Annotated in this window: 93 protein-coding genes and 1 pseudogene; 68 read left to right on the plus strand and 26 right to left on the minus strand. The window is 38.5% G+C overall.

What is annotated here, in order from left to right; translation table 11 throughout:
- Window positions 1–266 precede the first annotated feature (266 nt).
- Window positions 267–671, plus strand: coding sequence for a hypothetical protein (locus H5119_RS04905; RefSeq protein ID WP_182701420.1), 405 nt, complete (start codon window positions 267–269; stop codon window positions 669–671).
- A gap of 107 nt (window positions 672–778) precedes the next feature.
- On the opposite strand, the gene H5119_RS04910 is transcribed toward H5119_RS04905, so the two are convergent.
- The 3 genes from H5119_RS04910 to H5119_RS04920 all read right to left on the minus strand — a co-directional run bounded on the left by H5119_RS04910 (window position 779) and on the right by H5119_RS04920 (window position 3,093).
- On the minus strand, window positions 779–1,369 hold the full coding sequence (locus H5119_RS04910; RefSeq protein WP_182701421.1) for an alpha-ketoglutarate-dependent dioxygenase AlkB: 591 nt from the start codon (window positions 1,367–1,369) through the stop codon (window positions 779–781).
- A 136-nt stretch (window positions 1,370–1,505) separates the two neighbouring features.
- On the minus strand, window positions 1,506–2,366 hold the full coding sequence (locus H5119_RS04915; RefSeq protein WP_182701422.1) for a delta-class carbonic anhydrase: 861 nt from the start codon (window positions 2,364–2,366) through the stop codon (window positions 1,506–1,508).
- A 73-nt stretch (window positions 2,367–2,439) separates the two neighbouring features.
- Window positions 2,440–3,093 (minus strand): DUF6058 family natural product biosynthesis protein, encoded by a 654-nt coding sequence (locus H5119_RS04920; protein WP_182701423.1) that lies wholly within the window; start codon window positions 3,091–3,093, stop codon window positions 2,440–2,442.
- 173 nt (window positions 3,094–3,266) lie between these two features.
- Between H5119_RS04920 and dapA the strand changes: the two genes are divergently transcribed.
- The 21 genes from dapA (at window position 3,267) to H5119_RS05025 (ending at window position 21,816) form a co-directional block, all read left to right on the plus strand.
- Window positions 3,267–4,184 (plus strand): 4-hydroxy-tetrahydrodipicolinate synthase, encoded by a 918-nt coding sequence (gene dapA, locus H5119_RS04925; RefSeq protein ID WP_182701424.1) that lies wholly within the window; start codon window positions 3,267–3,269, stop codon window positions 4,182–4,184.
- Between the two features lie 117 nt (window positions 4,185–4,301).
- A complete protein-coding gene (locus H5119_RS04930) occupies window positions 4,302–5,015 on the plus strand; it encodes a beta-ketoacyl synthase chain length factor (RefSeq protein ID WP_077535170.1) in 714 nt (237 codons plus the stop codon).
- Entirely contained in the window at window positions 5,008–5,790 is a 783-nt protein-coding gene (locus tag H5119_RS04935) for a 1-acyl-sn-glycerol-3-phosphate acyltransferase (protein WP_077535171.1), read from the plus strand. Before H5119_RS04930 ends, H5119_RS04935 begins: the two co-directional genes overlap by 8 nt.
- Window positions 5,787–6,044: a phosphopantetheine-binding protein gene (locus tag H5119_RS04940; RefSeq protein ID WP_138584449.1), complete on the plus strand. Its 258-nt coding sequence runs from the start codon at window positions 5,787–5,789 to the stop codon at window positions 6,042–6,044. Before H5119_RS04935 ends, H5119_RS04940 begins: the two co-directional genes overlap by 4 nt.
- Before the next feature lie 22 nt (window positions 6,045–6,066).
- The gene (locus H5119_RS04945; protein WP_077535173.1) at window positions 6,067–6,312 is read left to right on the plus strand and encodes an acyl carrier protein; all 246 of its coding nucleotides are present in this window, start codon (window positions 6,067–6,069) and stop codon (window positions 6,310–6,312) included.
- Between the two features lie 154 nt (window positions 6,313–6,466).
- Window positions 6,467–6,883, plus strand: coding sequence for a hypothetical protein (locus H5119_RS04950; protein WP_259400088.1), 417 nt, complete (start codon window positions 6,467–6,469; stop codon window positions 6,881–6,883).
- A complete protein-coding gene (locus tag H5119_RS04955; protein ID WP_182701426.1) occupies window positions 6,876–8,240 on the plus strand; it encodes an AMP-binding protein in 1,365 nt (454 codons plus the stop codon). The genes H5119_RS04950 and H5119_RS04955 overlap by 8 nt, the downstream gene beginning before the upstream one ends.
- Window positions 8,224–8,589, plus strand: a complete 366-nt coding sequence (locus H5119_RS04960; protein ID WP_182701427.1) for a thioester dehydrase — start codon at window positions 8,224–8,226, stop codon at window positions 8,587–8,589. Before H5119_RS04955 ends, H5119_RS04960 begins: the two co-directional genes overlap by 17 nt.
- Window positions 8,582–9,331 carry a glycosyltransferase family 2 protein gene (locus H5119_RS04965; protein ID WP_182701428.1) on the plus strand — a complete coding sequence of 250 codons (750 nt, stop codon included), beginning with the start codon at window positions 8,582–8,584 and terminating at the stop codon, window positions 9,329–9,331. The genes H5119_RS04960 and H5119_RS04965 overlap by 8 nt, the downstream gene beginning before the upstream one ends.
- Entirely contained in the window at window positions 9,321–10,289 is a 969-nt protein-coding gene (locus H5119_RS04970) for an acyltransferase (protein WP_182701429.1), read from the plus strand. The genes H5119_RS04965 and H5119_RS04970 overlap by 11 nt, the downstream gene beginning before the upstream one ends.
- Window positions 10,282–11,826 carry a histidine ammonia-lyase gene (gene hutH / locus H5119_RS04975; RefSeq protein WP_182701430.1) on the plus strand — a complete coding sequence of 515 codons (1,545 nt, stop codon included), beginning with the start codon at window positions 10,282–10,284 and terminating at the stop codon, window positions 11,824–11,826. Before H5119_RS04970 ends, hutH begins: the two co-directional genes overlap by 8 nt.
- Window positions 11,819–12,247, plus strand: a complete 429-nt coding sequence (locus tag H5119_RS04980; RefSeq protein WP_077535180.1) for a thioesterase family protein — start codon at window positions 11,819–11,821, stop codon at window positions 12,245–12,247. Before hutH ends, H5119_RS04980 begins: the two co-directional genes overlap by 8 nt.
- Before the next feature lie 24 nt (window positions 12,248–12,271).
- Window positions 12,272–12,781, plus strand: a complete 510-nt coding sequence (locus tag H5119_RS04985; protein WP_182701431.1) for an outer membrane lipoprotein carrier protein LolA — start codon at window positions 12,272–12,274, stop codon at window positions 12,779–12,781.
- Between the two features lie 46 nt (window positions 12,782–12,827).
- Complete coding sequence (locus tag H5119_RS04990) at window positions 12,828–15,068, plus strand: transporter (RefSeq protein ID WP_182701432.1); 2,241 nt, start codon at window positions 12,828–12,830, stop codon at window positions 15,066–15,068.
- Window position 15,069: 1 nt separating this feature from the next.
- Window positions 15,070–16,308, plus strand: coding sequence for an NAD(P)/FAD-dependent oxidoreductase (locus tag H5119_RS04995; RefSeq protein WP_182701433.1), 1,239 nt, complete (start codon window positions 15,070–15,072; stop codon window positions 16,306–16,308).
- The gene (locus tag H5119_RS05000) at window positions 16,296–16,856 is read left to right on the plus strand and encodes a DUF3261 domain-containing protein (protein WP_182701434.1); all 561 of its coding nucleotides are present in this window, start codon (window positions 16,296–16,298) and stop codon (window positions 16,854–16,856) included. Before H5119_RS04995 ends, H5119_RS05000 begins: the two co-directional genes overlap by 13 nt.
- Complete coding sequence (locus tag H5119_RS05005) at window positions 16,853–18,022, plus strand: beta-ketoacyl-ACP synthase (RefSeq protein ID WP_182701435.1); 1,170 nt, start codon at window positions 16,853–16,855, stop codon at window positions 18,020–18,022. Before H5119_RS05000 ends, H5119_RS05005 begins: the two co-directional genes overlap by 4 nt.
- Window positions 18,015–18,470 (plus strand): hotdog family protein, encoded by a 456-nt coding sequence (locus H5119_RS05010; protein WP_182701436.1) that lies wholly within the window; start codon window positions 18,015–18,017, stop codon window positions 18,468–18,470. Before H5119_RS05005 ends, H5119_RS05010 begins: the two co-directional genes overlap by 8 nt.
- Complete coding sequence (gene fabG / locus H5119_RS05015; RefSeq protein WP_182701437.1) at window positions 18,467–19,192, plus strand: 3-oxoacyl-ACP reductase FabG; 726 nt, start codon at window positions 18,467–18,469, stop codon at window positions 19,190–19,192. The genes H5119_RS05010 and fabG overlap by 4 nt, the downstream gene beginning before the upstream one ends.
- Window positions 19,192–20,421 carry a beta-ketoacyl-ACP synthase gene (locus H5119_RS05020; RefSeq protein WP_182701438.1) on the plus strand — a complete coding sequence of 410 codons (1,230 nt, stop codon included), beginning with the start codon at window positions 19,192–19,194 and terminating at the stop codon, window positions 20,419–20,421. The genes fabG and H5119_RS05020 overlap by 1 nt, the downstream gene beginning before the upstream one ends.
- Window positions 20,422–20,511: 90 nt before the next feature.
- Window positions 20,512–21,816, plus strand: coding sequence for a DEAD/DEAH box helicase (locus tag H5119_RS05025; RefSeq protein ID WP_182701439.1), 1,305 nt, complete (start codon window positions 20,512–20,514; stop codon window positions 21,814–21,816).
- A 31-nt stretch (window positions 21,817–21,847) separates the two neighbouring features.
- Here the strand turns inward: H5119_RS05025 and H5119_RS05030 are convergent, their stop codons facing one another.
- Entirely contained in the window at window positions 21,848–23,347 is a 1,500-nt protein-coding gene (locus tag H5119_RS05030; protein WP_182701440.1) for an amidase family protein, read from the minus strand.
- A 92-nt stretch (window positions 23,348–23,439) separates the two neighbouring features.
- Window positions 23,440–25,047 carry an NAD(P)/FAD-dependent oxidoreductase gene (locus tag H5119_RS05035; protein WP_182701441.1) on the minus strand — a complete coding sequence of 536 codons (1,608 nt, stop codon included), beginning with the start codon at window positions 25,045–25,047 and terminating at the stop codon, window positions 23,440–23,442.
- A gap of 196 nt (window positions 25,048–25,243) precedes the next feature.
- On the opposite strand from H5119_RS05035, the gene fdxA reads away from it, so the two are divergent.
- Both fdxA and H5119_RS05045 read left to right on the plus strand, forming a co-directional pair.
- Window positions 25,244–25,567, plus strand: a complete 324-nt coding sequence (gene fdxA, locus H5119_RS05040; RefSeq protein WP_182701442.1) for a ferredoxin FdxA — start codon at window positions 25,244–25,246, stop codon at window positions 25,565–25,567.
- Window positions 25,568–25,711: 144 nt separating this feature from the next.
- Window positions 25,712–27,952 carry a carbohydrate binding family 9 domain-containing protein gene (locus tag H5119_RS05045; RefSeq protein WP_182701489.1) on the plus strand — a complete coding sequence of 747 codons (2,241 nt, stop codon included), beginning with the start codon at window positions 25,712–25,714 and terminating at the stop codon, window positions 27,950–27,952.
- Window positions 27,953–28,171: 219 nt separating this feature from the next.
- On the opposite strand, the gene H5119_RS05050 is transcribed toward H5119_RS05045, so the two are convergent.
- From H5119_RS05050 to H5119_RS20680, 9 genes are all read right to left on the minus strand, one after another.
- A complete protein-coding gene (locus tag H5119_RS05050) occupies window positions 28,172–28,372 on the minus strand; it encodes a hypothetical protein (protein ID WP_259398947.1) in 201 nt (66 codons plus the stop codon).
- 112 nt (window positions 28,373–28,484) lie between these two features.
- Entirely contained in the window at window positions 28,485–29,189 is a 705-nt protein-coding gene (locus H5119_RS05055; RefSeq protein ID WP_182701443.1) for a TorF family putative porin, read from the minus strand.
- A 9-nt stretch (window positions 29,190–29,198) separates the two neighbouring features.
- A complete protein-coding gene (locus tag H5119_RS05060; protein ID WP_182701444.1) occupies window positions 29,199–30,416 on the minus strand; it encodes a BCCT family transporter in 1,218 nt (405 codons plus the stop codon).
- A gap of 157 nt (window positions 30,417–30,573) precedes the next feature.
- Entirely contained in the window at window positions 30,574–32,241 is a 1,668-nt protein-coding gene (gene betA, locus H5119_RS05065) for a choline dehydrogenase (protein WP_182701445.1), read from the minus strand.
- 11 nt (window positions 32,242–32,252) lie between these two features.
- Complete coding sequence (gene betB / locus H5119_RS05070) at window positions 32,253–33,716, minus strand: betaine-aldehyde dehydrogenase (protein WP_182701446.1); 1,464 nt, start codon at window positions 33,714–33,716, stop codon at window positions 32,253–32,255.
- Between the two features lies 1 nt (window position 33,717).
- Complete coding sequence (gene betI, locus H5119_RS05075; protein ID WP_077538762.1) at window positions 33,718–34,293, minus strand: transcriptional regulator BetI; 576 nt, start codon at window positions 34,291–34,293, stop codon at window positions 33,718–33,720.
- A 409-nt stretch (window positions 34,294–34,702) separates the two neighbouring features.
- Window positions 34,703–35,008, minus strand: a complete 306-nt coding sequence (locus tag H5119_RS05080; RefSeq protein WP_182701447.1) for a hypothetical protein — start codon at window positions 35,006–35,008, stop codon at window positions 34,703–34,705.
- Window positions 35,008–35,265, minus strand: a complete 258-nt coding sequence (locus H5119_RS05085; RefSeq protein WP_008169639.1) for a DUF3081 domain-containing protein — start codon at window positions 35,263–35,265, stop codon at window positions 35,008–35,010. The genes H5119_RS05080 and H5119_RS05085 overlap by 1 nt, the downstream gene beginning before the upstream one ends.
- 84 nt (window positions 35,266–35,349) lie before the next feature.
- Window positions 35,350–36,165 (minus strand): helix-turn-helix domain-containing protein, encoded by an 816-nt coding sequence (locus H5119_RS20680; protein WP_182701448.1) that lies wholly within the window; start codon window positions 36,163–36,165, stop codon window positions 35,350–35,352.
- Window positions 36,166–36,250: 85 nt separating this feature from the next.
- Here H5119_RS20680 and H5119_RS05095 point away from each other — a divergent pair, with 85 nt between their 5' ends.
- Both H5119_RS05095 and H5119_RS05100 read left to right on the plus strand, forming a co-directional pair.
- Complete coding sequence (locus H5119_RS05095) at window positions 36,251–37,150, plus strand: redoxin domain-containing protein (protein ID WP_182701449.1); 900 nt, start codon at window positions 36,251–36,253, stop codon at window positions 37,148–37,150.
- A gap of 63 nt (window positions 37,151–37,213) precedes the next feature.
- A complete protein-coding gene (locus tag H5119_RS05100) occupies window positions 37,214–38,494 on the plus strand; it encodes a flavohemoglobin expression-modulating QEGLA motif protein (protein WP_182701450.1) in 1,281 nt (426 codons plus the stop codon).
- 256 nt (window positions 38,495–38,750) lie between these two features.
- Here H5119_RS05100 and H5119_RS05105 read toward each other — a convergent pair whose 3' ends face one another.
- The 5 genes from H5119_RS05105 to H5119_RS05125 all read right to left on the minus strand — a co-directional run bounded on the left by H5119_RS05105 (window position 38,751) and on the right by H5119_RS05125 (window position 44,291).
- Window positions 38,751–39,596 carry a hypothetical protein gene (locus tag H5119_RS05105; RefSeq protein ID WP_182701451.1) on the minus strand — a complete coding sequence of 282 codons (846 nt, stop codon included), beginning with the start codon at window positions 39,594–39,596 and terminating at the stop codon, window positions 38,751–38,753.
- Between the two features lie 100 nt (window positions 39,597–39,696).
- On the minus strand, window positions 39,697–40,500 hold the full coding sequence (locus tag H5119_RS05110) for a DUF1338 domain-containing protein (protein WP_182701452.1): 804 nt from the start codon (window positions 40,498–40,500) through the stop codon (window positions 39,697–39,699).
- 27 nt (window positions 40,501–40,527) lie between these two features.
- A complete protein-coding gene (gene astD, locus H5119_RS05115) occupies window positions 40,528–41,994 on the minus strand; it encodes a succinylglutamate-semialdehyde dehydrogenase (RefSeq protein ID WP_182701453.1) in 1,467 nt (488 codons plus the stop codon).
- Window positions 41,995–42,001: 7 nt separating this feature from the next.
- Window positions 42,002–43,036 carry an arginine N-succinyltransferase gene (astA, locus tag H5119_RS05120; RefSeq protein WP_182701454.1) on the minus strand — a complete coding sequence of 345 codons (1,035 nt, stop codon included), beginning with the start codon at window positions 43,034–43,036 and terminating at the stop codon, window positions 42,002–42,004.
- 49 nt (window positions 43,037–43,085) lie between these two features.
- The gene (locus tag H5119_RS05125) at window positions 43,086–44,291 is read right to left on the minus strand and encodes an aspartate aminotransferase family protein (protein WP_182701455.1); all 1,206 of its coding nucleotides are present in this window, start codon (window positions 44,289–44,291) and stop codon (window positions 43,086–43,088) included.
- A gap of 194 nt (window positions 44,292–44,485) precedes the next feature.
- Between H5119_RS05125 and H5119_RS05130 the strand changes: the two genes are divergently transcribed.
- Both H5119_RS05130 and H5119_RS05135 read left to right on the plus strand, forming a co-directional pair.
- Window positions 44,486–44,914, plus strand: a complete 429-nt coding sequence (locus tag H5119_RS05130; RefSeq protein WP_077538768.1) for an Lrp/AsnC family transcriptional regulator — start codon at window positions 44,486–44,488, stop codon at window positions 44,912–44,914.
- A gap of 123 nt (window positions 44,915–45,037) precedes the next feature.
- A complete protein-coding gene (locus tag H5119_RS05135) occupies window positions 45,038–45,409 on the plus strand; it encodes a hypothetical protein (protein ID WP_182701456.1) in 372 nt (123 codons plus the stop codon).
- 32 nt (window positions 45,410–45,441) lie between these two features.
- Here the strand turns inward: H5119_RS05135 and H5119_RS05140 are convergent, their stop codons facing one another.
- Window positions 45,442–46,359, minus strand: a complete 918-nt coding sequence (locus H5119_RS05140) for a hypothetical protein (protein ID WP_182701457.1) — start codon at window positions 46,357–46,359, stop codon at window positions 45,442–45,444.
- Between the two features lie 548 nt (window positions 46,360–46,907).
- Between H5119_RS05140 and H5119_RS05145 the strand changes: the two genes are divergently transcribed.
- From H5119_RS05145 to H5119_RS20770, 24 genes are all read left to right on the plus strand, one after another.
- Window positions 46,908–47,210: an isoamylase early set domain-containing protein gene (locus H5119_RS05145; RefSeq protein ID WP_077535206.1), complete on the plus strand. Its 303-nt coding sequence runs from the start codon at window positions 46,908–46,910 to the stop codon at window positions 47,208–47,210.
- Window positions 47,211–47,219: 9 nt separating this feature from the next.
- On the plus strand, window positions 47,220–49,211 hold the full coding sequence (gene malQ / locus H5119_RS05150) for a 4-alpha-glucanotransferase (protein WP_182701458.1): 1,992 nt from the start codon (window positions 47,220–47,222) through the stop codon (window positions 49,209–49,211).
- A complete protein-coding gene (gene glgB, locus H5119_RS05155; protein WP_182701459.1) occupies window positions 49,211–51,439 on the plus strand; it encodes a 1,4-alpha-glucan branching protein GlgB in 2,229 nt (742 codons plus the stop codon). Before malQ ends, glgB begins: the two co-directional genes overlap by 1 nt.
- Window positions 51,432–53,504 (plus strand): glycogen debranching protein GlgX, encoded by a 2,073-nt coding sequence (glgX, locus tag H5119_RS05160; RefSeq protein WP_182701460.1) that lies wholly within the window; start codon window positions 51,432–51,434, stop codon window positions 53,502–53,504. Before glgB ends, glgX begins: the two co-directional genes overlap by 8 nt.
- On the plus strand, window positions 53,488–56,025 hold the full coding sequence (locus H5119_RS05165; RefSeq protein ID WP_182701461.1) for a glycogen/starch/alpha-glucan phosphorylase: 2,538 nt from the start codon (window positions 53,488–53,490) through the stop codon (window positions 56,023–56,025). The genes glgX and H5119_RS05165 overlap by 17 nt, the downstream gene beginning before the upstream one ends.
- A gap of 14 nt (window positions 56,026–56,039) precedes the next feature.
- Complete coding sequence (gene glgC / locus H5119_RS05170) at window positions 56,040–57,341, plus strand: glucose-1-phosphate adenylyltransferase (RefSeq protein WP_182701462.1); 1,302 nt, start codon at window positions 56,040–56,042, stop codon at window positions 57,339–57,341.
- 79 nt (window positions 57,342–57,420) lie between these two features.
- Window positions 57,421–58,956: a glycogen synthase gene (locus tag H5119_RS05175; protein ID WP_182701490.1), complete on the plus strand. Its 1,536-nt coding sequence runs from the start codon at window positions 57,421–57,423 to the stop codon at window positions 58,954–58,956.
- 88 nt (window positions 58,957–59,044) lie between these two features.
- Window positions 59,045–60,259, plus strand: coding sequence for an EAL and HDOD domain-containing protein (locus H5119_RS05180; protein ID WP_077535213.1), 1,215 nt, complete (start codon window positions 59,045–59,047; stop codon window positions 60,257–60,259).
- Window positions 60,260–60,289: 30 nt separating this feature from the next.
- Window positions 60,290–61,360 (plus strand): DUF418 domain-containing protein, encoded by a 1,071-nt coding sequence (locus H5119_RS05185; protein WP_182701491.1) that lies wholly within the window; start codon window positions 60,290–60,292, stop codon window positions 61,358–61,360.
- Between the two features lie 86 nt (window positions 61,361–61,446).
- The gene (gene rluF, locus H5119_RS05190) at window positions 61,447–62,448 is read left to right on the plus strand and encodes a 23S rRNA pseudouridine(2604) synthase RluF (protein ID WP_182701463.1); all 1,002 of its coding nucleotides are present in this window, start codon (window positions 61,447–61,449) and stop codon (window positions 62,446–62,448) included.
- Between the two features lie 888 nt (window positions 62,449–63,336).
- Complete coding sequence (locus H5119_RS05195; protein ID WP_182701464.1) at window positions 63,337–65,157, plus strand: hypothetical protein; 1,821 nt, start codon at window positions 63,337–63,339, stop codon at window positions 65,155–65,157.
- Window positions 65,158–65,177: 20 nt separating this feature from the next.
- Window positions 65,178–66,095, plus strand: a complete 918-nt coding sequence (locus H5119_RS05200) for a hypothetical protein (RefSeq protein WP_182701465.1) — start codon at window positions 65,178–65,180, stop codon at window positions 66,093–66,095.
- 62 nt (window positions 66,096–66,157) lie between these two features.
- Window positions 66,158–68,107, plus strand: a complete 1,950-nt coding sequence (locus tag H5119_RS05205; RefSeq protein WP_182701466.1) for a hypothetical protein — start codon at window positions 66,158–66,160, stop codon at window positions 68,105–68,107.
- 72 nt (window positions 68,108–68,179) lie between these two features.
- Window positions 68,180–68,731, plus strand: a complete 552-nt coding sequence (locus tag H5119_RS05210; RefSeq protein WP_182701467.1) for a hypothetical protein — start codon at window positions 68,180–68,182, stop codon at window positions 68,729–68,731.
- 30 nt (window positions 68,732–68,761) lie between these two features.
- Window positions 68,762–71,140, plus strand: a complete 2,379-nt coding sequence (locus tag H5119_RS05215; RefSeq protein WP_182701468.1) for a PKD domain-containing protein — start codon at window positions 68,762–68,764, stop codon at window positions 71,138–71,140.
- Window positions 71,141–71,155: 15 nt separating this feature from the next.
- Window positions 71,156–71,656, plus strand: a complete 501-nt coding sequence (locus H5119_RS05220; RefSeq protein ID WP_182701469.1) for a hypothetical protein — start codon at window positions 71,156–71,158, stop codon at window positions 71,654–71,656.
- 12 nt (window positions 71,657–71,668) lie between these two features.
- Window positions 71,669–72,244: a hypothetical protein gene (locus H5119_RS05225; protein WP_182701470.1), complete on the plus strand. Its 576-nt coding sequence runs from the start codon at window positions 71,669–71,671 to the stop codon at window positions 72,242–72,244.
- Between the two features lie 27 nt (window positions 72,245–72,271).
- Window positions 72,272–72,853, plus strand: coding sequence for a hypothetical protein (locus tag H5119_RS05230; protein ID WP_182701471.1), 582 nt, complete (start codon window positions 72,272–72,274; stop codon window positions 72,851–72,853).
- A 67-nt stretch (window positions 72,854–72,920) separates the two neighbouring features.
- A complete protein-coding gene (locus H5119_RS05235; protein WP_182701472.1) occupies window positions 72,921–73,433 on the plus strand; it encodes a hypothetical protein in 513 nt (170 codons plus the stop codon).
- A 2-nt stretch (window positions 73,434–73,435) separates the two neighbouring features.
- Window positions 73,436–73,990 (plus strand): hypothetical protein, encoded by a 555-nt coding sequence (locus tag H5119_RS05240; protein WP_182701473.1) that lies wholly within the window; start codon window positions 73,436–73,438, stop codon window positions 73,988–73,990.
- Complete coding sequence (locus H5119_RS05245) at window positions 73,987–74,490, plus strand: hypothetical protein (RefSeq protein ID WP_182701474.1); 504 nt, start codon at window positions 73,987–73,989, stop codon at window positions 74,488–74,490. The genes H5119_RS05240 and H5119_RS05245 overlap by 4 nt, the downstream gene beginning before the upstream one ends.
- Window positions 74,491–74,829: 339 nt before the next feature.
- Window positions 74,830–75,252, plus strand: coding sequence for a hypothetical protein (locus H5119_RS05250; protein WP_182701475.1), 423 nt, complete (start codon window positions 74,830–74,832; stop codon window positions 75,250–75,252).
- 177 nt (window positions 75,253–75,429) lie between these two features.
- Entirely contained in the window at window positions 75,430–75,702 is a 273-nt protein-coding gene (locus H5119_RS05255; RefSeq protein WP_404936246.1) for a PBPRA1643 family SWIM/SEC-C metal-binding motif protein, read from the plus strand.
- Entirely contained in the window at window positions 75,689–75,769 is an 81-nt protein-coding gene (locus tag H5119_RS20770) for an SEC-C metal-binding domain-containing protein (protein WP_404936393.1), read from the plus strand. Before H5119_RS05255 ends, H5119_RS20770 begins: the two co-directional genes overlap by 14 nt.
- 105 nt (window positions 75,770–75,874) lie before the next feature.
- Here the strand turns inward: H5119_RS20770 and H5119_RS05260 are convergent, their stop codons facing one another.
- Entirely contained in the window at window positions 75,875–78,943 is a 3,069-nt protein-coding gene (locus H5119_RS05260; RefSeq protein ID WP_138586740.1) for an efflux RND transporter permease subunit, read from the minus strand.
- A gap of 2 nt (window positions 78,944–78,945) precedes the next feature.
- A complete protein-coding gene (locus H5119_RS05265) occupies window positions 78,946–80,028 on the minus strand; it encodes an efflux RND transporter periplasmic adaptor subunit (protein WP_138586742.1) in 1,083 nt (360 codons plus the stop codon).
- Between the two features lie 122 nt (window positions 80,029–80,150).
- On the opposite strand from H5119_RS05265, the gene H5119_RS05270 reads away from it, so the two are divergent.
- Window positions 80,151–81,053 (plus strand): LysR family transcriptional regulator, encoded by a 903-nt coding sequence (locus H5119_RS05270; RefSeq protein WP_182701476.1) that lies wholly within the window; start codon window positions 80,151–80,153, stop codon window positions 81,051–81,053.
- A complete protein-coding gene (locus tag H5119_RS05275) occupies window positions 81,043–81,348 on the plus strand; it encodes an MGMT family protein (protein WP_077535230.1) in 306 nt (101 codons plus the stop codon). The genes H5119_RS05270 and H5119_RS05275 overlap by 11 nt, the downstream gene beginning before the upstream one ends.
- A 64-nt stretch (window positions 81,349–81,412) precedes the next feature.
- Here H5119_RS05275 and H5119_RS05280 read toward each other — a convergent pair whose 3' ends face one another.
- Both H5119_RS05280 and H5119_RS05285 read right to left on the minus strand, forming a co-directional pair.
- The gene (locus tag H5119_RS05280) at window positions 81,413–81,646 is read right to left on the minus strand and encodes a hypothetical protein (protein ID WP_138586746.1); all 234 of its coding nucleotides are present in this window, start codon (window positions 81,644–81,646) and stop codon (window positions 81,413–81,415) included.
- 181 nt (window positions 81,647–81,827) lie between these two features.
- Window positions 81,828–81,980 (minus strand): annotated as a pseudogene (locus H5119_RS05285) (IS3 family transposase); the annotation flags it as partial.
- Window positions 81,981–82,219: 239 nt separating this feature from the next.
- On the opposite strand from H5119_RS05285, the gene H5119_RS05290 reads away from it, so the two are divergent.
- A complete protein-coding gene (locus H5119_RS05290) occupies window positions 82,220–83,146 on the plus strand; it encodes a hypothetical protein (protein WP_182701477.1) in 927 nt (308 codons plus the stop codon).
- Between the two features lie 600 nt (window positions 83,147–83,746).
- Here the strand turns inward: H5119_RS05290 and H5119_RS05295 are convergent.
- Together H5119_RS05295 and H5119_RS05300 are read right to left on the minus strand one after the other, a co-directional pair.
- Window positions 83,747–84,043: a GNAT family N-acetyltransferase gene (locus H5119_RS05295; RefSeq protein ID WP_182701478.1), complete on the minus strand. Its 297-nt coding sequence runs from the start codon at window positions 84,041–84,043 to the stop codon at window positions 83,747–83,749.
- Between the two features lie 69 nt (window positions 84,044–84,112).
- Window positions 84,113–84,742, minus strand: coding sequence for a hemolysin III family protein (locus H5119_RS05300; protein WP_182701479.1), 630 nt, complete (start codon window positions 84,740–84,742; stop codon window positions 84,113–84,115).
- Between the two features lie 184 nt (window positions 84,743–84,926).
- Between H5119_RS05300 and H5119_RS05305 the strand changes: the two genes are divergently transcribed.
- The 13 genes from H5119_RS05305 (at window position 84,927) to H5119_RS05365 (ending at window position 95,217) form a co-directional block, all read left to right on the plus strand.
- The gene (locus H5119_RS05305) at window positions 84,927–85,277 is read left to right on the plus strand and encodes a hypothetical protein (protein ID WP_182701480.1); all 351 of its coding nucleotides are present in this window, start codon (window positions 84,927–84,929) and stop codon (window positions 85,275–85,277) included.
- 217 nt (window positions 85,278–85,494) lie between these two features.
- Window positions 85,495–85,767 carry a hypothetical protein gene (locus H5119_RS05310; RefSeq protein WP_077535237.1) on the plus strand — a complete coding sequence of 91 codons (273 nt, stop codon included), beginning with the start codon at window positions 85,495–85,497 and terminating at the stop codon, window positions 85,765–85,767.
- A 236-nt stretch (window positions 85,768–86,003) separates the two neighbouring features.
- On the plus strand, window positions 86,004–86,582 hold the full coding sequence (locus H5119_RS05315; protein ID WP_182701481.1) for an LON peptidase substrate-binding domain-containing protein: 579 nt from the start codon (window positions 86,004–86,006) through the stop codon (window positions 86,580–86,582).
- A gap of 68 nt (window positions 86,583–86,650) precedes the next feature.
- The gene (locus tag H5119_RS05320; RefSeq protein WP_077535239.1) at window positions 86,651–87,274 is read left to right on the plus strand and encodes a sigma-70 family RNA polymerase sigma factor; all 624 of its coding nucleotides are present in this window, start codon (window positions 86,651–86,653) and stop codon (window positions 87,272–87,274) included.
- Window positions 87,267–87,947, plus strand: a complete 681-nt coding sequence (locus H5119_RS05325) for a ChrR family anti-sigma-E factor (RefSeq protein ID WP_182701482.1) — start codon at window positions 87,267–87,269, stop codon at window positions 87,945–87,947. The genes H5119_RS05320 and H5119_RS05325 overlap by 8 nt, the downstream gene beginning before the upstream one ends.
- An 8-nt stretch (window positions 87,948–87,955) precedes the next feature.
- Window positions 87,956–88,909 (plus strand): DUF523 and DUF1722 domain-containing protein, encoded by a 954-nt coding sequence (locus H5119_RS05330; protein ID WP_077535241.1) that lies wholly within the window; start codon window positions 87,956–87,958, stop codon window positions 88,907–88,909.
- Window positions 88,909–90,303 (plus strand): deoxyribodipyrimidine photo-lyase, encoded by a 1,395-nt coding sequence (phrB, locus tag H5119_RS05335; protein ID WP_182701483.1) that lies wholly within the window; start codon window positions 88,909–88,911, stop codon window positions 90,301–90,303. Before H5119_RS05330 ends, phrB begins: the two co-directional genes overlap by 1 nt.
- 1 nt (window position 90,304) lies before the next feature.
- Window positions 90,305–90,733, plus strand: coding sequence for a nuclear transport factor 2 family protein (locus H5119_RS05340; RefSeq protein ID WP_182701484.1), 429 nt, complete (start codon window positions 90,305–90,307; stop codon window positions 90,731–90,733).
- Window positions 90,734–90,735: 2 nt separating this feature from the next.
- Entirely contained in the window at window positions 90,736–91,446 is a 711-nt protein-coding gene (locus H5119_RS05345; RefSeq protein ID WP_182701485.1) for an SDR family NAD(P)-dependent oxidoreductase, read from the plus strand.
- On the plus strand, window positions 91,443–92,699 hold the full coding sequence (locus tag H5119_RS05350) for an NAD(P)/FAD-dependent oxidoreductase (protein ID WP_182701486.1): 1,257 nt from the start codon (window positions 91,443–91,445) through the stop codon (window positions 92,697–92,699). Before H5119_RS05345 ends, H5119_RS05350 begins: the two co-directional genes overlap by 4 nt.
- Window positions 92,692–93,429, plus strand: coding sequence for a DUF1365 domain-containing protein (locus H5119_RS05355; RefSeq protein WP_182701487.1), 738 nt, complete (start codon window positions 92,692–92,694; stop codon window positions 93,427–93,429). The genes H5119_RS05350 and H5119_RS05355 overlap by 8 nt, the downstream gene beginning before the upstream one ends.
- A gap of 38 nt (window positions 93,430–93,467) precedes the next feature.
- Complete coding sequence (locus H5119_RS05360) at window positions 93,468–94,730, plus strand: cyclopropane-fatty-acyl-phospholipid synthase family protein (RefSeq protein WP_077535246.1); 1,263 nt, start codon at window positions 93,468–93,470, stop codon at window positions 94,728–94,730.
- Window positions 94,705–95,217 carry a DUF2878 domain-containing protein gene (locus H5119_RS05365; RefSeq protein ID WP_182701488.1) on the plus strand — a complete coding sequence of 171 codons (513 nt, stop codon included), beginning with the start codon at window positions 94,705–94,707 and terminating at the stop codon, window positions 95,215–95,217. Before H5119_RS05360 ends, H5119_RS05365 begins: the two co-directional genes overlap by 26 nt.
- Window positions 95,218–95,467 lie beyond the last annotated feature (250 nt).

Below are 95,467 nucleotides of genomic sequence, written 5' to 3' on the forward strand. Positions count from 1 at the left end.
TAATGCCAAACAGGCGCTGCCCAAAGGGTTCTTCCTAGGGGCTATTTACTCTTTGTTGCTCGGTTTTTACTTAGCCCACTAGGTTACAAATCTCGCGCCGCGATTAAATAGCCCCTAGTTTGAACGAATTTTAATCCGCAAAGATCAACAGACCCTAGTACAAAAAGTGTTAAATATACAATACAGCAGGTGTTAAAGCTGCATCAAAATATGCTCTATTTGATAATCAGTTGTATAAATAAACTATTAATATAAAGGTCGTAATAATGAAAGGTGCAGGTGGAAGCTCTGGTGGTATTGGGCATTTTTTTATTGGTCTAATTATGATGTGCGGTGGCTTTTATATGCTGCTAAACGCAATTTCGGTGACCTCTAATTTTGGGCTTAGTTCGCGTATTTACAGTGTTAGTGCTTTAGGTGGCTTTGGCGTTACTGGCGGTATGGTAATGATCCCGTTTATTTTTGGAGTAGGGTTAATTTTTTATAATTCTAAAAATATTTTAGGGTGGTTACTATCCTTTGGCTCGTTAAGCGCATTAATATTTGGCGTAATATCGAGTGTTCGATTTAGTATGTGTACTATGACCTCGTTCGATTTGATTGTTATTATAGTTTTAGCGTTTGGTGGCTTAGGGCTCTTTTTACGCTCGCTCAAATCTATTGATACTTAGGGCGTGTTGATCTTTGTAGATTGAAATTTTTCAATCTAGAGGGATTTAATCGCGGCCCGAGATAGATTTATTATCCAGAGTTCAGGTTAAATAGTAAGTGCTTATGGCTAAACAGGCCAAGCAAATTGCCTAAATGAGATGTTAAATCTTGGACGGGTTGCTTTATGCGCACTCGCTAGAGCGTGTTGGTAGTTATCTTGAAATCCTTGGCCCATGATAAGGAGTGAGCCATCTTCTAGCGTGAGACTATGCTGCTCTTGAGTGTTACTTTGGCTGCGGATTAAAAATTCGCGCTCTGCACCTAAACTTATTGACGCAATAATATCTGTAGGGCCAAACGCGGGTAGATCACTATGAAAGCTTAAGCTTTCTTCTCCGTCTGGGTAATAAAGGCACACCGCCACACTAAATTCGACACCCGTAAGATCAGTTATTTGCTGTTGTAATTGGCCTAAAAGAGGGAACCAAGCACTGTGACGACCATGATATGAAGGAAAAAGCTGGGATTGTTCTAATTTCGGGTCTAAAAAAATCATTCGCCAAGGGAAAATACGTATTTTACTGCCATCAGGCATTTGCATAAATTCAGGCTCATTCAGATTACAATGTGATATTAACCACTCATATATGGCAGTACTTTGTGAGCGAGGCATAAACTGTGAATGGTAAGACGCATCGCAACTTAGTGGCAGCTTCATTTATTAATTCCTTTCATGGTAATACTTATTCTAATCTGAGCCTAGTCGCTTTTAGCTCATTAAACGCAATATTTGCTCTAAAATTAATAATACAGCCCACCAACTGGCGGGCTGTTTGTCTATCACTTAATTTAAGTTATTGAATGATAGAGAGTAATGCTGGGTTTGTAACTAGATTACGCACGCCATGAGCATGATCTTCGTTAAAGGTGTTACTTTCACACCATTTGCTAATGCTGTTTATATCTACTTTAGCCACTTTTGGTTTAACTGACCATGTTACTTGAAAAGGAGAGCCAGTTTCGTTGTAACTAGGGCCAGTAGTTGAGCCGCTATAAACAACAGGTTCACCCGTATTTGTAGGTGTAGCAATCGCTTGATAGTAACCATTAACAGATGACACAGTACTTATTTCAGTAAAATCAAGTGCGTTAGCATCGTTTACTAATACGTATACTTGCGCTTCAACACGTAGTTGCGGATTTTTAATCGAATCACTCAAACAACTACCCAGTGTAGGGCCAGGTTTAACTATTGCTGATGTATGAACGTTATGCACTTCAATAGTATCGCCAACTGAAAGTGCACCGTGGATACTTGGACAAATCTGTGCTTTTATAGATTTACTCTCGTTTTTAGTTAAAACACCTGAATACAAATAACCACTTTGAAACCCTTTTCCGTCGCCATTACCAGCATATTTACTAAATTCCCCACCGGCATGCTCTGCGTTTTTATGAAAATGGATATTACATAAGTTCATCTGTGATGAGGCAGGGGATGGCGAAAAAACGACGATGTTTTCGCCAGTAAGGTTATCAATATTACGTGGTGACTGCGGTCCAAAACCTTTGTTTTCTGTATTTTTAGCAAGTGCTGCGCGCTGCATTTTTAGGACATTGTCACTCACGCTTTCATGGTTAGCCTTAGCAACGGTATTAAAAGAAAGGAGGGTTAGTGCAGCAGAAATTAAGCTTATTTTTACTTTTAGTGTCATTTAGTTAGTGCCTGTAAAGTTATTTACTACGTGATCATTTAATTAGCAGATCTAATTTCTTGTAAAATAAGAACTATTTAATAGATAAATCGTATTTTAAAACGAGGGCGTCGATATAGCGAGTGCGCAATGTACTTTGCTTTTCATGATCGGCGCCATGACTTAATACGCGGTTTAAAAGCTTCATAGCAGGGTGTAACTGAGTACGTTCGTCCTGATCTAAACTTGCTTTACTACGCAGTTCAGTAATATCGTCAACAACGAGCCTACCAATATCAACCGATACTATTTCGTCAATTAGTCCGTTTTGGGTAAGTACGCCGTACTTGCTGCACAAAAACTGTTGCCACACTTGTTGTAAATGCTCGTCTATTTCGCAGCCAAATAATTCTTCGCTAAACTTGAACCCTTGTTGAGCTAGTTTTGTTAAGCTGGCGGTGTATTGTTGTGCAAAGTAATTAAAAGCATGACTCGATGACTCTATTTTTTGTTTTAGTAAGCCTTGCCCCCAATTTACACAACCTCGGGGGTAGTAATCGTCATACTCTTCGCATTCATACAAACCTGAATATGAGCTACAACTCAGCTGACTTTTAATGCAATAGCTTGGTTTGGGGAAAACGCTGCACTCTTGCCACGCTAAAAGCATGTCTGCATCTATATTTAATGCTTGGCATAGTTCATCGGTATTATAAAAATGAGTTGCTAAGTAGTCAGATAAACGCATAAAGCCTCTGGTATTGTTAAAAATAAAAAGCACTGTTTATATATACAGTTATTCATTTTGTATTACCAAACTCAATAACACAAGAGATTTTATAATTAAATGTAGGCTTACACCTCCAAAAATATCGGCAAGTATGTTACAAATAGCGCAAGTTTTATAAATAATGAATTTTTATGCGCACCCTAGAGCAAATTAAACAAGCAAGCCTTATTACAGCGATTAAAACGCCATACTTAGCAGATGGTGAAATAGACCTAGTAAAATACGATGAACTCGTTGAAATACAAATTGCAGCGGGCGTTGATGGGATTGTAGTAGGTGGTACAACAGGCGAAGGCCAGTTAATGAACTGGGAAGAGCATTTAATGCTTATAGCGCACAGTGCAAACAAGTACGGTGACAAACTGGTTATTGTTGGTAATACCGGTAGTAACAACACGCGTGAAGCGATTAAAGCAACAAAATATGGCTTTGCCAGCGGTATGGATGCGGCACTGCAAATTAACCCATATTACGGTCGCACGTCTATTGCGGGTGTTAAAGAGCACTTTAAGCGTGTGCTTGATATTGGTCCAGCCTTTATTTACAACGTGGCAGGGCGCACAGGGCAAGATTTAACGCCAGACATAATAGAACCACTTGCTAAGCACGAGTATTTTATTGGTGTTAAAGAATGTGGTGGTAATGAGCGTATTGCCCATTATGAGCAACAAGGTATAGCATGTTGGTCGGGTAACGATGACGAAAGCCACGATGCACGCCACATTCACAAAGCGCACGGTGTTATATCGGTTACATCTAACCTTATTCCTGGCTTGTTCCGTGAGTTAATGGATACAAAAAATGATACGTTAAATGCTTCGCTACAACCATTAATGAACTGGTTGTTCTGCGAGCCAAACCCAATAGCAATCAATACCGCGTTGATGATGACAGGGGCTGTAAAACCCGTATTTAGATTACCGTATTTACCGCTTAGCGATGAGCAACAAAAAATCGGTTTACCATTAATAAATCAACTTAACGAAAGTGATGTAGTAGGCGGCAAAGCTGACTTTATAGATATAAAAAATATTGCTCTACTTTCTTAGTAATATGAGCCAGCACTGAATAATTATTAGTTGCTGGCTTTTATTTGATGATTATTTACTTTTATTGCTAATGTCGGTAAAATTCCCGCCCTTGTAATTAATAAAATACCCCTATCTGTGAAATTTGTTGTTGAAAAACTCGCTATATGGATAAAGCCGGAACAGCGACAAATAAAAAAAAGTACTTGGTTTGACTCCTCAGTATTCGATTTAAGTTGGGTGCCTGCGATGCAGCGACGCCGAATGACTCCTTTTATCAAAATGACGCTCAATACCGCTTACCAAGTTAGCGCTAAGGGGAATTACGTTAATTTACCGAGTGTTTTTTCGTCTCGTCATGGGGACTTTCATAAAACAGCGAATTTACTGGTTGATATAGTTAATAATCAGCCTTTGTCACCAACCGGTTTTGGATTAAGTGTGCACAATGCGGCGTCAGGGCTTTTTAGCATAATACAAGGCAATACAAGTGCCTCAACATCCGTTGCTGCGGGGACAGAAAGCTTTATTTATGCATTAATTGATGGCTATGCTCGACTTATTGATTGTGAACAGCAAAAAATATTAATCGTGCATACGGACGAGATGCTGCCTGAAATTTATAGCCAATACGCAGATGAAGAACAAATAGCACATTCAATTGCATTAGTAATTCGTGCAGCAAATGAGGGTGAAGCACATTTTAGTTTGCAAAAAATACTTAATACACACAAAAATAACAATAAGTTACCATTAAGTATTCAATGTGCAAGAGCTTTGCATGAGCACAATAGTGCGTTACTTGTTCATAGCGCCCTTAAACACGATTGGCAGCTTACTTACCATGCTTAACAGTGCATTGAGAGCCTGTGGACTCGCATGGCGGGTAATTGCTACTGCGTTTTGCTTTTCAATATTTGGGCTCGGGGGGTTAGCACTTGCCTGTGTGGTTTTTCCTGCTCAACGTTTATTTGAAAGTGACCGCAGCAAACAAAAGTATAACGCACGCAAAACGGTACACTTTTGTTTTAAATTTTTTGTAAGTTTAATGCATGCAACAGGTGTTATTCGCTTTCATGTTAAAGATAAAGTTTTAATAGAGCGCTTAAAAGGCCAACTGATTTTGGCAAATCATCCTTCTTTAATAGATGTCGTTGTTTTAATTTCGGTAATAAAAAACGCAGATTGCGTCGTTAAAGCACATTTATTTAAAAACCCTTTCATGCGAGGTGTGATCAAAAGTGCGGGCTACATAAGCAATGACGATCCTCAAGAGCTGTTAAGAGAATGCGAGCAAAGCTTAAAAAAAGGCAATAACTTAATTGTATTTCCTGAAGGAACACGTACAGAGTCCCAAAAAGCATTAAAGTTTAAACGTGGTGCAGCAAATATTGCGATTAGGTGTAATGCACCTATCACTGCTTTTTTGATACATATGAAACCAAGTACCTTAACGAAAGGGACACCTTGGTACAAGGTTGCATCACTTCAGGCACATTTTTCTATGGCGCTTGCGAGCAAACCGTTTAATCGTACTGCTTACGACAACGATTCGCCAGCAATGCAATCGCGTCAATTGACTAAAGATTTACAACATTACTTTACACAAGAGTTAAATTACATATGAGCGAATTAAAAGAACAAATAAAACAACTGATCATTTCAAGCCTTGATCTTGAAGATATGACCACCGCTGATATTAAGGATGATGACGCTTTATTTGTAGATGGTTTAGGTTTAGACAGTATTGACGCGTTAGAGCTTGGCCTTGCAATAAAAAAGCAGTTTGATGTGAAAATAGATGCAAACTCAGAGCAAACTAAAGCACACTTTGCGTCAGTTAATTCTTTAGCTGAATTTATCGAACAAACTCGTTCTTAATTTATACAATGTAGGAAAGAAAATGAAAACCGCTGCTGAAATTTATGATGTATTACACGGCATTTTAGAAAACGAATTTGAAATAGACCCACAAGATATTAGCTTAGAGGCTAACCTATATCAAGATCTTGATTTAGACAGCATTGATGCGGTCGATTTAGTTGTTAAATTAAGAGAAATCACAGGCAAAAAAATTGAGCCGGATGCATTTAAACAAGTGCGTACAGTGCAAGACATAGTGACTGAAATAGAAAAGTTGGTTAACTAATACTATGCAAAAGGCAGTGCTAACAACGTTAATCATGATTTGCCTCGCGTGCTACCCTTTGATTGTGTATGTAGGTCTTACGCGCTTTAATAGTCATATTATTACGATAGTACTGCTGTTTTTACTTGGTTTAAGACTTTGGTTTAGCAGAGCCTTGTTTGATAAAATGCCGTGGTTAAAGCCTGCTACATTATTAGCAGTCATTACAATTTTGATTTCTAAAACAGTGGGCAGTGACCTAGGGCTGCGCTTATATCCTGTAATCATTAATGTAGTTATGTTAATTGTGTTTGCCTACTCCTTGTATAAAGGGCCCTCAATTATCGAAACTTTTGCGCGAATTACTGAGCCAGCACTTGATGAAAATGGTGTTATTTACACAAAAAAAGTAACGCTACTTTGGTGCCTTTTTTTTGTAGTAAACGGCGGCATTGCTTTATACACCAGTATTTTTAGTAGTCTAGAAACATGGGCGTTTTATAATGGTTTTGCTGCGTATTTAGCGATGGGAACGTTATTTGCCATAGAGTGGCTAGTAAGGCAAAGAGTAAAAAGGAATCCCGGTGTTTAATGTTTTTCAAAGTAGTGGTTTAAGAGCATGTTTTAACCACACCGATAATGAAATTTCAGAACGTCAATTTGTTAATGATGTAAATGAGGTTTTTGCCAAACTCTCCACTCTAAAGCGCGCTTCATCCGTTGTTTTGTATAGTACGGATACTTACACGTTTGCGGTGTCTTTATTTGCATTATCACTAAGTGAGTGTACCGTCATTTTACCGCCTAATGGGCAACCCGCAACGTTAAACGCCTTACTAAAACAAACCCCTTATTTTATTGGTGATTCTGAGATAGTAACTAACCTTGAAGCTGACTTTTTAGATATTAGCACTTTGAGCAAACAATCTGATTTTGTATCTGTTGAGAAACTAAAATGGCCAGAAGAAGGCACGATCGTTTTTTATACTTCCGGATCATCGGGTAAAGCTAAGCCAATTGTAAAAACGTGGCAGGTAATTAATAAAGAATTAAACACACTCATCAATAGCTATACGCTTATCGATGAGCCGGTATTTATAGCGAGCGTATCACATCAACATATATACGGTTTACTGTTTAGATTGTTGTGGCCCCTGAGTACGGGGCATGTTGTTAATACCGAATTACTGCATTACCCAGAGCACATAGCAACAAAGTTAAAGTCGTTTAAAAAAGTGGTACTTGTTTCAAGCCCTGCACAATTAAAACGTTTGTGTATTGACAATGTGCTGGTGGATGAAAAAGCGCATTTACAATGGATTTTTTCATCAGGTGGGCCATTACTCGATGAAGATGCAGTATCACTATATAAGCAATTAAATAAGCCTGTTACACAAGTTTTTGGTAGTACAGAAACCGGCGGAATAGCATATCGACAAGTTACTTCACTCGATAAAGTTAGCTTTTGGCAGCCATTTCCGGGTATTCAAGTAAGGGCGCAAAACGATCAGCGCCTGGTATTGAGCTCGCCATTGGTGCACGATAAAAATTATCCTTTGGACGATAGAGGAGAAGTATTTCAAAATGGCCAATTTAGATTACTAGGCCGGTTTGACCGGATTATAAAATTAGAAGAAAAGCGATTAAGCCTAGATGAGCTAGAGCAACACTTATGTACAAGTGAATGGGTCAGTGAAGCTAAAGTGATTGCTTTACCTGGTGAACGGTTAATTGTAGGCGCTATTATTGTACTCACTCAAAAGGGGCAGATGTTTTTTAATAGTGATGGGAAATTAGCAACTAATAATCTACTCAAAGCGCATGCTTTGGTGCGTTTTGAACGTATTTGTACTCCCAAAAAATGGCGCTTTGTAGAGCAGTTACCTTATAACTCACAAGCTAAATTAAACTTAAAAGTGCTGGAGTGTCTTTTTGAAAAAGTTGATTAAAACGCAGCCTGATTTACTTACTTATGAAAAAACAGATAATAGTTACACGCTCAGTTTATTAGTCCCCCATGATTTAGATTATTTCAAAGGACACTTTACGGATGGCCCAATACTCGCAGGTGTTGTGCAATTAGACTGGGCGGTAGCCGCAATTTGTAAATATTATAATGTTCAGCAGGCAGTTAAAAATGTTGAAGTATTAAAGTTTCAGGTGGTGATTACCCCAGGTATAAAAATCGAGTTATTACTTCAGCAAAAAGCTGAGAATAAATACACCTTTTCGTATCATTCAGCTAAAGGTCAACACGCCTCTGGGCGTATTATTTTTGATAGCCTGATAAATGAATAGTTTTTGTATAGTTATTCCAAATTATAATCACATTACGGTTATTGATGATGTACTGAGCCAATTGTCGCAACTTAACGTGCCAATTATTATGGTTGATGACGCAAGCAACGCCGAAGCTAAAAATGTGTTCAGTCACCTTAATACAAAATACGCGCAGTTGAGTGTGGTTACCCACGACGATAACCAAGGCAAAGGCGGCGCGGTACAAACAGGCTTAAAGCATGCGCATAAACAAGGTCTTTCGCATGCGATACAGGTTGATGCAGATGGGCAACATGATTTAGCTGATATTAAAAAACTAATGGCACTTTCAAACGCTCAGCCTGAAGCACTTATAAGCTGTTGCCCAATATATGATGATTCAGTGCCTAAACACCGCTATTTAGCACGTTACTTAACGCATGTATGGATATGGATTGAAACGTTAAGTTTTACAATCGTCGATTCGATGTGTGGCTTTAGAGTGTATCCGCTTGAGCAAAGTACAAAATTAATTGAAGAGGTAGCACTTGGCAAACGCATGGATTTTGATCCCGAGATTTTAGTGCGTTTATATTGGCGCAATGTGCCTTTTGTATTTTTACCTAGCCAAGTAATTTACCCCGAAAACGGGCTTTCTCATTTTCAGCCATTACACGATAACGTGCGTATTTCGTGGTTACACACTCGCTTGTTTTTTGGCATGTTGATTCGCTCTCCTGTGTTAATTTGGCATAAATTAAAGAGACATTATGGCCGCTAAACATTGGTCTAAAATGCAAGAGCGTGGTAACTTTTTGGGTATTCAAATACTGTTATTTGCTCATAAGTTACTGGGTCGTAAAGGGCTGTGGGTTATTTTGTTTCCTGTGGTGTTTTATCTTTTTTTAACAGGAAAAGTAGCACGTACAGCATCTAAAGCGTTTTTAGCGCAAGTTAATGTTTACCACGGCTGCAAACAACCTGTTACGTTTAAAATGCAATTAATGCACTTTTGTAGCTTTGCCGATAGCGCATTAGATAAAATTGATGCTTGGCTTGGGCTAATAACCCAACGTGATATTAAATACACTAATGAGCATTTATTTGCTGAATTAGATGAGCAAGACCAAGGGGCTATTTTTATAGGCTCACATCTGGGCAACTTAGAAGTGTGCAGGGCACTGAGTCAGCATCGCAGCGGTAAAAAAATAAATGTATTGGTGTTTACTCATCACGCTGTTGAATTTAATAAAATGCTTAAAAAGATTAACCCAGATGTGTCGGTTAACTTAATACAAGTGACTGATATGGGGCCTGACTTAGCTATTTTACTAAAAGAAAAAGTAGGGCAGGGTGAAATAATCGTTATTGTTGGCGACAGAACAAGCACAACAACGGCTTCTCGGTCGGTACAGGTGCCATTTTTAGGTAAGAATGCTCCATTTTCACAGGGGCCTTTTATATTAGCCGCGCTGCTTGATTGCCCCGTTTACTTTTTGTTTTGCTTAAAAGATAAAAAAAGCAAAAAGTATCAAGTGATATTTGAACATTACAGCCAATCATTAAAAATGCCTCGGCGAGAGCGACAGCAGGCGCTCACACTTGTTATTACTGACTATGCACAGCGTTTGAGTTATTACGCAGCTTTATACCCTTATCAGTGGTTTAATTTTTACGATTTTTGGAAAAATGATCAGCAGGTAGTGCGCGATCAATCAATGGAGAATAAGTGTGACTGAGCAAAATATACAGCTTTTTGGCAATCAGCGATTATCAATTGAAGATATTGTTCGAGTTGCCTTTAATGAAACACAAGTGCAATTAAATAGCTGTGAAACTTTTAGCGTTAAAATTAATAGCGCTTTGCATTTTTTAGACACACTGTTAAAAGAAGATGGCGTAATTTATGGCGTTACAACTGGTTATGGTGACTCTGTAACGGTGGCTGTACCGCTTGATTTAGTTGATGAATTGCCTCTGCATTTAACGCGCTTTCACGGCTGTGGACTTGGGGATGTATTTAATAAAGTACAAGGGCGCGCAATTTTAGCGACCCGTTTAACGTCACTTTCACAAGGCTACTCTGGTATTAGCTGGGAAATGCTACACCTACTTAAAGATTATTTGAATAACGATATCGTTCCCGTGATCCCACAAGAAGGGTCAGTAGGTGCCAGCGGTGACTTAACGCCGTTATCGTATGTGGCAGGTGCGATGGTAGGCGAGCGTGATGTGTTTTATAAAGACCAAGTACGTAAAAGTGCCGAGGTTATGAAAGAAGTTGGCTTAGAACCACTTACTCTAAGGCCAAAAGAAGGTCTTGCCGTTATGAATGGCACAGCGGTAATGACTGCATTAGCGTGTTTAGCATTTGATAGGGCCAATTACTTAGCTAAATTGGCGAGCCGTATTACGGCATTATCAAGCTTAGCGCTTAAAGGAAATAGCCACCATTTTGATGAGATATTATTTTCAGTTAAGCCACATCTAGGACAGCAACAAATTGCGCGTTGGATCAGAGGTGATTTAAACCATCATGATCACCCTCGTAATGCAGATAGGCTTCAAGATAGGTATTCAATCCGCTGTGCACCGCATGTTATTGGTGTGCTGCAAGACAGCCTGCCGTTTTTTAGACATATGATAGAAAACGAGCTTAACTCTGCAAACGATAATCCAATTATTGATGGCCAAGGTGAGCATGTATTACACGGCGGGCATTTTTACGGTGGCCACATTGCAATGGCAATGGATAGCATGAAAACAGCCGTTGCAAACCTTGCTGATTTAGCAGACAGACAAATCGCTTCTTTGGTTGATACTAAGTACAACAATGGGCTACCTTCAAATCTATCGGATAGTGCACCAGAGCGCCGTTATATTAATCATGGTTTTAAAGCGGTTCAAATTGGCTGTAGTGCTTACACAGCAGAGGCATTAAAACTAACCATGCCGGCCAGCGTTTTCTCTCGCTCTACTGAGTGCCATAATCAAGATAAAGTGAGTATGGGCACTATTGCGTCTCGCGATTGTTTACGTATTTTACAACTCACGGAGCAAGTATTAGCAAGTACGTTATTAGCGAGTATTCAAGGTGTTAGATTACGTATAAAACAAGGCGATCTTGAGTTTTCGACTTTAACGCAAGATATGCAAAACATGTATACCGATATAACGGATTACTTTGAAAACCTCACTGAGGATAGACCAATGGAAGCCGTGCTAAGGCAAACAATAGGGTATATTCAAGCCAAGCGTTGGGCGTTGTATGAATAGTAAAGGTGCATTATTAACGCATGTGGTAGAAATTGAAATTCCGTTTCATGATTGCGATCCTATGAACGTGGTATGGCATGGTAATTACCCACGTTATTTAGAAGTGGCGCGTTGTGAGTTGCTGCGTTTATTTGACTATGACTATTTACAAATGCATGAGTCGGGTTATGCGTGGCCTATTGTTGATATGCAGATTAAGTATGTTGCTTCGGCTGTATTTACGCAAAAAATTAAAGTCGCCGCTTATTTAAAAGAATACGAAAATAGACTGAGAATTGACTACGTTATTACTGATGCGTTAACCAATAAACGTATAACTAAAGCGTCAACGACGCAAGTTGCAGTTGAATTAAGCTCTAAAGAAATGCAATTTGAATCACCCGCAATTTTATTTGATAAGTTAAAAGCGGTTTTGAATTAAGCTTTGATTTTATAGGCGATGCAAATGAATTTTTTAACATGTTTTACATTGAGTTTAGCCATTAGCTTTTTACTATTTTGTTCTGTAGTAAATGCAGCACCAATTAAAGGTGAGTTTAAGCAATATAAGCAATTTAACGGATTTGCTAAGCCTTTTATTTCGTCTGGTGTTTTTTCGTTAATTGACGAAAAGCTCATTTGGGATGTAAAAACGCCTGTTGAGAGTAAGCTCGTGATAGAAAACGGCCAAATACTTGCACAAGGTGCAAATGGTGAACTAGTACCACAACCAGGTAGCGAGCAATTTGTAGGGTTACTGAGTGACTTACTCAGCGTAAATATGAGTGCGTTGGAAACACGTTTTAATATCATTAAAACACAAGATAGTTGCACAAAATTAGCGCCAAAAGAAGCGTTATTAAAGCAGTTGTTTAGTGATTTTGTTTTATGTGAGAGTGACAAGCAAGTGAGCAGTATTACATTAAATGAGCACTCAGGAAATAACACAAAAATTGAGTTTACTTATTCCAAATAAAATTATGTTTTTAAATAATGCAGTGGTTAATTAAGGGAATAGTGCAGTGACAAAACGAATTACCGTTATTGTTGGGTGGTTTAGCAGTTTAGTTTTACTTTTTGCTGCGGCTTTTTGGCTGTCTAAACCAACGTTTAGTGCCGATATGTTTAGCTTGTTACCAAAATCACACTCTCGAATTGCCTATGCGGAAGATGTTTTTTTTCAACAAAATGCTAACCGTATTATGTTCTCGTTTGCAGGAAATAATAAAAATAAAGCATTTGATGATTTCCAAAAATGGCTTGACGATAATGCAATTAAAAGCACATTTAACTTCCCATCCGTTAACGATCTAGCGCAAACATTCTCACCTTTCAAACATGCGTTATTAAGTGATACTTACAAGCAAACATTAAGCAACAAAACAACGTTTGAACATTATTACCTTGAGCAATTAAACCAGCTAGGAAACCCTTTTGTAAGTGCTACCTTAAGCAAAGATATAAGTTTGAGCTTAGCAGCATTCATAGAAGATAACTTAAAACAAAGCCAACTGTTTACCCTTAAACGAGGCCGTTTGACTCGACGTTTAAGAGGCGTTGAACATCGTATTATTTTGGCAAATTTAGCGCCTGAAAATTTAGGCGTGAATAAGTCAATTGAGCTAGCCGAAGCTATATTAAAAAAAATAAGCGCGCTTAACGAAGCCTATCCAAATTTAACCATGACTTATTCTGGTGTGCTATTTCATACGGCTGAAAATGCTAAACAAGCAAAATACGAGATGAGCCTGTTTGGTTGCATTAGCTTATTAGCCCTTATTGCTATGGTATTTTGGGTATTTAGGCGTTTAAACAGTATTTTATTAGCAAGCTTTACCGTACTGAGTGCACTTATTGGTGGCGCTATTGCTATGGTGTTGCTGTTTAATACTATTCATTTATTAACGCTTGTTTTTGCAGTTACCTTGATTGGTATTGCCATTGATTATGCTTTTCATGGTATGACTGATTTAGCAAAAAAAGAGCATGAAAAAGGTTACAGTAAAGGGACACAATCTGCGCTTTTACTGTCTCTTATTACTACTACGCTAGGTTATTGCTGCTTGCTCGGTGCGCCACTGACGTTATTGTCTCAAGTTGGGGTGTTTGTTATTGCAGGTTTGGTCAGTGCATGGCTATTTACCGTGTTAGTTTTGCCATTATGGCAATCTACGCTCACGTTATCGCCTTCTAGCCTATTGATGAGTAAAAAACTCATCAATGTTTTTGAATATTGTAACCACCTAAAAACACCAATACTTATTACATTACTGGCCTTTATCAGTGCGTTATTTTTAATTAAACCAATTAGCTTTAATGATGATGTAAAGCTATTAAATGCAAGCTCCGATCACTTAATGCTAAACGAAAAAAAGCATTTGTTATTACTTGGACAATGGAACAGCCAAATTGTTTTTATGTTTGCAAATAGCGACGAAGCGCTTTTACAAAAACAAGAACAATTTTTAAAACGCTTAACCCAACTAAACCCAAATTTTAAACATAATAGCATTAGCCATTGGTTGCCTAGTTTACAAAGACAGGGCGATAATCAGGCTGTGTTTGAACAGGCTAAAAACAAAGGGACTTTGGATATTGCAGAGCGCATTACAGGGCAAGCACTAGAAAGCACAAAATCACCGTTAATCACTTATGAAACACTCGTCGCGAGTACATTTAAACCGTTACTACTTTCTCAAATGGTTGTTGAGCCAAGTCAATCGATAACATGGATGTCTATTTCGGGTATTTCATCTGATCAATTAATTAATGAAGTTGAAAAAAGCAAAGGTGTTTATATTTATAACAAACCTCAACAAATTAGTGCTTTATTAAGTGACTACCGCGAATATTTGCTATTAAGCTTGGTGCTCGCGGGTCTGATCAGCTGGCTGCTATTTAGCTGGCGGTTTACGATTAAGATAGCGCTTCTGCAAGTAACCATTTTATCTGTTGTGGTGTTGAGCATGCTCTGGATATGTAACGTAATTCAAGGTAGCTTGTCGTTATTTAATTTGCTCGGTGCATTACTTGTTATTGCTTTAGCAATTGATTATCTCGTTTTTTATCAAATAAATAAGTTAGAGCCCAAAAATGTACTGGCGATTAGTTTATCTGCAGCATCATCAATGTGGGTATTTGGCATGCTGAGTGCCTCTGAAACCCCTGCTATTTTTAGCTTTGGGCTGAGTGTAATGGTTGGGATCTTAGCTATTTACTTTTTATCACCGCTAAGTGTTTTAAAGCCTCAAAAGGAACTATAAATTGAATAACCTTGAGCAGTACGATGTTGTTGTTATTGGCGCGGGTCCATCAGGCGCTCTGGCTAGTAGCCTGTTAGTTCAAAAAGGTTGGCGGGTACTTGTACTTGAGCAACAGGTGTTTCCGCGTTTTTCAATTGGTGAAAGCTTATTACCGCAATGCATGGCTTACTTAGAAGAGGCAGGTTTAATCGATACATTACATGACAATGCAGCGTCTTTAGGTTTTCAATTTAAAGATGGCGCTGCTTTTCATCGGGCGGGGCAAAATACAACTATAAACTTCACCGAAAAATTCACTGATGGCCCAGGCACTACGTATCAAGTAAAAAGAGCCGACTTTGACAAGTTGTTAGCAGACAAAGCACAAGACCAAGGCGTAGAAATTCGATATCAACACACGGTGGTCGATTATAACGACGAGTTAAATGGTGCGTCGCTAGTGGTACACAATGAACAGCAGCAAGCTTATCGCGTTAATGCCCGATTTGTATTGGACGCAAGTGGCTTTGGGCGTGTATTACCAAAATTGTTAGATTTAGAGCTTCCCTCTAACTTTCCTGTTCGGAGCGCTTATTTTAGTCACTTTAAAGACAATATTAGTGATATAAACTTCGATCGTAATAAAATTTTGATTACCGTACACCCTCAACATTCTGACGTGTGGTATTGGCTTATCCCCTTTAGTGATGGTACTGCGAGTATTGGTGTTGTGGCGCAGTCGGGGCGTTTTAATGATGACGAATCTAGCCATTTGCTAAATCAATTTATAGATCAAGACCCTTATTTGAACACACTGTTAGCACAACGTGAGTTACTAACTCCTGCAAGGAATATTAAAGGCTACTCGGCAAATGTGAGTAAGTTATATGGTAAACACTTTGCTTTATTGGGTAATGCAGGAGAGTTTTTAGACCCGGTATTTTCATCAGGTGTAACAATTGCACTCAAATCTGCAAATTTAATTGCGCCACTTGTTGATTGCTATTTAAAAAACGAAGTCGTCGATTTTGACACTCACTACGCACAGCCATTACAAGCTGGAGTCGATTGTTTTAGAACATTTGTAACAGGGTGGTACGATACGCGTTTTCAGGATGTGATCTTTTATTCTGAACAAAATAACCAAGTACGAGAAATGATCAGTGCAATTTTAGCAGGCTACGCATGGGATACGAATAATCCTTTTGTTGCGCAAAGTGAACGCCGTTTAAATGTGTTGGCTCAGCTATGTCAAAATTAATTAAGTGTGCAGTGTGTATTGTATTTATATTTACTGTATTGAGTGCATGTACGAGTTTTACGGCATCTAAAGATAGAGTGTATCTATCGCCCAATATTCAATTAAATATCAATAGCGTACCAGCAAAAATGTTTGGTCAGTCTTGGCAACATGTTTTGTATATTACGAATCAACATAAACAACACACTGTGTTTGCACAACTAGGTATAAGTGAGCTTGGCACCATTAAGTTATTGTTGATGACAGTGCAAGGTTTTCCAATAATGGAGCTAGAAAAACCTTTAAATGGCCCAGTAAAAACAAGAAATATGTTGGTGGTAGAAGGGATAGACCCTCATTATATTTTGGCGGATATTGCTTTAATACATTGGCCCGTTGAGTTTTTACAAGCGCAATTAACCGGTGCGCTAATTGAACACGTTGGCTCCACTCGGCGTATATTTAATGATGACAGTACGTTGATGACTATTGCTTATAATGATAAATCAACCACATTGAATAACATTTTACATCAGTATCAAATTACATTTAAAAAGGTGGCACAGTGACATATTGGCTCAATGATTTAGGCATTGTAAGTGCTATGGGAATAGGCCAACATGCAACGACAAAGAGCTTGAATGACTATCACCCAGCAACGCCTATACTAAGCAAAAATAGAGACTTAAGCGCTGAGCACACTACGTTGTATGTTGGTCAAGTTCACTCTATTGCTTTATCAAATAAAAAGCGTATTAACACATTTATCGATTTAGCTTTGGAGCAAATCAAGCCAACGTTAAATAAACTATCCCATATTGACAAATCACGTATCGCAGTTGTAATGGGTACAAGTACCTCAAATATTCATGACGGCGAAAGAGCGCGTAAATCCCATGAAAGCACAAGGCTATGGCCTAGTGACTTTAGTTATAGCGATCAAGAATTAGCAACGCCAGCTCACTATGTCGCAGATAAAGTGGGTGCATTAGGGCCTTGTTACAGTATTTCTACAGCGTGTACCTCAAGTGCAAAAGCGCTAATTAGTGCGCGTGCGTTGTTAAATGCAGATTTAGCGGATGTGGTAATTTGTGGTGGCGCAGATAGTTTGTGTCAATTAACAATTAATGGCTTTAATTCGCTAGCCTCTTTAAGCTCTGGCCTATGTCAGCCTTTTTCTAGTGACAGAGACGGCATTAATATTGGTGAAGGAGCTGCTTTATTTATAATGACTAAAGATACGCCTATAACAAACAGTGGTATTAAGTTATTAGGCAGTGGAGAGAGCTCTGATGCGCATCATATGTCTGCACCCGATCCAAATGGGATAGGCGCCCAAGCGTCAATGCAACAAGCGCTGCAAAGTGCTCAATTAGCGCCTTGCGACATTGATTATATTAATGCTCATGGCACGGCCACTTTAAAAAATGACGAAATGGAAGCACTTGCAATTAATCGTGTGTTTGGCAACAATACGCCGCTTAGTTCTAGTAAGCATTTAACAGGGCATACTCTGGGTGCTGCGGGTGCCATTGAAGCTGGTATTTGTTGGCTATTATTAAAAGGCCGTGGTCACAATGCACTTCCATATAATGCAATTAAAAGCGGAGGTAATTTGGCTGATATAAAAATAATTAAACAAGCTTTTAAGCCAATACTCAAATACTGTTTATCAAATTCATTCGCATTTGGCGGCAATAACGCCACTTTAATATTGGGAAGTAACCTTGACTAATTACCCTATAGAGCAAGTTGTTCCTCATGATTCGCCTATGATTCTAATCGAGAGTCTTTTATCGTACAGCGAAGATGAAGCGCAATGCGGCGTTACTGTAACTGAGCATAGCCCTTTTTTTAGTCCAGTGATAAACGGCGTACCGAGTTATGTTGGTATTGAATATATGGCGCAGTCTATAGCTGCTTATGCTGGTGCGTTGGCGAATGATGGAAATAAACCTGTAAAAATTGGCTTTTTAATTGGTACACGTAAATACCAAACTTACCAACCGTTTTTCAAAAAAGGCAGTAAGCTAACAATAAATGCACATAAGCTGTATCAAGACGAGTCTGGTTTAAGTGTGTTTGAGTGCCAAATATATGAATGTGAAAGCTTACTTTGCCAAGCAAAAATTAATGTATTTCAGCCTAAAGATCCGCTGGAATTTATAAGAGAAAATCAATGAAAAAAAGAATTTTAGTAACAGGTTCAAGCCGTGGTATTGGCAAAGCAATAGCGTTAAAACTTGCAGAACAAGGATTTGATATTGCGGTGCATTGCAGATCGGGTGTCGAGCAAGCTCAAGCAACATGCGATGAAATTAATAACTTAGGTAGAACGACCAGCTTACTGCAATTTGATGTATGCGATAGAGAGCAGGCAAAGGCACAAATAGAGCAAGATATTGCTCAGCATGGCGCTTATTACGGCGTGGTGTGTAATGCAGGTATTACTAACGATATGGCGTTTCCGGCCATGCAAGGTGAAGACTGGGATTGTGTTATACGCACAGGCCTTGATGGTTTTTATAATGTGGTACATCCTACTGTAATGCCTATGGTGCAGAGCCGAAGAGGTGGGCGAATAATTACAATGTCATCGGTATCGGGCATAGCGGGTAACCGAGGGCAAGTAAATTATAGTGCAGCTAAAGCGGGTATAATTGGGGCTACTAAAGCACTTGCTTTAGAGTTAGCAAAACGCAAAATTACAGTGAATTGTGTGGCACCTGGTTTAATAGCAACGGCGATGACTGACGATCTCCCCGTTGATGAAATGATGAAAATGATTCCTCTTAAGCGTATGGGTAGCGTTAAAGAAGTTGCAGGAACCGTCGCTTTTCTGATGTCTGATGATGCCGCTTACATTACGCGCCAAGTGATTTCTGTTAATGGCGGTATGGTTTGATGAAGCGTGTTGTAGTCACAGGTATGTCAGTGGTCACTGCGCTTGGCGATAATTGGTGTGAATTTAAACAAGCCTTAATTAAAGGCGAAAATGCGGTTGTTGCTATGCCTGAATGGGATATAGCGAGTGAACTCAATACCCGTTTAGCAGCGCCAGTTAAGCACTTTGAGCGACCAAGTCACTACAAGCGTAAACAAATACGTTCAATGGGGCGAGTGTCCCTTATGTCGACTCGCGCTACTGAGTGCGCACTTGAACAAGCTGACTTACTTGAACACGAAAGCCTAACAGACGGCTCTACGGGTATAGCGTATGGCTCATCAACAGGTTCAACTGCGCCTTTACTCGCTTTTGCAAATATGATGGAAACGGGTTCGATGTCGGGTGTAACAGCAACCAGTTACATTAAAATGATGGCGCATACCGCCCCTGTAAACGTTGGTGTTTTTTTTGGTTTAAAAGGGCGCGTTATAACAACAAGTTCAGCGTGTACATCGGGCTCTCAAGGTATAGGCTATGCCTATGAAGCAATTAAATTTGGCCGACAAAAAATAATGGTGGCTGGTGGAGCTGAAGAGTTATGTATTACTGAAGCCGCCGTATTTGATACGCTTTATGCTACATCTACAAAAAATGAGACACCAAAGCTAACCCCTCGTCCCTTTGATGCAAATCGTGATGGCTTAGTAATAGGCGAAGGCGCGGGTACACTTATTTTAGAAGAATACGAACATGCAAAAGCGCGCGGAGCGACAATATTAGCAGAAGTGGTTGGTTTTGGTTGTAATTCTGACGGTGAACACGTTACGCAACCAACATCAAAAACAATGCAATTAGCGATTGAAATGGCGCTGCAAGATGCTAATTTAAAACCAGAAAAAGTTGGTTACGTTAATGCGCATGGTACATCAACAGACAAAGGCGATATTGCCGAATCACATGCGACGTTTAACGCACTTGGCAGCAAACCTATAAGTTCTTTAAAAAGTTACCTCGGGCATACATTAGGTGCATGTGGTGCTATCGAAGCATGGGCAAGCATTAATATGATGGCTGATAACTGGTTTGCCCCAACAATTAATTTAGACAACGTTGATGACGAGTGCGCTCTGCTTGATTACATAACACACCAAGGGCGCGAGATTAATACCGATTATGTCATGAGTAATAATTTTGCGTTTGGTGGTATTAACACCTCTTTAATATTTAAACGCTATAAAGCAGATTAAACGCGTTTAAATAGAAGTAATGACTAACTGTTGACGCGTTTTTGCTGTATAATTTGCGACCCTTGATAATGTGGCCGTAGGTTATACAGCATGAATTTTAAATCTTTTAGTTTCGCTCCTGAAATCATCCAGGCGTTGGACGAACTTAACTATCACACTCTTACGCCCATTCAGCGCGCAGCTATTCCTGCTGTTCGTAAAGGTAAAGACGTTTTAGCCAGTGCACAAACTGGTACCGGCAAAACTGCCGCGTTTGCTTTACCTATCATCCAAAAATTGGTTGAGTCTGAACTCAGCACAACGAATGCACCTCATGCATTAGTACTTGCGCCAACGCGTGAACTTGCAGAACAAATTGCAAATAATTTTAGAGATTTTGCAAAGCATACATCACTTAAAGTCGTTAGCTTATTTGGTGGTGTTAGCACTGCCGGCCAAGCAAATTCTTTAAAAGAAGGCGTTGATGTTGTTGTTGCAACACCGGGTCGTTTATTTGACCATATTCGTTTAGGTAACTTAAGCCTTGCAAGTGTTAAGCACCTTGTTCTTGATGAAGCTGACCGTATGCTTGATATGGGCTTTATTGAAGATATGCAAAATGTCATTAAAAGCTGTGCAGAAGAGCGCCAGATTTTACTGTTCTCTGCAACATTCCCAGCAGCAATTAAACAATTTGCATCTAAAGTATTGAAACAAGCCGAAATAGTACGTGTTGATCAAACTAACAGTACAGCAAGCACGGTTGAGCATGTTGTTTACCCTGTTGAAGAACGTCGTAAGCAAGAGCTACTTTCTGAATTGATTGGTAAGAAAAACTGGCAACAAGTGCTTGTATTCGTAAATATGAAAGAAACAGCAGACGAGCTTGTAAAAGAGCTTAACCTTGATGGTATTCCGGCAGGCGTTTGTCACGGTGATAAATCTCAAGGTAACCGTCGTCGTGCTTTACGTGAGTTTAAAGAAGGCAAAGTACGTGTATTAGTGGCTACAGAAGTCGCTGCTCGTGGTATAGATATTGATGGCTTACCTCGTGTAATTAATATTGATTTACCATGGCTTGCAGAAGATTACGTGCACCGTATTGGTCGTACAGGTCGTGCTGGTCGCCAAGGGCAAGCTATCTCATTTGTGAGCCGTGAAGAAGAAAACACCCTGTTTGAAATTGAAACGCTAATTGGTCAAAAGATTAAGCGTGTATATCTAGAAGGTTACGAAGTAAGTAATCGCGAAGTACTGATTGATAAAATTGGTAAAAAGCCAGCGCATTTACGCCGTACACGTTCTAACAAGTTATCAGGACAAGCAACCGGTGAAGCTCGTGCAGTTAACCGCTCACGTATATCAAGTATTCGTAAAAGCTTAAAAGGCGAAAAACTGTCACTTAAAAAGTCATAGTTAACGCCGTTTAGTTTAAAAAAACCTGAGTTTACTCAGGTTTTTTTGTATCTGGTGATAATACCTCATCAATAATGTGTGCGTAAGCATAAGCGGCTTGCTCGTTACCTATATTAGCGATAATAGATAAACCAACGGGTAAATTACTTACCTTGCCAACAGGAAGGGTTATGTGCGTTGTGCCTGCGATAGCAGATAACGAACTACTACTGCCATTAAAATTATCACCATTAACTAAGTCTGTTTTCCAGGCCGGTGATACTGTAGGCGCTATAACAATATCAAGCTTGTTATTTTTGTAGACATTAACAATGGCTGTCGTTGCTAAAGTACGATAGCGTTCTTTAGTCTCTTGGTATTTTTGTTTGTTATTTAAATCAATAGCCTGTGATTGAACTAGGATATCTTGCTCAAAATGGGGCATTTCTGTTTTTTTATTTTGAATATTAAAATTAATAAGTGCTTTTAGGCTTTTAACAGCCACTTGTGTTGGAGTGCTTGCGAGGTAGTGATTAATTTCGGCTTTAAAGTCGTAGAGTAAAATATAGTATTCATCAACAAATAGCGAATCTAAGTTATCAGTAATATCTACATTAATAACAGTGTGCCCAGCCTGTTTTAATGTTTGTAGCTGCTTGGCATAAAGGCGCTGCGTTTCAATTGTAAATTTATCACTTGGTAGTGCACCAATAATAAGTGACGATTTTGGTTTTACATTATCAGTTTTTAATTCAAACCCTGTAGTTGTCGCATCAAGTGAATCCTCACCTTGCAAAACAGATAAAACCAGCAGCGCATCTTTAAGTGAATGCGCCATCGGCCCTACTGAATCTTGGCTACTTGAAAGAGGCACAACGCCTGAGCGTGATACTTGGCCCATACTCGGTTTTATTGCATAAACTCCATTTACTGAGGCAGGGCACGTAATTGAACCGTCTGTTTCAGTCCCTAATGCTATAGGCGCAAAGTTAAGCGCTACCGCAACAGCAGAACCTGCGCTAGAACCACATGGGTTACGTGTTACATCGTGCGCATTATGTGTTTGTCCGCCTACGGCACTCCAGCCTGAAGATGAATAGGATGAACGAAAATTTGCCCATTCACTTAAATTAGCTTTACCTAAAATTATAGCGCCTGCATTACGTAGTTGTTTAACAACAAAAGCATCATTATTAGTAACGTTATTTTTAAGTGCTAAAGAGCCAGCGGTTGTAGGAAGCGTGCCTTTAGTCTCTATATTATCTTTAAGAAGGACAGGTATTCCATGTAATGGTCCAGCCCAAGTTCCTTTGACAGCAAGTTCATCTAACGTTTTAGCTTGAGCAAGTGCTGTAGGCTCAATGCTAATAACGGCATTGTATTGTGGATTAAGTTTATTAATTCGGTCTATATAATTTTGGGTGAGTTGCTGTGCATTAATAGAATTATTTTTATAAGCACTGTGAATTTCGTCAATAGTTTTTAGTTCTTGTGCTTTAACGTTAAAAATTGCTAATACACTAAGCAGTGAAAGAGTAAATTTTTTGATCATTATTGTGATACTCGAATTATTATTTTTTATACATTTAACACAAAAAAGCCTCACAATGTGAGGCTTTTCGATAAACTGCTTAAAAAAGAGGTTTAAGCGTTTTCTAGCATAGAGAGTGCAACGGCTTCAGCCGCTTTAATACCGTCAATACCTGCTGATAAAATACCGCCAGCGTAGCCTGCGCCTTCACCTGCAGGGTAAAGCCCTTTGGTGTTAATACTTTGGAATGTTTTGTCGCGCTTGATACTAATAGGCGACGAAGTACGTGTTTCAACACCTGTTAATAAACCATCGTTAGTTGAAAAACCACGAATTTGTTTATTAAACGCAGGTATTGCTTCGCGAAGTGCATCAATAGCGTATTGTGGAAGTACTTTACTTAAATCCGTTAATTTAATACCGGGTGTATAAGACGGTTGTACTTCACCTAAATCTGCAGATGATTTACCTTTTAAGAAATCACCAATTAACTGTGCTGGTGCATCGTAGTTACTACCACCAAGCTCATACGCTTGCTCTTCAAGTTTACGTTGTAAATCTATACCAGCAAGGGGATCACCCGGAAAATCTTGCTCTGGCGAGATACCTACAACAATAGCGCTGTTAGCGTTGCGCTCACTTCGTGAATATTGGCTCATACCGTTAGTTACAACACGGCCCTCTTCAGAGGTTGCAGCGACTACTGTGCCACCTGGACACATGCAAAAGCTATAAACTGTACGGCCATTGTCGCAGTGATGAACAAGTTTATAATCGGCAGAGCCTAAAATAGGGTTACCCGCGTTTGTACCAAAACGACATTCATCAATCATTGATTGTTTATGCTCGATTCTAAAACCGACTGAGAATGGCTTTGCTTCAACATAAATGCCTTTTTTGTGGATCATATCAAACGTGTCGCGTGCGCTGTGGCCAACCGCTAATACAACATGGCGAGTGTTTAGTTGCTCGCCATTTGAAAGTGTTAAACCTGTTACTTGCCCGTCGTCTAAGTGAATGTCATCAACACGTGTGCTAAAGCGAATTTCGCCGCCGAGTTCAATAATACGAGCGCGCATTTTTTCAATCATGGTGACAAGTTTAAATGTACCAATGTGCGGCTTACTTACGTATAAAATTTCATCAGGTGCGCCTGCTTCTACAAATTCAGTAATGACTTTACGGCCATAATGTTTTGGATCTTTTACTTGGCTGTATAACTTACCGTCTGAGAATGTACCTGCGCCACCTTCACCAAATTGTACATTTGATTCGGTATTAAGTGTACGTTTACGCCAAAAGCCGAATGTGTCTTTTGTGCGCTCGCGCACTTCTTTACCGCGCTCTAATATAATGGGATTAAAACCCATTTGAGCAAGTAATAAGCCAGCAAATAAACCACACGGACCAAAACCAATAACCACTGGGCGCTCTGTTATATTTTCGCTGGCTTGTGCGACAAATTTATAGTTTGTGTCTGGCGCTACTTTTACATGTTGATCTTTTTCAAATGCAGCGAGTAGCTCGGCTTCGTTATCAACTTCTATATCGAGTGTATAAATAAGTAAAATAGCTGATTTTTTACGTGCATCGTAACCACGTTTAAACACATTAAAGCTGTGCAATTGTTCTGGTTGGATTTTTAGTTTATTTACAATGGCTTGGCCTATTGCATTTTCGTCATGATCAAGTGGCAGCTTTATTTCGGTTAAACGTATCATTTATATCTCTTTTAGGTGTCATAGCGGGGGATTTATTTACCGCTCACAATAAGGGGATGCAGGGCACAACGGGTGTGCAAACATTAGGCGCGCATTTTACGTTAAAATAGCCTGATATGGCACTTATTTATTGTGTTTTTGGAGTGGATGGGTATGATCCACAGCTGTTGTTTAAAATCTTAGGTATTAAAATAGTATGGCGTTTGTAGTTACCGAAAATTGTATAAAATGTAAGTACACCGATTGCGTATCAGTGTGCCCAGCAGATGCATTTTTTGAAGGCCCTAATTTTTTAGCTATTAGCCCAATTGATTGTATTGATTGTGGCTTATGTGTACCTGAGTGTTCAGCTGATGCTATATACCAAGAAGATGAATTACCTGAATCCCAAAAAGAGTTTACTGAGTTAAATGCTGAGCTTGCACTTGTATGGCCGCGAATTACACAAGTAAAGCCCGCCCCTGATGATGCTGAGATGTGGAATGGGGTGGCAGATAAACTCAAACTCCTCGACACATAACGGGTAAAATAGTACGCCTTTATTATTAATTAGTTAATATTTTGCATTATAATTTTTGCAAGGTATTAACAAATGTACCTACATAAATTACAATCCAGCTTAACAGTTGCTCATCTTGAGTCAGATCAGTTTAAATGGATGTTTATGTACTATTTTATGATTATAAAAAAACAACTTTCTCTTTTCTTATTAACGCTAGCCTTATTGACTAGTGCCAACGCTTTTGCAGATAAACAGCATTTTTCTTTAGCCCGTATTGACAAAAACATTACAGTCGATGGCGTTATGGATGAACCTCACTGGAAAAATGCGACACATATTCCTCTCATTTACCAAGATGAACCCAATGAAAAAGGGGTGCCGCCAGTAAAAACGGACGCTTATATTTATGATGACGGTACTAACTTGTATGTTGCTTATATAGCGCAAGATCCTGATCCAGAACAAATACGTGCATCTTTACGTGACCGAGATACGCTTTGGCAAGATGACGTAGTCATTCTTGTTATTGACACATTTAATGATGAGCGCACGGGCTACGAGTTTCATGTCAATCCGCTTGGCGCGCAAGGTGATATCCGCATGACCGATACAGACGGGTGGAGCTCTGATACTTCATGGAATGCTATTTGGGATAGCGCTGGAGAAATTAATGAGGAAGGCTATGTTGTTGAAATGCGTATTCCTTTTAAGGCACTGCGTTTTCCTGAGAATGAAAAAGAGCTAACATGGGGCTTCTCAGTGATGAGAAATTACCAAAGGGATGTGCTATATCAGCTATCAAATATGGGCTTTGACCGCGATGTAAAATGCAGTCTTTGCCAGTTTGATAAAATAACCGGATTTAAAGAAATTGAATCAAGTAGCAATGTTCAACTTACACCCACATTAACGACGTTACGCCACGATACTAAATCTAAAGTTCCAGGTGATTGGAATAATGGCGATATTGACACCGAAGTGGGTTTAGACTTGCGTTGGGGCTTAACAAAAGATGCCGTTATAAACGCAACCATCAACCCTGATTTTTCACAAGTAGAAACAGACTCACTAGAGCTTGATGTTAATACAACATTCTCAGTTTATTATGCTGAAAAACGACCATTCTTTTTAGATGGCGCATCTTATTTTAAAAGCAGCTTATTTGAGCTTTTATACACGCGTACGATTGCAGAGCCAACGCTAGGTGCAAAGTTAACAGGGAAAACGGGCAATCATAGCTATGCACTTATGTTGGCAGATGACGACAATAGTAATATTTTACTGCCAAGTAGCCAAAGTTCTAGTGTTGCCAGTTTAAATGATAAAACGAATGCCGCCGCAGCAAGGTATCAGTTTGATATGGGCGAAAACGGCACAATTGGTATTTCAAGTACTCACAGAGAGAGTGATGATTATCATAATTCCGTTTTATCGGTAGATGGTAGTTATTGGTTTAACCAATCAGACACGTTTATGTATCAGATTGCTACAGCTGATACACGTAACTCTGATTTTTTAGTTAAAAATTATAGTTTAGCAGACACGCAATCTGATCAAGCTTACTCATTAGCACTCACGCGTGATAAACGTGATTATAAATTATTTACATCGTATGAAAATATTGGAGACGATTACCGAACTGATTTAGGTTACCAAGAGAAGGTCGACTACGAAAAAATTGTTTTTGGTGGCGGACAGACGTGGTACCGAGATGAAAGTGACTTAGTAACGTCTTGGTCATATGAAGCGGACTGGGATAAAACATGGGCGCAAAATGGTGATTTACTTGAAGAAGAGCATGAAGGTTTTTTAAGCTTTAAAGGCCAAAAACAGTCTACTTTTGAAATTGGCTTTGTACACCGCTATGAAAATTATAACAATAGTTTCTACAATCAAAACATTGGTTATATTTACACCATGTTTAAACCCAACAAAGATTTAAGGGTTTCGTTATATGCTGAGTATGCAAGCCGCATTGATTACGCAAATGAACAACTTGGTGATGTACTCAATACGCAAACTCAAGTGGTATGGGATATTAACGATCATTGGCAACTTGATGTAAAACATAAATATAGTCAGTTAGATAACCCACAAAATGAGCGTGTATTTACTGCTAACTTAATTGATTTTAGGCTTTATTATAAATTTAGTATGCGTTCAATGCTTAAGTTAATTTTACAATTTGAAGATATTGATAAAAATAAAGATGCTTATTTTTATCAAGTCAGTAAAACGAATAAGGATTACGGGAGCCAACTTGTTTACTCGTATAAAATTAACGCACAAACGTTATTCTATTTAGGTTACTCAGACAAAGGTTATCAAGACGATAAACTCAATAGTGTAGAGCGAGATAAGCGTACATTTTTCACAAAAGTGAGCTACGCGTGGCAGTTGTAATAATGTGTGTGCATTTACGTGCATAAATTAACGCTAAACATCTCGGGGCTTTAAACAATGGTTTATAGCCCGAACTTAAAGCACTTAATCAGGCAATAACGTAGCATAAATACCAAACATGCGCTGCTATGGGGAGTTTACTCTTTGCTGCCTACATGGATGTCATAGGTAGGTATGGATGTCATAGGTAGGTACTTGAGAAAAACTTTAAGTAAAGCCTTAAAAATTTGGCTCTACCCCATACTGAAATACTTCTGTTTTTCGATCGCGTTTGGGGTGCGTACTAGCTGCATTTTCTCTCAGAAAATCAAATGCTCCATTAACTGCATTTAATAATCCTTTCCTATGCTTTCTAATAATCGCTGTTAATATGTTAATCCACAAAACTCTCGTTGTTTTTGCTACTGTCATTGTAGACATTTCAGTTTTGAATATCTTTTCAATACAGCTAGTTAAGAATACTTTAAGCGTGGTTACTATCTAAACGACATAAAAAAAGCCTCATAAAGAGGCTTTTTTAGTAATTTTTGAGTTACAAATCAAATGTGCGTGAAATTGCTAAAACAATACGCTCATCTGCATAATCGTAATCTAAGCTTGTGTTTTCAGCCGCTACTTCAATACCAAATCCTTCATAGCTTGTTTGATAAGCTAGGCGATAATGGTTGTAAGATTTCTTCTGCTTTGCAGGATCCCATAAGAATTTATCGCCATCAAGTGCATTTGAAATATCAAAGCTTGCACGTATTGCATGATTTGGCGCTATTTCAAACGTGTGCGCAATCATAGAGATTACATGGCCTGTATCGTAACCAAAGTAGTCCCAGCTGTACCAAAAGTTAAGTTCTGTTTGGCCATATTCACTGGCATAACCAAATTTAGTGAATGCCTCAGCGTAGTTACCGTCACTGTTATTACCTTGGTAAGTGTAATAAGCAATACCGTAGTCAACACTAAATTGCTCATTAAGTTGCACGTACTTGCCTACGTAAGCATCAAGCTCGAAATCAGTGTCATCACCAAAATCTACATTTGAAGCCCACACACCAGCGTAGACGCCGCTATCAAAAGCATAATCTAAGCTACCTTGAATCGCTGGATCGTTGTCTGTTTGTGTTACACCATTAAAGGTGTAGTCAGACGCTGCTGTGATTGTTGTTGACCAATCAGCTGCCGCAGTTGTTGATAAAAGTGCAAATGGCACTGCTACTACAAGTTGTTTTAGTTTGTTATTCATCATTAATCCCTAGTGTACTGTGTCTATTTTTTTGTAATCTATTTTGTTTGCTTTTGGTGAACTGTCTATATCTGTTACTGTTTTGAATTTACTGTACCCAATAAATGCAGCGCAGATAAAGAATAAACCTATAACGAGTGCACCGACCCATTGAATTTGTAGAAATTCTAATTTGAACAATAGTGTAAGTAACGACAAAGCGACAATATTTCCAAGTATATATTTCATTTTACCAAAACGTTTCACGGTAAAGTTTAGGTTATCCGTATATAAACGCACTAACGAATCGAGTGAGTTAATAACAAATACGATACCTACAAATACCATTGCAAAGTTTTTAATCCCTTGAGTTGGAATACCTGCTTCGTGGTAGTGATAAAGTACGCTAAACCAAATTGCGATTGGAATTGAAGGGAAAATTAACATTGCCCCTAATACTTGGTAGGTTTTAAGCCCGCCGACAAAGCGTGATGTAAATTGACCAATCATTATACTCCACGCAAACCACCAGAATAGATAGAATTCATGGTAATCATTTAGCGGTAACACAAATTGATTGATATTAGCAAAGTAAGTACCAATTGAGCCTAAGTTATTTGTAAATGCAGACATTTCGCTGTCGCCAATTACAAATGCGCCAACCCACATAAAACCAATGAGTGCTAAGAATAACCAAGTGGTAGCAATACTTAAAATACGCACATATTTAATGTCGGTACTTGAATACACTGCAAAACATATTGCTGCAAATACAATAAAGTAAAACTCAGTGACTACGCTGGTGCCATCACCTAACTCAGGTAAGTACCAAGGTAGATTGGTCAATAATAAATAAGCGGTAAATGCACACGTACCAATAATTACAACATTATTGATAAATTTAACCCAAGGAATTTCGAAAAATTTAACTTTAGGTTCTATTACACAGAAATAAAAGCACGTAAGAAAGTAAAATCCCCAGATCAAGAATCCCCAATAGCCAAATTCTATAGCAAGCGGGTTTGCAAACGCGTATTCTGGGCTTGCTTTTATGTCTGCATAACCTGCAAACTCAGTTAAAGGAAACATAATAAGGCCAACATCAAGGCCAGAAGTAAATAGTATTGCTATAAATGTGAAGGTTCTTACTGGTGTTACACCTACTACGCGAACATTACCCCATTTAATTAAAATAGTGATAATGGCAAGTAAGGTAAAAATGATGCCTGCATTAAGCCAAATAGTCATTGTTACCCTCCAAAGATGAATAAAAATAATTCATAAGCACTCCGTATTTTATTGTTTTGTTCTTGCATAAACACAACGTAACCTATTTACATCGTGTGCCACTGCAAGGCACGCATTGATTTAGCCCGACGAGGCTAAATCAAGCACATGGCTAAAGTTAGAACTGTGTACTACGTTGTGTTTCTTGCCAATTTGTTGTTATGGCAACATTTACATCCGATTTTGTTAATGGTTTGTTCCCTAAAATTATATCTGCCGCTTTTTCGGCAACCATAATGGTTGGTGCATTCAAGTTTCCGTTAGGGACGGTTGGGAATATAGATGAGTCAACAACGCGTAATCCTTCAATACCATGTACTTGCGTATTTGAGTTAACCACGGCCATATCATCTTCACCCATTTTGCATGAGCAAGAAGGGTGGTAGGCACTTTCTACAGCTTGGCGTACAAAGGCATCTATTTCTTCATCTGTTTGAATATGTTTACCAGGTTGAATTTCTTCATCGCGGTATTCATCAAAGGCTGTTTGTTCGATTATGTCGCGTGTTAAGCGAACGCACGCTCTGAAGCCTTCAATATCGTCTTGGTGTTCAAGGTAATTGAATAAAATCGTTGGTGGTTGCTCAGGGTTCGCTGAAGCAATAGTGACACTACCGCGACTTTTTGGTTTGTTATGGCCAACATGTACCTGAAAACCATGACCAGCAAATGCACTTCGTCCATCGTAACGCATAGCCGCTGGTAAAAAGTGATACTGAATATCTGGCCATTCAACACCTGGTTTTGAGCGAATAAACGCACACGATTCAAAATGATTCGTTGCACCTAAACCCGAACGTGTTAATAACCAGCGCGCACCAATCAACCCTTTTGAAACAATGCCTAGTTTGCCGTTAAGCGTGATAGGTTGCTTACATTTGTATTGAAAGTAAAATTCGAGATGATCTTGTAAGTTTTGACCTACACCTGGTAGATGATGTTTTACTTCAACGCCTACTTTTTCAAGCGCTTGCGTATCACCAATACCAGAGAGTTGTAAAATATGTGGAGAGCCAATTGGGCCTGCACTTAGTACAACATCTTTTGCAGCATGCGCGGTTTTAACGTCACCATTTACTTTGTATTCAATGCCTGTGGCTTTTTTACCATCTAAAATTACGCGTTGTGCCAGTGCACCTGTAATAATCGTTAAATTACTACGCGATTTAACAGGGTCTAAATACTCACGAGACGCAGAGCTGCGCACGCCGTCTTTTACGGTCATGTGCATTGGGCCAAAACCCTCTTGCTGCGACGCGTTGTAGTCATCGGTTGAAGCATAGCCAGCTTGCACGCCTGCTGTTATAAACGTACGGTAAAGCGGGTTTTTCATTTCGTTGCCGTTATTAACGCCAAGCGGGCCTTTGCCACCACGGTAAGTATTTTCACCAAGGTAAAAGCTTTCTGCTTTTTGAAAATACGGCAAACACGATTGATAATCCCAACCCTCAGCACCGTGTTGTTGCCATTCGTCAAAATCTTTTGCGTGGCCACGTACATAGACCATGCCATTTATAGATGACGAGCCGCCTAGTACTTTGCCTCGTGGACAATGCATTTCACGGTTATCTAAATGAGGCTCTGGTTGTGTATGAAACTGCCATGCGTATTTGTCACTATTCATAGGAATAGATAACGCGGTTGGCATTTTTATAAAAATGCTTTTATCACTGCCACCGGTTTCAAGTAACAAAACACGGTTACTTGAATCTTCAGATAAGCGATTTGCTAAAACACAACCCGCCGAGCCTGCGCCAACAATAATATAGTCGTAATGATTACTCATAGTAGGGCGCCTTAAAATGGACTTTCTATGTCGGCCATACCAACATAAATAGATTTGGTTTGCGTGTATTGATCAAGCGTTTGAATACCATTCTCGCGGCCAATACCCGATTGCTTATAACCGCCAACGGGCATCTCAGCAGGTGAGTTACCGTATGCATTAATCCAACAAATACCAGCTTGTAGTTGATGAATAACGCGGTGCGCACGTTTAATATCGCTAGTAAATACGCCTGCGGCTAAGCCTAGGTGTGTACCGTTAGCGCGTGCAATCACATCGTCTTCGTCGTCAAAAACAAGCACGCTCATTACAGGGCCAAATATCTCTTCTTTAACGATTGTCATATCATCGTTGCAATCAATAAACACGGTTGGTGCTACAAAGTATCCATTAGGTGCTGATTTAGGTGAAAGCGTTGTACCACCGGTTAGTAGCGTTGCACCTTCTTCAATACCTTTATTAACGTAGCTCATTACTAGTTCTTGGTGCTTTTTAGAAATAAGTGCGCCAAAGTTTGTATTTAAATCTTGTGGGTCGCCAGCAATAATGTTTTTCTCAGTACGCGCTTTAAGCTCATCAATAAACTGCTGATAGATATTTTTATGAACGTAAATACGTGTACAGTTAGTACAAATTTCGCCTTGCGTATAAAAGTTACCTAACATAGCAGCGCTAACCGCTTGCTCAATGTTGGCATCATCAAATACTAGTAGTGGAGATTTACCACCAAGTTCCATCGTGACATCTTTTAACGTACCGGCAGCACTTGCCACTACCTTTTTGCCTGTACCCACTTCACCCGTAAACGATACTTTATCAATCTCGTTGTGCTGCGTCAGCCACTGGCCTACGTCGCCCGCGCCTTGAACAACATTAAACACACCCGCTGGTACGCCTGCTTCAACAAATACTTCTGCAAGTTTAAGTGCGCCAAGAGGTGTTTCTTCAGATGGTTTGAATATAAATGCATTACCCGCTGCAAGAGCAGGGCCCGACTTCCAACATGCAATTTGTAGTGGGTAGTTCCATGCACCAATACCCGCACAGATACCTAGCGGCTCTTTACGTGTGTAGTAAAAGTCATTACCAACCATTTGCTGTTGGCCAACTTGTGCTGGCGCCAAGCCTGCAAAGTATTCAATTACATCAGCGCCAGTTTCAATATCAACACAATTTGCTTCTTGCATTGGTTTACCTGTGTCGAGTACTTCGACTAGTGCTAGTTCATCGTTGCGCTCGCGTAAAATAGCCACTGCTTTTAATAAAATACGGCTACGCTCGATTGGCGACATTGCTGACCACTGGGCAAAACCTTGCTTTGCACTAGCAATAGCTGCGTTTTGAATAAATTCATCGGCAATTTCTACTGCGTAAATAACCTCGCCTGTTGCTGGGTTTGTTACATCAAATGTTTTGCCGTTCTGGTTTGCAAGGAAATGGCCGTTAATAAAATTTTGATAGACAGGTGTAGTCACGCTAGGCTCCATATTGCTTGATAAGTGAAAGTACGTAGCTTTTTGCTAACTTTTCACTGTGTTTAAACTGATTATTGTCTGACTTACTCAATACTGCTCTTAACCATAGGCCATCAATCATCGCGGCGCTAAGTTCTGCAGCTTGTTTTGCTTGCTCAGTAGGCATTAATTGCTTAAAAGAAAATGCTAAATTACTTTGCAAGCGTTTACTGTTTACGTTTTGTAATCTGTGTAGCTCTTCGTCATGCATCGATTGCGCCCAAAAACTCAACCAGGTTCGGGTTGTATCATTACGCTGCTGTACAAGTGCAAAGTTGGCTTCAATAATAAACATTAAACGTTCAATGGCATTTGTTTGACAGCTGACCTTGCCTATCAAATCTTGCTTTAAGCTTGTTAATAAGTACCTTACAGTGGCTTCAATGAGCCCCTGCTTACCACCAAAATAATGGCTTATTATGCCTGACGATAAACCCGCATTTTTACTAATGGTGTTTATAGTTGTCCCTTGCAGTCCTTTATTAGCAACTGACTCTATAGTAGCGTCAATTAACTGCTGACGCCTGACCGGCTCCATTCCTACTTTAGGCATAATTTTTATTAATTGAACGTTCAATAAAGATAAGCTTAAGGTAATAGCTCTAACAATTCAAGGCTGTGTTGAACATATAGATGCCAAAGTGTAGACAATTTATTAATGTTTTTATAACTAATGAGATAAACGCAAGGATTTTCAATCTCATTTAAAGCAATTAAAAACAATGGGTTAAATTAATTGTGATTGCACATATACAGAGTAACGATTTCTTTACTGATATAAGTAAGTAAAAAGATTAAAAAATCGTTAGTAGGTTAATAGTTAGAGTGCTAATAGTATTATTTTAATACAACCAAAGGGAAAAGGGCTAATTACTTAGTGTTCTAATAAATAGTAGTTAATCATAATATGTATATTTAAATTGCGCATTAAACACGGGGATAGGGGATTAAACACGACTGATAACGCCTTTAAAAAGTAACGGGTAGCGTCTTAGCCTATTGCCAATATAGTCATCAGCTAAAATTTGCTGACAGATAAAGTTAATGTCTGTACTTGCTTCAAAAACCCAATCAAAGCGCTCTATAGCCAGCAAGAACCCACGCTTTAAATGAGTTTGAGAGCGGTACTGTTCTAGGTTGTTTTGAATAATTGAGATTTTGCTTGGATCAGCTCGAAGCTCTTCTACTACTAGATTAATAAAAGTAGTATTGAGCTTACTGGTAGGGCGGTTTCTTATTTTTCGTGGGTGCATTAGCTCTCGTTTGCAATGTTATACAATTTTTTTAAAAAGTCGTCTTTGTGTTTTTCATGTTCGTAGTCAAGGTGGTAGGTATTATGAAAACCAAAGCGCAGTTCAACACCGCTACCTTGTAAATATACCGTATAGCCATCTACGTCTGAATAAGCTGTAACACCCTGATAATGTTTACCTTCATCAGTCATTTCACCTTTTTGGATGATACGTTCATACACAGCCAAAATCTGTTTGTTATCGAGTTCATTTTTCATGTGCATTCCTTAGTTTTATTATGCTACGTGTAAAAATTTTAATTGGTTTACTTTACAAGTAATTACATTGAAATTATTTATAATTTAGGCGGTTTTTTGCTTTTTCTGTCGATAATTTGCAGGCGTTACACCGATTATTTTTTTGAACTGATTAGTAAAGTGCGCCTGATCAAAATAATTTAATGTTAAAGCAAGCTCGGCTAGCGGTAAATTGGGTTGTGTTTTTATAGCCCGCATCGCCAGCTTTGCTTTTATTATTTGAGAGCATTGTCGAAAGTTCATACCTATATACTCGGCAAATAAACGCTCAATTTTTTTTGTATGTAAGCCCGTTTTAGTACTCAAATCATCTAGCGTTAAATTCCCACACATTTTACTCACTATACCGAGTAATGATTGGCTAATGTGTTGCTGTGCAATATTTATTGTTTTTGTGTGTAGATGAGCTGTAAAAAAGCCATTTAAAAAGTGGACTTGTGCGCAAAAGGAGTGATGCTTAGCTAGTTGATCATACATATAATTAGTTGGAAATGTGCATACATCTGTAGTAATCAAATCTCTAATATCTTTAGCCTGAAAGTCGGTGAATAATTTTGTCGCAGCAGGTTTAAATCTTACACCTAGCGCATCAATATTTTTTGTTAAATTTAGCTTCTGTGACTGGCAAAATGTGGTACAGATATAACCGTCATTATCTAAACGAGTGTCGTTAATTGTGAGTGGTTGTTGAAAATTAAATATTATTCCTGAAGCACAGTCAGAATGTAAAAAGTGAGATGTTTTAGGCGCATATTCGGTACTTTTTATACACCAATAGCTGTCAATAAAGGAGCTTAATACTGGACTGACACTTGCTTTTTGAAAGCCATCTAATGCTATAGGTTGTGCGTTAGGTATCACGATTAATCTCCCTATTATATGTCGTAATCTTACAATACCACAGTTTATCGTAATGATATTGTGCTTTTATTTTAAGGAGATATATATGAGAAATAAAGTGATTAGTTGTTTAGTTGGGCTAATTTTATTCAGCATTTGCCATACGATAAAAGCAACTGAACCATCACTCGTTTTACAAAGTGAATCAGGCGAGCAAATTAGTTTGGATGACTATGTAGGTAAAAAGCCCACCTATTTGAAATTTTGGGCAACGTGGTGTGCACCTTGTATGGAGCAAATGCCACACTTTGAACGATCATTTGAAGTATATGGAGATAAAATACAGTTTATCGCGATCAATATAGATTTAAACGAAACCCAAAAAGCGATTCAAAGCGTTAAGGAAAAATTTGGTTTGAGTATGCCGATGATGACAGATAATACGGGGCGCGTGGCGCAATATTATCAATTTTTAGGAACCCCTTATCATGTGCTACTCGATCGAACTGGTAAAGTTATTTATCAAGGACATGATGCAGATAGCGCATTGAATAAAACCCTTAAATTACTATCACACGATGGCCTTAGCAAACAAACCCAACTTTTAGCTGCCCAAGGTAGATATCAGCCCGCGTTGCTGCGTATACCCGATAAGGGGATAAAGGGGGTGTATTTTACCGCAGCATGGTGCGATTGGTATTTAGCTGACTCGCGACCAGACATGTCTAAAAACTGTATTGATGGACAAAGCCAAGTAAATCGATTGTTTAAGCAAGGACTTACAATTGAATCACGTATTAGTCAGCTATGGACAGATACGCATGCGGCGACAGAGTATATTACTAAATTTAATGTTCGACACCCACTCAGTATTGATTTTGGTAATGAACTGTTTATCGAAAATAGCATATCAATTGTGCCCACTTTGATTATTTATAAAGATGGTAAAATAATCGAACGGATCACTGATTTTTCAACGCACATTAGCCTTGAAAATATTCAATAATTTACTTTGATAATCGCGTATTCTAACCTATGCTCTAAGCTCATTTTTTGTTGAGCTTAGAGCATGATAGACAAGGCGTTACTACTTAAAACTCGTGAGTTATCCGATCAACTAATTGCCCTGCAAACACCGATCAGGATACTTGATGCAATTAACTGGGATAAACAAACCAAAGAGGAGTTTTTTAGGCAAAAATGCCAAAAAAATCCACTTATCGATCGCGCATATTACCAACAGCGAGATTTAGGATTTGAGCCGAGCGAGCTACGCCAAGCGTTTTCCACTTTGCACCGCAACATTATTAACCAATTGGGGCAGTTAAATCCGATTGCTCAATACATGGGAAAAATGTGTACTGAGTATAAAACAGTATTGAGTATGCTTGAGTATCGTGGCACGCCAGAATTTCATGATTTATCGGTGGAGTTGTTTGGCCATCCTAAAGACTTATTTCACGCAGGTGAGCCATCACTTTCCGAGCTTGCTAATATGTTAGATAAACCATTAAAAAACTTGCTCGTCGCTGACATATTACCTGATGATCCTAAAAATATTGATGCAGTTGATGCTGTACGCATTTTGTCAGAGCAAGTTAATGCGAGTATGGCGGGGATAAATGTAGAGGTAATGCTTAGCGATGGTATTGTTAGTGATGCAGCGGCGGGCGCTAATAATATTAAGCTTAATCAAGATGTAAAGTTCTCCCAACGTGAGCTCGATATTTTAGAAGTACACGAAGGGTGGATACATGTTGGCACAACTCAAAATGGCTTAGCGCAGCCGTATTTGACGTGTTTAAGTAAAGGTACCCCTAGTTCTACTATTACCCAAGAAGGACTCGCTGTTTTAACCGAAATTATTACTTTAAAATCGACCCCTAGGCGCTTATCTAAATTAGTTAATCGTATCCAAGCCGTAACAAAAGTAATTGATGGTGCTGAGTTTGTCGATATTTACCGTGATTACGTAGCGCAAGGTTTATCAAAAGACGACAGCTATACACTCGCGCAGCGTGTTTTTAGAGGCAGTACAGCAACAGGTCTTCCTTTTACAAAAGATATTGCCTACATTAAAGGCTTTGTTTTGGTATATAACTTAATTCGAGTGGCAATTCAGCTTGGTCGAATCGATAGGCTGCCTTTATTACTGGTAGGTAAAATATCGATAGATGATTTTAGATTAATATCTCAACTACATGATTTAGGTGTAATAGAAAGCCCACAGTTTGTGCCACCACACTTTAAAGATTTACGCGGTTTAGCAACTTGGCTGAGCTTCGGTCGCTTTATTGGTGACTTATCGTTTGAAAAGTTAGAAAACGATTATAAACCGTTATTTTTGTAATTAAATCACCATTTTTATTCAGGAAACATCTGTTTATTTTTTAGTATCGAAATCAAAACGCAGTTGGAATGAGCAACTGCGTTTAAATTGTGTAACTACACCCATACGGTCACATATAGTGGCTATAAGTACTCAATTAATACGCTCTTCGTGGAGCGGTAGACCTTTAATACGAATACCTAACTGTTTCCGTAAGCAATAACTTCAATCGCCATTTTGGGTTACAGCGAAACATTTAACTTATTGATGAATCAAGCTAATTGTTTATTTTAGTTATTGGTTTTAAAGGAGTTACATAATATTTTGTTTCGTACACGTGCATCATGCGTTTAGCAGTATCTGCATCGAACCCGTCATAGTGGACTCCTTTAAGAAATTCATACATAGCAGGGGTACGCATATACTGGTTAATTAAGGTTATTGCTTTTTCGCCTTCGACTGTTTGGCTGCAAGCAAAGTAACCATTAATAAACTCGGGGTATTCACTTATTGCACGGCTATCTAGCTGGGCATACTGTTCGTCAGATAAAAATGATTTAACAGTGTATTCGTAATTAACAATTATATCGATGCGTTTATGTATAAGTAATTGCCCTAATTGTGCAAAGCTATCGGCACTATTTATAGAAGCCACTTGATGCTGATAATCTGCAAACATGTTATCTAGCTCTTGATAACTGGCAGATGCAACAATTCCAAATGTTTTTTGATCTGCAAGTAATTTAGAAACAGACACTGTTTCTGGTAGCCCTTGTAGGGTTTCTTTATACCCAAAAAGTTTACGCTGTACGAACATTGTTGTGGGTATTTCAGAGAACAAGAAAAGCTTTTCTCGTTGCTTTGTTTTAATCATATTATAACTGCATACAGGTTGCGGCCCTGATAAACGCTTTATTAAGCGAGCATGGTTAGTCCATTCTGTACTGACGTTAAATTCATCGCGTAGTATTTGTTGGAAAAGAGCATAAAAACGTTTTTCAGTTGTGCGCTCAGTCGTATCGTCATTATACGCACGGGACAATATAGTAAGGGAAGAGTGAGCTTCGGCTAGGAGAGGTAAACTAAGTAAACTAATGAAAATACAATGTTTTAAAATGTTCATGCAATTTCCTTTTTGTTTAAAACTACCAAGAAATGCCTGAGTTGTCTTTATAAAAAAAGCCCATATGGGCTTTTTTTATACTTAAACACAACAGATTCAATTAACGTGCGTTGGTACTTTCAAAAATTTTGTCAGCTGAGGCTGCTACAAAACCAGTATAAAGCTCGCCGTCTGCTTTAGGGTAACGAATCGCAAACTCATAAAAGCAGCTAGGAATACTCATGTCACCATCACTAAATGTGACAGCGTAATTATCAGCAAGTGTTGATGATTGCTCAAGTAGCACCTCTGGTGAGCCTTTAACTTCGCCGCCAGATGTATTAAGTACAAAGCCAGCGTCTTTTAGCGCTTGGTTAACATCATGAATGTTATTAAACTTAGCAAGCGTATTAATATTTACAGTAAAGTGATTTGCACGATAGCCCCACGCCGACATCCACGCTGCATATTCGCTTTCAGCTAGCAGTTGTTTGTAAGTATCGGTGCTTACTTGCCAATGCGTGCCTGAATACAAAAAGTTATCAGCAGTGACAGCGTTTTCATCAATTTGGCTTACCATATTGGTTACGATGGTTTGTAACTCTGGCGAGCATTTTTCGACTAATAGCTCAGAAATAAACACTTTTGGTTGATTCGGATCGCTATGTTCATAGTGTTTTGCGTAAAGTTTTTTAGCTTCAAAGTGGTACTCACCACATTCTTTGTAACCAATAGCTAAAAAGTGAGCGGCGAGTTTTTCAAGACCGACCTTTTCAATATTAAATGTACGCAGCGCAATATGGTCGTTAATGATGTCATTTTTTTGCGTTGAACCTAAAAGGTCATGAATCTTATCGGCCGATGGCGTCACTGTTAAATAGTTTTTCCAAAGGTTATCAAATAATGTGTTTACATTAGAATGCATTTTAAATCCTTAAATTTGGTTATTTAGTTATTCTATTATTAAGCCCGGCGCGAGGGTTTTCGGTAAGCTCACTGTGTCTGATTCAACAGATGCAACAGGGTAAGCACAATAATCAGCGGCGTAATAGGCACTTGCTCTGTGGTTACCACTGGCGCCAATACCGCCAAATGGAGCTGCACTAGAGGCACCTGTAATAGGGCGGTTCCAGTTAACAATACCTGCTCGAATACGTTTTAAAAAGTGAGTGTAATCATCTTCGTTATCAGCTAGTAAACCAGCAGATAAACCAAAACTTGTGTTGTTAGCTTCAATAATTGCGCTGTCAAAGTCGTTGTAGCGATATACTTTTACAAGAGGCCCAAAGTGCTCTTCATCGGGCATGTCGGTAATACTTGTTACATCAATAATACCTGGGCTTACAAAGCCTGTACCTGGTTTTAATTGCTTAAGTTCAACAAGTATTTGCGCACCTTTTGATACTAATTCATTTTGTGCAGCGACCATACCAAGGGCTGCCTTTTCGCTTATCATTGCACCCATAAAAGGCTGCTCTGTAGCAAAGCTGTCGTCTACAACGATGTTTTTAGTCGCGCTTATTAGCTTTTCTAAAATAGCATCGCCATTGAGTGATTTTTCAATAAATAAGCGGCGTGCACACGTACAGCGTTGACCTGAAGTGATAAAGCCTGATTGAATAATGTCGTGCACAGCAGCGCTTATGTCACTAACATCTTTTACAATAAGAGGATTATTGCCACCCATTTCAAGCGCTAATATTTTGCCAGGGTGCCCTGCAAATTGCTTATGTAGTAAGTGACCAGTGTTTGAGCTACCGGTAAAAAATAAGCCATCTATGTCTTTATGAGATGCAAGTGCTTTACCTGTTTCAATTTCACCTTGCACAAGGTTAATAACGCCCGCTGGCAAACCTGCTTTTAGCCAAAGTGAGAGCGTAAATTCTGCAACGTGCGGCGTCAGTTCTGATGGCTTAAATACCACGGTATTACCGGCTAAAATTGCAGGAACAATATGCCCGTTTGGTAAATGCCCCGGAAAGTTATACGGGCCAAAAATAGCCACAACGCCATGCGGTTTGTGTCTAATAAACGCTTTAGCACCGGGCATTGGGTTTTCGGTTGTACCGGTACGCTCATGGTACGCTTTAACTGAAATAGCTATTTTGCCTGTCATTGCGCCCACTTCGGTGCGCGTTTCCCATAATGGCTTACCTGTTTCGCGCGCAATTATGGTCGCAAATTCTTCGCTGTGTTCTTTTAATTGTGCGGCAAAGTTTTCTAAAATGGCTATACGCTCTTCAAGCGGTGTGTCTGCCCATTGTATTTGCGCGGCTCTGGCTGCTTTTACCGCTGAATCTACTTGAACAGCGTTTGCGCCATTACCGCGCCATACCGCATCACCATTACTTGGATTGATTGACTCAAATGCCGGACCAAGGCCCACATGCCACTGGTTATTAATTAGGTGTGTATTCATAAATAATTTACAGGCGGAAAAATCGCGCTGCATCTCCTTGGCTTAAATTAAGCGCCTTAGCCACATCTTGGCTAATAACGAGGGTATGTTTTGCATGATTGTAATGTGCGTCTTTGGTAAATGTTGCTCTAAAGCCACTTACGCCTTGGTTACATACAGCTAGCGTATCAGAGCTATTTTGCGAAATGTGATCAAGCTCACCAATCGTAATAGGGCAAACTTGGGAGTCGCGAATGCTGCGAATATTGCCAAGCTTTGCTTCAACCGTTGGGCCTGCATCAAATAAGTCAACGTAGCCTCTGTGCTCAAACCCTTCTTTTTCTAATAATTTTAGCGCAGGTTTTGTTTTTTCATGCACATGGCCGATAACTGCTTGGGCTTTTTTGCTAAGCAAATTTACATAAATTGGGTATTTAGGCATTAATTCGCTAATAAATACCTTATCGCCTAAGCCCACTAAGTGATCCGCTTCTGGAAATTCGATACTAAAAAAGTGCTCTTGCAGCCATTGCCAAAAAGGAGAATGACCGTCTTCGTCGCTAACACCGCGCATTTCTGCGATAACGGTATCGGCAAAACGCTCGCTATGCTGAGCCATAAATAAAAAGCGTGAACGTGATAAAAAGCGACCCGTTAAACCTTTGCGGCTGTTTTCGCGCAAAAACAATGTGCATATTTCAGAGCAACCTGTGTAGTCGTTACACATGCTTAAAATGTCGACAGTGTTATATACATTTAAAGTAGGTGAGTGGTGTACCGTTTTACCTAAATGATAATGATATAAAGGAACCGATAAGCCTACTGCGGCTTCAATAGCGGTTGTGCCAATAACGTCACCGGTTTCGCTGTCTTCTAAAACAAATAAATAGCTTTCATCGAGAGGTTGGTTAACATTCTTAGCAAAGCTTGTTTCAGCACGTTCAATTTTTTCTTTAAGTTGTGCGTCGTCCACAGGTAAAGAGGTAAATCCATGGCCTGATTCAATCGCAATTTGTTTAAGTGCGTCAAAATCATTGGCAGTAATAGGACGTAATACTTGCATTTATTGCTTGCTCCAATAGCACGCCAGTAGGCGTGCTAATTAAACTATATTAACCGTTTACTACATCGCTAACGGCTTTTTCAAAGCGCGCTAAGCCTTCTTTAATATCTTCAAACGGAATAACTAAAGATGGTGTAAAGCGGATCACATCCATACCCGCCACTAAGTTCATTAAGCCATTGTTAGCACTTGCTACTAAAAAATCACGTGCGCGTCCGGCAAACTGCTCGTTTAATACCGCGCCAATTAATAAGCCTTTACCGCGTACTTCACTAAATACGTTGTATTTTTCGTTAATAGCGTTTAAACCGTCACGGAATAACTGCTCGCGCTCTTTAACACCATTTAGTACGTCAGGCGTATTTACGGTATCAAATGCGGCTTCTGCAACCGCACATGCAAGTGGGTTACCACCATACGTTGAGCCGTGTGTACCAATTTTTAAGTGAGCTGCAATCTCAGTTGTGGTGATCATTGCACCAATAGGAAAACCACCGCCAAGTGCTTTTGCCGTTGTTAAAATGTCAGGTACAACCTTTAAACCTTCGTAGGCGTATAAATCGCCCGTGCGGCCAACACCTGTTTGTACTTCATCAAAAATGAGTAATGCGTTATGTTTAGTACACAGCTCTCGTACTTTTTTAGCAAAGTCATCTGTTGGTGAGATTATACCGCCTTCACCTTGTAATGGTTCCATCATAACGGCACATGTTTTATCGCTGATCAGCGCTTCGAATGCAGCAATGTCGTTAAAATCACAATGCACTATGTCAGCAGGTTTTGGGCCAAAACCATCTGAATAAGCGGCTTGCCCGCCCACGGTTACTGTAAAGAACGTACGGCCGTGGAAGCCTTTATTAAAGGCGATAATTTGTGTTTTTTCAGTGCCGTGTACATCTAATGCAAAACGACGCGCTAGTTTAAGCGCTGCTTCGTTTGCTTCAGCGCCTGAATTTGCAAAATACACTTTTTCAGCAAAAGTCGCATCGACCATTTTTTTAGCTAAACGAAGCGCAGGCTCGTTAGTCATTACGTTTGATAAGTGCCAAATTTTTTCACCTTGCTCTTTTAATGCTTTAACTAGTGCTGGGTGGCAATGACCTAAACAGTTAACGGCAATACCACCGGCAAAATCAATAAATTCATTGTTGTTTTGATCCCACACGCGAGAACCTTCACCACGAACAGGGATAACCGCTGAAGGATTATAGTTTGGTACCATTACATCGTTGAATAAATCTCTAGTTACTTGCATTTTGTACACCTAAATTGAGGGCTTAGATAAGATAGTAGTTGCTAAATCAAAGAAGAATATAGCCATTATTCTTCAGCAAACACGGTATTAGTTTTAATAAGACGTCATTATCGAAGGTTGTCAGTTAAATTTGCAGTGCTATTTTGTGAAAAATGATTAAAATAAAAGTCAAAATAACGAAATTAATAACCATTATGATAACTCCACAAGACGAAAAGCTATTATCTATACTAAAAACCAATGCCAGAGCGAGTATTTCGGATCTTGCTAGACTGCTAAATTTATCTCGCTCTACAGTGCAAAGTAGGATGTTGAAGTTAGAAGAAAATGGAGTCATTAAAGGTTACAGCGTCGATTATGGAGATGACTACCTAAGTAAGATGGTGTCGGCGCACGTGTCAATAAAGGTAAAGCAAAAGCTCACCACTAAAACTAATTTAGAACTAAAACAAATTGATGCGATATCGCAGCTTTATGCCATAAGTGGTGAGTTTGATTTAATTGCCGTTGTCCAAGCGCAAAATTTAGAGCAACTGAGTCATTTACTTGATGATATTGGCAACCTTGATGGGGTGGAGCGCACAACATCATCTGTTATTTTAGAGACTAAGTTTAAACGCTAATACATTTGTATCATAGTTGTCCGCAGTTCAGGTTATTTATTTACGTGATAGATTTTCTATGGGGTATGTACTAGAATTACCGATAACGGAGTCAGCTGTTTGCTGTCATATTTAAGGACAATTGTGAAATCATTTATTTTAGTTTTATTATCGGCTTTAGCTATCGGGTATTACCTAACTGCAAAAGCAAACAGTGGTACTTCTATCAACAGTACTAATGTTGAAAAGTATAGTGATATATTCTTTAAATTAGAGACGTCACCGGTAAGTATGAGTGAAATTATTGTTGGTGCTAAACACTTTGCTGTCACGTTGTGTGAAGATGGTGGTTATCAGCAAGCTTTGGGTGGCTCTGTTAGTGCGTGTAAGCTTAATTTTGATAGGACTAAAGACATGTGCTCCAGATACCCTGTTGCAGAGAAAGAGCAATTTTACACCGACAAAGCAATAGTTTCTCTATTAGCTGAACAGTTTATAAACTGTGTCAGTAGTTAACGTGACTCTCTATTAAGCAAATTGGTATGAATTCATTTATCGAGAGGTCTGCTTACGATTACTTTTTTTACCTCATCAAGCTTAATAAAATAAGCGTTTCCGCCAATTCCGTTAAACTCTTCATCTGTAAATACTATCGTATTGTCATCAAAAAAAGTAACGGCTTCTTTTTGAGTAACAATCCCAAGGTCTATTTTTGATACATCACCAGAGAAAAATTTATCACCTTCAAAGTTTTCAAATAACCAAATGCTGGTTGAATCAAGTAGTACTAATTTTTTACGATCGGGGCTTAGTGCCGCAGAGGTTATCCAACATAATTTTTCCATTGTGGTACAGGTTTTAAATGAACCAATTAACTGTGCTTTAAAGTTCGCAGCGTGGTCGCCTACCTTATAAACCTTTGTTATGCCGTCGAATGGCTCTGTACGGTTTTTAGTAAATAGATACAAATGACGACCTAGCGCGACAAATGCTTCTAAATCAAAATTACGATTATTTGGCTTTATGGGGCTGCCATCCATTTCTGGATAGGTAAATTTAATTATTTCAGCCTGTGTAGTGTCAGTTTTTATATCTATTGGGTTTTCTATTTTATAAATAGTAAGCCATCTTCGATCGTTCTTATTATTACCAAAATCGCCTAAGAAAAAGTGCCCAAACTTATTTTGAGTCATGTCTTCCCAGTCAATGTTTTTAGCGTTTTCAACCAATATTTCTTTAGCGATAGAGCCGTCCTTATTAAGCCGATAAAGCTTAGGATCATTGCCTCCATCGTTAATAGCCCAAAGCCGTTTATGCTTATCAAATTCGATACCTGATATTTCTTTTAATTTAGGATCAATTGAGATTTCTTTCTTGCTGTAAAGGGTATAGATTGAAGAGCCAACAAAAGTCACTATTATTAAAACTGCGATGGCCATAGTAAGTAAAATGCTTTTTTTCAACATGAAATTTTAGATATTTCAGAGTGTTAATATATATGTATTATCGCTTATGGGGGGTCATAACGAAAGTGTTTTATATTGTAAAGCACTCCCTTTGTATGTTGATTAAAGTAAAAAGACATTTTATTAAATAATAACTGACTTGGCTCGCTGTTGGTTTAGAAATTGCTACAATAAATAGAACTTTGTCAAAGTGGTACGGTTGACGTTTCAACTGCACTAAATGCGTGCAATAGCAGAAATATTTGCACTGTAATAATGCTTAAATAAAGTTTTGTTTAACTTATACCAATTGCATTAAATAGGTGATCTATTATAGCGCGAAGAAAATAGCACAATAACAAGGCGAAAATTGTGACATATAGTTATTCTATATGAATAATTTCAACGCAGTTAGTGAGTTATTTAATGCGATAGAAAGATCATGTTTTTAATAAAATTGGTATTATTCGCGTTAAATGATTTTGAATGGAATCCACATCGCCTTTTAGTTTAGTTGTATGGCTTGTGGCAAAAATTAAGTCCCTTTTTTGGTTTAGTTGGAGCCTGCTATGTTGAATAAACGTTTTTTTAAAACAAAAAATGAAGCTGAAGTTACTTTTGAATTTACTCACCCTGAAGCAGAGCAAGTCTGTTTACTCGGTGAATTTAATGATTGGCAACCTGTGCCAATGAAGCTTAATAAAAAACAGGGGGTGTTTAAATGCAAGCAACGCCTTCCAATTGATCAACAATTCCACTTTCGTTATTTAATAAATGGCAACATTTGGGATAACGATCATCAAGCTGATGGCTACATTGGCAATACATTTGGTACAGAAAATAGCATAGTTAATACGCAACGTATAAATTAAGGTAGAGAAATGGACGCTCTTTCGCAGTTGTTTTACCTGCATGGCATTGGCTATGAGTTTACTAAATATAACGGCGAACAGGTTTTTTTTAGCGAAGAGACACGTAAGCGAGCTTTGCAATGTAGTGGTGTAAATCCCGACGATAACAACCAAATTGCGCACCTCAACTATGAGTTAGATGTGGCTGTGTGGTTACAATTAGTACCCAGTGTTAGCTTAGTTGAGTCACCCGAGAATACGTTAAAAATACGCATTGATGAGCGTCAATGTCACTTTGTTACATACGTCAAAATAGAATCACTGGGTGTTAATTTAACATTTCAAACGCTGCATGGTTTACCTATTGTAGGTGAATATTACCTAGACGGCGTTCGCTATATTGAACTTGCCCTCTCATTACCAAATATTCCTGTGGGATATTATGATGCAACGGTGCAAATTGGAGAGCAACTAACACAGACGCAAATTTGGTCTGTGCCTGAGCAAGTTTATCAAGTAGCCAATAAAAAATGCACCGGGCTGTCTATTCAGCTCTATACTTTAAAAAATAAAGCGCAATTAGGCATCGGAGATTTCAGCGATTTATTAGCCTTAACACACTTATGTAGTGCGCAAAACATGGATTATATTTTACTTAATCCTCTTCATCTATTATTCGCTGATATGCCACAGCGGGCGAGTCCTTATAGCCCAAACAGCCGTGCTTTGCTAAACCCTCTTTATATCGCCATTGATCTATGCGATGACGCTAAAAATAATTTAGAAATCAATACGTTAATGCAAAGCGAAGACCTAACTGCGCTGATGCAGAGTAGTGAAAAATTTATAAATTACGAAAATGTAAGCTGCATCAAATATAGGTTATTTAAAACGCTTTATAATCACTTTGAGAAAACGGCTTGCCACGAGCGTCGCCAAGCATTTTCTGATTTTTGTAATGCGTATTCAAGTACATTAAAAACGCTACAATCAGATAACTTAATGTTTGATTATTACCTGCAGTGGCAAGCACATTTGCAATTGGCACTTTGCCAGAGTAGTTGTGTGGCGCTGGGAATGACGATTGGCTTAATAAATGATTTAGCAGTGGGATGTGCTGGTGATGGTGTTGAATTTAACGCCCAACAAAGTTTATTTAGTCAAGGTGCACATGTTGGTGCTCCGCCAGATCCATGGGCTGAAGCGGGACAAAATTGGGGCTTGCCTGCACTTACGCCTCAAAAACTTGGCAATAACCACTACCAGTTTTATCGCTCACTCATTCGCGAAAATATGCAAGATGTTGGTGGGCTGCGAATTGATCACGTAATGGCTATTAGGCGCTTATGGTGGTGCTTTGAAACCAACGGCAAACAAGATGGTTGTTATGTTTATTATCCATTTGAACATTTACTCGCCATTTTAAAAATTGAATCGCATATTAATCAGAGCCTTGTTATTGGCGAGGACTTAGGTGTCGTCCCTGCTGAGGTAAGGCACGCTTTGGCATCTAGCGGTATTTTTTCTAACAGTTTGTTCTATTTTGAAAAGCATTACGATGGCGAGTTTATTTCAATAAATGATTTATCGCCGCATTGCTTATTAATGATTGCCAATCATGATGTACCTCCCTTTATGGGGTGGTGGCAGCACGACGATTTAAACATAAAACAGCAATATAATTTAATAGATAAACAACAATGCATCGGCCTTGCTAAACAACGAGTTGAAGAGCGACAAAAACTACTGCGCTTTATTAACGCCAATCAAACACAAGAGCTTAACTTACAAAGTAATGCAACTAATGTATATCAATCACTTGCATTATGTTTAGCCAAATCTCAGTCTCGATTATTTGCCTTGCAAATAGACGATTTAGATGAGCAGCAATACCCTGTAAATATTCCCGGTACTGATACTGAGTACCCAAATTGGCGTCGTGCTTTAAACCACACGTGTGAAGAAATTTTTAATAAGAATGCATCTTTTTTAGCTGCTATTGATTCAATAAGGAAAGGTTAATGAACAGCTCTGTAGTAGATAAGATTGGATCATCTTTTAATAATTACGATGCACAAGTGCAAGCCCTAAATATTGGGCGATTTAAAGACCCATTTAGTTTTCTTGGGGTACATAAATTAAATAATGTAAACATAGAGTTACGGTTGTATTTGCCCACAGCTTTGAATGTGACGGTTGATTTTTTGGGTAAAAAAATAAAAGCGCAGCGATATAAGCAAAGTGACTTGTTTATTGCAAAGCTCAACGATTTGCCGACGGCTCCTTATAAATGTGAAGCTGAATATGAAAATGCAGTCAATACGTCTTACGATGAGTACAGTTTTAAGAGTGCCCTTGATGCACAGGCAATGTATTTATTTAATGAAGGTAGTTTAGAGCATGCATACTCGCACTTTGGTGCGCATTTTTGCACCCAACAAAACATAGCAGGTGTGCGTTTTTGTGTTTGGGCACCCAATGCAGCCAGTGTATCTATTATTGGTGAGTTTAATTTTTGGCAAGCTAACCGTCACTTTATGCGTTTTCATCCTGCCAGTGGTGTCTGGGAGTTGTTTATACCCGATCTTGAAGCCGATATGTGCTATAAATTTGCAATTACCACACAAAGTGGAGACGTACTAGAAAAAGCAGATCCGTTTGCATTTAAAATGCAACAAGCGCCAGGTACTGCCAGCGTCTTACAATATAAACCAGAGCCTATAGCGCTTGATGAGCAAGCGATAAATAATAGACAAAAGCGTAACCACATTGATGCGCCTATCAGTATTTATGAAGTACATTTAGGGTCATGGCAACGCGGTGACAACAATCGTTATTTAAGTTACGCAGAGCTTGCTGACACACTCGTTAACTATGCGCTGGAAATGAACTTTACTCACTTGCAACTAATGCCTATAAGTGAATACCCTTTTGATGGCTCGTGGGGTTATCAACCGGTGGGTTTATTTGCACCAACCAGCCGCTTTGGCGATTACAACAGTTTTAAATATTTTGTAGAGCAATGCCACAAAGCTAATTTAGGCATTTTAATAGACTGGGTACCGGGGCACTTTCCAAGTGATCCGCATGGCTTGCATCAATTTGATGGCACCCACTTGTATGAGCATGCTGATATGCGCCAAGGTTTTCACCCCGATTGGAACACCTATATTTATAACTATGATCGCCCTGAAGTTAAAAGCTTTTTGATTTCCAATGCCATGTATTGGTTGCATCAATTTGGGCTTGATGGTTTACGCGTAGATGCAGTGGCTTCCATGCTGTACTTAGATTACAGCCGTAAAGAGGGGGAGTGGATCCCTAATTGTTTTGGTGGACGCGAAAACTTAGGTGCAATTGAGTGCTTAAAGCAAGTCAATCTTCGCAGCTATAAAAATAATTCTGGCATTATGATGGTTGCTGAAGAATCAACTGCATGGCCAGGGGTTACACAAGATGTTCAGCACAATGGTCTCGGATTTGGCTATAAATGGAATATGGGCTGGATGAACGATAGTTTGCAATACATGCAACGCGATCCACTTTACAAACAGCACCATCACCACGAAATGACATTTTCGATGGTGTACGCCTTTAGTGAAAATTTCATTTTGCCATTAAGTCATGACGAAGTCGTGCATGGTAAAGGCTCGTTGATTGAAAAAATGCCAGGCGATGATTGGCAAAAATTTGCAAATCTACGTGCGTATTATGCGTTTATGTGGGCGCATCCGGGTAAAAAACTATTGTTTATGGGATGTGAAATAGCGCAGCGAAGTGAGTGGGGGCACGATCATTCAATTGATTGGCACTTATTAGAGCATCAAAGTCACATTGGCATAAAGCAAACGATTAAAACGCTTAATTACATTTATAAAAACCAACCCGCTTTATACGAGCTTGATACAAGTGCAACTGGTTTCACTTGGATAGACAACAATAATAACGAGCAAAGCATTTTAAGTTTTGTGCGCTATGCTAAACGCGCACGTGATTTTGTAGTCGTTATAGCCAATTTTACACCGATGTCATATCAACATTACGATATTGGCGTCCCTTGTAAAGGTTACTATCAAGTCATTTTAAATACGGATGAAACGCAATTTTTTGGCTCGGGGATCGAAGTAACCCAAAATGACGGGCAGCTTATTAAAGCATCTGCTGTTGCAAGTCATGGATTTGAGCAAAGTATTTCTATTGCTATTGGCGGTTTAACGACTATTTATTTGCAAAAGGTTGACGATGAGTAATCAATTTAAAATCACTCATGGCCACGTTGAACCGTTAGGCTCAATTATTGCTGATGGCGGTGTTAACTTTGCACTCTATGCGCCAAAAGCAGCACAAGCTTATCTATGTTTGTTTGATAAAAGTGGCCATTCAGAAATCCTAAAAATAGCGATGAATATTAATGAAGGTAGTATTTGGAGTGTTCATATATCGCCTTTAAATGAAGGCGCTTTGTATGGCTTTAGAGTCGAGGGGGAATACAACCCTAAGCAAGGGCAATTATTTAACGCAAACAAACTATTAATAGACCCCTACGCAAAAGACTTATTTGGCGAATTTACTTGGAGTGAGCGTCATTACGGACAAATGCCCATTGGCACTAAAAGCACCGTTGATAATGCTATTGATATATTTAAATCAAAAGTAATAGCGCCTTCGCTTTATACCCATAAAAAGCCAAACCATAGATGGTCAAACACCGTTATTTACGAGTGCCATGTAAAAGGGGCAACGTATCGTCACCCTAAAATACCTAAGTCTCTGAGAGGGAAGTTTTTAGGGTTAAGTCATCCAAGTTTTATTGAACATTTACAAAGTTTTGGTATTACAGCCGTTGAACTTTTGCCAGTTCATTCATTTATTAGTGAGCAGTTTTTAACAGGAAAAGGACTGCAAAACTATTGGGGATACAACACTGTTAACTTTTTTACGCCTCACAAAGACTATTTGGTTAACGATGATATCAATGAGTTTAAGCAAATGGTGCAGCAGCTTCATGCCGCTGACATCGAAGTTATTATTGATGTCGTATACAACCACACCGCTGAGGCTGGTAATGACGGCCCTATACTATCCCTCAGAGGCTTTGATAACTTAACTTATTACCGTACTGTAAACGGTCAACCTGATGTATATATAAACGATACGGGTTGTGGTAATACTATTAATATTGATCATCCTCGCGTATTACAACTTGTCCTCGATAGCCTTCGTTATTGGGTAGAGACGATGGGCGTTGATGGCTTTAGATTTGATTTGGCGACGATTTTAGGACGTTCTCAGTCTGGGTTTAGTGCGTCGCATACTTTTTTACAAGCAATTGCTCAAGATCCTATTTTAAACAAAGTAAAGCTTATTAGTGAGCCTTGGGATATAGGCCCTGGTGGATACCAGTTAGGCGCTTTTCCTTCTCCATGGCGAGAGTGGAACGATCAATACCGCGATGTAATAAAACGCTTTTGGAAAAGCGAAGAAGGTATTATTGCCACCGTTGCTAAACGCTTACATGGCTCGTTTGATATTTTTGAGCACAGCGATCGGGGTCCTCTTAATAGTATTAACTTTATAACCAGCCATGATGGCTTCACACTTGCGGATTTAGTGAGCTACGAAGAAAAACATAATGAAGCAAATGGTGAGCAAAACCGAGATGGTCACAGTGCGAACTATTCTTTTAATTGCGGTGTAGAGGGCTTTACTGACGATCCACTTGTTAAAGCACTTCGCTTGCAGCAGCAGAAGAATTTTTTGCTCACACTAATTTTATCTAAAGGCGTGCCGATGCTCGCATCAGGCAGCGAAATGGCCCACTCTCAAGGTGGCAACAATAATGCCTATTGCCAAAATAATCGAACGAGTTGGCTGGCATGGAAAGACTCGCAATTAAATCATACCTTAACCCAATTTGTAGATGATGCACTAAAGATTCGCCGTGCCCACAGTGCGTTTAAACACAGTGTATTTTTAGATGACATAGACGAGCGTTTTACCGTTAGATGGTTTACCGAAGAAGGGGTAACCATGACGGATGCGCATTGGCATGAAAGTACACGGCAATTTTTGATGTACAGTTTGCTCGACAAGCAAAATAAACATGCGCTCTTGATTATATTTAATGCCAGTAAAAAAGTAGTTTCGTGCCAATTGCCGCCTTCTCCAATAAGCGCGCCTTGGCAAATGGTTTTATCAAGTGTCAATAATGCATCTATTAGTAGTGATAACGGTGCGATGGTTGAAATTTCTGCACAAAGCAGCTGGGTATTCAGTGCAAATTTAGAGGAAATAGGTCATGGCGAAACAAGATGAACAAGTATGTGTAGTAAAGGGTTGGCAAGACGGCCCCGTGATTGATGAAAGTACACTAAAGGATGACTTAACACGGCATTTTTATTATACCCTTGGGCGCGATAAAATCGGCGAATCACAGCTATATTTATATCATGCGTTAGCATTGACTATTCGCGATAGGCTTGTTGCACGCTGTAGAGAAACCAATCAGCAAATTAAGCAACAAAAATGCCGTAAAACTGCTTACCTGTCTCTTGAGTTTTTAATGGGCCGCGCACTGGGTAATGCAATACTTAACCTTGATTTAGACGACCAGGTGGCAGGTGCATTACAAGAATATTGTACAACCATTGAGACGCTTGAAGATGCTGAGCATGATGCAGGGCTTGGTAATGGCGGTTTAGGTCGTTTAGCTGCTTGCTTTTTAGATAGTTGTGCAAGTCTCGCTTTACCTGTAATCGGCTATGGTCTGCGATACGAATATGGCATGTTTAATCAATCTATTGACGATGGGAACCAAATTGAACAACCCGATAATTGGTTGCGCGAAGGGCATCCGTGGGAACTAAGTGCACCAGAGCATGCTAAGCGCGTTAAATTTGGTGGCTATGTGCAAAGTTATACGGATAAATTCGGACGCGCGCATCGTCAGTGGATAAGTTCGCACGATGTACTAGCGGTGCCTTATGATGTACCAATTCCTGGTTATAAAAATAATATTGTTAATACCCTACGTTTATGGAAATCAGAAGCGACGGACGAATTTAATTTAACCGAGTTTAACGCCGGTAGTTACTCAGAAGCGGTTGCACAAAAGAACCTTGCTGAACAAATCACCATGGTGCTTTATCCAAATGACAGCAGTGAAAATGGGAAAGAGCTTAGATTACGTCAGCAGTACTTTTTATCATCAGCGAGTATTCAGGATATTGTTGATCAGTGGGTTTCACAACAGGGTGAGAGTTTTAGCGACTTTTCTGACTTTCATGTTTTTCAATTAAACGATACACACCCAAGCATTGCCGTTGCAGAGCTTATGCGTATTTTGATTGATGATTACGAGCTTGATTGGGATGATGCTTGGCGCATTACAACTAAAACAATGGCCTATACAAATCATACATTGCTACCTGAAGCACTGGAAAAGTGGTCAGTATCATTATTTGCGAGGCTACTGCCACGTATCTTAGAAATCGTTTACGAAATAAACGCACGCTTTTTAGCGCTGGTGGCACAGCACTGGCCAGGTGATGTGAGCAAACAACGTGCGCTGTCGCTGATTGAAGAAGGTGATGAACCGCAAATACGCATGGCTTATTTAGCAATAGTTGGCAGCTATTCTGTAAATGGGGTCGCGGCATTGCATACTGAGCTATTAAAAGCCGGTTTGTTTAAAGAGTTTTATGCGCTATGGCCAGATAAATTTAACAATAAAACAAATGGCGTAACGCCACGTCGCTGGCTTGCACACTGTAACCCGATTTTAAGCAGCCTAATTAGTGAAAAAATTGGTAACGATTGGGTCGGCGATTTTGCTCAAATTAGCCAGCTACGCCGCTTTTTTGATGACCAAGTATTTCACGGGCATTGGCAATCAGCTAAACGCGAAAATAAACAACGTCTCGTTGATTTAGTCAAAACACGCTGCGATGTTGAGTTTGATGTGTCGATGATGTTTGACGTGCAAGTAAAGCGTATCCACGAATACAAACGTCAGCTACTTAACATACTGCATGTGATTCATTTGTATGACCGCATTCGCCGAGGTGATACGCAAGGACTTGTACCACGCTGTGTATTACTTGGTGGTAAAGCGGCGCCTGGTTATTACATGGCTAAAAAAATTATCAAGTTGATTAATAATGTTGCCGAGGTGATTAATAAAGATCCCCTTGCCGCACCGTATTTACGGGTTGCTTTTTTGCCAAATTATAACGTAACGGCGATGGAAGTTATTTGCCCAGCAACCGATTTATCAGAGCAAGTGTCTACCGCAGGTAAAGAAGCATCGGGCACCGGCAATATGAAGTTTATGATGAATGGTGCGTTAACAATAGGGACGCTAGATGGCGCAAATATAGAAATTAGAGATGCGGTAGGCGCCGACAATTTCTTCTTGTTTGGGGCACAAGCCCATCAAATTGATGAGATAAAATCGCGTTACAATCCAGCGCATATAATTGCAGAAAATACTGATTTAGCAAATGTAATGCAGCTTTTAGAAAGCGGGCATTTTAATTTGTTTGAGCCGTGTTTATTTGACGATTTAATTAACGCAATTAAGAGTTCGAACGATCCTTGGCTGGTTGCACACGATTTTGAAAGTTACATTAGTGCTCAAAAAGAAGTAGATAAAGCTTACGCAGATCAAACCTACTGGACACGAATGAGTATTTTGAATACAGCAGCCAGTGGCATGTTTTCAAGTGATAGAACGATAAGCCAATACAGTGACGACATTTGGCATCTAGAACCCCTTAATATTAGTGCAACAGACTTAACGACAACTAAAAGTCATATCACTAACAGCAAAGACTAAATGGAGAGAGTATTATGCCCAGTTATGCAAATCGTTATATAAGTAGCCTTACCAGAGAAACTTACGCACTAATACTAGCAGGAGGTCGCGGTTCACGGTTACACGAGTTGACCGATTGGCGTGCAAAGCCTGCCGTTTATTTTGGTGGTAAGCATCGGATAATCGACTTTCCATTATCTAACTGCATTAACTCAGGGGTTCGGCGCGTCGGTATTGCTACGCAATATAAATCTCATTCGCTTATTCGGCATGTGAATCGTGCTTGGGGGCACTTTAAAAAAGAATTGGGTGAATCGGTTGAGATCCTACCAGCATCACAGCGTAAGGGCGACGACTGGTATTGTGGGACAGCTGACGCAGTTTTTCAAAACATAGATATTATTCGTCACGAATTACCTAAGTATGTAATGATTTTATCAGGGGATCATGTATATCGTATGGATTACGGTGCCCTTTTAGCTAAGCACGTAGAAAATGGCGCTGACATGACCGTTTGTTGTATTGAAGTGCCAGTAGAAGAAGCTGCTGATACGTTTGGTGTCATGACGGTAAATGAAGATAACCGTGTTTGTCGTTTTGATGAAAAGCCAGCAATACCAAGCTCTGTGCCCGGAAAGCCTGGAACCTGTTTAGCATCAATGGGCAACTACGTATTTAATACAGAGTTTTTATTTGAGCAACTTAAAAAAGATGCCGAAAATGAAGGGTCTGGTCGCGATTTTGGTCACGATATAATACCTGCGATAATAGAAGAGCATAACGTATTCGCCTTTCCATTTATGGATCCCCTGCAAGGTGCTCAACCTTACTGGCGCGATGTAGGTACGCTAGATTCGTTTTGGGAAGCTAATATGGAATTAGTGATGCCTGAACCTCAACTTGATTTGTACGATCCAACATGGCCTATTTGGACGTACCAAGAACAAGTTCCTCCTGCAAAATTTATATTTGATGACGATGACCGTCGTGGTATGGCGCTTGATTCTACGGTATCGGGTGGGTGTATTATCTCCGGCTCTGTAGTTAGAAAATCATTATTATTTTCTAACGTGCATGTACGTTCATTTTGTGAAATCGAGGAGTCAGTGATTTTACCTGGCGCTATTATAAATCGAAGCTGCAAAATTAAACGAGCAATAATAGATAGAAGCTGTGAAATACCTGCAGGGCTTGAAATTGGATTCGATCGTAAAACAGATGAAGATAACGGCTTTCGAGTATCCAAAAAAGGTATCGTACTGGTAACACGTGATATGCTCACTGAACTTGCAAAAAAACTAGCACGTCAAGCAAATGAAAATAAAAAATTAGCGTAATTACAAGTTAGATAAGTACGACAACAAAGCTTGCTCATTTATGAGCAAGTCCACACAGGTTAAAGGAAGTAGTAAATTAATGCATGTACTTATGGTTGCAGCAGAAAATGACGCGTTACCAGGCGCTAAAGTAGGTGGAGTGGCTGATGTGGTGCGCGATGCACCAAAGGCACTTGCAGATCAAGGGGTAACCGTTGAAGTTGTTATTCCAGATTACGGCTTTGAACCGCTTACACGTATTTATATTGGTGAAGTAACCGTTGTATTTAATGCTCTGCCTCACGTGTTAACACTGTTTAAAATACAGCAAACGAATAACAATGTGAGTCAAATTGTTGTTAGCCACCCGCTGTTTAGCGGATCTGGTAGTGTGTATTGTAACGATGCGCCAGGTAGACCGTTTGCAACCGATGCAACTAAATTTGCATTATTTAATGCAGCCGTGTGTGAAGCGTTATCACAAGGCTTACTTACACGCCCCAATGCATTGCATTTACATGATTGGCACAGTGCCTGTGTTGCTGTTTTGATTAAGTTTGAACCTCGTTATAGTTCACTAAAAAATATACACATTGCTTACACCGTTCACAATATTGCACTGCAAGGTATCAGACCATTTAAAAATGATGAATCAAGCTTGGAGACATGGTTTCCCTCACTGAACTATAATGGTCAGCATTTATGCGATCCGCGTTATCCACATTGTTTTAATCCAATGCGAAGTGCTATTAATTTAGCCGACAAGGTGCATTTAGTGTCGCCAACCTATAGCCAAGAAGTGCTTAGTCCGAGTAACTATGACAGAGGTTTTTTCGGTGGTGAGGGGCTTGAGCACGATCTGCAAAATAGTGCTAAACAAGGCAAATTAATTGGTATTCTAAATGGCTGTGAATATCCAGAGTCGAATACTAAAAACGCTGACTTGGACACTTTATATAAAAAAATTGAAAATACATTATTTGGCTGGATGAGTAACAATGAACAACTACAAAGTAGCTACTATATTGCACACCAACGACTACAGCAATTTAAAACCACGGTAGCTAGTGGCCCCTTAGTAACAAGCGTAGGGCGTCTTACAGAGCAAAAAGTATTATTACTGTGTCAGCAGGTAGATGGCCGTTTAGCTATTGATAGCGTATGTCAAATAATTAATAAGTATAATGGTCGACTCATTATTTTAGGCTCAGGAGATAAAGAGCTTGAAAGTATTTTTAGTAAAGCGATGGCGCGTAATTCAAATCTGTTATTTTTAAAAGGCTATGGGCAAGGTATTGGGGATTTAATGTATCAACTAGGGGATTTGTTTTTAATGCCTAGTTCGTTTGAACCTTGCGGTATTAGCCAGATGCTGGCTATGCGCGCCGGACAACCGTGTTTAGTGCACAGTGTTGGTGGATTAAAAGATACCGTTGAACATGATGAGAATGGTTTTAGTTTTAATGGCACTTCTTTAGCGTTGCAAGCAAGTAATCTGCTTAACTGCTTGGATGAAACTCTATCACTTAAAGAGCACGATCCTAAAAAGTGGCATAAAATAAAAGAAAGTGCACAACAAGCGCGCTTCTCATGGATTGAAGTGGCGGCTAATTACATAGCGCAGTTATATCGATAAACTGTTAAAGACAATAAAGTTTCGTGACAACTGTACCCGTTTAATGTTTAATTGCTTAGTCTGATATAAAAACTAAGAAGTAGGTAATGTGTCTGTATTTGTTGCAAGGCAAGCAATCTTCAATCGAAGTCAAAAAGTAGTCGCTTACGAGCTACTTTTTCGTGATAGCCCTAAAAATTATTTTCCAGATATAGCCGATGGGCAAGCGACAGCCAGACTTATAATGGAGAACCAGCTTAACCTCGGTACTCGCCATATTACATCAGGTAAAAAAGCGCTTATTAATATAGGACCTGAATCATTAAAACTCGATTTATGTGCTTTTTTACCTTGCCAAGATGTAGTCATCGAATTACTCGAAACAATAGAGCCTAACGATGACAACTATGAATTATGCAAAAGCTTATTTCATAGTAATTACAAATTAGCACTCGATGATTTTGTATACACACCACAGTGGGACCGTTTCCTAAAGCTGGTTAAACTAATAAAATTTGATATCGCAATCACACCTCTTGATGACATACTCCCTGTAGTAGAAAAACTCCAAGAACATAAGCAAATAAAAATATTAGCTGAAAAAATAGAAACGCAAGATGATTACCAACTAGCATTTGATATGGGGTTTGATTATTTTCAGGGGTACTTTTTTGCAAAACCGACCATGATAAAGCAAAAAGATATTAATTATAACTACGGTTTAATTGTCGCTATTTACGCTGAAGTAATGAAACCAAGCCCTGATATAAAAATTATTTCTGGTCTATTTGAACTCGATGCAGCCTTGGCTTATAAATTACTGCGTTTAATTAATAGCGGCGTATTTCCTATTCACGGTAAAATCACATCTTTAAAACAAGCACTTGTTTATTTAGGGCTCGATCGTTTAAAGAAGTTTGTCAGCTTAATTGTGACCGCTTATACCGCTGATAAAAAACCAACCGAATTGATGCAAGTGTGCGTAGTACGGGCGCGATTTAGCGAGTTAATAGCTAAGAGAGTAGCAAAGCACCAAGTAGGTGAAGCTTTTTTAACCGGACTATTTTCGTTGCTCGATGCAATTTTAGATCAACCTATGGGTTTACTCGTCGAAAAATTACCATTCCCTGAGGAAATAAAAGCCGCATTACTCGATGAAAAAAATACATTGTACTATATCTTAAATGTTGTTAAAGCATATGAAACGGGTAGCTGGTGGGCACTTGAGCAAGCCGTTATTCTGCTAAATATTGACAGTGCGATATTACCTAAAATTTATCAACAGTCTGTCGACTGGGCTGATAATTATAAAAATAATATTTAACGGACTCTAGCTTTAATGCGCAACTATAATATGGATTTTATACGGGGTATTGCCGTACTTGGTTTAGCTTACATGAATGGCTATGCGTTCGGGCTTTTTGAGCTAGGATACATTGGCTTGAATAATCCACCAATAAGCGATTTAGTTATTCATACCATTAGCACTTTATTTGTGGATGGACGATTTAGAACGCTTTTCAGCTTGCTATTTGGGGCGGGGCTTTACATCCAATGGCAGCAACATAAATCAACGGTGCAGTTAAAAAGCAGGCTTTACTGGTTAATGCTATTTGGTTTAGCGCATGGTTTTTTGCTCTGGGCTGGTGATATTTTATTTGTTTATGGTTTGTCAGGCTGGTTTGTTATTAAATATCTAGAAAGTGACAATGAATTACTTTTAAAGCATGGTGTCGCGTTTATTTTGTTGTGCGGTGTTACTACAGGGCTTGTGATGTATAGCTCACCAACCGATATTATTTATCGCGACTCTCAAGGTTTTACCTCTTTGTACAGCCCGCACTATATTGATTACTTTATTAGCAACCTAGGTATGAATACATTAATGATATTTATAGTACCAATAATGACTCTGTGGATGTGCGCAGGTATTATGCTCATCGGTATTTATTTGTATAAACAAGGTGTATTTAGTGAAGGCTTAAATACACAACAGCTAGTAACCGTCATTATTGCAACCACCGTTTTTAGTGTGTTAAGGCTCTATACCTCGCAATACAACAGTGGCTTTATGTATGCAATGCAAGAGCTACTAAATATGTTTGCTGCGCTTGGTATGGCTACGTTTTATATTCATTTAATTGTTAATTTTTGTAATAACAGCCCACAAATAGGCACGCTTATCCAGCAAGCGGGGCGGTTAGCATTTACCTTGTATATTAGCCAAACGCTTATACAGCTGTTGCTATATAAAGTGCTATTTACGCATTGGGTTCTTAGTTTTAATCGAATTGATTATTGGTTAGTAGCGACCGCATTGGTTGTATTGCAACTGATATTTACAATTATATATAGTCGTTATTTTGATCAAGGGCCGCTTGAATATCTGTGGCGCAAATTAACGCAAGCAAAAATTAATGCTTAAACAGTTATAAATATTAAATTAGGGGAGAAAAAATAGTGTGGGTGGTTTACACTACTCGCCTTAAAAATTACTACGCCATAAGTGCCATGACTGAATTAAAACGTTTAAATAAATTTATTAGTGAAACAGGGTTTTGCTCTCGCCGCGAAGCCGATAAATATATTGAGCAAGGTCGTGTCAGCGTTAATGGAAGCTCCCCTGAAATGGGCGTAAAAGTAGCTGCTACCGATGTCGTATTAGTGGATGGAAAGCCCCTTAAAGAAACACCAAAGCGTGTTTATATTGCTTACAATAAACCGGTCGGTATAACGTGTACAACCGAAAGTAAAATTCAGAGTAATATTATAAGAGCAGTTAATTATCCGACGCGTATATTCCCAATTGGGCGTTTAGATAGACCTTCTGAAGGCCTTATATTTTTAACTAATGAAGGCGACATTGTTAATAAAATTTTGCGTGCGGGTAATAATCATGAAAAAGAATATATCGTTACAGTAGATAAACCACTTAATCGTCAGTTTGTTACCAAAATGGCAAATGGCGTGCCTATTCTCGACACTGTTACTAAAAAATGTAAAGTGACACAAAGTGCTCCTAAAGAATTCAAAATAGTCCTTACACAAGGTTTAAACCGTCAAATACGACGTATGTGTGAATACCTAGGTTACGAAGTGGTTACCTTAAAACGTACCCGTATAATGAACGTGACACTCAAGGGTTTAAAAGTAGGGCAATGGCGTCACTTATCAGATATTGAAATGGCGCAAATAAACGACTCAATCGCAGACTCAGGTAAAACTCAAGAGCACTCGGTCGATAGCAATAAACAATCAGAAAATAATACGCCGGCAGTCACTACAAAACGTGATTTTCAGGGCGAAAACCCACGACGCTTTAGTCAAGGCGAGCGAAGTGGTGAGCGCAACGCTCAAAGAAGTAACGGCAGTAGTGAACGTAAAAACGAGCGAAGTAAAGCCCCATACCAAAAGCGCTCTACAACCTATGTTGGTAAGCCAAAGAGCATTAAAGAGAATCAATCCTCTGACTCTAAATCGAGTTCCAGAAAAATCCTGGCTCTAAAAAAATAAATTAAAGTGTCATTATTTCAATTTTAAATCAGAGCCTGTTGACCTTCTAGTTTAAAAACCTCTCAATCTAGGGACTATTTATCTAGGGACTATTTAATTGAGCAAAGCCTCTGAGCTTTGCTCTCGTTTCTCCCTCACCTCTATGTTGATAACACAAAGTAAATCTCCCCTAGACAGGACTCGAAGAGCTGCGCGTGTTTGACATTTATGCATTGTTGCCGACAATAGCCTGCACCAATGCAATCGTAAATCAAAAGTTTTTAACGCAGTTACCGTTAGTTTTAAGTCCTCAATTAAGTCAGTATATAATACCAAACTGCATAAATCTTTGATCAATTTAACGAATTAAATTGCACTATAACGTCGTTAAAAATTTTTATTTAGAACAACTAGATATAAAAATTTTTGCCTAGTTCTAGCGTGATTTTCTTAACATTAAATAGACCCCATATATAAGCAGATTGGTATAAGTGTATATCTAACTTCGTTGTATAAAACCGATTGATTCTTTAGCCTTTTATCTTCTTGTTTAAAAATTTTTCTTACTAAGCTTGTTTTTTAAAATGTTAAATTCTTGTATTTATACTATATCGGATGATTTTCAGGGTATAAATAGATTAATTAGAATCTTTATGGCCACTTTATAAAAAACGTATTAGTGAATTCAACCTCTTGTATGTTAAGTACTTTTTAAAGATGCGTGTATATATGATAGCCCGAATAAAGTACGCTTTTGTATTAAATCTTCATCAGTATGAAAAAAGAGCAACTTTTACTTGATTTATGTTTTTTTGGGGACTAAAGTAAACGGGAAGTTAAGTGGTTGTGCCTCTTTCGGGTGCCTACTTACTATGGATAGACGGTAGCTATATTAAAAGGACTTTAATAATGATTAATTGTGTTCAGAGAACTTTAAGCTTAAATATCACGCTTTGTATTCTTGGTCTATGTAATATAGGCAGTGCGCTGGCTTCAGATAATACGTGCGATGCTAATTTTCAAGTAGTTAATTATACGCCTCAAGTATGTTATTCAGAGTATAACTCAAATACCTGTGTTGACACTTGTGAGGCGGCTGATCCTGAATTTCAACCGCTTTGCTTTAAGCCCCTCTCCATTCCCTGCGACACACTTACGGATTTGCGTAATACAGCGAACGGTTTTCAACAACGTGAAAATTATTCTTGGTTTCATGTCTCTGATTTATTAACTTATGAAGCGCTTTTATCCGATTTAAATATTTTCCAACAGCAATTATATATAGAGCTTTATGCTGAATTTATTAATCCACCAAGCTATTTTGGCTTTAGCCCCGCAAGCGATCAATTTAGAAGAGAAAATTTTCGTTTAGCATTACTTTCATCACTTGAAAGGCTAACAACACCTTTACGTTATGCTGCTGTGTATCGACGTTTTACATTGGGTGTGTCATTAGAAAACACACTAAATAGCTCACTTTCAGAGATGTTTAGACAGATAGATACTTTTCCCTACTTTTCTAGTACTCAAAAGTCAGAACTAAAGACCGAGTTAAATAGTGTGCGAGCTAGACAAGTTCGTTTTTGGCAGTTATTGAAAAATTATGAAGCCGAAAAAATAGCATCAGGTAGAGTAAATTTACTCAACCGACGTCTTGAGACCTACGTAAGTACCTTAAAGTCACTTCCAATTGAGCTGCAAGATAAGCTTATAAATAAATCATCGAACTTACCTGATGACATTAACGTTCAATTAGCGAAATGTGGTAACGACATTTGTTTTAATAAAATAGTAGCCCCTTCAAATACTTTGTTTTACCCCGATTTCGACCTGCAGCTCTTAAACTTTGAACGCGTATTAGTTGCGCTCAGTAATGAAGCCGCAGCATTCACTAATGTGTATGATGGCGATTATCAAGTCGTTGAACCTAGTCTTTTAAAATCTCCAGATTTTGCGGGATTTATTAATAACAAATTAGCGGATTATAAAGCACTTCGCTCTCACGTGAACTTAGAACGCTTAGCAACCGCTATTAATATTGCTTACCTTTCAAAAAATCAGACAGGTAAAGAAATTCTTGCAAGGTTAGCGCAGCAAAGCGATACAACTGAAAATATGGGGTTGTCGAGTATTGCAGCATTGAATAAAAAACCTATATTACTTTGTAAAGAATTTAGAGAAATCAACCCCGAACTGAGCTCTATTCAACAAGAGAGCTTTGATTTAGCACTGCAAGGTCGAGAGATGATTAGCTTAATCACTCGAGGCGGTTATACACAAGCATTGATGGACCAACTTACTTCTCTAATAACACGTTTAAATGAGTTAGCAGCCAGAAGTGTTGTGATCGCAAATATTGAACAGTTTACGGATGATCGCTTACTCACTATGAGCTGGTCATTATTTGACTTACATGAGCTAAATGAAAATAAGCAACTAATAGAAATAGAATACTTTGAATACAACGGTATGTTTTGGACGCCGACAATGTCGGCTGGTTTATCTGAATTATTTCCTGCGATTGAAAGTATAGGTACATCAATAAACTCGATTTTGCCAAACGGTATTGCGACTAACTCACCACTTAACGATTTACAAATTACTCTGAAGCAATCTGCATACAATGCCTGTTCGCTAAACAATCAAAAAATAAATATGGTGATCAAAGTCACAGATGAGCAGGGAAGCATTAGCAGACAAGTTTTAACGTCGAAGTTTGAACAAATATAATCAACTTAAAGGATATAAGAATGAAAATAATTTTACTTGCAATCGCCTCATTAACTACGTCGGTGCATGCCAGTGATTTTCCTGTAGACGTTTTTGATGCGAGTACTCAGTGTACTTCAAGAATGACGGGGACGGGTGAGCGATTTGTACCTCCGTGTCACTTTTCTGAGGTCAGTCTTGATTCGGATCAAAATACTAATTACAGCAATAGTTCGATTGTTCGAAGTGGTTTATTTAAAACGGTTTTAGACTATAGCTTTACCTGCGAATCTATTCGACCTTTGTCGGTTCGTTATAATCTAACTGCGGGCGTTGATGCAAGCTCTTCTAATAGAGTATCGGGCTCACGTTCGTATGAAAATAGTAATATAGAGCTAACGCATGGATTTACAAATAGTATTTTAAATTTTGCAAGTTTAGAAGGGGTCACAGGTTTTCAAGCTATAAAACCTGGCTGTAAATTAACTGTTCAACAATTACTTACTTATCCAGAGCCACGGTACTTTAACCAATTAACAACCCATTTGGTTTCTTATAATAATCAATTAAAATTGCTAATTAATATAGCAACACCTTCTAGTAATCATATCAACTTAATAAGCACAATTGATAACACATTAGCCACATTAGAGTTCTTACAATTTGATATAGAGGATGAGTTTTTACTTGATACAGTTCAGGTAACTATTGCTGATCTTATTGAATCAAAATCACACTTAACCAATACCTGCAGTGCAGGCAGTAGCTCAACGTTATGTAGTGCTGAAATTTCAAACCTCAGAAACTTTATTTCTAATAGTTTAGTGTTTAACGAAGGTCGAATATCTCAATTATACAATTTTTTAAATGAGCAAGTTAGCTGGCTCAGTGGTAAACCTTTAGGTCGAGATCAATTTATTCTATCAAATGGACTAAATAAATTGAGCAGCCAACTTTAGTAAATATTTAATGCAGCCATCTGGCTGGAAGGATCTATAACCCCAGTAAAGGAACTTTAAAAATGTATGGAAAATTAATAACAGCGACTGTTGTTACTGCATTGCTGCAAAGTACTGCTGCACATGCTTTACCTGATTCACGAAAGGGAAATCCTCTCGATGCAATCGGTGTTCAAACCCCAGCAGGAGTTGGTGATGTTATTGTCGATCATGAAAACGCAAATACATTGCATGTTGGGCCCGCGTCAGTAAAGCAAATTCGCGGTACTTACGCAGAGCTTGGTGCAGCAGGCCCACAATGTGCTGATTATATTAATATTAAATCTCAAGCATATAGACAACTTGCAACTCCAGTATTACAAGAACAAGCTTACCTAAATAATGATTTTGTAAGTAACTGGTATCAACTTACATACGGTATTCCACGTGCAAATATTGATGGTTTAAACGAAATCAAAAAAGCGCGTAAAATAATTAATGACGCAGCATTAGAAAATGATGGTGTGATTGATAACTATTACAGACTAAAAACACAATGGACTGGTATTGAAACCGAGTATGCATTACTACTCGAAGAGCGTGATAAATTAGATCGCGCGCAATCGGACGAAACAACCAATTGTATTGTAACAAGTGGCGGTGACTCTAACAGAATGTACTCTTGTATTGTTGGTGTTATGAATAAATACCAGCCGCTTAAGGATGCTTTAGCTGTAAAGATCACCTCAATTGAAGGACAGCGAAATGCAATTCGCTCGGACTATTATGTAGCGAAAGGCCTGTATGACGCTTATAAAGAGAAAATAGATGTAGTTAGTGACAATGTTGCTTTCCATGCTCAAATATTGGCTGCACAAACAATTATTTCTAAAAGTGCTTTTGAGCTAGAAGATAAGTTAGTTAAAACTGAAGGGGTTAAAATTACTGGTTTAGCAAGTGCCGGTTATAACCTGTGGGACCAAGAGCGAAACCTACTTGCTAATACGCTTTATAATGCAGGGCACGGTAACTATAGCGTGAAACAACTGGATGTATTTAATGTGCGCTTAAATTCTGGCGTCACCCGTAATAATCCAAACGTTGATGTTGAAGGTCAAAGTGTTTTTTCGAAAAACGTGTGGAGTTTCCCAGCTGATACTTTGTTAAACAATAACATAGTTAGTGATTGGTCGATGCCATTTGAGCGGGAAAACCGTGGCGATACAATCCACTTTGACGCAATGGATAAAAATTCATTTGCGGCAGGCGGAATCGACTTTTTTGTCACTAAAGATGCACGTTGTGGTGAATATACTCAGGAAGTCGAAGAGCATTATTCAGGCACTGATAACAACGTAACCGTGTCTTGGAAAGTAATTCGAAAACTATACGAACCCCAACCAAACCGAGTTGTTTTAACTGCAAACTTGGGACTTGCTTATAACTATTACGCATACCCAGGTCCTATTAAAGGCGAATGTTCAATTGACGTTGATCGTATGAACAGTTACTGGAGAAATAGTGGCAAATCTAAAGGTTGGAGTTGGTTTAGAACTAAAACAAATAGCTGGGATAACATTCGTGAGTCTGCCCGTGAAAACTTAGGTATGGATTGTAAGCTCGATCTAAAACCTCAATCAAATGATCCAAATGTTGCCGCAGAAATTGCACAAAATATTGAAGTGCAAATGTACAACGATATGTGGCAAATGTTCCTATCAGTTTACGCAGAGTCTTACGATATTGATGTTGTTGAGCCTGCTGTAACTGATGCCGGTGAAAGTGATGTTGGCGCAACGTTAGGCAGTGGTTTAACGAAAATATGCCCGATGAACGTTTATTGCCAATTCGGTAACATTGTTTTACGAACACTCGATAAAATTGGTGGTTCTAAAGCACAAGGCACTACTTCTCATGTTTCAACTCAATACGGAAAAATTTGGAAACGATTTGAGAAAAACACATGGAATGTGCAAGAAGGAAGTGCATTGATTAGAGCTAAAGTGTGTGTAGATGAAACACAGTGTAATTAGTTTATAAGTATAAAATGGGGAGGTTACTCCCCATTTTCTCAAGATAATTTATTTTATATATAGGATTTGGTTATGAAAACAAGTTTGATTACTGTAATCGTGATTATTATATCTTTAGCAAGTTATTTGGGGATAGTTAATTACAATCAGAGCAATCATGTGTCGCAAAACGAGGGTATAGCTCAATCAATTAATGATGATTCGCACAAGGAAACCTCCACTTTAGCTGATCCGCTTCACACAGATGAATTAAAAATAAAGAATAAATTGAGTACTGAAAAAGTGTCAGGATCAGTTGATATACAAGAGATTGTTCAAGAAAGCCTTGAAACCCCGCTTAGCCAAGAAGATGAATATTATAGTTTTATAATTTCGGAGTTTCCTCAGCTAGAAGATGATGTTGCGACTTACCGCAGCGCTGTAAAAACGCAACGCGATAATGTTGAAATTTACGAAGCCCATGTTTCTGAACGCAATAAACGTGTTGCAGCTAACAAAAGTACGAGCCCAAGCTCTGATACTGAATTGACGTATCAACGAGACTTACTCTTAGAGCAAGCCAAAGAGCTTGGTAAGCAAGCAATGTTTCTGAACGAAGCGATAAGAAATGCAGCATATAATTAGTCTAATAATAAAATAATCAAGGAATAGAGTATGAAATGGAAAAATAGCATAGCAGCATCAACATGTATTTTAATGTCAGCATGTGGTGGAGGCTCAGGTAGTGATGAACAACCGAAAAGTGTTGGTACAGCAAAAACTAATGCAACCCCTGTTGCGCAAATTATGCCAAAAACATCAAATTTAAATTTAGGCTCTGCTACGACGTTTAACGCATCACAAAGTTATGATTCTGACGGTGATGCTTTGAAATATAATTGGGAATTAATTCGCAAGAATGATCAAGTATCTATACCTCTGGATAAAAACGATAGTGAAGAAATTGTGATTACTTTACAAGATGAAGGAGAGTATATACTTCGCTTAAAAGTAAGCGATGGCAAATTATTTAGTCCTTTAGCTGAGTTGCCTTTAAAGATAGTTAGTACTGCGGACTTAACGCCTCGTGCCGGTACTAATTTTACTGTAAAGAAGGGTCAAGTAATTAACCTCAATGGAGCTGATAGCCGCACCCTAGATGGGCTGATCACAGCTTATAGTTGGAGTATCACTGAAAAACCAGCTGGCAGTACTGCAACTATATTTAGTAACCAACGCGTGAAAACAAACTTTGTAGCGGATGCTATAGGTCAATATACAGCCGAACTTACTATTGAAAATAGTTCAAATCAGGTAGCAAAAGATACGGTTGTGATTACAAGTGATGATTTAGCTAAAAACTCATCACCTGTTGCTATTTTAACAAGCGAAAAAACGCTTATTCTCCCTAATGAAATACTCCAAATTGACACAAGTAAAAGTTATGACCCTGATCGCTATGAACAACTCTCATATAGCTGGTCCGTGCTTTCTTCACCAGCAAATAGTGATGCTACACTGAGTTCGCAAACAGGGGCTAGCACTAGCTTTTCAGCATCTGTAAATGGAAGTTATAAAATAGCCCTACGGTTAACCGACTCGCAAGGTGATTACAGCGATGCTACTTATCAAGTTGAAGTTGGAACAAGTAATCAAGTCCCTATCGCGAAGTTAGGCTCTGATACTTCGATTACTCTAGAGACTCCAATTTCATTGGTATGCGACTCATGCTTTGATCCAGAGGGATCCGATCTTAGCTTTACTTGGAAATTACTAGGAAAACCTGCCAATAGTAATCGTGAAATTGAATCACCAACAACAGTAAATGCAACGCTTACACCGGATGTTATTGGGGAATATATCATTGCTGTTACTGTTTCTGATGGTCAGTTACAAACAGCATCCAATACTCAAGTACTCGATGCTAGAGTTAACAAAAAGCCTATTGCAAAAATATTAACATCTGATGAAGCATATTTAGGCAATAAAATACTCTTAGATGGATCAAAAAGCTACGACCCTGAAGGTGCAACGTTAAGCTATGAATGGAAAATCATTGAACAACCTAGTAATGATGAAATTTATACCGAAGCGGATGGTAAAGCTCATTTTACTTCTTCAAGCACAGGGAAGTACGTTGTCTCATTGCGCACTAATGATGGCGTTCAGTTCTCAGATCCTAAAACCATAGCAATTAGCGTTAAAGATGACCTTGCACCAGTCATTGCACTAAAAGGCGAGGATAACCGCACCATTGCGTTAGGTGACTCTGTCACTATTGATGCCACTCAAAGTTATGATCCAGAGGGGACGGCGCTTACATATTCGTGGTCATTACAAAAACCTGTTAATTCATCAATTAGTATAGTTGATAGTAGTGCACAAATAGTTGAGTTTACTCCTGATATAGGCGGTATTTATATCGCAGAGTTGATGATTAAAGATGCAGCGAATAATACCGCAAGTAAAAAAGTAACCGTTGAAGTGACTCAACAGTCAAACACTCTTATCGGAACAGTGAAAGGACGTATTGTAGATACCACTTTAAATGGTGTCGAAAATGTGACATTCAATATTAATGGAAAAAAATATAGTACTGATAAGCAGGGGGTTTTCAATGTTGAAGTGAATATTGACGAAGGCAGCTTAATTACAGTAACAACAGAGGATGAACGCTTAGCTGAGTCTAAATATGTCACTGCGGCCATTTCTCAACAAGATTTCATTATTGATATGGGGAATTCGTTTGTACCTGTTAAACAGGACGTTGATACTTATTTATGGACTTGTGCTGAGTACACTGGATCTAAAAATGTTAATTTGCGCTTTAATATGATTGATACTTTTCCTGAGGCTACAAAATTTATTCCTACGTTTGATCAAACATTTAGCCATATTGTTGATACGAATAAAATAATTGCACTCCCTTCAACAGCAACGTTCGAACTAATGGTCGACGAGGGTCTAGAAATAACCGCGCCAGGCTCGAGAGTGACCATCTATTATGCACCTGTTTTAGGGGCTATGAATATTATAACCATTTGCAACCAATAAAAAGGAAATTAAAAAATGAAGTTAGCTAAATCTTTAATGCTATTAATGTTGTTTACTTTTGGAGCCAGTGCGGTAGAGCCAATTTATGTAGGCGGCACCCAATATAGCTATACAGATAGTGATTTCGAACCAATCTTCGTTAATGGAAGCGTGACAGGTTATGAAGCCGAAATAGATGTATTACTCGATGAATATGATGAATATCTAGAGGGTTATCCTGAATTGATTTTTGATATTAGCGGCGGTGCCGCTGGCTCTATTGGTGGGCAGCCATTAAAAGTTGAAATGGATGCTTCCTGCTCGGGTATTGACGTTGGTTATGATGCAGATTTGATATTAAATCGCAGAGGTAAACTCACACCAGCGCGTTTCTCGATTTATAAGCGACTACAAACAGATGGGCAATGCAAGAAGTTAAAACTGAAAGTAAGTAAAATGGGCTCTTCAGTCTTAGACAATGAAGCAACAATAGATGCTTTTAACGTTAATTTAATCATTTATTTGAATTTAATTTAAAGGAATAAAAATATGAAAAAACAAATAGTAACGATATTTTTTTGCGCATTAAGTATGCTAACAGCAAAAGTAATGGCCTTTGAGGAATCTCCTCTTGTACGATGTTGTGACCATAGAGATAGGTTTTGTGAACCTTTTGAAAGAAATCATTCTTTTTCAGAACAACAAATGCTTGATGCTGCTAAGCCTATGAATTTAAGTGAGCCAATATATGTTGGGGGTGCCAGATATACTTTGAATAAGTCAGATTTTAATCCAGTTTATTCCACAAGAGTGATTCATAGACCTTGCCGAGGAGGTGATCCTATTATCATTAATACTTTGGTTGGTTATGAAGTTACTTTCCCTGTAGATGGTGATTATGGTCAAAACCTTTTCTTTGACATAAATGGCCGCTCTAATAAAACAATGAACTTAGCCGCTTCGTGCGGTACTTTCAATGCTAGTGATTCAGGGAATAAATTTGTCATTTCTAAACAACAAAATACAGCGCAGAGCTGTAAAAATATGAAAGTAAAATTTACATTTTCAGACCGTACGGCACCCGTTACTATAGATCTAACAGTAACGATATCTGAACAACTTTAATTTTCAAAATTTAATGGAGATCTTAAAATGAAAGTACTGAGTTTCCTGATTGGAACCATTATATCTATTACTTTAAGCGGCACGGTGCTTGCCAAAGTGGATAGTGGAGCTGATAAGATAATTGGTATCCCACCAGTGCAACCATGGCCCCCAATAGAGCCTTGCGCATATATTAAAGATCCAATTTTAGACCCGTTGCAATATATTAGCCAAATGCAAACACCTGATCCTATTTATATAGGTGGGGAACGTTATATATTGAATAAAGAGAATTTCACGCCCATTTTTACGACGGTTGTTTACACTTGTCCAGGGTTAGATCCACTCGTAGTACGTAAATATACGGGGTTTGAAATATCACTGCCCGTTTATAATGACTTTGGTCAGCCAATATTTTTTGATATTGCTGGTCGAACAGACAGACATATGAACTTAACAGTATCTTGTGGAACGTTTAGCGCCTCTGATTCGGGAGATAAATTTTATATCTCGCAATCAGTAGTAACAAATGGAAGTTGCGATACATTAACGATGAAGTTTGAATTCACAGCTACGGCAATTCAGCCCCGTAATCTAGATTTAAGTCTTTCTATTTCAGAAGAGTTATAAATTAGCGGAATTAGTGCTTTATTTTACAGTTAAGTGAAGCACATTTAATAAACAATAAGGATGTAGAATGAAAAATTTACTAATAGCGTTCGCCTTAATTACAGGCGCGGGAAGTAGTTATGCCGAGGAGCAAACAAATACGCTCAATGTTGGCAAGGAAATGGTAACTTTAACTGAAACTGATTTCAGGCCTATTGTTATGTCTTGGGCAAACAGAGAGGTTGTGACTGGTTATGAAGCATTAATAGATATTACAGATACTGAATCTTCGCTTATTTTTAATGCAAATGGTGAAATATCTGCTAGATGGTTTGCTTCTAATTTTGCTATGACAACTAAGCTCAGTTGTAATGGTATCCCAATAGGTATGAGCAAAGTGTATGGTCAGCGAAAAGCAGGTCAATCTATTCCTGCAAAGCCTGCTATTACTGAATTGAGACATAACCTTGACGGATGTGAGCAACTAAAGGTTGAATTATTTAAGGAAGGGTCTTTGAGTCGTCAATTTTATACGCGAATTCAAAATATTTCGCTGTCTATTTCAGTTCAGGCTCTTGGTATAACTCAAGGAGAGATATAAAAATGTTTAAAATTATCATAAGTGTAGGCTTACTTACTGCAAATTCGATGAGTTTTGCATCAGAGATTGGCCAAGTATTTTCTAATGTCGATATGGAACAACAAGATAATCGATATGAGCTAGTGTTGTACCCAAAACAGTTTGAAAGTGCTGCAGTGGTTGACCTTAAATTAGATGTGCAGGGCAATGGTGAGTTAATGTCACAAATGCAACCGGTTTGCACTCAGTGGCAAGAGAATACATGTACGGGTTCGTATAAAGATATTCTACATAATGAATTTTTGCACGAAGTCGATGTAGCGCTTTATTGTGATGATGAGCTGTTATATCAAGAAAGGAAAAATAATAGCGAATTCACCAATGAAGAAATTAGCTCATTGAGTAGCCACTTGTCATTTAATAAATCGTTAGTAAAAACTAACTCGTTAAGTTGCAATGAAGTTAAGCTGACTATTCAAACTATGCATGGTGATAATGACGCTAATATCCAAGGCCGAATTAACTTGCTGAACAGCACTTCAGGTTTGAGTAACGAAAACTATGAGCTTTTAAAATGAAGGCACTACTTTTAGTACCTAGCTTATTTTTTTGCTCTGCTGCTATTGCACAACCTGTTGATGTTGGGGGAGCGATATATGAACTGAAATTTAGTGATTTCTTGCCAATAAAAGTACCTTATGCTGGCAGCGAAGCAGTTATAGCTTACCAAGCAAAAGTTAATGTAGACGGTGATTATGCTCAGGACTTAACGTACCGCATTGGTGGAAAAGTCGAAACAAGGTGGTTTGCAGGGAATATGGCGGTGAGTTTGTCTGCTACCTGTGATTCACCATATATAGATCAACCAATATTTATTGGTGAAGATCTTGATTATGGTGATAGATACCAAAACATTTCTTACTTAGCTAAGCCAAGTTTTACTAACACGCTAAATACGGGTGGAAATTGCCAAGCGCTGACTGTTCGAATAGATAAAGAAGGGCATTTAAGTCGTCAATTTTATACCCGTGTCACAAATCTTGAATTTAATGTTCAAATAATAGAAAAGCTATTTTAATCACTGCAAGGCACTTATTTAGTGCCTTTTCAGTATGGCTTTTTATCTTTCAAGGTCAAATTTTAGTCCTTAAAGATTAACCGGTCCTAATACACACGCTAAATAATCAGTTACCACGACAGAGAAATAACTCAACAATAAAGTATAAATTACATTATGTGGTTGCCATGTTTAAGTGAACTTTAACATGGCAAGTAGGTTTTTTAGTCCGTAAAACTGATTAATATTTTATAAAAATGGTATCGTAAGGAACAACCCATGAAATATTTTTTAATGTTGTGCGCTTGCTTGATTGCAAATAATACTTTGGCTCTACCGACCTATTTTATTGGTGAAGCTATGCATATTAATAAATCCGATATGCAAGCAATAACACAATTTTATAGACGAGATAATGGGGTCGATAAATACGCAGAAGTAGCTTATGAAGTAGAATTTCCGATATATGGAACATTTGGGTTAAATGAAATAGACATTGAGCTTACTGGGGGTATAAATTCGGCGTGGTATTCGTCAAACTTTGCAATGAAGGTTATTGTATATTGCAATGATATAGCGTTAGCGAGTGACCTTTCGTATGGCGTACGATACGAACGCGCCAGCTACATAGTTAAGCCTCAAATTCGCAGCGAACGCCAATCCATACCGCAAGGGTGTGATACTGTTAAAATAAGAATGGAGAAGCAAGGGAACTTGTCTCGTATGTACTTTACTAACATTGAAAAAATTGACGTCAGATTATATATCACAAACAAGTTTTAATAGTAATTTGGTGAATTAAACTTCAGGAATCAATAGCAGTGATAGATTTATTATCCAGAGTTCAGGTTAGTTAAGCCTTTTTACTAAAGCTATTGTTTATAAAGGCTTAGGCTTAGTTATATTATGGGTAAGCTGCTAAGATGCGCTCTAATGATGTAGAAAGAGTATAGAAGTAACATGTCAAAGTTTATCTTTATGGGTAAGCCCGACATAATGGGTAAAAACAACAGTAATGGGTTTGCGCCTAAACGTACGGCAAAGTCAGGCACAGAGTTATACCCGCTCACGTTAGTTGTAAACTCAGTTGAACGACAATTAGAAATAGAAGCCATATTAGAAGAGCATTCGCTGCTTGCTTCAATTGAAGTTAAAGCAGAAGTACCAGAAGATATTCGGGAACTTGACTTTGCGCTTAGCAAGTCAACACCACAAGTATTTGATAAAGTATAAGGCCCTAGAACGTAACGCACCATGTTTATGCGGCAGTGAAAAAAAGTATAAAAAGTGTTGTGCTTAGTTTAATACGATTTTTATAAATAGCCTTTCTTATTTTTATAGTATTAAAAATGCCACTGAGTTTTAATCAGTGGCATTTTTTACGCATGTTTGGTTATAAACTCAACTACTTTCGTGGTTCGTAATCTATTCCAAAGATAACGGTATACAGTACTGGAACCACAATTAAAGTAAGAATGGTGGCAAAGCCTAAACCAAACATAATGGTCACTGCCATTGATTGGAAAAATACATCAAACAGCAGAGGTATCATCCCCAAAATTGTTGTGATTGCAGCCATTGCTACCGGCCTTACACGGCTCACGCCTGAGTCAAATACAGCCTCATAAGGTGATTTACCTTCTCGCAGCTCCAAGTTTATTTGATCGACCAATACAATACCGTTTTTAATTAACATACCACTTAAACTTAATAAGCCAAGTAACCCCATAAAGCTAAACGCTGTATTCATAATGAGTAAGCCTGCGCTGACACCAATAATAGCTAATGGCACCGTTGCCCAAATAACCAAAGGTTGCTTAACTGAATTAAACAGCAAAACAGTCACTGCAAACATCGCTAAGTAACCAAGTGGTAATGAACCAAATATTGCTTTTTGAGCTTTACTTGATGATTCAAACTCGCCGCCCCATTCCAACTCATAACCGCGTGGTAACACCATGTTTTCTATAGGGCCGCGAATACGAGCAAATAGCTTAGCGGGTGTTTCGTCGCCTAATACATTATTATCTGCCATTACGGTAATGGTTCGTTTACGATCACGGCGCATTATTAGGCTATCTTCCCACTGCACAATAAACTCATCAACAACTTGAGTTACAGGCACGAATACACCTAGAACAGGGCTATATATTTGTAAATCATGCACGCTTTCTACGTTTAAACGCTCGTTAGCTGGTGAGCGTGCAATAATAGGCAACAGCTGCGTACCATCACGGTATACACCTACTTGCTTACCCGAAAGACTGGTAAGTAATACGTTATCAAGATCTGATTTGCTGATCCCTAAGCGACGTGCTTTTTGTTCATTAAATTGTGGGCGAATCATTTTGGTACGTGCACGCCAGTCATTACGAATATTATAGGCACCATCATCGTTACCAATCAGCTCTTGCGCTTTTGCAGCGAGCTGTCTTAAAACAACGGGATCAGGACCAGAGAAACGCGCCTCTATTTTAGCATCAGTAGATGGGCCTATTTCCATAGGTTTAATTTTTAGCTGAGCAGAGAGCGCATGATTTACTGAATAGTCTCGTACTTTTTGCATTACTGTTGCAACAGCTTCTCTATCTTTTACGCGAATAATCAATTGCCCGTATGCGGGGTATGACTTTTCAGGTGCGTAGGTAAGCATAAAGCGCGGCGCGCCTTGACCTGTAGTACTTGTAATTTCTTCTACTAATTCATTACTTTGTAAATATGCTTCAAGTTGCTTAATACCTTCTAAGGTTGAGCGAATGTCAGAACCTTGATCTTGCCAGTAATCAACATAAAACATTGGGGTGTTAGAAGCAGGAAAAAACGATTGTTTCACAGATCCAAAACCAACCACAGCAGAACACAATAAAATAACCATTAAAATAAGTGTGGTTTTTCTAAAGTGCATTGCACCATCTAAAATAGCTTTATAGCCATTAAAAATAAATCCTTTGTACGGATCGTCTTCTTCTTGGCCTTCCTCATTTTTAAACTCAGTTTCTTTAAACATTAAGTTGGCAAAAAATGGTGTAAGCGTAATGGCTGTTATCCAGCTCAATAAGAGAGAAATAAATAACACCCAAAATAAGCTACCAGCAAATTCACCACTGGCATCAGAGCTTAAACCTATGGGGGCAAAGGCCGTGACTGCAATAACGGTTGCTCCCAGTAATGGCCACTTTGTTTGTTCTACTATATTAACGGCAGCCTTTAGCTTAGTTTGCCCGCGCTTAAGGTTTATTAAAATACCTTCGGTTACCACTATCGCGTTATCAACCAACATCCCAAGGGCAATGATGAGTGCGCCCAGCGATATGCGTTGCAAGTCGATAGCAAACAATTTCATAAAGATGAAGGTACCCAATACAGTAAGCAGTAAAATACCACCAATCAAAATACCGCTTTTTAAGCCCATAAATAACAGTAATACAACAATAACAATCGCAATTGCTTCTAATAGGCTAACAATAAACCCATCAACCGACTTTTCCACTTCTTTTGGCTGGTTATACACTGAGCTTATGTCAATTCCATGAGGTCGTTGGTACTCAAGCGATGCTAAATGTTTATCTATATTTTTACCAATATCAACGACATTAACGCCAGATGTAAACGACACGCCAATTAAAAGTGCTTGATTGTCGTTAAAGCGAATAACATTGTTTGGTACTTCAGCGTATTCTCTATAAACCTTGGCCACATCACCTAAATAGATAAGTTCGCTTGCACCTGGTTTTGAAATAAGAAGGGTTTCGAGTTCTTTTACATCCTTAAATTCACCAGTAGGGTGTAAGCGGATGGATTCATCGCCGACGCGAATTTTTCCTGCATTTGATACCGTATTTTGCGACTGCAGTAATTGAAAAATATGACTAGGCGCAATCCCTAGTTGAGCTAGCTTTCGGGTAGATATTTCTACGAGCACTTGGGCTTGTTGCTCGCCAGCTATTGTTACTTTACTCACCCCTTTAACAAGGACGAGTTCGCGTTTTAAGTAATCTACGTAATCTTTAAGTTCATCATACGAATAACCATCACCCGTTACCGAGTACATAACACCGTAAACATCGGCAAAATCGTCCAAAATAGTACTAGGGTAAACACCACTTGGCAGAGAAGGCGAAAGATCGTTAATTTTACGTCGCATTTCGTCCCAAATTTGGCGAAGTTGCTCTTTACGATACGTACTTTTCATCTCTACCGAAATTTGCGACTTACCGTTAGATGAAATAGACGTAACGTAGTCAACATAGGGTAACTGTTGAATTGCATTTTCGATAGGAAAGGTGACCTCTTCTTCAACCTGTTGCGGCGAAGCACCTGGGTACATGGTAATCACCATGGCCTTTTTAAGTGTGAATTCTGGGTCTTCTAATTGCCCTAAATCAAAATACGAGACACTACCGCCAATTAATAGCAGTAAGGTAAACATCCAGCTGATGACTTTTTTCTCTATGGAGAGTTGTGCAAAGCTCATACTTATAAGCCTCGCTCTTTGTTCCATGCGCGTACTTTCATACCTTCTTTTAACGAATGCACACCCGCTGAAACAACAATTTGACCTTCCTCAATACCGCTGAGCACTTCAATACCATCGCGGTGAAGTTGACCAATTTTAACTGCTTGTTTGTGTACTTCACCAGTTGCTGAGTCAAAAAGCCATACATAGGCATTATCTTTTGTGGATTCTTGCGGTTCAGAAAAAACTGATTCGATAGGTAAAATAGTGTAAGCCACTTGCGAGCGCGTTACTTTGCTTAAATCTATTAAAACGCGACCAGTCATACCCGCGAGTAAGTTAAAATCTTTAGGCACTGGCAGTGAAAAGACAACTTTATAGGTAAGTGTTGCAGGGTTTGCCTGAGTATCCCATTCCTTAATTGTCAGTGTGTATTCTTTATCGTCGTAGCCATCAAATTTAACGGTAGGCTGATAGTTAGTTCCTTTTTTGAAACGTGCGACTATTTTCTCAGGAACCTGAATTTCTACATCCATTAAGTCACGTGTTTCTAAGCGCAATATATTTTGTTTTGCTTGAATATTCTCAAAGTTTTTCACAAACACTTTAGCAACTGTGCCGCTAAATGGCGCTCTAAGCTCACTATATTCAAGATTCGTTTGTGCAATTTTAAATGCTGATTCAGCAATTTGCATATTAGCAGTGGCTTGATCTAATTCTGATTGGCTCGTTATTTTTTTCTCAAATAATTGCTCAATTCGACCAAGTTGTGATTTTGCCAGCTCAAAACGTGCTTTACGTTCGTCGTACTGCAGTTGAAAATCTTCTGGGTCAAGTTTTGCTAATAAATCGCCTTTTTCAACATGCTCCCCAGCAAGTACCGGAAATTTCACAAGCTCACCATTTACCCTAAACGCAAGATATGAGCCTTGATTAGCGACTACTTCAGCGGGAAAACTGCGAATATTTATTTGTGAATCATGGCCTATGTTGAACAATTTAACAGGACGAATAGGGTCTTCTTTAACTTGCTTTTCTGGTTCAGAGCAAGCTATTAAGCTAAGTAATATAGTTGTTAAAAAACATAGACGAAAGAGTTTCATGTTTTCTCCGTTGCAATGATGGCAAAATAATTGAGTGCAGCATACGCTGCAAACATATAAAATAAAAATCATTAAATCTTAGAAACTCAATAAGTTTTATTTATGATGTTGCAGAGTGCTATATGAAGCTGAATCAATTAATAATTTTAGATGCCATAGTGCAAAGCGCAAGTTTAAGTGGTGCGGCATTAAAACTACATAAAACACAGCCAGCGCTTACTTTAGCGATTAAAAATTTAGAAGCCAAAATTGGCTTTGAATTACTAGATAGAAGCAAATACAGATTACAGCTTACTGAAAAAGGGCGTGTTTTTCACCGTGAAGCACAACGGCTTCTTCATGCAAATGATGAATTAGCGCAACTCGCTAAAGAATTAGCATTAGGGAACGAGCCCCAGTTTAGAATTTGTTACGAACAGCTTTGTCATATGCAAAGTTACAATGAGATCATAAGCAATACTTTTAGATTATTCACAAGCACAGAATTTAGTTTAACAAGTGGTAAACGCTTTATTTCATTAGAGCACGTCAATAGTGGTCAAGCCGAGTTAGGGATTGGCCCTTGGTTTGATTTATTTCATGCGACAGGTGATTTAGAAAGCTTACCGATAGGCAAGCTCGACATAGGTATTGTAAGTGCCAAAGGGGTCATCCCTTCAGCACTTAGTTATAGCGAGCTGCAAACATATCCGTGTTTAGCTATGTTTGAAAGTGATTTAAGTATAGACAGTGAAAGATTATCCTACTCAAAGGGCGCTGCTATGATGAAAATTGATGACGTATCAAGCTTAAAGTCATTTTTACTCTCAGGAGCTGGTTGGGCAATGATGAGCCTAGAGCATTGCGCGCCTGAAATAGAAGCGGGATTACTGCAAGAAATAAAAATAACTGACAGAGAGCATCAATTTAGTGCGCAAATTAGAGCCTTTAGACAGCATGCTATTCATCACGGCCCTGTAGCACGCACTATTTGGGAGCAATTTAAGCAATTAAGTAAGGAATATTCTAGCAACAATGGCTATTGATAAAGAAACACTTATTTATACTGTTATCGCAGGTATACCAATGGGGAAAGTAGCAAGCTATGGACAAATAGCAAGCCTTGCGGGATATCCTCAAAATTCACGGTTAGTGGGGCGCTTATTAAAAATGATGCCAAGCGACTCTATTATCCCTTGGCATCGCGTAGTTAATAGCCAAGGCAAAATAGCGTTCCCAGCGGGCAGCGAAAAATACCAAGAGCAGCGAGAAAAGCTATTATCAGAAGGTGTATTGTTTAAAAACGACAAAGTGAATATGCGTGAGTGCCGTTGGGAGTGATATGACTATTATTGGCGGATAAGTGCTATGAGTAAACGCTGAAAACCTTATACTCTTGTTATATTTATACTGTATTATTTTTTAATAATAAATGAGACAACAAAAGTGGCAACAAGTAACTAATTAGCTTGGTATTACTTTTACTTTTTTTATTTAACAAAACCCAGCCATCAGTTCCCATTATTTCAATTGAATTAAGGGTAATGCTATTTACAGTCGGGTTTTGAATACTCCATTGTCCAGAAATACGGAAAATACCAAAATCTGTATTGATGCGAGTGATGCTAAATAATTGCACAAAACCTCGGGTAAATATCACGAGCCGTAGATTAGCTCGCTTTTTATTAATAAAATAAACCATAGTTGAGTTTCTATTTGGGTTCAATCGGTTACTTTAATTTAATCTGAAATATAAATGAGGGTTTAATGGTGTTTTAATTGGCGTTTTGGGAGGCAAAATTTAGGATGGATGTCTTTGATATTCGTTCGGGCGTCATTGGCGAAGCTGATGGTGACTGCCCATTACGCTCTAGCTTTAATTGAGTAACCCACTTACTGGCGGTTGATTTACCAACCCACATCGCTTTGGCTGCGTCTTCTTATGTGTAACCTTGGTCGACAACAAGCCTGATGGTTGGAACTTTCTAATGCGTGCCTCATTTATTTTTGTACCTAATTAGGTTGATTCAAGTGGTGTCATTACATATGATGTACAGATAGTTTCTTTAGGATGTACTTATAAAGCTCATTAGTTTATTCACCAAGAATTATGACTGAATAGTCACTAACATTACTGCTTACGTAGTATATATTTTCAATTTGTGAAATTTGTTGACCACGACAGGACTCTCTATAAATAAAGGAAAATCACATGTCGAATAGTTTTTTAAAATTTAATTTGTTAGCAGGCATTTGCTTTGTCAGCTTCTCTTCACTTTCTGCGGATGGCTTTACTCCTATCTATCCAGATATACAACATCGTGCAAATAGTTCAGCAAATGGCGAAAGAACGAATCTATCTTATAACTCTTGGCAATATAAAAGCCATACTGATGCTAATATAAACTGTAATACAAATATAATATTAGGGAAGAGATCAAACTGCCGTAAAGTAGATTCAAAATATAGAGATGAAAATCGCTGGGTTAAAGGGAGAGAAACAAAATATAGCTTTGATCTCAGAGTTGATAACTTCCCTGGCTCACCAGAAACAGCTCCATCCCACGTTATTATTTTTCAAGACTGGGTAAAATTGAACCCTCACTCTAAAGATGATTCTGGGGCTGCAATTGGCAACCCCCCTATAACTACGTTGAAGCTCAAACGTGGACCAGGAGGCAATGTGGATTTATCCTTACATAACAATACATGGCAATTTTCACATTACGATGTTGCTAATTACCAAAACTATCGTTTTATTGATTATAAACATGCTGATGGTTCTTGGGATGAAGAAGAGCTTTATAGTTGGCCTTTATACTGGGATGATAAAAATGCTCCTCTTTGGAAAATAGAGATAACTATAAAGGATGGCAATACACTTTCTACTGGTGGAGTAACTTTGAAAAAAGATGGTCGTATAATTGCTGAACATGAATATCAAACAAAGGCACCAACCTTTTCAAATTTGCAGTTACAAACTATCAAAGCTACGGACCCAAATGCTATAACTTCCAATTTTATTCAATGGGGGTTGTATTGGTCTAAAGAGTTCAATAGTAACGCACTTTATTTCCCTAATAAGAGGATAGATATTGGTATCGAAAACTTGATAATACAAGAAAAAACAATATTATAAGTTGATATATTTATCCCCGACTCTGGAACATACTTAATTATTGATAGCCTCATATTACATGGGGCTTCTTTAATTTAAAGAGGTTGGCAAATTTGATACTTGCAGTTTTTAGAGTCATGTCGATGGTCTGAAGTAAAGTAAGTGTTTAGCGGTGTTTGTCAACCTAGTTGTCGCGATCACTATGTAATACCATGCATTGAACTGACCACTTCGTGATTTTTTTTGATTTTTCTCGCTGCATGTTCGACGACGTCCAAGTAATTTTATTTTCTTGTACACATGCTTTCAGGCACTCCGACTTTATATAGCAGCATTTTCAATAACCTGAGAATTTTCAGTGTTATTGTTGTAAATATCGCTTTTAAAAGCGGGGTTTAGATAATTTTTTTGGTAATAACATCTGCTCAATGTCTGTTATACACTCTCCACTTTGACGATTTCACATTCAGAGTCTAGGGAGGCTTCTTTTCGTAAATCCCAATTGTGGATGTCACCACTCCAACGCTCGGGCGTTTACCCCTTATCACGTTGATACAACTTCTTTTCTGTGCCGGCACATTACCTGCCACCTCCGAATGATCTTTGATCAGATGTAGTATTTTATTGTAGTGCTTTACCAATACCTTTGCCTTGATGTTGCCAATGGCAAAAAAAGTGATCGATATAACCATCATCTTGAACATCGGCATAACCTACGACTTCACCATTTAAAATAGCTACAAAAGGATTAATAGCGCTGATCCGTTTATACCATTCAGGTTGGTCATAATCATCAGGGGCCCATGCTTGAACTTGTATCTGTGAGTAGTCTTTAATGTTCACATTCCTGATTGTGTTAAAAAAGATTTCTCTTAATGTTAGCTCATCACCATTTTGAAACTTTCTAATAATCAGCATATGTACCACCTTATTCAGCGAAGAATAAGTATATCGCTGTAGGTTACATTTTTAGAAATTACACATAGCCTAGTATACATAATTACTAATCGAGATATAGTGACAAACACAACCAGCTATAACGAATAAATGCCAAATTGCGTGGCTAAATTGGGTGCTTTTAGCACTGTAAAATAAAGTACCAACGCTGTAAAAAATACCACCGGCGAGTAACCAGTAAAGTGCGTTTACATCAACACGCGAATAAAGTGGGTATACAATGGCCAGTGCAAACCAACCCATCAGCAAATAGGTGGCGAGTGATATTTTTTTATTGCCATTTTTTACAAGTATTTTATAAGCAACGCCTGCAAGTGCTACTGTCCAAATAAATGTAAGCGTAGCCCACGACCACATGCCGTCTAATGAGAGTAATAAGAAGGGAGTGTAAGTACCCGCGATAAGTAAATAAATAGCGCAGTGATCGCACTTTTTATAAAAGGCTCTTAAGCGTGGTTGGATACTGGCGTGGTACAAAGTGGATGACAAAAACAGCACAAATAGGCTACTGCCATAAATTGCAGTACTAACATATGCTTTAGTGCTGGTGGCTTGGCTAAATAAGTCCCACATAACAAATACGGCAAAAATAATACCTAGCGCATGACTAATAACATTGAGTTGTTCTTCTTTACGAGAATAGGGCGCTTCTAGCGACATAACAGATCCTACCACTGTTGGAATGGATTTTAGTGTACAAGTGTACGCTGAAATTTTCAATCTAAGTTTTGAGCAATACTGAAGCGCTTTATTTAATAAACGATTTAGCTTTTACTTGATTTTAAAGAAAATTAATTCACTATGCTTACCTCTACTATAATCTAAATGATAAGTTGAAATAAACATGAAAACAGATTTAAAAGCGGCTTTACTTACTGCTGTTGTTTATCCTGGGGCTGGGCATTTTTCTTTAAAAAAATACTTAATAGGCGCCATTTTTGCGGGGGTATTTTCTGTACTGTTAATTTTAACTCTTCAGGATATATTTGCGATTGCTCAGTGTACGGCCAATGAAATTGTTTCGGGTAAAATTCCCATGTCGGTGACGGCTATTTTAAATGCTGCACATGAACCGTCAGATGCATGCGCTAAATTTGCAGAATATAAGTATTTACCTTTAATGATTGTGGTTTGGGTCTTGAGTATTGTCGATGCATATCGTTTAGGTAGAAAAGTGCTGCCCGTTAAAAAATAAGCTCCTTAATCGGAACTCAAATAATAGATGTAAACTTTAACTAAAAAATGGTCAAAAAATTAAAGTGTGTGGCTAAATTAACGAGAGATGAATGGTTGTAATTAAGTCGTTTTGTTAAAAGCTATTTAATTACAAGTGGTTATGTTTTACTTTGGTGTTGGCATATCCCTTGATTGTATAACTATGTCTAAACAATACACAAACAAGGAATACCATTATGAAACATTCAATTAAAATCGCTATGGCCAGTTTATTAGTATTAGGTTCTTCGCAAATACACGCAACAGAAGTTGACCTAGATGTAGCTAGTATAGTGTCTCAAAGTGTAGCTAGTTACGTTAATCAAACTACATTTGAGCTTGAAAAATCTTTAAAAGAAACGCTTTATTTTGATGCTAAAACTATTTTAGATGGGTTATTAGAGGCGCCTACTTTAACGAATAATACAGTGTCTGAAAATACTGACGCTAGTGTTAAAAACGTCAAATAAACCATCTAAAGGATTAAAACGATGAGCAGTGAACTTGGATTATTTGCACTAATGTTAGCACCAGTAGTAAGCATGATCAGCGCTTATTACTCGGTTCAAATATTTAAATTTATGGGTGGTTGGTTTAATATTTAACTAATTATATGGCAGGTAATTAATTCGAATCATTTAAAGCTGATCGACTTAGCAAAAGCGCACGTAAATAAAGGCAGAGTGTTTGAAATAAGTAGATTTTTATGAAACGTGCGATTTTTCCATTACCGATTTTTATTTTACCAGAAGGCTACACGCGACTACGCATATTTGAACCTCGCTATTTAGATATGGTTAAAACCGCGTTAAAAAATAATACAGGGTTTGTGCTTTGCACGTTTGAGCATGACACACCATTTAATATTAGCGCACAAGGCTGCCTAGTTGATATTATTGATTTTGATCAAGACGATAACGACGTGCTTTTAATTGATGTATTTGCATCACAAAGCGTGCAAATAAACGATGTTTACCAAGACGAGTACGAACTACGCCATGGTCTCGTTTCACAATGTAATACACCTTATTGGTATAAAGATTCTAATAACGAAATTGGTGAGAACGACCGCTTACATGATGCGCTAAAAAGTGTATTTTTGGGTAGCCCAGAATTAAACACTTTGTATAAGCAAACACACTTCAATAAGTTGCCTTGGATTGCAGCCCGTTGGCTTGAACTATTACCTATATCTATTGAGAAAAAACAGCAACTTGCGTTTGAGACAAACTTTGATAACTTACTCAGTTTCCTCCATACTGTAATTAATAACGAATTTGCCTAAATTTTATGATCCTGAACTAATTATTGCCCGTATTACATTACACAAAAGCAACAACGGGGTAAATTATTATGGTAAGTCAACAACAAACACTACGTTGTGAACCTAATACAGGTAAGTATACTGCCATGCCAGAAACGCCTAGTTCTGAACTGATGCAAGCATTAATAGCGGTTGCACAAAACCGTGATAAGAAAGCATTCGCTTATTTATTCGAGTATTTTTCGCCAAAAATAAAACGCTTTGGGATCAAGCAATTTGGTGTTGAAGCGCAAGCCATGGAGCTTGTGCAAGAAACACTAACATCTGTTTGGCGCAAAGCGCATTTATACAACAGTGAGAAAGGGGCTGCCACTACGTGGGTTTACACCGTTATGCGTAATGCCTCATTTGATATGCTTCGTAAAATGAAGAGTAATAAAGAAGAAAATATAAGCGAAGATATTTGGCCGCTGTTAAATGATTCTGAAGATACAAACCATGAATACAGTGATCATTTAGAAGATCAACAAATTAAACGCTACCTTGATAAACTACCAATTGCACAAAGAGAGGTAGTCAGAGGTGTTTATTTTCAAGACATGTCGCAAGAGCAATTAGCTCAGCAACTTAATATTCCAGTAGGCACGGTAAAATCACGATTACGTTTAGCCTTGCAGAAATTACGTAACGAAATGGGAGATAAGCATGATTAAACATCACCCGAGTGAAACTTTACTTACAGAGTATTGCTCAGCATCGTTAAGCGCTTCTTTGAGCTTAGCTGTGTCTATCCACGTTGATATGTGCCCTGTATGCCAAGCAAAAGTTGCTAAAATTGAAGCAAGTAATGCAAATGAGCTATTTAGTGAACAGCCAACTCAATTTGAGAAATCTCATATCGAGCAATCTGGGTCATTTGAAGAATTTGAATTAAACCTACTAGACATGATCACATCTGACAATTCGATTGATGAAGTCTACGAAGTTGCACCTGTGTCTATTAAAGTAAATGAGCACAAATACCAACTGCCACGTGCTTTAACACGTATTTCTCATAGCAAATTTACGCAAGTAGGTAAATTAGCCCGATCTCGTGTTGCGCTTGACGATGGAGCTCTACGTTCTAGCTTGCTGCATATTGATGCGGGTGGCGAAATACCAGAGCACACACACACAGGATTTGAGGTCACATTATTATTAGATGGTGAATTTAGCGATGAAGAAGATAGCTACGTTCCAGGTGATTTTATATGGCAAGATGGTAGTCACCAACATACCCCTTTAACAAAAGATGGTTGTTTGTGCTTTACAGTTGTCAGTAGTGCACTACATTTTAATAAGGGCTTCAGTAAGTTACTTAATCCAATTGGTAACTTGATTTATTAAGAGAATCTATGCAAACAGATACAATAAAAATAGGTATAAGCGCCTGCTTAGCAGGCGAAAAAGTTAGATTTGATACGGGTCATAAAAAATCAAATTTTTGTATGGACGAGCTAGGGAAACACGTTGAATACACACGATTTTGTCCTGAAGTTGCGGTAGGTTTACCGATCCCTCGTCCAACCATTCGTCAAGTGAGAGTGGGTGATACTATTAAAGTATGCCGTCCTGATGGGTCTGGTGAGGTTGGTCAGCAACTTACCGAATATGGTAAAAAAATTGCAACTGAACAAGCCAAACAATTAAGTGGATTTGTATTTTGCGCAAAAAGCCCAAGCTGCGGCATGGAGCGCATTAAAATTTACAACGAAGCAGGAACAGGGAATACATCTGAAGGCATTGGTTTTTTCGCTGAGCAAATAATGAAGCACAACCCGTTATTGCCATGTGAAGAAAACGGACGTTTAAACGACATGCATTTACGTGAAAACTTTGTAATGAGAATTTACGTATTCAAAAATTGGCAAAAGTTAGTGCAGGAGCCGCTTACGGTTCATAAGCTTACTCAATTTCATTCTCAGTATAAGTATTTGTTAATGGCTCATAATTATCAAGCTTACCGTGATTTAGGTAACTTATTGGGAACTTACGTCGGCGACGACATTAACGCACTTGCCGATGAGTATATTTTAGGTTTAATGACCGGCCTTAAAAAACCAGCTTCTCGCAGAAACAATTGCAACACGTTGATGCATTTACAAGGTTACTTTAAAAAAGAGTTATCAAAAGTAGAAAAACAAGAACTTCGTGATGCAATCGACGAATATCGCGAAGGTTTGGTGCCTTTATACGTTCCACTTACCTTGTTAAAACATCACTTGAAGGTTCATCCAAATGAATACCTTGAAAAACAGGTGTTTTTTAACCCTTACCCTCATGACTTAAAACTACGATTTGGTATTTAATGGATACACTATTTTGGTTTAGGCGCGACTTGCGCCTTTTTTCAAACGAAGCGTTAATTCAAGCGCTCAATAATGGCGCTAAACACGCCATTTTTTTTGTGTCTGAAAAACAGTGGCAGCAACATCAAGCCGCGCCTATTCAGATTGACTTGCTAAAACGAAGGATTACTTATCTTCAATCTCAGCTTGCAGATTATGGTATTACTTTACACATTATAGAAGCACCAAGCTTTTCTGATTGTGAGCGTGAGCTTATTGATTTTTGTAAAGCGAATGATGTAAAACACATAATTGCTAATGCAGAGTATGAGCTTAACGAAGTAAATCGTGATAAGGCGATTTTAGATAAATGTGACGTGCTCTGTATTACATTTACTTTGTATGAAGGCGATTTAATAGCGCCCGTTGGTTCGGTTAAAAACCAAAGTAACGAAATGTATAAAGTATTTACTCCGTTTAAACGAGCATGGTTAAAACAATACCAAGATACACATTTTAGTTTACCGCCGTGGCCTTTAAGTTCTGAGCCCGTTGAGTTTGATGAAAGTGGCTTATTAAAAAGTGATGGTAGCTCTGAAAAGTGGCCAGTTGACGATGAAACACTGGCAACTGTGGTTGATAACTTTATCTGCGACAAACTCACCAGTTATGATGATCAGCGTGACATACCAAGTATAAAAGGCACTTCAGGGTTAAGCCCTTATTTAGCGCTGGGTATAGTGAGCACTAAGCAATTATTGATCAATATTCAGCAGCGTTACCCAGACATACTAACCACATCAAAAAGTAAAACCTTTACGTGGATAAATGAGCTCATTTGGCGTGAATTTTACAGACATCTCATTGCTGAATTTCCCAAGCTTTCCCGTGGTGACAACTTTAACGAAAAGTACAATGCAGTTGTGTGGCGAAAAAGTGAAAGCGAGTTTACAGCGTGGTGCGAAGGGCGCACAGGTTACCCATTAGTTGATGCCGCTATGTTGCAACTAAAACAAACGGGTTGGATGCATAATCGTTTACGGATGGTGGTTGCAAGCTTTTTAACTAAGCACTTATTAATAGATTGGCGTGAAGGCGAGCTTTTTTTTATGCAGCACCTAATTGATGGCGATTTAGCCTCAAATAATGGTGGGTGGCAGTGGGCAGCAAGTACAGGATGCGATGCACAGCCTTACTTTAGAGTTTTTAATCCAATTAGACAAAGTGAGCGCTTTGATCCAACGGGCAAGTTTATTCGTAAGTATTTGCCAGAGCTTGAAAACGTGCCAGATAAACACATTCATTTCCCACATACTTACCTAGCCGCAACGGGTAAAGATAGGGAGTGTTACTGGCCAGCAATAGTTGATCATAAAGCAGCACGAGAGCGTGCGCTTAGCGCATTTAAGGTGTGATATGGATAACCAGTTACCAGTAGATAAGTTTATTTCAATATACCAACAGCTTAACAGTACCAATCTTGATTTATTAAATGATATTTACTGCGACAACATACAATTTATTGACCCTATGCATGAAATAAACGGCATTGTAGAATTACGTAAATATTTTGCTAATTTATATTGCAATGTTAAGTATTGCCAGTTTGATATTAGTGATTCGTTTCACAGTGATAATAATGCTTTCATTTACTGGACTATGCACTACGCTCACCCAAAGCTTTCCTCAGGTAAAACCATCTCTGTTGAAGGACATAGTAAACTCATCTTTGAAGGTGGCAAAATTATTTTGCACAGAGATTACTTTAATGTGGGTGAGCTGTTGTACAAGCATATTCCCTTACTCGGCAGTGTTATAAAGTTAATAGATAAAAGGGCAGGCTAATTATGATCACACTTATAACAGGTGCTACCTCAGGCATTGGTGAGCAGTTAGCAATTAAATACGCACAAATGGGTGACACTGTTATTGCATGTGGGCGTAATAGTGAAAAACTCGCAGAGCTTGCTAAATACGACAATATTCAAGCGTGCAAATTTGACGCTACTAACTTACAAGAGATCAAGGAAGCCACAATTGTTTTTCCTCATTTTGACCGCGTTATTTTAAATGCGGGTAACTGTGAATACATTGATGATGCTCGAAATTTTGATAGTGCACTTTTCGAACGTGTCATAAATGTAAATTTACTATCAATGGGGTACTGCCTTGAAGCTCTACTTCCTAAAATAAATGCGGGTGGACAGCTTGTATTAGTTAGCTCAAGTGTGACTTATCTTCCTTTACCGCGCTCAGAAGCCTATGGCGCATCAAAAGCTGGCGTAAGTTACTTAGCTAAGAGTTTAGCCGTGGATTTAAACGATGTTGATGTGACTTTGGTCCACCCCGGTTTTGTAAAAACCCCGCTGACGAATAAAAATGATTTTCCTATGCCTATGGCTGTTACGGCCGAAAAAGCCGCAGACTATATGATCAAAGGAATACACAAACGCCGCAAAGACGTACATTTTCCGTATCGTTTTACACTTATATTAAAAGCATTACGAATATTACCTCTACCGCTTTGGCTTAAAATAGCAAAAGGATTAACCCGTTGAAAAAAATAGCAATAATAGGGACTGGTGTATCTGGTTTAACATGTGGACATTTACTCCACAAACATTATGACGTCACATTGTTTGAAAAAAATGATTACATTGGTGGTCATACTGCAACTGTAGATGTAACTGTAGAAGGCGTTAAATACGCAGTAGATACTGGTTTTATAGTTTTTAACAATAGAACATACCCCTATTTTGAAAAACTACTTTCTCGCATAGGTATTAAAAAACAAGAAACACAAATGAGCTTTAGTGTTCATAATGAAGCCACTGGTTTTGAATACAATGGACACACGTTTACGAGTTTATTTGCTCAACGCAGAAACATTTTTAGACCAAAATTTTGGCGCTTATTATCCGACATCGTAAGGTTTAATAAGTTATGTAAAGCATTGCATGAAAAAGATGATTACCAGCGTGAACAATCATTGGGTCAATTACTCAATGACAATAAGTTTAACGATTTTTTTAAATCTCATTATATTCTTCCTATGGGGGCAGCTATTTGGTCCACAAGCATAAAAGAAATGGAAAATGTAGGGGTTGAATTTTTTGTTAAGTTCTTTTTTAATCATGGTCTTCTCGATATCACAAATAGACCACAATGGTATGTAATACCCGGTGGTTCTCGCCAGTACATTAATCCATTGATTAAAGGCTTTGCAGACAAAATTAAACTTAATACAGGTATTAAATCGGTTAAGCGTGAAAACGATGAAGTTATAATCGAATTTGCAAATGGTGAGCAAAGTACATTTGATAAAGTAATATTTGCATGTCATTCAGATCAAGCGCTTGCATTGCTTGGCGATGCAACGCAGCAAGAAAAAACAGTATTAGGCGCTATTCCTTACACTAAAAACTCAGTGGTACTGCACACAGATACAAACTTGTTACCAGATAGGAAAGCAGCATGGGCTAGTTGGAATTATTTACTTAATAATAATACTGATAAAGCGGCCGTTGTTACCTATCAGATGAATATATTGCAAGGTATCCAATCAGATACCCAATTTTGTGTCACGCTTAATCACCTTGAAGGGATAGATAAAAGCAAAATTTTGCGCGAATTCACCTACCATCACCCCGTATTTAATCAAGATTCTATCGCAGCGCAAAAACTTAAACACAGTATCGATGGCCATAATAATAGCTATTTTTGTGGTGCCTATTGGTACAACGGTTTCCATGAAGATGGCGTACACAGCGGTGTAGATGTGGCAAAACAACTTGGGGCCGAGTTTGACTAGTGCAGTCTATTTAGGCGATGTAAAACATCGCCGTTTTGCTGTTAAAGAGCATCGCTTTAGTTATCCTTTATATATGATGTGGGTAGATATAAATAATCCTCAACAATTAAATGGTATCCATAAGCAGTTAGGAACATGTGGTTTTAAAGCGCTAAAATTTCAGCAAACCGATTATCTAACACACGTACCACAGCCAAATACATACTCCCTTATTGAACGTGCACATCACCAACTTGCCGCATTGGGGGTAAGTGAAACATTTAGCCATGTTTATATGCTCGGACAATTGCGTTGTTTAGGTATTTATTTTAGCCCCGTGAACTTCTACTTCTTTGGTAATAGCGATAATAGCTTTACGTACATGATTGCTGAAGTAAGTAATACACCTTGGAATGAACGCCATTACTATTTAGTCCCCCTAGAAAAAAAAGTGAACTTTAAGAAGGTTTTTTCCGTATCACCTTTTATGAATTTGGATATGAACTATCATTGGCATGTCAAACATTCAATTGATAAAACATTGATACATATTGAAAATAAGCGCGATGAAGAGTTATTGTTTGATGCAACATTACGCCTAAAGCGTATAGAGCTTACTAACAAAGAAGTGAGTAAGCTGCTAAAACGCTTTCCAGCCATGACGTGGTCAATTTTTAAAGGTATTTATCATCAAGCATTAAAGTTATTTATAAAAAAAGTGCCTTTTTTGGGGCATTCGGGCAAACCATAAACACATACAGATAGTTAGAAAAATAAATAGGTATTTAAATGGAAAAAGTGTCGAGCTTAAATTGTGAACAAAGCACTGGCTGGTTCGCCAATTTATACAAAAAATTAGTAATAAGAGCATTTTCTTCAATCAAAACAGGGCAGATTGTTTTAGATGATAATAATGAACGAACTGTATTTGGTGATATATCATCTGATTTTAAAGTAACCGTTACGGTCAATGATAGAGCAATGTATAAAGCATTTGCTCTGTCTGGCAGCGTAGGCGCTGGTGAAGCATATATATTAGGACATTGGTCTTGTGATAATTTGACACGCTTCATAGAAATATTTGCAATAAACGAAAAGCAGCTTGATGAGTTCGAAAAAAAGTTCGCTTTTCTTAGTAATATTGCCCACCGATTTAATCACATTAAAAATAAAAATTCGGAATCCGGTTCGAAAAAAAATATCGTCGCTCATTACGATTTAGGCAATGACTTATATGAGTCATTTCTAAGCAAAGAAATGCTCTACTCAAGCGCCGTTTATCCTTCAAAAGAGGCTACACTTGAAGAGGCACAACAATACAAACTTAAACGTATTTGTGAGCAAGTTGAGTTACAACATGGTGACTCAGTAATAGAAATTGGGACAGGGTGGGGAGCATTTGCAATTTATGCTGCCACTAACTTTGATTGTCATGTAACGACTACGACTATTTCAGACGAGCAACATGATTATGTGGCTAAAAAAGTTAAAGAGCTTGGCCTCGATAGTAAAATAACACTGCTCAAACTAGATTACAGACTGCTTAAGGGTAAATACGATAAGTTGGTATCTATTGAAATGATAGAAGCGGTTGGTCATGATTATCTACCAAGTTTTTTTACTCAATGCGGTGAGCTGTTAAAAGATAACGGCGCTATGCTTATTCAAGCGATCACAATTGGCGATCAGCGTTATAAACATTACCTAAAAAACTCTGATTTTATCCAGCAGTATATTTTCCCGGGTGGTTGTTTGCCTTCCCTTAACGAGATGAGCGAGCAAATCAAAAATAACACCGATATGGTTATTCATACAGTTAACGATATTGGCGCGCATTACGCGAGAACATTAGCTGATTGGCGTACTCGGTTTATACAAAGTTGGCCTGATTTAGACCGCTCTAAATTTGATGAGCGCTTTTACCGCTTGTGGTTATTTTACTTTGCCTATTGCGAAGGAGCATTTAGAACACGCTCAACAAGCACGGTGCATCTAATGGCTCGTAAACCTCGTTTTGTTAGTAATAATGACTACATTGCACTCGCTTATTAATTTTGCTTTGTTTCAAGCAGTCTGGTTTTTATCCCTGCTGCTTGAAGCTAATTCACTTATTTTCAGTGGCTTGATTGTTATTTTGATGTTTTTTTTGTCAAAACAAAAAAAACAAGACGCCTTATTATTAATTAAGGCACTTCCCTTAGCCCTGCTTTTAGAATTTATTGCTGTTAAAGTAGGTTTGTTAGAATTTAAAGTTTATCCCTTTCCGCTATGGCTCGTTTTTTTATGGACCGCGCTGTTACTTTCTTTAAATACATCCATGCTTTTTCTAAGTAAATTAAAACTCTGGCAGTCATTTTTGGTTTGCCTGATTTTTGCGCCTGCAAGCTATTGGGCTGGAGCACGCTTTGGAGTTATAAGTTTTGGATTACCCCTATGGCAAGTTTGGCTTGCATATGGGTTACTTTGGTCATCAGTATTCACACTCATTGTTTTTATAAATCAAAAAATAAAGTCATCGGTAGCCATTGATCGAACCTAAGGCATTAGCCGTAATGTAATATCAATTTTATTAAAAACATGATCGTTCTAGGGCCTGTTGGCCTTTCAGGATTAAAATTTGTTCAATCTAGGGGCTATTTAATCGCGGCGTGAGGTTTGTAATCGAGTGGGCTAAGTAAAAACCGAGCAACAAAGAGTAAATTGCCCCTAGGCAGAACCCAAGGGCAGCGCATGTTTGGCATTTATGCTGCGTTATCGCCTATTTATGGGGAATAACCACACTACATAGG

Origin of the sequence: Pseudoalteromonas sp. SG45-5, assembly GCF_014164085.1 — a bacterium.
Taxonomy (GTDB): Bacteria; Pseudomonadota; Gammaproteobacteria; order Enterobacterales; family Alteromonadaceae; genus Pseudoalteromonas; species Pseudoalteromonas aliena.

Bases quoted from the DNA above. Each gene is read 5' to 3' on its own strand.
- H5119_RS04905 (WP_182701420.1), top strand. From the start codon at position 267: ATGAAAGGTGCAGGTGGAAGCTCTGGTGGTATTGGGCATTTTTTTATT.
- H5119_RS04910 (WP_182701421.1), bottom strand. From the start codon at position 1,369: ATGAAGCTGCCACTAAGTTGCGATGCGTCTTACCATTCACAGTTTATG.
- H5119_RS04915 (WP_182701422.1), bottom strand. From the start codon at position 2,366: ATGACACTAAAAGTAAAAATAAGCTTAATTTCTGCTGCACTAACCCTC.
- H5119_RS04920 (WP_182701423.1), bottom strand. From the start codon at position 3,093: ATGCGTTTATCTGACTACTTAGCAACTCATTTTTATAATACCGATGAA.
- dapA (WP_182701424.1), top strand. From the start codon at position 3,267: ATGCGCACCCTAGAGCAAATTAAACAAGCAAGCCTTATTACAGCGATT.
- H5119_RS04935 (WP_077535171.1), top strand. From the start codon at position 5,008: ATGCTTAACAGTGCATTGAGAGCCTGTGGACTCGCATGGCGGGTAATT.
- H5119_RS04940 (WP_138584449.1), top strand. From the start codon at position 5,787: ATGAGCGAATTAAAAGAACAAATAAAACAACTGATCATTTCAAGCCTT.
- H5119_RS04945 (WP_077535173.1), top strand. From the start codon at position 6,067: ATGAAAACCGCTGCTGAAATTTATGATGTATTACACGGCATTTTAGAA.
- H5119_RS04965 (WP_182701428.1), top strand. From the start codon at position 8,582: ATGAATAGTTTTTGTATAGTTATTCCAAATTATAATCACATTACGGTT.
- H5119_RS04970 (WP_182701429.1), top strand. From the start codon at position 9,321: ATGGCCGCTAAACATTGGTCTAAAATGCAAGAGCGTGGTAACTTTTTG.
- H5119_RS04980 (WP_077535180.1), top strand. From the start codon at position 11,819: ATGAATAGTAAAGGTGCATTATTAACGCATGTGGTAGAAATTGAAATT.
- H5119_RS04985 (WP_182701431.1), top strand. From the start codon at position 12,272: ATGAATTTTTTAACATGTTTTACATTGAGTTTAGCCATTAGCTTTTTA.
- H5119_RS05000 (WP_182701434.1), top strand. From the start codon at position 16,296: ATGTCAAAATTAATTAAGTGTGCAGTGTGTATTGTATTTATATTTACT.
- fabG (WP_182701437.1), top strand. From the start codon at position 18,467: ATGAAAAAAAGAATTTTAGTAACAGGTTCAAGCCGTGGTATTGGCAAA.
- H5119_RS05020 (WP_182701438.1), top strand. From the start codon at position 19,192: ATGAAGCGTGTTGTAGTCACAGGTATGTCAGTGGTCACTGCGCTTGGC.
- H5119_RS05025 (WP_182701439.1), top strand. From the start codon at position 20,512: ATGAATTTTAAATCTTTTAGTTTCGCTCCTGAAATCATCCAGGCGTTG.
- H5119_RS05030 (WP_182701440.1), bottom strand. From the start codon at position 23,347: ATGATCAAAAAATTTACTCTTTCACTGCTTAGTGTATTAGCAATTTTT.
- H5119_RS05035 (WP_182701441.1), bottom strand. From the start codon at position 25,047: ATGATACGTTTAACCGAAATAAAGCTGCCACTTGATCATGACGAAAAT.
- fdxA (WP_182701442.1), top strand. From the start codon at position 25,244: ATGGCGTTTGTAGTTACCGAAAATTGTATAAAATGTAAGTACACCGAT.
- H5119_RS05045 (WP_182701489.1), top strand. From the start codon at position 25,712: ATGTACTATTTTATGATTATAAAAAAACAACTTTCTCTTTTCTTATTA.
- H5119_RS05050 (WP_259398947.1), bottom strand. From the start codon at position 28,372: ATGTCTACAATGACAGTAGCAAAAACAACGAGAGTTTTGTGGATTAAC.
- H5119_RS05055 (WP_182701443.1), bottom strand. From the start codon at position 29,189: ATGAATAACAAACTAAAACAACTTGTAGTAGCAGTGCCATTTGCACTT.
- H5119_RS05060 (WP_182701444.1), bottom strand. From the start codon at position 30,416: ATGACTATTTGGCTTAATGCAGGCATCATTTTTACCTTACTTGCCATT.
- betA (WP_182701445.1), bottom strand. From the start codon at position 32,241: ATGAGTAATCATTACGACTATATTATTGTTGGCGCAGGCTCGGCGGGT.
- betI (WP_077538762.1), bottom strand. From the start codon at position 34,293: ATGGAGCCGGTCAGGCGTCAGCAGTTAATTGACGCTACTATAGAGTCA.
- H5119_RS05080 (WP_182701447.1), bottom strand. From the start codon at position 35,008: ATGCACCCACGAAAAATAAGAAACCGCCCTACCAGTAAGCTCAATACT.
- H5119_RS05085 (WP_008169639.1), bottom strand. From the start codon at position 35,265: ATGAAAAATGAACTCGATAACAAACAGATTTTGGCTGTGTATGAACGT.
- H5119_RS05095 (WP_182701449.1), top strand. From the start codon at position 36,251: ATGAGAAATAAAGTGATTAGTTGTTTAGTTGGGCTAATTTTATTCAGC.
- H5119_RS05100 (WP_182701450.1), top strand. From the start codon at position 37,214: ATGATAGACAAGGCGTTACTACTTAAAACTCGTGAGTTATCCGATCAA.
- H5119_RS05105 (WP_182701451.1), bottom strand. From the start codon at position 39,596: ATGAACATTTTAAAACATTGTATTTTCATTAGTTTACTTAGTTTACCT.
- H5119_RS05110 (WP_182701452.1), bottom strand. From the start codon at position 40,500: ATGCATTCTAATGTAAACACATTATTTGATAACCTTTGGAAAAACTAT.
- astD (WP_182701453.1), bottom strand. From the start codon at position 41,994: ATGAATACACACCTAATTAATAACCAGTGGCATGTGGGCCTTGGTCCG.
- astA (WP_182701454.1), bottom strand. From the start codon at position 43,036: ATGCAAGTATTACGTCCTATTACTGCCAATGATTTTGACGCACTTAAA.
- H5119_RS05125 (WP_182701455.1), bottom strand. From the start codon at position 44,291: ATGCAAGTAACTAGAGATTTATTCAACGATGTAATGGTACCAAACTAT.
- H5119_RS05130 (WP_077538768.1), top strand. From the start codon at position 44,486: ATGATAACTCCACAAGACGAAAAGCTATTATCTATACTAAAAACCAAT.
- H5119_RS05140 (WP_182701457.1), bottom strand. From the start codon at position 46,359: ATGTTGAAAAAAAGCATTTTACTTACTATGGCCATCGCAGTTTTAATA.
- H5119_RS05145 (WP_077535206.1), top strand. From the start codon at position 46,908: ATGTTGAATAAACGTTTTTTTAAAACAAAAAATGAAGCTGAAGTTACT.
- malQ (WP_182701458.1), top strand. From the start codon at position 47,220: ATGGACGCTCTTTCGCAGTTGTTTTACCTGCATGGCATTGGCTATGAG.
- glgB (WP_182701459.1), top strand. From the start codon at position 49,211: ATGAACAGCTCTGTAGTAGATAAGATTGGATCATCTTTTAATAATTAC.
- glgX (WP_182701460.1), top strand. From the start codon at position 51,432: ATGAGTAATCAATTTAAAATCACTCATGGCCACGTTGAACCGTTAGGC.
- H5119_RS05165 (WP_182701461.1), top strand. From the start codon at position 53,488: ATGGCGAAACAAGATGAACAAGTATGTGTAGTAAAGGGTTGGCAAGAC.
- glgC (WP_182701462.1), top strand. From the start codon at position 56,040: ATGCCCAGTTATGCAAATCGTTATATAAGTAGCCTTACCAGAGAAACT.
- H5119_RS05175 (WP_182701490.1), top strand. From the start codon at position 57,421: ATGCATGTACTTATGGTTGCAGCAGAAAATGACGCGTTACCAGGCGCT.
- H5119_RS05185 (WP_182701491.1), top strand. From the start codon at position 60,290: ATGGATTTTATACGGGGTATTGCCGTACTTGGTTTAGCTTACATGAAT.
- rluF (WP_182701463.1), top strand. From the start codon at position 61,447: ATGACTGAATTAAAACGTTTAAATAAATTTATTAGTGAAACAGGGTTT.
- H5119_RS05195 (WP_182701464.1), top strand. From the start codon at position 63,337: ATGATTAATTGTGTTCAGAGAACTTTAAGCTTAAATATCACGCTTTGT.
- H5119_RS05200 (WP_182701465.1), top strand. From the start codon at position 65,178: ATGAAAATAATTTTACTTGCAATCGCCTCATTAACTACGTCGGTGCAT.
- H5119_RS05205 (WP_182701466.1), top strand. From the start codon at position 66,158: ATGTATGGAAAATTAATAACAGCGACTGTTGTTACTGCATTGCTGCAA.
- H5119_RS05210 (WP_182701467.1), top strand. From the start codon at position 68,180: ATGAAAACAAGTTTGATTACTGTAATCGTGATTATTATATCTTTAGCA.
- H5119_RS05215 (WP_182701468.1), top strand. From the start codon at position 68,762: ATGAAATGGAAAAATAGCATAGCAGCATCAACATGTATTTTAATGTCA.
- H5119_RS05220 (WP_182701469.1), top strand. From the start codon at position 71,156: ATGAAGTTAGCTAAATCTTTAATGCTATTAATGTTGTTTACTTTTGGA.
- H5119_RS05225 (WP_182701470.1), top strand. From the start codon at position 71,669: ATGAAAAAACAAATAGTAACGATATTTTTTTGCGCATTAAGTATGCTA.
- H5119_RS05230 (WP_182701471.1), top strand. From the start codon at position 72,272: ATGAAAGTACTGAGTTTCCTGATTGGAACCATTATATCTATTACTTTA.
- H5119_RS05235 (WP_182701472.1), top strand. From the start codon at position 72,921: ATGAAAAATTTACTAATAGCGTTCGCCTTAATTACAGGCGCGGGAAGT.
- H5119_RS05240 (WP_182701473.1), top strand. From the start codon at position 73,436: ATGTTTAAAATTATCATAAGTGTAGGCTTACTTACTGCAAATTCGATG.
- H5119_RS05245 (WP_182701474.1), top strand. From the start codon at position 73,987: ATGAAGGCACTACTTTTAGTACCTAGCTTATTTTTTTGCTCTGCTGCT.
- H5119_RS05250 (WP_182701475.1), top strand. From the start codon at position 74,830: ATGCATATTAATAAATCCGATATGCAAGCAATAACACAATTTTATAGA.
- H5119_RS05255 (WP_404936246.1), top strand. From the start codon at position 75,430: ATGTCAAAGTTTATCTTTATGGGTAAGCCCGACATAATGGGTAAAAAC.
- H5119_RS05260 (WP_138586740.1), bottom strand. From the start codon at position 78,943: ATGAGCTTTGCACAACTCTCCATAGAGAAAAAAGTCATCAGCTGGATG.
- H5119_RS05265 (WP_138586742.1), bottom strand. From the start codon at position 80,028: ATGAAACTCTTTCGTCTATGTTTTTTAACAACTATATTACTTAGCTTA.
- H5119_RS05270 (WP_182701476.1), top strand. From the start codon at position 80,151: ATGAAGCTGAATCAATTAATAATTTTAGATGCCATAGTGCAAAGCGCA.
- H5119_RS05275 (WP_077535230.1), top strand. From the start codon at position 81,043: ATGGCTATTGATAAAGAAACACTTATTTATACTGTTATCGCAGGTATA.
- H5119_RS05290 (WP_182701477.1), top strand. From the start codon at position 82,220: ATGTCGAATAGTTTTTTAAAATTTAATTTGTTAGCAGGCATTTGCTTT.
- H5119_RS05295 (WP_182701478.1), bottom strand. From the start codon at position 84,043: ATGCTGATTATTAGAAAGTTTCAAAATGGTGATGAGCTAACATTAAGA.
- H5119_RS05300 (WP_182701479.1), bottom strand. From the start codon at position 84,742: ATGTCGCTAGAAGCGCCCTATTCTCGTAAAGAAGAACAACTCAATGTT.
- H5119_RS05305 (WP_182701480.1), top strand. From the start codon at position 84,927: ATGAAAACAGATTTAAAAGCGGCTTTACTTACTGCTGTTGTTTATCCT.
- H5119_RS05310 (WP_077535237.1), top strand. From the start codon at position 85,495: ATGAAACATTCAATTAAAATCGCTATGGCCAGTTTATTAGTATTAGGT.
- H5119_RS05315 (WP_182701481.1), top strand. From the start codon at position 86,004: ATGAAACGTGCGATTTTTCCATTACCGATTTTTATTTTACCAGAAGGC.
- H5119_RS05320 (WP_077535239.1), top strand. From the start codon at position 86,651: ATGGTAAGTCAACAACAAACACTACGTTGTGAACCTAATACAGGTAAG.
- H5119_RS05325 (WP_182701482.1), top strand. From the start codon at position 87,267: ATGATTAAACATCACCCGAGTGAAACTTTACTTACAGAGTATTGCTCA.
- H5119_RS05330 (WP_077535241.1), top strand. From the start codon at position 87,956: ATGCAAACAGATACAATAAAAATAGGTATAAGCGCCTGCTTAGCAGGC.
- phrB (WP_182701483.1), top strand. From the start codon at position 88,909: ATGGATACACTATTTTGGTTTAGGCGCGACTTGCGCCTTTTTTCAAAC.
- H5119_RS05340 (WP_182701484.1), top strand. From the start codon at position 90,305: ATGGATAACCAGTTACCAGTAGATAAGTTTATTTCAATATACCAACAG.
- H5119_RS05345 (WP_182701485.1), top strand. From the start codon at position 90,736: ATGATCACACTTATAACAGGTGCTACCTCAGGCATTGGTGAGCAGTTA.
- H5119_RS05360 (WP_077535246.1), top strand. From the start codon at position 93,468: ATGGAAAAAGTGTCGAGCTTAAATTGTGAACAAAGCACTGGCTGGTTC.
- H5119_RS05365 (WP_182701488.1), top strand. From the start codon at position 94,705: ATGACTACATTGCACTCGCTTATTAATTTTGCTTTGTTTCAAGCAGTC.